This is a genomic window from Paenibacillus ihumii (assembly GCF_001403875.1).
Lineage (GTDB): Bacteria > Bacillota > Bacilli > Paenibacillales > Paenibacillaceae > Fontibacillus > Fontibacillus ihumii.
Genome location: NZ_LN884299.1, coordinates 3,287,432 through 3,402,220 on the forward strand (window position 1 = coordinate 3,287,432; position 114,789 = coordinate 3,402,220).

108 protein-coding genes, 2 tRNA genes and 2 riboswitches are annotated in these 114,789 nt (G+C 50.7%); of the genes, 35 read left to right on the forward strand and 75 right to left on the reverse strand.

Going from position 1 to position 114,789, the window contains the following annotated elements:
- Window positions 1-12 precede the first annotated feature (12 nt).
- The 8 genes from BN2762_RS27385 to metA all read right to left on the reverse strand — a co-directional run bounded on the left by BN2762_RS27385 (window position 13) and on the right by metA (window position 9,074).
- Complete coding sequence (locus BN2762_RS27385; protein WP_187386570.1) at window positions 13-180, reverse strand: hypothetical protein; 168 nt, start codon at window positions 178-180, stop codon at window positions 13-15.
- A gap of 109 nt (window positions 181-289) precedes the next feature.
- Window positions 290-973 (reverse strand): 3D domain-containing protein, encoded by a 684-nt coding sequence (locus BN2762_RS22010; protein ID WP_055109002.1) that lies wholly within the window; start codon window positions 971-973, stop codon window positions 290-292.
- 78 nt (window positions 974-1,051) lie between these two features.
- Window positions 1,052-2,989, reverse strand: coding sequence for a threonine--tRNA ligase (gene thrS, locus BN2762_RS22015; RefSeq protein ID WP_055109003.1), 1,938 nt, complete (start codon window positions 2,987-2,989; stop codon window positions 1,052-1,054).
- 396 nt (window positions 2,990-3,385) lie between these two features.
- A complete protein-coding gene (locus tag BN2762_RS22020; RefSeq protein WP_055109004.1) occupies window positions 3,386-4,294 on the reverse strand; it encodes a putative sporulation protein YtxC in 909 nt (302 codons plus the stop codon).
- Window positions 4,295-4,416: 122 nt separating this feature from the next.
- Window positions 4,417-5,553 carry a cyclic dehypoxanthinyl futalosine synthase gene (mqnC, locus tag BN2762_RS22025; protein ID WP_055109005.1) on the reverse strand — a complete coding sequence of 379 codons (1,137 nt, stop codon included), beginning with the start codon at window positions 5,551-5,553 and terminating at the stop codon, window positions 4,417-4,419.
- A 198-nt stretch (window positions 5,554-5,751) separates the two neighbouring features.
- Window positions 5,752-6,939, reverse strand: coding sequence for a trans-sulfuration enzyme family protein (locus BN2762_RS22030; protein ID WP_055109006.1), 1,188 nt, complete (start codon window positions 6,937-6,939; stop codon window positions 5,752-5,754).
- Window positions 6,932-8,119 carry an aminotransferase class I/II-fold pyridoxal phosphate-dependent enzyme gene (locus BN2762_RS22035; RefSeq protein ID WP_055109007.1) on the reverse strand — a complete coding sequence of 396 codons (1,188 nt, stop codon included), beginning with the start codon at window positions 8,117-8,119 and terminating at the stop codon, window positions 6,932-6,934. The genes BN2762_RS22030 and BN2762_RS22035 overlap by 8 nt, the downstream gene beginning before the upstream one ends.
- Window positions 8,120-8,138: 19 nt before the next feature.
- The gene (gene metA / locus BN2762_RS22040) at window positions 8,139-9,074 is read right to left on the reverse strand and encodes a homoserine O-acetyltransferase MetA (protein ID WP_055109008.1); all 936 of its coding nucleotides are present in this window, start codon (window positions 9,072-9,074) and stop codon (window positions 8,139-8,141) included.
- A 135-nt stretch (window positions 9,075-9,209) separates the two neighbouring features.
- Window positions 9,210-9,336: riboswitch (SAM riboswitch) on the reverse strand.
- A gap of 449 nt (window positions 9,337-9,785) precedes the next feature.
- On the opposite strand from metA, the gene corA reads away from it, so the two are divergent.
- A complete protein-coding gene (corA, locus tag BN2762_RS22045; protein ID WP_055109009.1) occupies window positions 9,786-10,721 on the forward strand; it encodes a magnesium/cobalt transporter CorA in 936 nt (311 codons plus the stop codon).
- 61 nt (window positions 10,722-10,782) lie between these two features.
- Here corA and BN2762_RS22050 read toward each other — a convergent pair whose 3' ends face one another.
- Complete coding sequence (locus tag BN2762_RS22050) at window positions 10,783-11,958, reverse strand: HRDC domain-containing protein (protein ID WP_083485074.1); 1,176 nt, start codon at window positions 11,956-11,958, stop codon at window positions 10,783-10,785.
- 268 nt (window positions 11,959-12,226) lie between these two features.
- Here BN2762_RS22050 and BN2762_RS22055 point away from each other — a divergent pair, with 268 nt between their 5' ends.
- Window positions 12,227-12,529: a DUF3055 domain-containing protein gene (locus BN2762_RS22055; RefSeq protein WP_055109010.1), complete on the forward strand. Its 303-nt coding sequence runs from the start codon at window positions 12,227-12,229 to the stop codon at window positions 12,527-12,529.
- Between the two features lie 126 nt (window positions 12,530-12,655).
- Here BN2762_RS22055 and BN2762_RS22060 read toward each other — a convergent pair whose 3' ends face one another.
- The 10 genes from BN2762_RS22060 to BN2762_RS22105 all read right to left on the reverse strand — a co-directional run bounded on the left by BN2762_RS22060 (window position 12,656) and on the right by BN2762_RS22105 (window position 19,782).
- A complete protein-coding gene (locus BN2762_RS22060) occupies window positions 12,656-13,762 on the reverse strand; it encodes a phosphodiester glycosidase family protein (protein ID WP_055109011.1) in 1,107 nt (368 codons plus the stop codon).
- Window positions 13,755-14,621 carry a 5'-3' exonuclease gene (locus BN2762_RS22065; RefSeq protein ID WP_055109012.1) on the reverse strand — a complete coding sequence of 289 codons (867 nt, stop codon included), beginning with the start codon at window positions 14,619-14,621 and terminating at the stop codon, window positions 13,755-13,757. The genes BN2762_RS22060 and BN2762_RS22065 overlap by 8 nt, the downstream gene beginning before the upstream one ends.
- Window positions 14,622-14,683: 62 nt before the next feature.
- On the reverse strand, window positions 14,684-15,046 hold the full coding sequence (locus tag BN2762_RS22070) for an arsenate reductase family protein (protein ID WP_055109013.1): 363 nt from the start codon (window positions 15,044-15,046) through the stop codon (window positions 14,684-14,686).
- A gap of 81 nt (window positions 15,047-15,127) precedes the next feature.
- Window positions 15,128-16,096 carry an RluA family pseudouridine synthase gene (locus BN2762_RS22075; protein ID WP_083485076.1) on the reverse strand — a complete coding sequence of 323 codons (969 nt, stop codon included), beginning with the start codon at window positions 16,094-16,096 and terminating at the stop codon, window positions 15,128-15,130.
- Window positions 16,093-16,662, reverse strand: a complete 570-nt coding sequence (locus tag BN2762_RS22080) for a cob(I)yrinic acid a,c-diamide adenosyltransferase (RefSeq protein ID WP_055109015.1) — start codon at window positions 16,660-16,662, stop codon at window positions 16,093-16,095. The genes BN2762_RS22075 and BN2762_RS22080 overlap by 4 nt, the downstream gene beginning before the upstream one ends.
- Before the next feature lie 173 nt (window positions 16,663-16,835).
- Window positions 16,836-17,099: an aspartyl-phosphate phosphatase Spo0E family protein gene (locus BN2762_RS22085; protein WP_055109016.1), complete on the reverse strand. Its 264-nt coding sequence runs from the start codon at window positions 17,097-17,099 to the stop codon at window positions 16,836-16,838.
- Window positions 17,100-17,223: 124 nt separating this feature from the next.
- Complete coding sequence (locus BN2762_RS22090) at window positions 17,224-18,426, reverse strand: aminotransferase class I/II-fold pyridoxal phosphate-dependent enzyme (RefSeq protein ID WP_055109017.1); 1,203 nt, start codon at window positions 18,424-18,426, stop codon at window positions 17,224-17,226.
- Window positions 18,427-18,439: 13 nt separating this feature from the next.
- Window positions 18,440-18,940, reverse strand: coding sequence for an Lrp/AsnC family transcriptional regulator (locus tag BN2762_RS22095; RefSeq protein WP_055109018.1), 501 nt, complete (start codon window positions 18,938-18,940; stop codon window positions 18,440-18,442).
- Window positions 18,941-19,129: 189 nt separating this feature from the next.
- Window positions 19,130-19,495 carry a spore coat protein gene (locus tag BN2762_RS22100; protein WP_055110282.1) on the reverse strand — a complete coding sequence of 122 codons (366 nt, stop codon included), beginning with the start codon at window positions 19,493-19,495 and terminating at the stop codon, window positions 19,130-19,132.
- Between the two features lie 53 nt (window positions 19,496-19,548).
- Window positions 19,549-19,782 (reverse strand): hypothetical protein, encoded by a 234-nt coding sequence (locus BN2762_RS22105; protein ID WP_055109019.1) that lies wholly within the window; start codon window positions 19,780-19,782, stop codon window positions 19,549-19,551.
- Between the two features lie 186 nt (window positions 19,783-19,968).
- Between BN2762_RS22105 and BN2762_RS22110 the strand changes: the two genes are divergently transcribed.
- Window positions 19,969-21,207, forward strand: a complete 1,239-nt coding sequence (locus BN2762_RS22110; RefSeq protein WP_316246819.1) for an NAD(P)/FAD-dependent oxidoreductase — start codon at window positions 19,969-19,971, stop codon at window positions 21,205-21,207.
- Window positions 21,208-21,243: 36 nt separating this feature from the next.
- Here the strand turns inward: BN2762_RS22110 and BN2762_RS22115 are convergent, their stop codons facing one another.
- The 4 genes from BN2762_RS22115 to BN2762_RS22130 all read right to left on the reverse strand — a co-directional run bounded on the left by BN2762_RS22115 (window position 21,244) and on the right by BN2762_RS22130 (window position 25,960).
- Window positions 21,244-22,431 (reverse strand): MFS transporter, encoded by a 1,188-nt coding sequence (locus BN2762_RS22115; RefSeq protein WP_055109020.1) that lies wholly within the window; start codon window positions 22,429-22,431, stop codon window positions 21,244-21,246.
- 69 nt (window positions 22,432-22,500) lie between these two features.
- A complete protein-coding gene (locus tag BN2762_RS22120; protein WP_055109021.1) occupies window positions 22,501-23,031 on the reverse strand; it encodes a hypothetical protein in 531 nt (176 codons plus the stop codon).
- 128 nt (window positions 23,032-23,159) lie between these two features.
- Window positions 23,160-23,531, reverse strand: coding sequence for a DUF350 domain-containing protein (locus tag BN2762_RS22125; RefSeq protein WP_055110286.1), 372 nt, complete (start codon window positions 23,529-23,531; stop codon window positions 23,160-23,162).
- A 65-nt stretch (window positions 23,532-23,596) separates the two neighbouring features.
- Window positions 23,597-25,960: an endonuclease MutS2 gene (locus BN2762_RS22130; RefSeq protein WP_055109022.1), complete on the reverse strand. Its 2,364-nt coding sequence runs from the start codon at window positions 25,958-25,960 to the stop codon at window positions 23,597-23,599.
- Window positions 25,961-26,156: 196 nt separating this feature from the next.
- Here BN2762_RS22130 and BN2762_RS22135 point away from each other — a divergent pair, with 196 nt between their 5' ends.
- Together BN2762_RS22135 and BN2762_RS22140 are read left to right on the forward strand one after the other, a co-directional pair.
- Window positions 26,157-26,519: a phage holin family protein gene (locus tag BN2762_RS22135; RefSeq protein ID WP_055109023.1), complete on the forward strand. Its 363-nt coding sequence runs from the start codon at window positions 26,157-26,159 to the stop codon at window positions 26,517-26,519.
- 170 nt (window positions 26,520-26,689) lie between these two features.
- Complete coding sequence (locus BN2762_RS22140) at window positions 26,690-27,064, forward strand: cupredoxin domain-containing protein (RefSeq protein ID WP_055109024.1); 375 nt, start codon at window positions 26,690-26,692, stop codon at window positions 27,062-27,064.
- Window positions 27,065-27,112: 48 nt separating this feature from the next.
- Here the strand turns inward: BN2762_RS22140 and BN2762_RS22145 are convergent, their stop codons facing one another.
- The 3 genes from BN2762_RS22145 to pheS form a co-directional block, all read right to left on the reverse strand.
- On the reverse strand, window positions 27,113-28,663 hold the full coding sequence (locus tag BN2762_RS22145) for a cell division protein ZapA (protein ID WP_055109025.1): 1,551 nt from the start codon (window positions 28,661-28,663) through the stop codon (window positions 27,113-27,115).
- A gap of 111 nt (window positions 28,664-28,774) precedes the next feature.
- Window positions 28,775-31,225 carry a phenylalanine--tRNA ligase subunit beta gene (pheT, locus tag BN2762_RS22150; RefSeq protein ID WP_055109026.1) on the reverse strand — a complete coding sequence of 817 codons (2,451 nt, stop codon included), beginning with the start codon at window positions 31,223-31,225 and terminating at the stop codon, window positions 28,775-28,777.
- Between the two features lie 29 nt (window positions 31,226-31,254).
- Window positions 31,255-32,289 (reverse strand): phenylalanine--tRNA ligase subunit alpha, encoded by a 1,035-nt coding sequence (pheS, locus tag BN2762_RS22155; protein WP_055109027.1) that lies wholly within the window; start codon window positions 32,287-32,289, stop codon window positions 31,255-31,257.
- Between the two features lie 628 nt (window positions 32,290-32,917).
- On the opposite strand from pheS, the gene BN2762_RS22160 reads away from it, so the two are divergent.
- The gene (locus BN2762_RS22160) at window positions 32,918-33,148 is read left to right on the forward strand and encodes a YwbE family protein (protein WP_055109028.1); all 231 of its coding nucleotides are present in this window, start codon (window positions 32,918-32,920) and stop codon (window positions 33,146-33,148) included.
- Between the two features lie 77 nt (window positions 33,149-33,225).
- On the opposite strand, the gene BN2762_RS22165 is transcribed toward BN2762_RS22160, so the two are convergent.
- The 12 genes from BN2762_RS22165 to ilvB all read right to left on the reverse strand — a co-directional run bounded on the left by BN2762_RS22165 (window position 33,226) and on the right by ilvB (window position 46,348).
- Complete coding sequence (locus BN2762_RS22165; RefSeq protein ID WP_083485078.1) at window positions 33,226-33,933, reverse strand: general stress protein; 708 nt, start codon at window positions 33,931-33,933, stop codon at window positions 33,226-33,228.
- 140 nt (window positions 33,934-34,073) lie between these two features.
- Window positions 34,074-34,147, reverse strand: a tRNA-Gly gene (locus tag BN2762_RS22170).
- Window positions 34,148-34,217: 70 nt separating this feature from the next.
- Window positions 34,218-34,294: transfer RNA gene (locus BN2762_RS22175), tRNA-Pro, on the reverse strand.
- 132 nt (window positions 34,295-34,426) lie between these two features.
- The gene (locus BN2762_RS22180; protein ID WP_055109029.1) at window positions 34,427-36,547 is read right to left on the reverse strand and encodes a putative bifunctional diguanylate cyclase/phosphodiesterase; all 2,121 of its coding nucleotides are present in this window, start codon (window positions 36,545-36,547) and stop codon (window positions 34,427-34,429) included.
- Between the two features lie 226 nt (window positions 36,548-36,773).
- Complete coding sequence (locus BN2762_RS22185; protein ID WP_055109030.1) at window positions 36,774-37,736, reverse strand: aldolase catalytic domain-containing protein; 963 nt, start codon at window positions 37,734-37,736, stop codon at window positions 36,774-36,776.
- 271 nt (window positions 37,737-38,007) lie between these two features.
- Window positions 38,008-39,138, reverse strand: coding sequence for an ATP-binding protein (locus BN2762_RS22190; protein WP_055109031.1), 1,131 nt, complete (start codon window positions 39,136-39,138; stop codon window positions 38,008-38,010).
- 290 nt (window positions 39,139-39,428) lie between these two features.
- Window positions 39,429-39,836, reverse strand: a complete 408-nt coding sequence (locus tag BN2762_RS22195) for a hypothetical protein (protein WP_055109032.1) — start codon at window positions 39,834-39,836, stop codon at window positions 39,429-39,431.
- A 392-nt stretch (window positions 39,837-40,228) separates the two neighbouring features.
- Window positions 40,229-41,308 carry a 3-isopropylmalate dehydrogenase gene (gene leuB, locus BN2762_RS22200; RefSeq protein WP_055109033.1) on the reverse strand — a complete coding sequence of 360 codons (1,080 nt, stop codon included), beginning with the start codon at window positions 41,306-41,308 and terminating at the stop codon, window positions 40,229-40,231.
- Between the two features lie 276 nt (window positions 41,309-41,584).
- Complete coding sequence (locus BN2762_RS22205) at window positions 41,585-42,691, reverse strand: glycerol dehydrogenase (protein WP_055109034.1); 1,107 nt, start codon at window positions 42,689-42,691, stop codon at window positions 41,585-41,587.
- A gap of 260 nt (window positions 42,692-42,951) precedes the next feature.
- Window positions 42,952-43,944: a ketol-acid reductoisomerase gene (gene ilvC, locus BN2762_RS22210; protein WP_055109035.1), complete on the reverse strand. Its 993-nt coding sequence runs from the start codon at window positions 43,942-43,944 to the stop codon at window positions 42,952-42,954.
- Between the two features lie 164 nt (window positions 43,945-44,108).
- Window positions 44,109-44,603 (reverse strand): acetolactate synthase small subunit, encoded by a 495-nt coding sequence (ilvN, locus tag BN2762_RS22215; RefSeq protein ID WP_187386571.1) that lies wholly within the window; start codon window positions 44,601-44,603, stop codon window positions 44,109-44,111.
- Window positions 44,603-46,348, reverse strand: coding sequence for a biosynthetic-type acetolactate synthase large subunit (gene ilvB, locus BN2762_RS22220; protein ID WP_055109036.1), 1,746 nt, complete (start codon window positions 46,346-46,348; stop codon window positions 44,603-44,605). Before ilvB ends, ilvN begins: the two co-directional genes overlap by 1 nt.
- A gap of 717 nt (window positions 46,349-47,065) precedes the next feature.
- Here ilvB and BN2762_RS22225 point away from each other — a divergent pair.
- Window positions 47,066-47,521 carry a GNAT family N-acetyltransferase gene (locus BN2762_RS22225; RefSeq protein ID WP_055109037.1) on the forward strand — a complete coding sequence of 152 codons (456 nt, stop codon included), beginning with the start codon at window positions 47,066-47,068 and terminating at the stop codon, window positions 47,519-47,521.
- 17 nt (window positions 47,522-47,538) lie between these two features.
- On the opposite strand, the gene BN2762_RS22230 is transcribed toward BN2762_RS22225, so the two are convergent.
- The 5 genes from BN2762_RS22230 to BN2762_RS22250 form a co-directional block, all read right to left on the reverse strand.
- Window positions 47,539-47,847 carry a hypothetical protein gene (locus BN2762_RS22230; protein WP_055109038.1) on the reverse strand — a complete coding sequence of 103 codons (309 nt, stop codon included), beginning with the start codon at window positions 47,845-47,847 and terminating at the stop codon, window positions 47,539-47,541.
- Between the two features lie 190 nt (window positions 47,848-48,037).
- Window positions 48,038-48,397 carry a 50S ribosomal protein L20 gene (gene rplT, locus BN2762_RS22235; RefSeq protein ID WP_055109039.1) on the reverse strand — a complete coding sequence of 120 codons (360 nt, stop codon included), beginning with the start codon at window positions 48,395-48,397 and terminating at the stop codon, window positions 48,038-48,040.
- A 30-nt stretch (window positions 48,398-48,427) separates the two neighbouring features.
- Window positions 48,428-48,628 (reverse strand): 50S ribosomal protein L35, encoded by a 201-nt coding sequence (gene rpmI, locus BN2762_RS22240; protein ID WP_019639356.1) that lies wholly within the window; start codon window positions 48,626-48,628, stop codon window positions 48,428-48,430.
- Window positions 48,629-48,702: 74 nt separating this feature from the next.
- Window positions 48,703-49,197 carry a translation initiation factor IF-3 gene (infC, locus tag BN2762_RS22245; RefSeq protein WP_055109040.1) on the reverse strand — a complete coding sequence of 165 codons (495 nt, stop codon included), beginning with the start codon at window positions 49,195-49,197 and terminating at the stop codon, window positions 48,703-48,705.
- Between the two features lie 265 nt (window positions 49,198-49,462).
- The gene (locus tag BN2762_RS22250) at window positions 49,463-50,701 is read right to left on the reverse strand and encodes a glycosyltransferase family 2 protein (protein ID WP_055109041.1); all 1,239 of its coding nucleotides are present in this window, start codon (window positions 50,699-50,701) and stop codon (window positions 49,463-49,465) included.
- A gap of 562 nt (window positions 50,702-51,263) precedes the next feature.
- Between BN2762_RS22250 and BN2762_RS22255 the strand changes: the two genes are divergently transcribed.
- Both BN2762_RS22255 and BN2762_RS22260 read left to right on the forward strand, forming a co-directional pair.
- Window positions 51,264-51,791, forward strand: coding sequence for a phosphatase PAP2 family protein (locus tag BN2762_RS22255; RefSeq protein ID WP_055109042.1), 528 nt, complete (start codon window positions 51,264-51,266; stop codon window positions 51,789-51,791).
- A 52-nt stretch (window positions 51,792-51,843) separates the two neighbouring features.
- Complete coding sequence (locus tag BN2762_RS22260) at window positions 51,844-52,977, forward strand: MGDG synthase family glycosyltransferase (RefSeq protein ID WP_055109043.1); 1,134 nt, start codon at window positions 51,844-51,846, stop codon at window positions 52,975-52,977.
- A 235-nt stretch (window positions 52,978-53,212) separates the two neighbouring features.
- Here the strand turns inward: BN2762_RS22260 and trmB are convergent, their stop codons facing one another.
- Entirely contained in the window at window positions 53,213-53,920 is a 708-nt protein-coding gene (trmB, locus tag BN2762_RS22265; protein ID WP_055109044.1) for a tRNA (guanosine(46)-N7)-methyltransferase TrmB, read from the reverse strand.
- A gap of 387 nt (window positions 53,921-54,307) precedes the next feature.
- On the opposite strand from trmB, the gene BN2762_RS22270 reads away from it, so the two are divergent.
- The 4 genes from BN2762_RS22270 (at window position 54,308) to BN2762_RS22285 (ending at window position 57,305) form a co-directional block, all read left to right on the forward strand.
- Window positions 54,308-55,294, forward strand: a complete 987-nt coding sequence (locus tag BN2762_RS22270; protein ID WP_055109045.1) for a tRNA modification radical SAM protein MnmL/YtqA — start codon at window positions 54,308-54,310, stop codon at window positions 55,292-55,294.
- On the forward strand, window positions 55,260-55,841 hold the full coding sequence (locus tag BN2762_RS22275; RefSeq protein ID WP_055110293.1) for a tRNA 5-(aminomethyl)-2-thiouridylate-methyltransferase MnmM: 582 nt from the start codon (window positions 55,260-55,262) through the stop codon (window positions 55,839-55,841). Before BN2762_RS22270 ends, BN2762_RS22275 begins: the two co-directional genes overlap by 35 nt.
- Before the next feature lie 111 nt (window positions 55,842-55,952).
- Window positions 55,953-56,351 (forward strand): VOC family protein, encoded by a 399-nt coding sequence (locus BN2762_RS22280; RefSeq protein WP_055109046.1) that lies wholly within the window; start codon window positions 55,953-55,955, stop codon window positions 56,349-56,351.
- Between the two features lie 27 nt (window positions 56,352-56,378).
- A complete protein-coding gene (locus BN2762_RS22285) occupies window positions 56,379-57,305 on the forward strand; it encodes an alpha/beta fold hydrolase (protein ID WP_055109047.1) in 927 nt (308 codons plus the stop codon).
- A gap of 838 nt (window positions 57,306-58,143) precedes the next feature.
- Here BN2762_RS22285 and BN2762_RS22290 read toward each other — a convergent pair.
- The 4 genes from BN2762_RS22290 to recQ all read right to left on the reverse strand — a co-directional run bounded on the left by BN2762_RS22290 (window position 58,144) and on the right by recQ (window position 63,423).
- Window positions 58,144-59,154: an IS3 family transposase gene (locus tag BN2762_RS22290; protein WP_148499853.1), complete on the reverse strand. Its 1,011-nt coding sequence runs from the start codon at window positions 59,152-59,154 to the stop codon at window positions 58,144-58,146.
- A complete protein-coding gene (locus tag BN2762_RS22295; protein WP_230202464.1) occupies window positions 59,061-59,405 on the reverse strand; it encodes a transposase in 345 nt (114 codons plus the stop codon). Before BN2762_RS22295 ends, BN2762_RS22290 begins: the two co-directional genes overlap by 94 nt.
- Before the next feature lie 145 nt (window positions 59,406-59,550).
- The gene (locus tag BN2762_RS22300; protein ID WP_055109048.1) at window positions 59,551-61,575 is read right to left on the reverse strand and encodes a B12-binding domain-containing radical SAM protein; all 2,025 of its coding nucleotides are present in this window, start codon (window positions 61,573-61,575) and stop codon (window positions 59,551-59,553) included.
- Between the two features lie 12 nt (window positions 61,576-61,587).
- Window positions 61,588-63,423 carry a DNA helicase RecQ gene (recQ, locus tag BN2762_RS22305; RefSeq protein ID WP_055109049.1) on the reverse strand — a complete coding sequence of 612 codons (1,836 nt, stop codon included), beginning with the start codon at window positions 63,421-63,423 and terminating at the stop codon, window positions 61,588-61,590.
- A gap of 779 nt (window positions 63,424-64,202) precedes the next feature.
- Here recQ and rlmD point away from each other — a divergent pair.
- Window positions 64,203-65,588: a 23S rRNA (uracil(1939)-C(5))-methyltransferase RlmD gene (gene rlmD, locus BN2762_RS22310; protein WP_055110295.1), complete on the forward strand. Its 1,386-nt coding sequence runs from the start codon at window positions 64,203-64,205 to the stop codon at window positions 65,586-65,588.
- Between the two features lie 6 nt (window positions 65,589-65,594).
- Here the strand turns inward: rlmD and BN2762_RS22315 are convergent, their stop codons facing one another.
- On the reverse strand, window positions 65,595-67,085 hold the full coding sequence (locus BN2762_RS22315) for a recombinase family protein (protein WP_055109050.1): 1,491 nt from the start codon (window positions 67,083-67,085) through the stop codon (window positions 65,595-65,597).
- Window positions 67,085-67,234 carry a hypothetical protein gene (locus tag BN2762_RS27390; RefSeq protein ID WP_187386572.1) on the reverse strand — a complete coding sequence of 50 codons (150 nt, stop codon included), beginning with the start codon at window positions 67,232-67,234 and terminating at the stop codon, window positions 67,085-67,087. Before BN2762_RS27390 ends, BN2762_RS22315 begins: the two co-directional genes overlap by 1 nt.
- 140 nt (window positions 67,235-67,374) lie before the next feature.
- Here BN2762_RS27390 and BN2762_RS22320 point away from each other — a divergent pair, with 140 nt between their 5' ends.
- On the forward strand, window positions 67,375-67,833 hold the full coding sequence (locus tag BN2762_RS22320; protein WP_055109051.1) for an NUDIX hydrolase: 459 nt from the start codon (window positions 67,375-67,377) through the stop codon (window positions 67,831-67,833).
- Between the two features lie 401 nt (window positions 67,834-68,234).
- Here the strand turns inward: BN2762_RS22320 and BN2762_RS27885 are convergent, their stop codons facing one another.
- Window positions 68,235-68,459 carry a helix-turn-helix domain-containing protein gene (locus tag BN2762_RS27885; RefSeq protein ID WP_230202567.1) on the reverse strand — a complete coding sequence of 75 codons (225 nt, stop codon included), beginning with the start codon at window positions 68,457-68,459 and terminating at the stop codon, window positions 68,235-68,237.
- A gap of 211 nt (window positions 68,460-68,670) precedes the next feature.
- Between BN2762_RS27885 and BN2762_RS22330 the strand changes: the two genes are divergently transcribed.
- Window positions 68,671-68,997, forward strand: a complete 327-nt coding sequence (locus tag BN2762_RS22330) for a transposase (RefSeq protein WP_055109052.1) — start codon at window positions 68,671-68,673, stop codon at window positions 68,995-68,997.
- 20 nt (window positions 68,998-69,017) lie between these two features.
- A complete protein-coding gene (locus tag BN2762_RS22335; protein ID WP_083485080.1) occupies window positions 69,018-69,929 on the forward strand; it encodes an IS3 family transposase in 912 nt (303 codons plus the stop codon).
- A 44-nt stretch (window positions 69,930-69,973) separates the two neighbouring features.
- Here BN2762_RS22335 and BN2762_RS22340 read toward each other — a convergent pair whose 3' ends face one another.
- The 3 genes from BN2762_RS22340 to BN2762_RS22350 form a co-directional block, all read right to left on the reverse strand.
- Entirely contained in the window at window positions 69,974-70,489 is a 516-nt protein-coding gene (locus tag BN2762_RS22340; RefSeq protein ID WP_230202568.1) for a hypothetical protein, read from the reverse strand.
- A gap of 93 nt (window positions 70,490-70,582) precedes the next feature.
- A complete protein-coding gene (locus BN2762_RS22345; protein WP_055109054.1) occupies window positions 70,583-70,849 on the reverse strand; it encodes a hypothetical protein in 267 nt (88 codons plus the stop codon).
- Window positions 70,846-71,013: a helix-turn-helix domain-containing protein gene (locus BN2762_RS22350; protein ID WP_055109055.1), complete on the reverse strand. Its 168-nt coding sequence runs from the start codon at window positions 71,011-71,013 to the stop codon at window positions 70,846-70,848. Before BN2762_RS22350 ends, BN2762_RS22345 begins: the two co-directional genes overlap by 4 nt.
- 996 nt (window positions 71,014-72,009) lie before the next feature.
- On the opposite strand from BN2762_RS22350, the gene BN2762_RS22355 reads away from it, so the two are divergent.
- Window positions 72,010-72,729: a formylglycine-generating enzyme family protein gene (locus BN2762_RS22355; protein WP_055110297.1), complete on the forward strand. Its 720-nt coding sequence runs from the start codon at window positions 72,010-72,012 to the stop codon at window positions 72,727-72,729.
- 186 nt (window positions 72,730-72,915) lie between these two features.
- On the opposite strand, the gene BN2762_RS22360 is transcribed toward BN2762_RS22355, so the two are convergent.
- Both BN2762_RS22360 and BN2762_RS22365 read right to left on the reverse strand, forming a co-directional pair.
- Entirely contained in the window at window positions 72,916-73,317 is a 402-nt protein-coding gene (locus tag BN2762_RS22360; RefSeq protein WP_222861107.1) for a VOC family protein, read from the reverse strand.
- A gap of 143 nt (window positions 73,318-73,460) precedes the next feature.
- Window positions 73,461-74,276, reverse strand: a complete 816-nt coding sequence (locus BN2762_RS22365; protein ID WP_230202569.1) for a helix-turn-helix domain-containing protein — start codon at window positions 74,274-74,276, stop codon at window positions 73,461-73,463.
- Window positions 74,277-74,379: 103 nt separating this feature from the next.
- Here BN2762_RS22365 and BN2762_RS22370 point away from each other — a divergent pair, with 103 nt between their 5' ends.
- Window positions 74,380-76,806, forward strand: a complete 2,427-nt coding sequence (locus tag BN2762_RS22370; protein ID WP_055109057.1) for a transglutaminase domain-containing protein — start codon at window positions 74,380-74,382, stop codon at window positions 76,804-76,806.
- 633 nt (window positions 76,807-77,439) lie between these two features.
- Here the strand turns inward: BN2762_RS22370 and BN2762_RS22375 are convergent.
- Complete coding sequence (locus BN2762_RS22375; RefSeq protein WP_148499985.1) at window positions 77,440-77,985, reverse strand: GrpB family protein; 546 nt, start codon at window positions 77,983-77,985, stop codon at window positions 77,440-77,442.
- Window positions 77,986-78,035: 50 nt separating this feature from the next.
- Window positions 78,036-79,229 carry a hypothetical protein gene (locus tag BN2762_RS22380; protein WP_230202570.1) on the reverse strand — a complete coding sequence of 398 codons (1,194 nt, stop codon included), beginning with the start codon at window positions 79,227-79,229 and terminating at the stop codon, window positions 78,036-78,038.
- Between the two features lie 349 nt (window positions 79,230-79,578).
- On the opposite strand from BN2762_RS22380, the gene BN2762_RS22385 reads away from it, so the two are divergent.
- From BN2762_RS22385 to BN2762_RS22400, 3 genes are all read left to right on the forward strand, one after another.
- On the forward strand, window positions 79,579-80,007 hold the full coding sequence (locus BN2762_RS22385) for a MarR family winged helix-turn-helix transcriptional regulator (RefSeq protein WP_055109058.1): 429 nt from the start codon (window positions 79,579-79,581) through the stop codon (window positions 80,005-80,007).
- A gap of 22 nt (window positions 80,008-80,029) precedes the next feature.
- Window positions 80,030-80,665: a nitroreductase family protein gene (locus tag BN2762_RS22390; RefSeq protein WP_055109059.1), complete on the forward strand. Its 636-nt coding sequence runs from the start codon at window positions 80,030-80,032 to the stop codon at window positions 80,663-80,665.
- A 1,783-nt stretch (window positions 80,666-82,448) separates the two neighbouring features.
- The gene (locus BN2762_RS22400) at window positions 82,449-83,048 is read left to right on the forward strand and encodes a DUF2087 domain-containing protein (RefSeq protein WP_055109061.1); all 600 of its coding nucleotides are present in this window, start codon (window positions 82,449-82,451) and stop codon (window positions 83,046-83,048) included.
- Window positions 83,049-83,155: 107 nt separating this feature from the next.
- Here the strand turns inward: BN2762_RS22400 and ltrA are convergent, their stop codons facing one another.
- Entirely contained in the window at window positions 83,156-84,448 is a 1,293-nt protein-coding gene (gene ltrA, locus BN2762_RS22405; RefSeq protein ID WP_055107312.1) for a group II intron reverse transcriptase/maturase, read from the reverse strand.
- Window positions 84,449-85,091: 643 nt separating this feature from the next.
- Window positions 85,092-86,009 (reverse strand): aldo/keto reductase, encoded by a 918-nt coding sequence (locus tag BN2762_RS22410; protein ID WP_055109062.1) that lies wholly within the window; start codon window positions 86,007-86,009, stop codon window positions 85,092-85,094.
- A gap of 125 nt (window positions 86,010-86,134) precedes the next feature.
- On the opposite strand from BN2762_RS22410, the gene BN2762_RS22415 reads away from it, so the two are divergent.
- On the forward strand, window positions 86,135-86,515 hold the full coding sequence (locus BN2762_RS22415) for a MerR family transcriptional regulator (RefSeq protein ID WP_055109063.1): 381 nt from the start codon (window positions 86,135-86,137) through the stop codon (window positions 86,513-86,515).
- A 308-nt stretch (window positions 86,516-86,823) separates the two neighbouring features.
- On the forward strand, window positions 86,824-88,857 hold the full coding sequence (locus BN2762_RS22420) for a glycosyl hydrolase family 18 protein (RefSeq protein ID WP_230202571.1): 2,034 nt from the start codon (window positions 86,824-86,826) through the stop codon (window positions 88,855-88,857).
- A gap of 84 nt (window positions 88,858-88,941) precedes the next feature.
- On the opposite strand, the gene BN2762_RS22425 is transcribed toward BN2762_RS22420, so the two are convergent.
- The 3 genes from BN2762_RS22425 to BN2762_RS22435 all read right to left on the reverse strand — a co-directional run bounded on the left by BN2762_RS22425 (window position 88,942) and on the right by BN2762_RS22435 (window position 92,625).
- Entirely contained in the window at window positions 88,942-89,934 is a 993-nt protein-coding gene (locus BN2762_RS22425; RefSeq protein WP_055109065.1) for a zinc-dependent alcohol dehydrogenase family protein, read from the reverse strand.
- Between the two features lie 91 nt (window positions 89,935-90,025).
- Window positions 90,026-91,990 carry a serine hydrolase domain-containing protein gene (locus BN2762_RS22430; protein ID WP_055109066.1) on the reverse strand — a complete coding sequence of 655 codons (1,965 nt, stop codon included), beginning with the start codon at window positions 91,988-91,990 and terminating at the stop codon, window positions 90,026-90,028.
- Between the two features lie 56 nt (window positions 91,991-92,046).
- Entirely contained in the window at window positions 92,047-92,625 is a 579-nt protein-coding gene (locus BN2762_RS22435) for a TetR/AcrR family transcriptional regulator (RefSeq protein ID WP_055109067.1), read from the reverse strand.
- A gap of 402 nt (window positions 92,626-93,027) precedes the next feature.
- On the opposite strand from BN2762_RS22435, the gene BN2762_RS22440 reads away from it, so the two are divergent.
- Window positions 93,028-93,624: a 50S ribosomal protein L25 gene (locus BN2762_RS22440; RefSeq protein ID WP_316246820.1), complete on the forward strand. Its 597-nt coding sequence runs from the start codon at window positions 93,028-93,030 to the stop codon at window positions 93,622-93,624.
- Between the two features lie 256 nt (window positions 93,625-93,880).
- A complete protein-coding gene (gene speD, locus BN2762_RS22445; RefSeq protein ID WP_055109069.1) occupies window positions 93,881-94,690 on the forward strand; it encodes an adenosylmethionine decarboxylase in 810 nt (269 codons plus the stop codon).
- 10 nt (window positions 94,691-94,700) lie between these two features.
- On the opposite strand, the gene BN2762_RS22450 is transcribed toward speD, so the two are convergent.
- The 5 genes from BN2762_RS22450 to BN2762_RS22465 form a co-directional block, all read right to left on the reverse strand.
- Entirely contained in the window at window positions 94,701-95,942 is a 1,242-nt protein-coding gene (locus BN2762_RS22450) for a metal ABC transporter substrate-binding protein (RefSeq protein WP_392391585.1), read from the reverse strand.
- A gap of 86 nt (window positions 95,943-96,028) precedes the next feature.
- Window positions 96,029-96,904: a metal ABC transporter permease gene (locus BN2762_RS22455; RefSeq protein WP_055109070.1), complete on the reverse strand. Its 876-nt coding sequence runs from the start codon at window positions 96,902-96,904 to the stop codon at window positions 96,029-96,031.
- Window positions 96,841-97,557 (reverse strand): metal ABC transporter ATP-binding protein, encoded by a 717-nt coding sequence (locus tag BN2762_RS22460; RefSeq protein WP_055109071.1) that lies wholly within the window; start codon window positions 97,555-97,557, stop codon window positions 96,841-96,843. The genes BN2762_RS22455 and BN2762_RS22460 overlap by 64 nt, the downstream gene beginning before the upstream one ends.
- A gap of 103 nt (window positions 97,558-97,660) precedes the next feature.
- The gene (rpmG, locus tag BN2762_RS26290; protein WP_074048671.1) at window positions 97,661-97,810 is read right to left on the reverse strand and encodes a 50S ribosomal protein L33; all 150 of its coding nucleotides are present in this window, start codon (window positions 97,808-97,810) and stop codon (window positions 97,661-97,663) included.
- Window positions 97,811-97,860: 50 nt separating this feature from the next.
- Window positions 97,861-99,078 carry a GTP-binding protein gene (locus tag BN2762_RS22465; protein WP_055109072.1) on the reverse strand — a complete coding sequence of 406 codons (1,218 nt, stop codon included), beginning with the start codon at window positions 99,076-99,078 and terminating at the stop codon, window positions 97,861-97,863.
- 205 nt (window positions 99,079-99,283) lie between these two features.
- Here BN2762_RS22465 and BN2762_RS22470 point away from each other — a divergent pair, with 205 nt between their 5' ends.
- Both BN2762_RS22470 and BN2762_RS22475 read left to right on the forward strand, forming a co-directional pair.
- Window positions 99,284-100,426 (forward strand): permease, encoded by a 1,143-nt coding sequence (locus BN2762_RS22470; protein ID WP_055109073.1) that lies wholly within the window; start codon window positions 99,284-99,286, stop codon window positions 100,424-100,426.
- 37 nt (window positions 100,427-100,463) lie between these two features.
- Window positions 100,464-101,333, forward strand: a complete 870-nt coding sequence (locus BN2762_RS22475; protein WP_055109074.1) for a TIGR03943 family putative permease subunit — start codon at window positions 100,464-100,466, stop codon at window positions 101,331-101,333.
- Between the two features lie 89 nt (window positions 101,334-101,422).
- Here the strand turns inward: BN2762_RS22475 and BN2762_RS22480 are convergent, their stop codons facing one another.
- From BN2762_RS22480 to BN2762_RS22495, 4 genes are all read right to left on the reverse strand, one after another.
- The gene (locus tag BN2762_RS22480; protein WP_055109075.1) at window positions 101,423-102,217 is read right to left on the reverse strand and encodes an ABC transporter ATP-binding protein; all 795 of its coding nucleotides are present in this window, start codon (window positions 102,215-102,217) and stop codon (window positions 101,423-101,425) included.
- Window positions 102,217-103,134, reverse strand: a complete 918-nt coding sequence (locus tag BN2762_RS22485; RefSeq protein WP_055109076.1) for an ABC transporter permease — start codon at window positions 103,132-103,134, stop codon at window positions 102,217-102,219. Before BN2762_RS22485 ends, BN2762_RS22480 begins: the two co-directional genes overlap by 1 nt.
- Window positions 103,135-103,163: 29 nt before the next feature.
- The gene (locus BN2762_RS22490; protein ID WP_055110305.1) at window positions 103,164-104,228 is read right to left on the reverse strand and encodes an ABC transporter substrate-binding protein; all 1,065 of its coding nucleotides are present in this window, start codon (window positions 104,226-104,228) and stop codon (window positions 103,164-103,166) included.
- Between the two features lie 322 nt (window positions 104,229-104,550).
- A complete protein-coding gene (locus BN2762_RS22495) occupies window positions 104,551-106,038 on the reverse strand; it encodes a copper amine oxidase N-terminal domain-containing protein (protein WP_055110307.1) in 1,488 nt (495 codons plus the stop codon).
- 182 nt (window positions 106,039-106,220) lie between these two features.
- Window positions 106,221-106,264, forward strand: a riboswitch (PreQ1 riboswitch).
- A 140-nt stretch (window positions 106,265-106,404) separates the two neighbouring features.
- Between BN2762_RS22495 and queC the strand changes: the two genes are divergently transcribed.
- From queC to BN2762_RS22520, 5 genes are all read left to right on the forward strand, one after another.
- On the forward strand, window positions 106,405-107,073 hold the full coding sequence (queC, locus tag BN2762_RS22500; protein ID WP_055109077.1) for a 7-cyano-7-deazaguanine synthase QueC: 669 nt from the start codon (window positions 106,405-106,407) through the stop codon (window positions 107,071-107,073).
- Window positions 107,070-107,564, forward strand: coding sequence for a 6-carboxytetrahydropterin synthase QueD (queD, locus tag BN2762_RS22505; protein WP_055109078.1), 495 nt, complete (start codon window positions 107,070-107,072; stop codon window positions 107,562-107,564). Before queC ends, queD begins: the two co-directional genes overlap by 4 nt.
- A 55-nt stretch (window positions 107,565-107,619) precedes the next feature.
- The gene (queE, locus tag BN2762_RS22510; RefSeq protein WP_083485216.1) at window positions 107,620-108,294 is read left to right on the forward strand and encodes a 7-carboxy-7-deazaguanine synthase QueE; all 675 of its coding nucleotides are present in this window, start codon (window positions 107,620-107,622) and stop codon (window positions 108,292-108,294) included.
- A gap of 64 nt (window positions 108,295-108,358) precedes the next feature.
- On the forward strand, window positions 108,359-108,856 hold the full coding sequence (gene queF, locus BN2762_RS22515) for a preQ(1) synthase (protein WP_055109080.1): 498 nt from the start codon (window positions 108,359-108,361) through the stop codon (window positions 108,854-108,856).
- 78 nt (window positions 108,857-108,934) lie between these two features.
- Window positions 108,935-109,906 carry a 2-hydroxyacid dehydrogenase gene (locus BN2762_RS22520; protein ID WP_055109081.1) on the forward strand — a complete coding sequence of 324 codons (972 nt, stop codon included), beginning with the start codon at window positions 108,935-108,937 and terminating at the stop codon, window positions 109,904-109,906.
- A 328-nt stretch (window positions 109,907-110,234) separates the two neighbouring features.
- Here the strand turns inward: BN2762_RS22520 and BN2762_RS22525 are convergent, their stop codons facing one another.
- Window positions 110,235-110,471 (reverse strand): hypothetical protein, encoded by a 237-nt coding sequence (locus tag BN2762_RS22525; RefSeq protein WP_055109082.1) that lies wholly within the window; start codon window positions 110,469-110,471, stop codon window positions 110,235-110,237.
- 63 nt (window positions 110,472-110,534) lie between these two features.
- Window positions 110,535-112,064: an MDR family MFS transporter gene (locus BN2762_RS22530; protein ID WP_055110310.1), complete on the reverse strand. Its 1,530-nt coding sequence runs from the start codon at window positions 112,062-112,064 to the stop codon at window positions 110,535-110,537.
- A 421-nt stretch (window positions 112,065-112,485) separates the two neighbouring features.
- Here BN2762_RS22530 and BN2762_RS22535 point away from each other — a divergent pair, with 421 nt between their 5' ends.
- Both BN2762_RS22535 and BN2762_RS27035 read left to right on the forward strand, forming a co-directional pair.
- On the forward strand, window positions 112,486-113,571 hold the full coding sequence (locus BN2762_RS22535; RefSeq protein ID WP_055109083.1) for a M24 family metallopeptidase: 1,086 nt from the start codon (window positions 112,486-112,488) through the stop codon (window positions 113,569-113,571).
- A gap of 48 nt (window positions 113,572-113,619) precedes the next feature.
- Window positions 113,620-113,781, forward strand: coding sequence for a hypothetical protein (locus tag BN2762_RS27035; protein WP_154674781.1), 162 nt, complete (start codon window positions 113,620-113,622; stop codon window positions 113,779-113,781).
- Window positions 113,782-114,046: 265 nt separating this feature from the next.
- Here BN2762_RS27035 and BN2762_RS22540 read toward each other — a convergent pair whose 3' ends face one another.
- Window positions 114,047-114,745, reverse strand: a complete 699-nt coding sequence (locus tag BN2762_RS22540) for a queuosine precursor transporter (RefSeq protein WP_055109084.1) — start codon at window positions 114,743-114,745, stop codon at window positions 114,047-114,049.
- Window positions 114,746-114,789 lie beyond the last annotated feature (44 nt).

Here is a 114,789-nt window from a genome sequence, read left to right on the forward strand (position 1 = left end):
GCTCGCGTTGCCTTATTTTCCACTTTGAGAGCTTGGGTTCGAAACAGCGTTACGGGAAGCCTTCGCTTTTTGTGCAACTGTTGCCATGCTTTCTTCAGCGAATTCTTCATTGAATTTCTCGTTTGGCGTTTTGTAGCCTGGAGAAGCTGCGTTCTTTTGGTTTTGATTTTGGTTTGGCATCTGTGTTCACCTCCCTTAAGCCGTCGCATGCATGCATGCATGACATGCAGCGACTGCATGGATGCATTCGTATTATGCGACCCGGGAAGCTATATTATGCAAATTATGATTAAATGGCCTCATCCCAAATATCGTCAGGTATTTCCTTGTTGACCTCCAACGCCTTGCCAAGCTCGCGAAACATTTCTTCCGTCAGCTTGCCCGTACCCTTGCGGATCACCTGAACCTCTACTTCCTTCTTGCCCCATTCTTTGAACACCTGCTTGGTGGTTGCAAAATACAGGTCGATCTTATTGCCTTTGATGGCCGAGCCTTTGTCGGCTACAACGCCATAGCCATAACCGGGGATATACAGAATCGTCCCCAATGGGAACACCTTTAGATCGGCGGCAATGGTCGAAATGGTATCCTTGTTTCTCTGCACTTTTACACCGGAATAAGTAATGCCGTAGCCCGGATGATTCGGACGTTTTCCGGTAGATTCATAGCCGGCAGTATAACCGGTAGCCACCACTTTCACCTTTGGAAATTGTATTTTGTTTGTTTTCTTGTCGGCATCAGTCGCTTGATCATGCTCCGCAAGTTTGCTTGAAATATATATCGGATGCGGGATAACTCCCTGCCGAGCTAATACTGCGGTCGTCTTGAACGTATTTATCGCCGCGATTTGTTGGAAATTCTGCTGCTGAGCCGGATCAGCATAAATCGTACTATCCTTGGCTATTAACGCTGTAAGCGTAAATACCAGCGTTAAGCACATCCCAAGCCGGTCCCTGAAAATAGTTTGGCGCATGTGACAATCTCCTCCCTTAGTCCAGAGGATGTCCACATGCGCCAAAATTTATACCCTTGCCGGGCTTAATGCCTTTACCTAAATCTTATGGTTCTGGATATCGTGCTGAAGCATGGCAATCACTTCATCCAGCGATTTCGCGCCAAGATCTCCTTCTCCGCGCTTGCGGACGGAGACGGTTCCTTCCCGCTGCTCGTTCTCGCCGACCACGAACATATAAGGAATTTTCTCCAGCTGGGCTTCGCGGATCTTATAGCCGAGCTTCTCGTTGCGAAGATCGCTTTCAGCCCGGATTCTGCCTGCGAGAAGCTTCTCCTCTACCTCACGCGCATAAGCTTCGAAGTTTCCGGAAACCGGAATGACCTTCGCCTGTACCGGTGCGAGCCAGAGGGGCAGGTTGCCCGCAAAATTCTCCAGCAGGAAGGCTGTGAAGCGTTCCATCGTGCCGAGAATGCCGCGGTGCAGAACGACCGGACGGTGCTTGGCGCCGTCTTCCCCGACGTACTCGAGCTCGAAGCGCTCCGGAAGCAGGAAGTCGATTTGCACAGTGGACAAAGTCTCTTCCTTGCCAAGCGCCGTTTTGATTTGGACGTCCAGCTTCGGTCCATAGAACGCCGCTTCGCCTTCGGCCTCGAAGAATGGAAGGCCTTCCTCTTCCACAACCTCACGAAGCATGCGCTGTGCGGTGTTCCACATATTGTCGTCCTTGAAGTATTTATCTGTATCCTCTGGATCGCGATAGGATAGACGGAAGCGGTAATCGTTGATTCCAAAATCCTTGTACACCTGACGGATGAGGGCGAGCACGCGTTTAAACTCATCCTTGATCTGATCCAGACGGCAGAAGATATGAGCATCGTTCAGCGTCATCGCGCGTACCCGATGCAATCCTGTTAGCGCGCCTGACATTTCATAGCGATGCTGCATCCCGAGCTCGGCGATGCGAATCGGCAGGTCGCGGTAGCTGTGCATTTCGCTCTTGTATACCATCATATGGTGCGGACAGTTCATCGGCCGAAGCACAAGCTCCTCGTTGTCCATCACCATTCTAGGAAACATGTCATCCTGATAATGCGCCAAGTGTCCGGAGGTTTTGTATAGCTCCACGTTACCGAGCACCGGAGTATACACATGCTGGTATCCTAGACGCTCCTCGATATCGACAATGTATCTTTCCAGCGTGCGGCGCAGCGTTGCCCCCTTCGGAAGCCAAATCGGCAGGCCTTGTCCCACGAGATTCGAGAATGTAAATATGCTTAGCTCTTTGCCGAGCTTGCGATGATCGCGCTTCTTGGCTTCCTCGAGCATATGCAAATGGTGATCCAGGTCAGCCTTTTTGAAGAAAGCCGTGCCATAAATCCGCTGCAGCATTTTATTGTCGCTGTTTCCGCGCCAATAGGCACCTGCTACGCTCAGCAGCTTGAATACCTTGATTTTGCCTGTGGACGGTACATGCGGTCCGCGGCAGAGGTCGAAAAATTCACCTTGATCATAAATAGACAGCACGCTGTCCTCAGGCAGATCGCGAATCAGCTCTAATTTATACGGATCCCCCAGCTCGGTGAAAATTGCCACCGCTTCCTCGCGGCTTACTTCCCGGCGGGTAATCGGCAGATTCTCGCCGATGATCCGTTCCATTTCCTTCTCGATCTTCTGCAGATCCTCCGGGTTGATTGGATGCTCCAGATCCATGTCATAGTAGAAGCCGTCTTCAATGACCGGACCGATGCCCAGCTTGACTTCCTTGTTGCCAAACAGACGTTTAACCGCTTGCGCCATCAGATGCGCCGTACTGTGCCGCATGATTTCAAGGCCTTCCTTGGAATCCGGCGTAATGATCTCGACCGCTGCGCCGTCCTTTAATTGTGTGTTCAAATCGACGGCTGCCCCGTTGATTTTACCTGCAAGCGCATTTTTGCGCAGGCCGCTGCTGATCGATGCAGCGACATCCGCCAGCGTGCTTCCGTCTGCATACTCCCGGACTGAGCCGTCCGGCAAAGAAATTGATACTGCCACTTTCTGTTCCTCCCTTAATTTTCGTATTTCTTACCGGGAGCGGACAAACAAAAAACGCCCGTCCCGGAAAAGGGACGAGCGTAATATACCCGTGGTTCCACCCTCATTCGACCGTCCAGAGCACCGCAAGCTGCATCTCGAACGAGTCCTTATTAGGCATTATATAACGGTAATGAACCGGCAATCCTTAGTGATCGGACACTCAATGTCCAACGTTCGGGAATGCAGCTACAAAGTGGTAAACCAAAACCGAATCCGAAGGAAATTTCAGCCTAACGTTCCCTCTCTCTGCACTGTTCGAATTTCTGGTCCATGTCTTTGTCGACGCTTTTCGCTTGAATATTTGTTATTATAATGCCATCCACAGGCACCGTCAAGAACCTGCCGGATGAAATACTAAGTAACCTGATCCCGCTGCCTCGTTCCTTGCATAAAATCCTTGCACTTGGGGCAGCGCAAGCATAGCTGAACCCGCTGGCCAAAGATCCGCTGGATCGTTTTGATAGCCAGAGCCTCTGGATCGCGAGTATGCAGCAGAATCCGTTCGGGCGATAAAGAAATAAGCGTGCTGACAATCACGTCCTCCATCTGCATTTCCTGATCAGCCAGGCGCATGATCACATCGCCGGATGAAGCCTCGATTTGTTTCAAGCCTTCATTCATAATAACAAATTCGCTGCCACGCCTGTGCATAAGATGGATGAACGGAGTTAGCGGCTCCTGAAAATACACGAAATACTGCAGCAGCCCGATAAAATCCTCGTATTGCTTATCCAGCAAAAATTCCTCCACCGCATAATCGACCATTTCGCGCAGCTTCATTCCATAATCCTGCAGCCTGAAGGTGACGAAGCCGTCAAGATCAATCGAAGCATGCTCATCAAGCATCTGCCGGAACGCTGCTTCAACGAGCATGATTCGCGCCTTTCTGGCCTCAGCCTGTCCTTCATCCATGCCCAGAAACCTGCTGCAAATGTCTTCAACAGCCTGTTTTTCACTTTCGTCGAGTTCATAATCCTTCGTTAAAATTTTACGGACGATTCCGGGTTCCCTAACATCAACGACGTACTCCGCAACGGCGCGAGCCAGCTCATCCGGAATTTTGCTGCCGGTCTGGACGGGTTTGGCACCCTTCCCGGTCGTGAGGCGAATGCTCCATTCAGCCCTACCGCAACTCGGCAGATATGCAAAATCGGAGGTGACGCTTCCTTTATGTAAACCCTTGGTCAGCCGCCGCATATATCCGGCGAACTGGTTGGCTGACGCTGCGGATTCGACATTCGTGCCAATCGTAAAAAAATCCATGAACTCGCCCCTTTCCGCTTCCTTCTCAAAGTATATGGTGAGGAGGAAGCAGATATACGGGACGGCTTATGGAAACATAAACAGCAATTCCTTTGTTTTACCTTTTAAAAACCAAGTATAGATTAGTTCTGCATGACGAAATCCTTTTCGACCTGGCTGTCTTGATCGAACACGCGGAGAATTTCATATTTTGTGCTCCGCTGTGCCGGAGTTTTGCCTGCCTCGCGAATTATGGACAGGATGGATTCAATATTGACTTTGTAAGTCGCCCCTGCAGAGGAGACGACATTCTCTTCAATCATCGTGCTGCCAAAATCATTGCAGCCGTATTGAAGCGACAGCTTGCCGATTTCAGGACCCATGGTGACCCAGGACGATTGAATGTTCTTGATGTTGTCCAGCACGATCCGGCTGATCGCTACGGTCTTCAGGTATTCCCGCGGAGTCTGCCTCTCCCGCTTCAAATTCGTGTTGTCCGGCTGGAATGTCCATGGAATGAATGCCAGGAAGCCCTCGGAGTCATAGCCGTTCTGCAGGCATTCGTCCTGGGCATCCCGAACCCGCATCAGATGAAGCGCGCGCTCCTCCATCGATTCGCCAAAACCGATCACCATCGTGGCGGTCGTATTCATGCCGATGCGATGGGCCGTCTGCATGACATCCATCCAGTCTCTCCATGAGCCCTTCAAGCGGCTGATTTTACGGCGTGTCCGGTCATCAAGAATTTCCGCTCCCCCGCCAGGCAAGGAGTCGAGGCCGGCTTCATGAATTTGCCGTACGACTTCCTCCAGAGACAAGCCATCCGATACTTCCTTCATCTTCAATATTTCCGCCGGAGAGAAGGAGTGCATCGTGATATCCGGGAATCTTTGCTTAATCGCCTTCAGTAAATCCGTATAGTAGCTGAACGGCAAATTCGGATTCGTGCCGCCCTGCATCAGTATTTCGGTACCGCCTACGTCGATTGTTTCCTGGATCTTCTGGAAAATAACCTCGTCCGGCAGCACATATCCCTCATCCGAGCCCGGTCTGCGATAAAAGGCGCAAAACCGGCAGTATACGTCACATACGTTCGTATAGTTCACATTCCGTCCGATGACGAAGGTCGTGATCGGCTCGGGATGCATCCGTTCCATCAGAATGTTGGCCACATGCCCCATTTTCTCCACTTCATCGGATTCGAATAAAGCGATCGTATCCTCCAGGTTAAGACGCTCTCCCCGAAGCGCTTTGTCTAATATGTCGTCGATTGCCATCATGGGCTGCCTTCCCCTCTTCCTTAAAATGATCTTTGAGCTCTATTTCACTTGCCCAGATATGAATATCAAAAATTTAGAAATTAAATAGTATGGTTTTATCGTAACATAATCTGGACAGAAAAACAGCACCCGATCCAGGATCGGATGCTGTTCACGGCAATCGCCGGATCAATTCTATAATTGCAATACTATCCGAAATTACCGCTCCAATGCCTGCTTCAAATCTGCGATAAGATCGTCGATATCCTCCAAGCCGACAGAGAAGCGAAGCAGACCATCGGTAATGCCTCGCTCATGGCGAACCTCTCTCGGCATCGAGGCATGGGACATCATTGCAGGGTAGGAGAGAATGCTCTCTACCGCTCCCAGACTGACGGCGACTAGCGGCAGCTTCACGCTGCTGAGCACCTGCTTAGCCCTCTCTCCGGATCCGGCGTCAAAGGATACGACAGCCCCATAGCCGGAGGACTGCTTCTCATGAATTTCCCGCCCCGGATGGCTGGCAAGGCCTGGGTAGAATACCGCTTCAATATCGCTGCGGCTGCTCAGCCATTCTGCCAGCTTAGCCGCACTTTTCTCGCTGTGGGCCATCCGCGCGCCAAGCGTCTTCATCCCGCGCATCAGCAGCCAGGATTCCTGTACCCCCAGCACGGTGCCAAGGCCGTTCTGCATATACTTCAGCTTGCGGCCCAGCGCTTCCGTTCTCGTAACGGCAAGGCCTGCCAGAACATCGCTGTGGCCGCCCAAAAATTTAGTCGCACTGTGCAGCACGATATCGACTCCCTGTTCGATGGGCCGCTGATAATAAGGCGTCATGAACGTATTGTCAAGTATGCTGAGCAGGTCATGAGCATGCGCCCATTCCGTCACGGCAGAGATATCGGTAATTTTCAGCGTCGGGTTGGAAGGCGTCTCAAGGTAGACTGCCTTCGTATTTGGCTTAAGCGCAGCCTTCACAGCGTCGATCTGCGTCATGTCCACGAAGGTTGCTTCGATTCCAAGCCGATTCAGAATGCCTGTCAGCAGGCGGTATGTACCGCCGTATACATCCTCCGTAACGATGATATGATCTCCGGCCGAGAACAGCATGAACGTCGTTGAGATCGCTGCCATACCGCTGGAGAATGCGAAGCCGCGATGTCCGCCTTCCAGCACTGTAATATAATCCTCAAGCGCCTGTCTCGTCGGATTTCCCGATCGGCTATAGTCATAGGAGGGCGGATTGTAGATATCATGGTGATGGAACGTCGATGCCTGGTAAATCGGCACGCTTGATGCGCCTGTCACGCTGTCCACCTCGCCGCCAAAGTGGATAAGCTTCGTATCGAATTTCTTATCCTTTTTGTCTGCTCTAGGTAATTCGTTTGAGCTGCTGTGATCAGTCATTCTTGCTGCCTCCTTCAACTTCTGCCCGCGCTGCTGCCAGCGCCTGCTCCAGATCCTGAATCAGGTCATCAACATGTTCAATGCCGACGGAGAAGCGCAGGAGACGATCGTCTACGCCTATGGCGTCCCTGACTTCAGCCGGGATATCGGCGTGTGTCTGCACGGCTGGATAGGTCATTAAAGACTCTACTCCGCCGAGGCTTTCAGCAAAGGCGATTAATTTCAAATGGCGAAGCACCGGATCAACATAACGCGCATCGGCGACTCTAAAGGAGAAGATCCCCGTATTTCCGCTCGATTGGGCATTCTGGATTTCATAGCCTGGATGCTCAGGCAGTCCCGGGTAGAACACTTCCGTTACTTGCGGATGGCTCTGAAGGTATTTGGCGATGGCGAGCGCGTTGCTCTGATGACGTTCCATGCGCAGCGCGAGCGTCTTCATTCCCCGCATGAGCTGGTAAGAATCTGTAGGACCGAGCACCGCTCCGATGGAATTGTGAAGAAAGGCGATTTCTTCGGACAGCTCCTTGCCTTTGGTCACAATGAGGCCCGCCAGCACATCATTATGTCCCCCAAGATACTTCGATGCGCTGTGAACGACAATGTCGGCCCCAAGCTCGATCGGACGCTGGAAAAACGGAGTCAGCAGCGTATTATCGACGATGGTCAGAAGACCGTGATCGCGCGACCATTGGCTGACCGCCCGGAGATCCGTAATCATCATCAATGGATTTGTAGGCGTCTCGATGAACACCGCCTTCGTGTTCGGCCGTCTGGCCTCCTCCAGCGCGCTGATATCGTTCGTGTCCACGTAGGACGCGGTCACTCCGTATTTGGACAATACCCGCTCCAGCAAACGATAGGTTCCTCCGTACAGATCAATCGACACGATCAGATGATCACCGCTGGCGAACAGGGTGAACACCGTCTGAAGCGCCGCCATGCCGGAGCTGCAGGCGAAGCCGGCATCCCCGGACTCCAGCCGGGCAGCAGCCTCCTCCAGCACAGAGCGCGTCGGACTTTTGGTGCGCGAATAATCGAATCCGGTGCTCTGACCCAGTCTAGGATGCCGGAATGCCGTTGCCTGATAGATCGGATAGTTTACTGCTCCGGTCACCGGCTCTTCGACCGAGCCGATCTGCGCGAGCAGACTTTCAATACGGTACCTCTTCTCTGACATTTAACAATCCCTCCACAACCTATATATGATAAATGAGTCCGCCCTGCTGATCGATGTCATAAGGCGTTTCTTGATACACATAGTAGTTCAGCCAATTGGAGAATAATAAGTTAGCATGAGATTTCCAAGTTGATTTCGGCGTACGGGAAGGATCGTCATTCGGGTAATAATTAACAGGCAGATCGATATCGAGTCCCTTCGCAACATCGCGGTCATATTCCCATTTTAGCGAACATGGATCGTACTCGGAATGGCCAGTCACGAAAATTTGCTTGCCGTCCTTCGTTGCGACAAGATAAATGCCCGCTTCTTCGGATTCGGCCAGAATATCGAGCTCGGGCACCTTCTCGATGTCGCGGCGCTCCACATCCGTATGACGGGAATGGGGCACCTGGAATACTTCATCAAAGCCCCGCAGCAGCTTGACGTTAGGAATATTTACGGTGTGCGGGAACACACCGAAGCATTTCTTCGGAAGGTGAATCTTTCTGACCCCATAATGGTAATACAATCCGGCCTGGGATGCCCAACAAATATGCAGGGTTGAAGTGACGTTCGTTTTGCTCCACTCAAAGATCCCCTTCAACTCTTCCCAATAGTTCACTTCCTCGAACTCCAGCTGCTCGACCGGCGCCCCCGTAATAATGAGTCCGTCGAAACGGCGCGACTTGATTTCGTCGAATGTCTTGTAGAACATTTCGAGATGCTCCGCCGACGTGTTCTTGGACTTATGCGAACGAGGATGGAGCAGGACGATTTCTACCTGGAGCGGCGTATTCCCGAGCAGACGCAATATTTGCGTCTCGGTCGTCTCCTTCGTAGGCATCAGATTCAGAATCGCGATCCGCAGCGGACGGATATCCTGGCGGTAAGCCCGCGATTCATCCATCACGAATATATTCTCGTTCTCCAGTACTTCTTTTGCCGGCAAGTGATCAGGAACCTTAATTGGCATACTTTCTTCAACTCCTTCTTAGAAAAAACATTGTTGTGTGTGCAGTCATCCTATAGTAGAAAGCGGACGTATTCATACAAAGAAAAAACCTTTCTCGATTGGAGAAAGGTCTTCATCTGTAACATGAATGCGCCTCTCTCATCTCTCAGATACCGAAGGACGCCTCCGTCCAACGGTTCTGCAAGAATTAGCACCGTACGATTGAAAATCGCCGGTTGCCGGGTATCATCGGGCCAGTCCCTCCACCTGCTCTTGATAAGATTTCGCGATATTTAATTATTCACGGAACACTTCGGTTCCCTGAGTTCACTTTAATGGATAAAGCGGGTTCCGTCAAGAACCGATAACTGAATCTTTCACCTTCCGCCCGCTATTGCCATAAGCTGAAAAATAGCCCCGCATATACGATAATGGCTTGATCATGTCAAATGTGAGGGTTATACTAGACAAGTGTTAATAAGCTTATTCAGGCAAAAAAGAGGTGAAATGATTATGGAAGGCGACCCGAGTCCGCAGAGAACTGCCCCACAACAACAATGGCATAGGAAATCGATCAGCAGAGCGCTCACGGATGATTTGGGGCTCTTTCGTTTTCGTTTCCCGGTGTTTGTATAAACGCCTGTTCCGGCGTTACCGGCTGCTGATCCTTTTTCCTATGCTCAACCTAGAGCATTATATCCGACAGGATTGGGGAAAAGGAGAGTGACACCCTTGAAAATTCGTCATGTTAAAGACGGCGTATTTACAACGGTAGATGACGTGGAAGCAACGACTACAGCACCGGAGGAAGGCTTTTATTGGATCGATGCGGACGGTGAGGATCTCAGAATTCTGCAGCCGCTGTTCTCCCTGCATGATCTGGCCGTGGAGGATTGCTTGACGGAAGAGGAGCAGCGTCCGAAGATCGAAACGTATGACAACCATTATTTCATTGTTGTCAACAGCATCCGCTTCGACGACGAGGAGATTTTTCTGCGGGCCCTGAATATTTTTCTCGGCCGGCATTATATCATCACCGTGACGAAGCAGAAGATCAATGAGCTGCGCGCCGTCAAACCGATATTGTGGGAGCAGGAAGTCAGCGAGCCCGACCGGTTCCTGTACCTGCTTATCGACCTCGTTGTAGACAACTATTTTACAGTCAGCGACCGGATCGAAGTGAAGATCGAGAAGCTGGAAGAGGACATCCTTATGCATACGAAGCGCTCTCACCTGAGCGAAATTATCGGTCTGCGAAGCGAAATATTATGGCTGAAAAAGATGCTTGGTCCGCAAAAGGAAGTTATCAATATTTTAAATAAAAAGGATTTGCGCCTGATCGATGATCAGCTTCAAAAATATTTCAGCGACATTTACGAGAACGCCGTAAAAATCTCCGAGAACTTCGAGACGTTCCGGGAGCTGATGGGCAACTTGCGAGAGGCCTACCAGTCCTCGATCGCCAACAGGGCAAACGAGATTATGCGCGTGTTCACCGCCATCACGACCATCTTCATTCCTCTGACCCTGATAACCGGGATATACGGAATGAACTTCGACAACATGCCCGAGCTGCATTGGAAATATTCTTATTATGTGGTGATCGGGATCATGGTCGTCCTTGGTGCCGGGATGTACTACCTGTTCCGTAAGCGGGACTGGATTTGAAGCTTAAAAAGGACGAAAGCCTCCGCAAGAGCCGGGGAATGCTTTCGTCCTTTTTCTACGATCAGGCTAAAAACTGCCGCTGATTTCGGTTCATCCTCCAAAATGCCAATAGCCACGGCTCCTGCTTCATGAACAGATCAATCCGGCTAACCCGCATCGCGTACCGTGCTTCTGCCCCTGCGGTAACGAATTCGTATAAGGCGCAGGCGCTCATACAGCAATTCCCGATCCTCGGCTTCCGCCGCTTCCAGGCCATACACCCTCTGCGGTAACGAATTCGTATAAGGCGCAGGCGCTCATACAGCAATTCCCGATCCTCGGCTTCCGCCGCTTCCAGGCCATACACCCTCTGCAGCACCGGTTTGAGAAATGCATCCCCAAGCTCCTCATAGGCCTGCATAACGGCAGCCTGCTCTTCCTCCGGCATGGCCTGCAGCTCGTTCTTTACCAGCTGTTCCGTACTGTAACCGTCCTTCTCCAGCTCTTCGAGCATTTCAATCAAATCCCGGCGGCCCACAGCAACACGTTCTCGAATCTGTTCTACATCAAGCCCCTCGGCAATGCCTTCAAGCAGTTTGCGGCGTACGCTGTATCTCTCTGCTTCCACCCGCAGCTTCGCCTCCTTCTGCTTATACAGCCAGCACCGGAGCGTCTCCTGATCCACTGCTGCATCCACCCAATCCAGCGGGAATGAGGTCTTACGGTCGTGCTTCCGGGTGATCGCAAGCAGCTCGTCCCCGTAATCCGCCGCTTTATTCTGCCCTACCCCTGGAAGCAGCAGCAATTCTTCCACCGTATGCGGCAGAAATACGCTGATCAGCCGGAGGAGCCGATTGCTCGCAATGAGATACGCCGCCTTGCGCTCTGCCGCGGCTTTCTTCCTCCGCCAATTGCTCAGCTCGGTGTAGAGCGGCTCATTCTCGTTGCTCTCGCTATAACAGATCAGCTTCTGAGCGGTCATCGATTTGCCGCGGAGCTGCTCCTTATCCTCCCAAATTCCCTCGACCGTAGGCTGGAAGCCTTCCCCCAGCTTAATGACCAGACGATGGCGATAGACATGGAGCATCTCTGACCAGGAAGAGCCTTCATACCATATGTCCTCCTGCTCTCCGTCCGCTGTAGCCTCGTTCCAGCCCATGCGCCACAAGCTTTCTTCCTCTCCCATCCAGACCTGCGCGCTGCCGACAACCGCCCCGCCTTCCCGTTTCTCCAGACTGTTCAAAAATATGATCCTCAAAGGATCCCCCTCCTTCATTATTCTCAGTAAATGAACGGCACTTCTAAGCTCATATTCCCGTGAACGCAAAAAGCACCCCTTCTGCAAAATACAGAAGAGGTGCTTCCTCCATTCATATACTGTTATAACTAATAATACCATTTTATATTTCGCTGTCAATGCCTGTCATATTTTTTTCCATTAACCGCGAATATCCGCTATAATGACTAGGAGCAATAGATTAATTTTAAAGTAACTTCACGCACTAATCGTTCAAGGAGGCATATAAATGACTGACCCGCACAAAGAGCTGGATTTCCTTTCCGACAGTACGGAAAGCACCTCCACTAGGTTCGTAACCTTTATCGGAGCATCCTTGAAGCGTTTCGATCTGGCCATCACTACAACGAACCGCTTCTACGGAAAAAAGCTCGTTACCGATTTGCAAAGCGGCAAGACGGCAATTCTGGGCACGGATGACCTTGAGGAGGAAGGCTATCTGGAGCATGTCTATAAACTGGAGGAGGAGGAAGCCGAGGAGCTTAGAACATTCCTGTACCAGGTTGTAGGCGATGCTTATTTCACAGACTAAGATGAATTATGCCCTGTCAAGGAAGCTCGATCAGGCCTGCCGGCTCCCCGTTGCAGATGGGATCGAGTGCTATATGGCTGGAGGCTTATCGCCAAATCTATTGCGATAAGCCTCCTTTTATTTTGCTTACTTATTCAAATTTGCGCCGAATACAAGGATATTGCTGAGATGCCGCCCGGCAGTGGTCAGCATTTTGCCTCCGCCATAAAGAGCAGAGGAGGCCCCGCCGTCCAAATTCATTGCCTGCTTCGCGCCCAGCGCCTTCATGATCTCCGCCCATTGCTTCATTGTGGCTCCCGGCACGGTGGCCAGCATAATCGAGCCGTCCTGCATAATGGCGATACCGCTGCGGGCTGCCGAGCTCGTCAGGATTTTAGCGTCATGGAAGCCCTCGGCAGCCGCATTCAAAGCGACCTTGCTGTCCTTCACCAGACGAGGACCGGCGCCGACAGCGGCAACGACGTCTTCCCATTCCGGCAGCAGTTCACCTTGAGGATTCTTGTAGCTGAGCTTCAGCTCTACCTCGCTTCCAACGGCAAAACGTTCTGCCGAGCTCTTCTCCGTTCCGGTAAAGACAAGCACATACCCGTTCTTCGGTATGGAAGCATTGGCATTCACTTCATTCCCGACCACCCTGCCGTCCTCTACCGTAACGGCCAATCCTCCAGAGAAGCCGACCTTGCTTCCGCGGGCAGGGGTAAACATAATGCTGGTGCTGCTGCCCGCAAGCGGCACCCGGTTCATAAAGGTCGCATACCAGCCTCTGGACTTGCCTTCCGGAGAAACGACCGTCCCGGTAATGGAAATGCGCAGCTCATCCATGATGGCCGTGCCGTCCTTCTTAAAACCGATCGTCGTGCCGTTTCCGCCTTTATGCATCACTTCTTCTCCCGCGATAAGCGTGCCGTAAGGATCCGGCGGCCCCCCGTAGGCCTCAAAAAAAGCCCCGTTGATCGCAGCCTCGGCCCGGTAGCCCTTCACGATAGAAGCAAAATCCTCCGTGCTGCCGACCTGTCTCTTAGCCAGCCCTACCGTGACTGGAGTCCCTTTCGGGATACGGACGGTTTGCACGGTAAAGCTCTTTTTCCCGACCTTCACTTTCTTCGTCTCCGTCTTGATGCCTGATGTCTGGGCGGCGGCTGCAGCGCTTCCCCCGCTGAACGTCAGCACGCCAGCAAGAACGGAACCCGCAAGAACCATAGACAGCCATTTTCGCCAATGATGCTTACTCATTTGTTGCAGCCACTCCCATCCAGTTGATGATGCTCGCCATTTCCAGCTCTTCAAATTTGGCGGCAACCTGAGCCTGATTCACTTCGAAGCGGCAGGCCTCCTGATCGCATTCGAGCTCTACGTCGCAGCGGATCTCCGCTAGCTGCCTGGACAGATGCAGCATGTCGAGGTCAGCCTCAATCTTGGCCCGAATCGACTTGGACAGTTTGTCCAGGTTGCCCAGAATCCCCTCTACCGATCCATATTCCCATACCAGCTTCAGAGCGGTCTTCTCGCCGATGCCGCGAACCCCTGGATAATTGTCGCTGGCATCTCCCATCAATCCCTTTAAATCCACGATTTGGGCGGGCGTCAGCTGCTTCTCCTCGAATAAGCTTTGCGGGGTATACACGCTATAATTGCCATGGCCTTTTCTCATGATGATTACGCTGGTCGCCTCGTTTACCAATTGGAGCATATCATGATCGCCCGTCAATATATACACGTTCATATGCCCGCCAAAGCGCGCAGCCAAAGTGCCGATACAGTCATCGGCCTCATAGCCTGCAGCGCTGACGTTCGGTATTCCCAGGCTGTCCATCACCTCCTGAATGACCGCAAATTGCGGAATCAGATCGTCTGGAGCCTCCGAGCGGTTGCCTTTGTACGCCGTAAATTGCTCCGTCCGAAACGTCTTGCTGCCGAGATCCCAGCAGCAGGCGATATGGGTGGGTTGGAATTTCTGTACGGCATCCCAGAAATATCTCATGAAGCCGTATACCGCATTCGTCGGCAGTCCGGCTTTCGTTCTGCGAATATAGCCTGTAGCGGCCGAGGCATAATAGGCTCGAAACATCAGGGCCATGCCATCCACCAGCATAATGCTGTCTCTACCATTCGGTGTATCTGTCAATTTACTCTCTCCCTGCCTCTAGATTGGCGCTATTTGCCCCATACCCGTTCAAATTCCTCGGCCTTGAAGCCCACTGTAACCCGCTGTCCATCACTCACGAGGGGCCTCTTAATCAGCATGCCGTTAGAGGACAGCAATGCGATTTGTTCCTCTCGGGACATCCCCGGCAGCTTGTCCTTTAATCCTTCCTGCCGGTATACCTCGCCGGACGTATTAAAAAACTTCTTCAGTTCAAGTCCGCTTCGCTCAATCCAAGCGGACAGCTCCTTAACATCTGGAGGAGAGTCCTTAATATGGCGCAGCTCCAATTCATGCCCTTGTCCTTCCAGCCACTTGACTGCGTTACGGCAGGTGCCGCATTTCGGATATTGATAAACAATCAGCTTGCTCATTTCTATTCATCCTCCTAATCCAATTCAAATCAAAGGTATTGCAAATAGCCGCCGGGGACCGTGACAGCCGCTGGGCAGGCTTCAAATCATAGCGGTCAAAGCCTGCTCCAGACACTGCATATCCGGCGGGAATGGCGCATGGAAGACCATATGCTCCCCGGTTAACGGATGGCGAAAGGCCAGCTCGGAGGCATGCAGAGCCTGGCGCTGAATCAGAGCATCCAGAGTCCTGTCCTGAACAGCTACACGCGCTTCTGTGTCCCCTTCCTCCGGATTGTCCGGAAAGCGATATAGCTTGTCCCCGATAAGCGGGTGTCCGATCGAGGTCATATGCACCCGGATCTGATGCGTCCGGCCCGTTCCAAGCCGCAGCTCAACCTTAGAGGCCGGACCCATCCCCCGGATAGTGGCATAATAGGTGAGGGCCGGGTAACCAGCAGGGGTGACAATCCGGCGATGCGGCTCCTCCGGATCACGATCAATCGGCCCTTCAATCGTTCCTTTCAGCGGCTCAGGAGTTCCATGCACGAACGCCACATATTTCTTATCTACCTGCCCCGCGATCATCTGCTCGGAAATATGCTGATGCACGTAAGCGTTCTTGGCAATGGCCAGCACGCCGCTCGTCTCCTGATCCAGACGATGCACCGGCCTGAAGCGGAACATCTCGCCCTTTTCCCGCCAATAATGGACGACCCCATTCGCCAAGGTATCGGTATAATGCCCGTGCGTCGGATGAACGATGATTCCCGGCGACTTATTAACGATTAGCAGAGCATCATCCTCATAAATACAATCGAAAGGAATCGGCTGCGGCAGGATATCCTCAGACGTCTCCTTCTCCAGAGAAATCGCGGCTATATCCCCGGTCTTCACCGGTACGCTGATGTACACCCTTTCTCCGTTCAGCGTAATTCCCTTCTCCGTAAGCTTCAGTCTCGACATCAGCTTCCTGGATACGCCAAGCCGCCTCTGCAGCACCTTCTTGAGCTGCCAGCCTGCCTCCTCCTCCGTTACTACAAATACAATCGGGTCATAATATTGAGTCATGATTTTCGACCGAACACCTTCGCACTGCGGACATATTCCGTATCCTCGACCTGCAGAAGGGCGTTTGCCGCACGAGCTGCAGCGAAGAAGTAATCGGACAGCCGATTCAAATAAGTAAGCACTTCGGGATTGATCTCATGCTCTCTGCCCAGAGTAACGGTTCTGCGCTCGGCACGGCGGCATATTGTCCGGCACACATGCAGCGCGGCGGCCAAAGGGCTCCCTCCAGGCAAAATGAACTTCTCTAGCGGCGGGTTGCTGCTTTCGTGGCGGTCGATCCATGCTTCCAGCCGTTCAGCCAGCTCCGCCCCGACTTTATACCGATCCTCGCTCAGCCTGGCATAAGCCAAATCAGATCCGCAATCGAACAGCTCATGCTGAATCTGCAGCAGCTCTGCCTTTAGATCAGCGAATGCTTCGGAATCCATCAGGCTGGCAGCTTGCCCGACAAAACTGTTGAGCTCATCGATGGTTCCATAGGCCTCGATCCGCGTATCATCCTTGTCTACTCTGCCCCCGATGATGGAGGTCTGTCCCGTATCGCCGCTTCTTGTATATAAATTCACCTTGCATCCTCCATTCACCAATATTCCTTTTACACATCAAATTGATATATGTCCAATATACCATAAATCGCTCTGACGATCTGGCCCCAGGCTTCCTAATGCAGGAAAGTAAAAGAGGGAATCCGTAAGCGGATCCCCTCTGTGCGCAGGATACTATCGATTAACGAGCCGGATTATTTCGCTTTCTGGCTCTTCATAAATTCATTAATCTTCAAATCAAGCAAACTGCTGATTTCGATGACAATTTCCGAGGTAAAAGACTTCTCCTCTAGAAAAATTTCTTCCATTCTAGCACGGAGCAGTTGGATTTCATCCTCCAATGTCAATGCTTGTGGTGATATCGTCCGGCCTTCTTCGTCCATCCATTGATTCGTCTCACTGCCTTCAGCAATATAACCGCCTGTCTCGTACGGCATGTTGTATTCACCACAAAACAAAAGATATCCCTCCCTGAGAAACTCAACCTCTTCCAAAATCAAATTATAACATGATTATTGGACAACGATCAAATAATAAATGAAAGTTCTGGCAAATACCTCCATTTACATGTTCCTCGGAAGCTTAGCCCTGCTTCAATTTTTGTACGAATTTTCCCATCCGGTCGAGCGCTTCGTTAATGTGATTGACCGAAGTCGCATAGGAGCACCGCAGGTACCCTTCGCCCCCGGCGCCAAAGGCGGTGCCAGGTACGGCTGCCACCTTGGCTTCCAGCAGCAGGCGCTGGGCAAATTCATCCGAGCTAAGTCCAGTAGCTTCTATTCCAGGAAAAGCGTAAAACGCTCCCTGAGGCTCATGGCAGGATAATCCGATGTCGCGAAGCCCTTGAACAATCAGCCTTCTTCGCTGATTATAGGATTCGACCATCTGATCCTTCTCCTCCAATCCATTCTTCAAGGCTTCTAGCGCGGCTACCTGTCCCATGACCGGAGCGCACATCACCGTGTATTGATGGATTTTGAGCATGGCATAAATCAGTTCCGGGTGGCCGCAGGCATATCCCATTCTCCAGCCGGTCATAGCGAAGGCCTTAGAGAAGCCGTTGACAAGAATCGTGCGATCCTTCATCCCCGGGAGGGATGCGAAGCTGACATGCTTCCCGCCGTAGGTAAGCTCGGCATAAATTTCGTCAGAAATAACGATCAGATCATGCTTCTCAACTAGCTTGGCAATGGGAAGCCAATCCTCATAGGTCATGATCCCGCCCGTCGGATTGCTCGGGTAGTTCAGGATGAGCACCTTCGAACGCGGCGTGATCTTCGCTTGCAAATGCTCCGCCTTCAGCTTGAAGTTATCCTTTGCATAAGTCTCGATTTCCACAGGAATTCCGCCGCCGATAAATGATATCGGAGAATAGGAAATATAGCAGGGGGCAGGAACGAGAATTTCATCCCCAGGCTCAATCAGTGCGCGAAGCGCCAAGTCAATCGCTTCACTGCCGCCAACCGTAACCAGAATTTCATCCTTAGGATCATAATTCAGGTCAAATCCGTTGTGCAAATACTCTGCAATGGCTTCCCTCAGCTCTGGGGTGCCTGCATTGGATGTGTAGCTGGTATAGCCCCTCTCCAATGAATAAACGCAGGCTTCCCGGACATGCCAAGGCGTAATGAAGTCGGGCTCGCCCACACCCAGGGTAATGATATCTTTATTGCCGCTGGCCAGATCGAAGAATTTCCGAATACCGGAGGGCTGAATCTCTCTTACCCTTGGAGCCAAATAAGATAGCATTGATCTATCCGATGGTTGTTGCGATTGTATTGTCATAACACTACTTCCTTTACGGAGAAATCATAAGACGGCGATCCTCTTCAGGATCTTCAAAGATAATGCCGTCCTGTTTGTACTTCTTAAGTATGAAATGCGTCTTGGTGGAGAGCACGGACTCCAGTGTCGATAGCTTGTCAGAGACGAAGCTCGCCACCTCTTTCAACGTGCGGCCCTCGACTTCTACCAGCAAGTCGTAAGCTCCAGACATGAGATACACCGATTTGACCTGCGGGAACAAATAGACGCGCTCGGCAATCGCTTCGAATCCGCGTCCTCGCTCGGGAGTAATCTGCACCTCGATCAGGGCGGTTACCTTCTCATCATCCAATTTGCCTGAGTTGATGACCGTCGCATATTTCACAATAACGTTATCTTCCTCAAGCTCCGCGATCGCCTCAGTTACCTCATCCTCGGTAACGCCAAGCAAGGTTGCCAGAAGAGCAGGGCTTCTTCGAGCATCTTCCTTCAATAGGTCCAGCACTTTCAGCTTCAATTCGCTTAGTGGTTTCATGCTTCATCCTCCAGCGCTGTTCCGGTGGGACGGAAGCTTACCCGCTTACTCACCGGAATCTAAATTTAATATTAATATTACATGAATTTAGGAATCCTGCAAAGAAAAACCGTCCGTTTCAGGAGTTATTCCCTCATGCGGACGGTTCCTTCACCCTGCTCTGCTTGAGCCAGGCCTCAAGCGGGTGAATCAACTATATGTGCGGTTCCCTACATTCGGCTGAGCATTAGGCTGCGATGCCTGTACGTTGCCCCCAAACTGCGACGTGCGCTGCTGCGTGAACTGCTGCAGCTTCTGCTGGGTCTGCTGGGCCTCCTGAAGCTTCTTGTCTATCTCCGTGCGGCTGGCCTTTGACGGAGCCGAGTACATGTTCTGACTGCTCATCAGCTGGTATAACTGGCCCTGAAGCTGTAGCGTGCTGTCCGTCAATTGAGTGAACATTTGACGTACGGAAGGGCATGAGGACTCTGTGGTCGCTGTTGTATACTCCCGAACGGTCCGCTTCAGGTCGGCCAGAATGAAGTTCAGCAGATCCTCCTCGGGAAGCAGGTTCATATGCTGAGATTGAGAAGTAGGCGTCAAGAAAAACTCCTCCTGTTCGTTTGATTTTAATGGGCTTGGGCCGGTGCTAGCGGCTGATGCTGCGAAAGCGCCTGAATAAGCTGATTCATATGCTGCTCATGGGCGCTGATTTGGCGTGAGATCACACTCTGGACACTAGGATTCTGAGATACCGCAGAAGCGGCCGCCGTCATTTTCAGCAGCATCTCCTCATTGGAAATCGAATCGGAAATATACTCTAGTTCCTTAGCCGTCAGCGGCTGCATTTGCGATGCGTTCATATACGGTTACCTCCTGTGTGTGGATTCGTTCACATCAGGGATATTATGTCCAGCTGAACCATGGATATGTAGGGCCCCCTAAAAGTTCAAACCTTATACATATGACGATATTTTTTGTGCATTCTTTTAAAGTAATATCTCTGGCATAATCAGCATAATTAAAATATCGCAAAGGAGCAGTAGCCGATGATGAAGCTGCACAGCGGAAATTTTGCCTGGCAAGAAACAAATTTACCTGATACCGCATTATACCCCGCTCTCCAGCAAAGCCTGTCCTGCGACTGCCTGATCATCGGCGGAGGCATCAGCGGTGCATTATGCGCATATCTCCTCGCCGAATCCGGCATAAATGCGGTATTGATCGACAAAAGGACGATAGCGTCCGGAAGTACCCTGGCCAATACGGGATTGCTGCAATTTACGAACGACAAAATGCTGACCGCAATGATCCACACCTTCGGCGAAGAGCCGGCTGTCCGATTTTACGGAATGTGCCGCGAGGCCGTGGACAAGCTGATCAGGCTTAGTCATAGCCTGGGGGAGGAGGCCCGTTTTATTCACAGGAGCAGTCTCTATTATGCAAGCACGGAGGAGGATACAAGGAGCCTTTACGAGGAATATCATACGCTCCGGAAATACCGTTTTCCTGTGGAATGGTGGGACGCCGCGCTTATCGCCGAACGCTTTCCGTTCCATAAGCCTGGTGCCATCTTTCATCATGCGAGTGCGGAAGGAAATCCCTTTGCTTTTGTTCATGGACTGATCGAGGCCGCCATTTCCCGGGGTGTTGCCGTCTTCGAGAATACGGAAGCGACCGGCTTTGATTTTCGGGAGCATAGCGTGCTCTGCCGGGCAGGTAAGCATATGATCCAGGCCAAGCATGTTATCTTTGCGACAGGGTATGAGACGCAGCAATTTCACAAGGCAAAAGGGGCATATCTGACATCGAGCTATGTCATGGTTACCGAGCCCGTCAGGCAGTTTAACGATTGGTTCGAGCGCTGCCTCATCTGGGAGACGGCCCGGCCTTATCTATACCTGAGAACAACCCCGGACAACCGTATCATGATTGGAGGACTTGACGAGCCGCTGAGCGGTGGAAAGCTGGACAAAGCCCGCTACCTGCATCAAGGCGAGCAGCTGCTGAAGAGGCTGCACGGCTTGTTTCCGGATAAGCGAGAGCTGAAGGCGGCCTATGCGTGGGGCGCGGTTTTCGGACAAAGCCGGGACGGACTTCCATTCATCGGCACTCACCCGGAATATCCCCGCTGTTATTTTGTGGAGGGCTATGGAGGAAATGGTACCGTGTACAGCCTGATTGCTGCTGAAATGATAACCGATGTGATTGCCGGGAAAGCACGGCCTGACATGGAATGGTTCTCGCTGCAGCGAAGCTCAAAGCCTGCTTCTGCTGTCAAGCGATAGCGCATCTCCAGCGGCTGGACATAAGACAGCTGGCCCTTAAGCGGTCAGCAGCCTCCGCATCGCAAGCCAGCTGATGAGCGGAGCTGCTCCCAGTCCAGCCATCAGCCACAACACCGTTGTCATTTGCGGGGAACGGGAATAAAACCAGATAAAGATGATGATCCCTGCCAGTCTTCCGAACATCATGCTGATTTCACGCAGGACGGTCAATTCTACACGATAATCAGCATCTCCTGTCTCCCGTCCCATTAAATCGAACACAGATGAAATCATCGGGATAATGTAAAGGGGCATGAACAATGCGGTGCCTACGCCAAAAATAATCAAGGCGGCATAGCTCACCTTCCACAATAAAGGAATGACAGCCAGCGTCATCATAATGGCCCCGATCAGCATCTCTGCCCAGCGGTGCCGGATGGCAATCCATTTGCCCGCAGCCCAGTAGCTGATTAAGGATACCAGAGAGGTGATCAGCATATATTGGCCCACTCTCCATTCCGAGGTTGTATTGATGTAGACGAGTAAATTGATCAGGAACAAGAACACCCCTTCCCTGAGACCGTAAGCGATAGAAGCGGGAACTGCCTCCCTCCAGGGGCTGCCGGGCTTCATTCGCCGTACGGGCTCCAGCCAGCGGTAATCCCTCCCCCTCTTCCGTTTTTTCAATCGAAAGCTGAGCAGAACGCCTCCCGCATACACAATCAGAGATATCGTAAAAATCATCCGGTACCCCCGTTCTCCAGGCATAGCCGAGATGAGCCATCCGGACAGCCAGGGTCCGATAATCCCGATCACCGAGCCCATGATTCCGACCCAGCCGTTGAAGAGATCCCGGTTATTCCTGTCGGTCACTTCGAAGTAAACGACGTTAAACGCCAGCCAGAAGAGGCCTACCCCGATGCCGGACACGATGCCAAGCGGCCAAATATAATAGATCATGCGGGTGCCGCTGGCCAGCACCAGCAAATAGAACAATCCCGAAATGACGATTCCGAGCCGCAGAATGAACATTTTATCCCGTTCCTTCACCCATTTGCCCGCCACCCAGAACGTAAGGCCGATGGCCAGCTGCTGGCTGAAGGCGAACCAGCCGATCATCGCGAAGTCCTGCCTGAACTTCCATAAATATACGTTGAGAAAAGTGCCGGACAACGCTCCGGCGAGCACGAATAAACTATTGACGGCTAACAGCAATTTGCATTGTTGGTTCAACGGGCTCTTCATGCTTGCTCCTCCAGAGGTTCGGTAATTTCCCCTGTAAGGATGCCCAAAAAAGAAAAAAGCATGATCCAATCATGCTTTTTCACTCACTTTACGAATCAATGTATTCCGATCCTCCTCGGCCAAAAACCGGCTTACGCTAAAGCAGGCCGAACATACAAATACGTTAAGCTTCGCCGTACCGGACAGCAGCGGGGCTGTCATGCCTTTAGGAACAATTGGCTCGAACGAGCTATCGCTAATCGTCTGCTGCCCTGCATGGAGCATATATTCCCGGCAGTGCGGACATTCCGGCACCTCATCCTGCCCGTCGAGCACTTTCTCCACGCCGGATTCATAGGCCAGCAGATCGCCGCCTCCGGCCACAAAGCTCTCAACGCGGCGAATCGCGTCAATATGCGCGTTGTCGCTTTCCTCCCAATAATCCGCATCCGGCCCGTCGCCGTCCGCTTCCTCCTCGAACTCCTCCTCATCGCCAAGCTGGATATTCAAGGTGCGGTAGCCCTTCAGCTCATTATGGCAATAAGGGCATTCCTCTTCCGCTCCAAGCTCCTCGTCCCACACTATTTCAGTTTGGCACCAGGGACAAATGGTCGTCTCCATACACAACCCGTCCTTTCTTCCTCCTTATGACTTCCACAGAAATACGATTCCGCCGATCAGGAACAATATGGCGGCCACAAATATCACGCTTGTCAGGTTCTTAATAAAATTTCTCATGACGCACCCCCCTAACCTATGCAGGCCCCGATCAGGAAAGATACCGATACGGACACGGACATCGCTATGAATCCTACAGCGACATTGCCGTTCGCTATCTCCTCATCGATGCGGAACACAGGGGTCAGAAATTCAAACAAAATATAAGCTGCAAAGAGCAGCACGGCCCCGACCAAGGACCAGATCATGAATTCATAGATCGGGGTGTGAACAGCGGCATAACGAATGACGTTGCTGATGCCGAAAATTTTGCCGCCCGTAGCGATCGATGCCGCCAGATTTCCCTGCTTGATTTCCTGCCAGCACCGATACTTGGCCACCAATTCGAAGCAGGACAAGAACACGATCAATTCCAGCACTGCGATGGATAAATAACCGATCATCAGCCCAAACGGCTGCTCCAGCAAAGGTTCAATATTCCCAGCCAATTCGCCTTCGCACCTCCCGCTTATTTCAGCTCGGCTACCGTGACACCCGTGCCGCCTTCTCCATAATTGCCCAGCCGATAGCTCTTAATATGTTTATGCTTGCGGAGATAGTCCGATATGCCGGTCCGCAATATTCCTGTTCCCTTGCCGTGAATGATATAAATCTGACCCAAATTAGCAAGGTAAGCTTCATCAATAAAGCGATCCACCTCGATCAGCGCCTCCTCCAAATTGGCGCCCCTGAGATCCAGTTCGCTGCGCACATTCTCGTCGCGCGTCCGCTTGACGTTCGTTACGATCTTCTGGGCGGCCTTGGCTGCGGATGGAGCAGCGATCAGCTCCAGGTCATCCAGGCTGACCTTCATCTTCATAATTCCCAGCTGAACGAGCGCCTCCTTGCTGCCGGCAAGCTCTACAACATGCCCCTTCTGGTTCAGGCTGTAGACCATAACCTCGTCACCGGGCTCGATTTTGCGCGGGGCCTTACCTGCTTGGCGAGCCGGTCCGCTCTTCTTCCGCTTCGGCTCAGCCTCCTCCAGCTCCTTCCGGGCAGCGATCAGCTTATGCTCCTTCACCGAGGCGCCCTCTTCAAGCGCAAGCTTCCGCAGCTCCTCGATGATCCGCTCGGCTTCGCTGCGCGCTTTGGCCACGATCGCTCTCGCCTCTTCCTCGGCCTTCTCGATCCGTCTATCGCGCTCGCGCGTCAGCTTGTCCAGCTCGGCTTCATGCCGCTTCCGCAGCTCCTCGAGCTCTCTCCGCAGACGCTCCGCCGTCTCCCGTTCCTGCTCGGCTCCAAGGCGGTTCTCTTCGAGGGATGCAATCATGTGCTCGACGCGTAAATCCTCTTCCTTGACCTCGCCGCGCGCGAAATCGAGAATCTGCTCCGACAAGCCCAGCCGCTCGGCGATGGCAAACGCATTGCTTCGGCCAGGAACGCCCACGAGCAGGCGATAGGTCGGACTGAGCGTATTCACGTCGAATTCCATGCTGGCGTTAATAACGCCTTTGCGCTCATATGCATATGCTTTGAGCTCGCTGTAGTGCGTGCTGGCCACCATGCGGCAGCCAAGCGAGTGGATATGCTCCAGGATGGCAATGGCAAGCGCGGAGCCCTCAGCGGGATCCGTGCCTGCGCCGACTTCGTCCAGCAGCACCAGGCTCTTGGCCGTCATGCGGCGCAGGATGGAAATGATGTTCGTCATATGGCTGGAAAACGTACTCAGGCTCTGTTCAATGCTCTGTTCATCGCCGATATCGGCATAGATCGCATCGAATACGCAGAGCTGGCTGCCATCCTCCGCAGGGACGAACAGGCCCGACATCGCCATCAGGCTCAGCAGCCCGATCGTCTTGAGGGTAACCGTCTTCCCTCCCGTGTTCGGTCCCGTTACGATGATGGAGGTATACTGGTTGCCCAGCTCCACATCGATCGGGACGACCTGTTCGGCGGGAATGAGCGGATGACGGCCCTTCTTCAGCTTGAGGAAGCCCCTGTCGTTCATGCGCGGCAGCGAGGCCCGCATCTCCCTTGCCAGGCGGGCCTTGGCAAATATGAAGTCCAGCTGGGCCAGCACGTCGCTATCGTACCCAAGCAGTTCAGCCTGCTCGCCGACCTGTGCGGTCAGCTTCTGCAGAATCACTTCAATTTCCCGCTCTTCCTTCAGCCTCGTCTCACGCAGCTTGTTGTTCATCGCCACGATCGATTCAGGCTCGATAAACAGAGTCGCCCCCGAGCCGGACTGGTCATGGACGATGCCGCCGAAGTGCGCGCGGTATTCCGCCTTCACGGGAATGACGAAGCGGTCGCCCCGGATCGTGATCAACTGATCCTGAAGCATCTTGGCTACGCTGGAGGAGCGGATCATCGCGTCGAGCTTCTCCCGGATCCGCACCTCGCCGCCGCGAAGCTCACGGCGGATTTGCGCCAGCTCCGGGCTGGCTGAATCAAGCACCTCGGCGCTCTCGTCGATGCAGCGCTTGATTTGATCCTCCAGCGTCTTCTGCTCGCTGAGCATATCGCTTAGCGTAAACAGCAGTTCTACCGGTTCATCCTCATGGATGTTCGCGATGTACCGCTTCACCCGGCGCGAGCCCTCAAGCGTCGTTGCAATACCCAGCAGCTCGTGCGGATTCAATGTGCCGCCGATGCGGGCCCGCTTTACCGCAGGCATCATATCGACGATGCCGCCGAAGGACGGCGCCCCTTTCAGGCGATCTACCTTGAAGGCTTCATCCGTTGCCTGCAGCAGCCGCTTGACTTCTTCGAGATCGGACACGGGGCTCAGGCGTTCAGCAGCAGCCTTTCCAAGCGAGGTCTGGGCGTATTTTACAAGCATATCTATGATTTTATGATATTCCATCGTTTTGAAAATTTTCTCATCCAAAAACGATCACAACTCCCCTCGGGACTATGTTCTAATATTGCGGCGTGATCAAAATGGAGCGTTTTGAACAACTCCTATTATAGCGAAATCGCACATTTTACGCCATTTTGCAAAGTAGCACACATAAGAAATGGATTTACGGAACATTATATACACGTATACGAAACGTTAACTTGATTAAAGGAGGCCTCGTGCCATGAATTTCTTGGGACACGTCGTTCGTTTCATCGTATCTGCTCTGGTACTGCTCGTCGTAGGCTGGCTCGTCCCGCAATTCAGCGTAGGCGGATTTGGCAGCGCCCTTCTGCTTGCTCTGGTTATTGCGCTGCTCGGATGGGCCATTGAGGGGATCTTCGGAAAAAGAGTCACTCCTTTCGGCCGCGGTATCGTCGGCTTCCTTGCCAGCGCTCTGGTGATCTGGCTGGCCCAGTTCATCATCGCAGGCGTATCCGTATCGATCCTCGGAGCGCTGCTGGCTGCCCTCGTCATCGGGATCATCGACTTGTTCATCCCGGTCGGCTCGCCGTTTAATGCGGCAAAGGATAGATCAGGCCGCTAGCCTCCGCGCAGCATGGCCTGCAGACAGCTCCCTGCTTTTAAGCAGGGGGCTGTCTGCGTTGCTGGAAAGAGTTCATGAATATTTCAAAACCTTGGCATTCGTGCCGAGTTTTTTTGCGCTATGATATAAATAAATTTGTCACAAAATACTTCGTATTAAGGGGGATATTCATGAAAAAGGCTATTGCTTTAATGCTTAGTTCTGTGTTATTGGTTATCCTGGCTGCTTGCGGCAGCGGCGGCTCCAGCAGCGGTGCCGAGGAGAGCAATCTGAAGCCTGAATCGGAAATTGTCATTGAGGCGACAAACTTCAAATTCGATCAAGAAGAGTATCGTGTGAAGAAGGATACACCGGTCAAAATTACGTTCAAGAATGTAGAGGGAAATCACGGCATCATCATTCCTGGACTGAAGGTTGAGCTGAAGGGCAAGAGCCAATCCAAGGTCGTCGTTCCTAAAGAAGCGGGAGAGTTCGAAATCGCCTGCTCGATTATGTGCGGTGCAGGCCACTCCACCATGGTCTCCAAGCTGATCGTCGAAGAATAAGCCATAACGAAGAGCCTTCGGTCAATCCGAGGGCTCTTTCGTTTGCCATTATTCATTTCCTGACTGCTCGATCAGCTCGATCCACTCATTGAACTCGGTCTGGAGCTTCGTATAGTCTTCCTTCAGACGATCATACTCCTCCTTCGTCTTCTCCATTCCCTCGCGCTCCATCTCCCGGGCCGTCTGCAGCAGTCTGTATTCATGGGATACGATCTCATAGCTGCCCGATATTTCCTTCAGCTGCTCCTCCAGCCTCTGCTTCTCTTCTTCAAGCTCGCGGTATTGCGAGGACAAATCCATAACCTGCTCCCCGCCTGCCGCACACTGCTGCTGCCATTCCTGCAGCTGTCGCTGGAGATCGGCTTCCGTCTCGCGCCAGGAGGCGAGCTCTTGTTCGGCGGCAGCAAGCTGCTTCCTCCACTCCTGCTCTCTCTGTTCCGCAGCCAGACGGGAGCTCTCCTGCTCCTCGGCCAGATTGACGTAGCCCTGCAATTCCCGCTCCAGGTCGGTCAGCTTATCGCCAAGCTCCTTCACTTCCTCCCGTAGGCGGGAATTCTCTTGTGCGGTCGTCCCTGCTGATTGCAGAGTGCTCTCATGCTCCCGCTTGATCCGGTCCAATTCGGATTTCAGGAACTCCGCTTCCTTCTTCAGCTTGGCGGAATGAGCCTGCTCGCCTTCTAGGCTCTCCTGTGCAGCCGCCGCTTCCTTCTTCGCCGAGCCCAGCTCGGCCTGCAGCTGCTCTACAAGTCCGTTGGACTCCAGCAGGCTAATCTCAAGGCGGCTAATCTCCTCATTGCGCTTCTCCGCCAGCCTCTGCCAAGATTTCTCGTTCTGAACCGCTTCGGCAGCCTCCGCGCGCAGCTTCTCCTCGCGTGACTTAGCTTCATCCAGCAGCCCCTGCTGCCGCTTCCTCTCGGCTTCAGCCGCTTGCAGCGACTGCTGGAGGCTCTTCGTCTGCTGCTCAAGCTTCGCCAAATTCTCCTTCAAACGCTGCTCGGAAGATCTGGCGCTCTGCTCGCGCTGCACAGCTCCCTTCAGCTGCTCGGCAAGCTTCGCTCGCTCCTCCTTCTCCCGCTTCGCTTCCTGCTCCGTCCCGCGCAGCTTCGCCTGAAGCTGGGACGAGCTTGCCCTCTGCTCCTTCAGCTCGCGCTCCAGATCGCTAATTCTCGCGTTAAGCTTGCGAGCATCCGCCTCCTGCTCCTTAAGCGCCGTCTCCGCCTTGGCGAGCTGCTCTGAGGCCGCCTTCTTGTCGCTCTTCAGCTGATGATGCTCCTCCTGCAGCTGCTGGTGGGCTTTCTCCTGCTTGGATTGCAGCGCCTGCATAACGGAGATTTCCTGGGCAAGGTCCGCTTTCTCCTGTTCCATCTTCCGAAGCTCCTCCTTGAGCTGCTCCGCCTTCATGGCCTCTTCGGCCATACGAACGGCAGCCAGCACTGCAAGGCGCGGCGTATCTAAATGGGAGTACACTTTAGCTATGGATTGCATGTGATGATCGACGCGGCGAGCAACCTCTTTCATATAGTCGGCGCTGCTCCCCACGATTTTATAAGATGTACCGTAAATTTCAACATTTACACTAATACGGTCAGGGGTAGTCAAAATGTTGTGCCTCCTTCGGTCCTTACGTTTCATCTAAGCTGTCTGTCCTTGCACGAAAGTCACATCGAATCGATACTTAACTTGATTCGATGTGACTTTGTTCAATTCCTGCTATTTTCTTAATTCAGCCGCAAAAGTTTGCTCTAGCACCGACACAACCTGGCCATGTACAGCAGCGATCTCCTCGTCGGTCAGCGTGCGCTCCTTATGGCGGTATACCAAAGACAAAGCTACGCTTTTCTTGTTTTCACCCAGCTTGCTGCCCGTATACACGTCAAATACGTTCAGCTCTTCGAGCAGGTCGCCCGCCGTATTCCGAATGGCAGCCAGGAGCGAGCCCGCTTCCACATCCGTGTCAACGACGACGGCAATGTCCCGCTGCATGGAAGGGAAGCGAGGCAGATCGCGGTATACAGCAGTATCCCCCGCATACTGGTATACCGGCTCCAGAAGCAGCTCCGCAACATAGGTATCCTCAAGGTCATGCTCACGCTGCAGCTCGGGATGAAGCTGACCGAGCGAGCCGAGCCGCTGCCTGCCTGTCGGCGCATTTAAATATACGGAAGCCGAACGCCCCGGATGGAAGCCTTCCGGCGCATCCGCTTCATAGCTGACAAGCTCTCCGATGCCGAGATATCCGAAAATGCTCTCAAGCACACCCTTCAGATCGAAGAAATCGACCTTCTCCGGACTTGCATTCCAGCGCTTCTCTTCACGATCACCGGCAAGCAGCAAGCCCAGCACCGGGATTTCCCGCGGCTGCTTCGTCAATTTCTCTTCGTTCGTCAGAAAGACGCTGCCCATCTCGAACAGGGCAAGATTATCCAGCTTCCTGTTGCGGTTATAGGCGGCAATTTGAATCAAGCCGGGAATAAGGCTTATGCGGAGCACGCTGCGATCCTCGCTCATCGGCATCGCCAGCTTCACTTCGCGTCCTCCTTCATCCAGCTTGGGAAACAATGGACCGAATCCTTCATGGATGAAGGAGTATCCCATCACTTCCTGCAGGCCCCCATGGACCAGCAATCCCCGCAAAGCACGGCGCAGCGCCTGCGGCCTCGTGTATCCCCCGGCCGTTGTCGGCCCTTCGATCGCCGTCGTCGGAATGTTGTCATATCCGTACAGCCGGGCTACCTCTTCGATCAAATCCACATCCCGCGTAATGTCGCCGCGGCGGGTAGGCACGCGAACCTCCAGCATACCGCCTGCCGCCTCCCCGCACTCGAAATGCAAGCGGGCGAAAATCGCCTTCGTCTCCAAGGAGGAAATATCCGTACCTAAGTATGCGTTTAATTTCGCCAAAGAGAGCTGGATGATCTTGTCCTCCGCCTCTGAAACGACACTCTCAACGATTCCTTGATGCACCTTGCCTCCGGCGTAGAGCGCCATCAGTTCAGCCGCCCGGTTCAAAGCTGGAATCACCGCCTTAGGATCAACCTCTTTCTCAAAACGCAGGGATGCTTCGGAACGCAGCCCCAGATTGCGCGAGGTTCTGCGAACAGAGCCGCCGTCAAATTTGGCGGATTCCAGCACGATGTTCACCGTACTTGCAGTCACCTCGGTATCGAGTCCGCCCATCACGCCGGCGAGACCGACCGGCCGATCCTCGCCGTCGACGATCAGAAGGGCACCCGCCTCCAGTTCTCTTTCCTGGCCGTCCAGTGTGACCAGCTTCTCGCCCGCTCTGGCTTTACGGACTCCAATGACACCGCCTTGTATAGTATCCGCGTCGAACGCATGTAGCGGCTGGCCGTATTCCAGCATGACATAGTTGGTAATGTCCACGATGTTATTGATCGGGCGGATTCCCGCCGCTATCAAGCGATTCTGCATCCACTGCGGGGACGAACCGATCGTTACGCCGGAAATGTATCTAACCGCATAACGGCTGCACAGCTCGTCCGCTTCAATTTTGACCGAGACCCGTTCCTTGGCCGGCTCCCCTGCCTCTACAAGCTTCTTCTCCGGCTCCGGCAGCTTGACCTCCCTGCCCAAAATAGCCGCAACCTCATAGGCAGCCCCAAGCATGCTCAGACAGTCGGATCTGTTCGGTGTAAGATCGAAATCAAGCACCTTATCATCCAACCCCAGCAGCTGTGCGATCGGCGCGCCTATTTCGGTGCCTTCAGGCAGCACCAGAATTCCTTCCTGCTGCTCCTTCGGAAGCAGCTTGTCATTCAGGCCGAGCTCCTTGGCAGAGCAGATCATCCCTTGGGAGAGCATGCCGCGCAGCTTGGCCTTCTTGATGTCCAGCCCGCCGGGAAGCTTGGCGCCAACGAGCGCGACAGGCACCATCTGGCCCGCGTCAACGTTCTTAGCGCCGCAGACGATTTGCAAATCCTCTTCCTGGCCCGCATCGACGATGCATACATTCAGCTTATCCGCGTCAGGATGCTTCTCCTTGCTTTTTACATAACCGGCAACGACTTTCGTAACTCCCTTGTTCCGGTCCTCGACCGCATCGATCTCGATGCCCGAGCGGGTAATTTGCTCGGCCAATTCCTCAATGTTGATTTGATCCAATGACACATATTCCGACAACCATTCGGTTGATACTTTCATGCTCAAATTCCCTTCCTTCTTATAGAGGTTTAAATTCGGGCGAACTGCCCCAAGAAGCGCAGATCATTATTAAAGAAATGGCGAATATCATCCACGCCGTATTTCAGCATTGCAATTCGCTCTACGCCCATCCCGAAAGCAAAACCGCTGTATTGCTCCGGATCGTAGCCGCTCATTTCCAGAACGCGAGGGTGAACCATGCCGCTGCCCAAAATCTCAAGCCAGCCGGTGTTTTTGCATACCCGGCAGCCGTCTCCGCCGCATTTCACACAGGTGACATCCACTTCGACGCTAGGCTCAGTGAACGGGAAAAAGCTTGGACGCAGCCGGATTTGCGTGTTCGGCCCGAACATCTCGCGCGTGAATTGCAGCAGGGTCCCCTTCAGGTCGCTCATGCGAATGTTCTTGCCAATCACCAGGCCTTCGATCTGATGGAACTGGAAGGAGTGGGTAGCATCGTCATCATCGCGCCGATATACGCGTCCGGGGCAAATGACCTTCACAGGCACCTCGCCCTTCATCGCTTCCATCGTCCGAACCTGTACCGGGGAGGTTTGCGTGCGCATCAGCAGCTCCTCGGTCAGATAGAAGGAATCCTGCATATCGCGGGCAGGGTGGTTCTTCGGCAAATTAAGCGCTTCGAAGTTATAGTAGTCGGTCTCGACCTCAGGCCCCTCCGCGATCCGGTAGCCCATCCCGATGAAAATGTCTTCGATGTCCTGGATGACCTGATTCAGCGGATGAATGCCTCCCTGCTTCAACGGACGGCCAGGCAGGGTGACGTCTACCTTCTCTGCGGCAAGCCGCTCTTCCGTCTCCCGTCTTTGGAAATACTGCTGCTTCTCTTCCACCAGCGCTTCAATCGCCGAGCGAACCTCATTGGCTACCTGGCCAATCACCGGGCGTTCCTCTGCGCTTAATGCGCCCATGCCTCGCAAAATTTCCGTCAGCGCGCCCTTCTTGCCCAAATATTTGACCCTAAGGTCGTTCAATTGAGCTGCATCGGCCACCGAATTCAACTGGGCTACAGCTTCGTGTTTGAGTGCTTCCAAACGTTCTTTCATCGATAATCCTCCTTAGGTTGAATAAGAAAAACGTTTACCGGCTGGTCTCCCGGCAAGGAACCGCGATTAACGGCTGTTTGCCTGGAATGAACAGAATAGTTCAGGTCCGCCGAAAACTTGTGGATTCCATTAGCTGAAACAAAAAAAGGCCTTTCTCCCTGAAAGGGACGAAAAGACCGTGGTACCACCCTTGTTAGAGCATAAGCAGGAAATGCAAATGCACTTGCTGTACAATTGGCGGGTTAGGGACAACCCTTCGCCTACTAATTTGGCTCTCACTCGAGCGACATAACGGATCGCGGCCGGTATACCCCTACAGCCACGCTTATGGCGGGTTCAGGGAACTGCTCAGGAGCGAACTTCGGCAGTCTGTTTCCCTAGAGTCGCTCTCAGTCTGCGGCGGCTCTTCCCTGGAAGGAGGCTTCTGCTTACTCTTCTCCATCATCGCATTTGCATATAGCATCGAATCACTCCACAGCCCGAGGGCAGCGGCTTATTTGTTATTATATGCAAAGTTGGCTGCAATGGCAAGGTTATCGCTGTCAGGCAAGCCTACTTTCATGAAGTACAGGAAATATGCTAAATTATATTCACTGAATATACTGAGCATAAGCAAGGAGCTGACATCATGAACGGTAGACTGCGCAGCAGCGTTAAGCAAGGCCTGACCGTCGATATTGTCCTTAAAAAGGATCAGGCCACCGGCCGGCTGACCCGCGGCATCGTCAAGGATATTCTGACCCATTCAGCCAACCACCCGCACGGCATCAAAGTCCGTCTTCAGGACGGCCAGATCGGCCGCGTCAAAGCGATTATTACTAACTCCCCGAGCGAAGCAGAGAAGAAGGAAGAAAATTAATGGTTCAAGCACAAAAAGAACGGGCAGCGCCGGCTGCCCGTCTTCTTTACTTTCTAAAATAGCTAGAAGAATATGATTTACCAGGATCTCCGATGCTGTCCTGCATCCCTTGATCCAAGGTCATTTGCCCGTTCCCCGTTCTCATTCCGTTCATTCATGGCTCGCTCTCCATCCTGCGGCGGAATTTCCTGATAGAATGTTCCCGCCGTCTCTCTAGTTTCCATCCCTGTGCTTGGCGCTCCGGCTTCCCTATGCAGCGCCGTATTGGTACGATCGGCGTCGGTCAAGCCGAAATTTTGGGAATTCAAGGCGCGGTTGTCGCGGAAAATCCGATAAATGAGGCTGCTTTGCTCTTCTTCGGCATCAACGAGCACAAGAATCCGGCCATGCTCTACATAGCTGCCATATTCCTTCGCTTCATCCTCGGGAATGCCCAGGCCGATTAGTCCGCCCACCAGTCCGCCCGCTCCGGCCCCTACGGCAGCCCCCGTAAGCGCAGCAGCAATAGGACCTGCAGCGATGATCGGACCGATCCCGGGTATTGCAAGCGCGCCAAGGCCTGCCAGCAGCCCTGTAAGCCCGCCTAATATGCCTCCCGTGGCCGCTCCGGACGCTGCGCCCTCCGGCGCTTTCGTCCCGGTATTTTCCCGTACAGAATCACTGTGGTCTCTATTCCTGCCAACGACCGAAATGTCATCGACCGGATAGCCGTGCCGTTTTAAATCCTCTATTGCCTTTGTTGCATCCTGTTCCGAAGCAAAGACGCCAACGATTTTCTTCATCATGTCCAGTACCTCCTCAGGAATGTCGGGTTGATAACGCTACACTGGATAATTAACCACTGCGGCAGCATTTAAACGCTGATTGGGAAGTACTGCTGAAAATAAAAAAACTGCCCGTTGGCAGTTTGTCGTTTACTTAATAATGGAGCGGGTGATGGGAATCGAACCCACGCTACCAGCTTGGAAGGCTGGAGTTCTACCATTGAACTACACCCGCATATATACCCACAAAAGTGACGATATGCTCTACAGCGAATTCCGATGACTTCTGAGGGCCTATTGTATAGTGGTCGGGACGACACGATTTGAACATGCGACCCCCTGGTCCCAAACCAGGTGCTCTACCAAGCTGAGCTACGTCCCGAAGCTTCAATCGAGTCAATTGCTCGTGAAGACAAAAATAAATATACCACTTCTACCGCCGCTTTGCAACAGCTAATTTATGGCATTTTTATTCCGTTAGCAGTTAGCGAGGAGAGGGAAGGCGCCCCCTGCGTTACCCGGCAATGTGGGTAAGGAAGCGCCGCTCGAATAGGCCGGCAGGCAGCGGCTTGCTGAACAAATACCCCTGCCCTTCATGACAATTCTGGAGCCTGAGGAACTCCAGCTGCTCAGTGTTTTCTACTCCTTCCGCCGTTACCTTCAGCTTCAAATGATGGGCCATCATGGCGATCGTAGAGACGATAGCTGCGCCGTTCCCGTCAAGCAGAACCTCTTGGACGAAGGAACGGTCAATTTTGAGGCGGTCGATCGGCAGCGTCTTCAAATAATATAGCGAGCTGTAGCCTGTACCGAAATCGTCGATACTGATATGAACCCCCAGCCGCTTCAGTCTCTGCAGCTGATCAAATGCCGTATCGATGTCAAATGTCATGCTTTCGGTAACCTCCAGCTCCAAATATTTCGCTTCCAGCCCTACCTCTCGCAGGATGCTGTCGACTTTATCGACCAGATTGCATTGGCGAAATTGCCGCATGGACAGGTTGACAGACACGCATAAGGGAGCATAGCCTTCATCCTGCCACTTCTTGTTATAGCGGCATGCCGTCCGGAGCACCCATTCCCCCAGCGGAACGATCAGTCCGCTATCCTCGGCGATCGGGATGAACTCCCCTGGCGACAGCAATCCCCTGCGCGGGTGATTCCAGCGAACCAGCGCTTCCATGCCGACTACGCAGCCGGAGTCCAGGCTGACCTGAGGCTGAAACTCAAGAAAAAATTCGTCCCGCTCCAGCCCTTTTCTCATATCGTTCTCAAGCTCTACCCTAGAGTGGGTTTGATTCTTTATAGCGGCCGTATAGCGCATGAATTCCAGCCCCTGCTCCTTGCCGTTATGAACCGCCATATCCGCGTGCTGAATGATTTGGTCTACACTTTGGCCATCCAACGGATAAATGGACAGCCCCATGCTCAGGGAAATATGGTATTCCGTCCCCTCTATCGTGACCGCGGGATGAATGGATTTAAGCAGCTGCTGGGCCCGAATCTCAATCGCGCGGGGATCGGAGTACTCCGGTATCGTAATTGCAAATTCGTCCTCGCCCAAGCGGTAGACGCCTTCCTCCGGCAAGCAGCGCCGGCTTAAACGGGCTCCTACATCGGTTAGCAGCTGATCGCCGGCCCGGTATCCGAACGAATCATTGATCGCCTTGAAGCGGTTGATGTTGATCACGGCTACCCCCGTATAAAGCCCCGACCGGCCTTCAGGTGCCAAGTGAAAGGCCAGCTGCTCCTTCAATCGGCGGATATTAGGCAGACTCGTTAAATCATCATGGTAGGCCATATGCATCATTTGTGCCTCCGCAAGCTGCTGCCCGCGGAACGGTTCTTCAATCGTCAGGCGATAGACGCCCTTCAACACATAATAATAGGAGAGGCCCATAAAGCATTCGCCAGCGATATGAGCAATCCCCTTCCCGAACGGATCGGCAGCGGTCAATAAAATATGTCCGATCATCATAAACAAAAGCGCACAGACGACCGTTAGCGCCGCAGGCGGACGCTCCTGGCGATGCCTGTACAGAATTGCGAAAATGCCGAGGGCATACAGAAACGGAACCCCGATCCATACAGCCTGCTTAGTCGTTCCGAGCGCCTGCCCGCCCAGCAAGTCGGCGAGCTGGAACTGATATTTGTACAACAGCAGGATCACGGCCACGAGCAGCACCGCTGCTCCAGTGAATGCCGCTGCTTTATGGCGTACGGTCACCTGCTTGTCCGGCAAGCTGAAAATGAACAGCATCCCCGCAGCTCCAGCCATATGGGACAGCAGCAGAAACCATACGGAAAGCGTATGACCCGGCATGAAGCCAAACAAGGGTACACCGCTAAAGGCGGCGATATGCAGCACATCCAGGGTGCCTACGATAACAAATAGCACGGCAGAGTAGAGACGCTGCCTGGACAGCTTGTCCTTGAACAGCATCCAGCCCTGGGCAAACACCGCAAAGGCAACCGCTCCATACATCAGCGCTGCCAGCAGGTACATCGCCTCGCGTACAGGATTGGAAAATACAGGAAAATCGATACTTGAAGAAAAATAGATGATGCCCAGCATAGCAAGCAGGCCAAGCGTCCCCATGACGATTGTTGCTTTCTCTTCTTTCCTGATTCGCATAATGTTCAACCCCCGGAAATGGTAAAATGCGGCGCCCAGTCATGGTGCGTATAACAATACTAGGTATATCCCGATGGTTATTTAAATAAAGGGTGAGTAACGGAACCCTGGATTAAAACAAAAAATCGTTTTGAATTAAAATTATTCAACATTTTTTGTCGATTTTCCTGCTTCTCTCCAAAAAAAGCACCACGGCCGTTTGACCATGGCGCTCATTGCGCTGACCTTATTGTTTTTTCTCGAAGCTCACTTCAGGCGTTGTAAGCTTATCATAGAACTCTACTGCTTTATCCTTATCCGCCGATGCGCGCAAAGCCATCGCGGAACGCGGATGCTCATCCAGAGTCCCGGTTATCATGTAAGGGATCAGGTAGCCCCACTCTTCCTTCTCGCGAAGCGGGATCATCAGCTCCTCCAGCACCTCGAGCACAGGACGAAGATTGTATTTCGTATTCTTCAGGTGGGTGACCAGCAGCTCCGTAGGACAGTTCCCCGCCGCGCGGCCCATGCCGTATACAGAGGCATCTAGCAGTTCAACGCCAAGATCGGCCGCTACCAGCGTATTGGAAAATGCAAGCTGCATATTGTTATGCGTGTGCACGCCCAAGCGCTTATTCGGCAGATGCGTCTTGAATTTGTTTACCAGATGCTCCATGTCCTTGTAATCCAGGCTTCCGTAGGAATCTACAATGTAAACTACGTCCACAACACTTTCTTTGATCATTTCGAACGCCTCAAGCAGCTCGTGCTCCATTACGTTGGATAATGCCATAATATTGATCGTCGTCTCGTAGCCGCGGTCATGAAATGTCTGCACCAACTGCAGCGCCTTGTCCACATCCTTTACGTAGCAGGCTACCCGAATCAGGTCGAGCAGGCTCTCGCTGCGCGGCAGAATATCATTCTCGTCCACGCGTCCGATATCCACGAGAGCGGAAAGCTTAGTTTGGCCCTTCTGCGGAATGACCTTGCGGAGGAATTCATCATCGAGAAAACGCCAAGGTCCGGCCTCGTCTGCCCCCTTAAGCAGCTTTGGAGAGTTCTTATATCCGATTTCCATATAATCAACACCAGCTTCGTTAAGCCCGGCATAGAGCTTCTGCACAAATTCTACGCTGAAATCCCAATTGTTGACTAAGCCGCCGTCACGAATGGTGCAATCTACGATCTTGCTCTGATTCACTTTCATCTTACCGATTCCCTTCGTCTTATGTTTTACTATCCATCTTACTTTAATGGGATTAAAAATGTAAAGTAATTATTATGATGAACTTAGTCACGGGGATAGAAAATACCGGACACAGACGATTGAGCACATATTGAAACAGGCAAAAAAGGCGCCTTGCGCCTCCTGCCTTCAATACATTTCTCTCAGCAGGCTGCAATCCTTCACAGCACCTTCCTTGAGCGAATTCTGATATTCAATTCCTCCTCCGGAGATCTGCATCTTAAAGCGGGTCTCACGAAGATTTCATCATGTTAAGCGATACTATTGGAAGCGCTATTACAAAAACTGTCCCGATCCCTTTCATACTATCGACAGAAATATTTCCTTTGTGATTTCTGATGATCCGATAGCTTACGGACAGGCCAAGTCCGGTTCCCTTCTCTTTGGTCGTAAAAAAAGGATCGAACAAACGGCTTAGCAAGCCTTTATCCATGCCATTCCCGTTATCCTGTATTGAAATATGGACGTAATTATCTACAAGCTTCGCACCTAGATGTATGGTTCCATTATGAACTGAATTGCTGACCTCCTCAATGGCGTCCATCGCATTCTTGATGATGTTGAGCAGAACCTGCTTGATCTGCTTCACGTCAATGGATACGTACATTTCTATATCCGCAACCTCCAAATGGATTTCGCAGCCCTTCATCAATGCCTCGCTCTCGGTTAGCAGCACTACCTCCTTTAATAAGGAAGACACGCTGATCACGCTCTTCTGGGGAGCCGACGGCTTAGAGGAATTCAGAAATTCATGAATAATATCATTAGCCCGGTCGATTTCGGTTAGGATGATTCGGGCATATTCATCGCGGCCAAGCTGAATGAGATGCGGACGCAGGAGCTGAATGAATCCTCGGATCGCCGTTAAGGGATTGCGGATTTCATGGGCGATCGCCGCGGATATTTTGCCGAGCATGGCAAGCTTGTCGTTCTGATAAGCCGTCTGCTCGATTTGCTTGTAATCTGATACATCCTTTACGCTAAGCAAATAGTCTCCATCCATCTGATCTCCATAAGTAATGGTAATCAGCCAATGGCGACCGTACTCGTCAATGAGCTCGTGATATTTTTTGCGGTGAAAAATAGCCTCCCTGTATATTCGTAAAATCCTCCGCTTCTTGAAACGGCTAAGGTGAGGATGCCGCAGCATTTGCAGCAAGTTGCAGCCGATCAGTGACTGGCGCGGCATCTCCATAAGCTTGGCCATCTGCACATTAATAAAAGTTAGCACGCCTTCACTATCAAACAGTATAATTCCGCTATCGAGATTTTCTAGAACATTCTCATACTTGTTCTTGACCAGCTGCGTCGATTGAAATGCCTTGACAGACTGCAGCAAAGTTTCCTGGAACTCACTTAACAAGTTGATTCCCCCTTTTCCCACAATGGTATCCCTGCCAATCCGACAACATTCAACCCAATTCAAGACTTAAACCTTGCCATTTCAAACCTCGGGCTTACCCTGAGACCAGGGATGGATAAGATTCTCATATTTGTAATCGGACATATCCAAATGTAATTACCACTAATTAGAGAATTTTAATCACTCTTATCATAGTAAACATTTTTATTTAACGTCAATCAGAGATACTGTCGAAAAAAGAGGATACAAAAAGAAGCAGCCTCGCTAGGAGGCTACTTCGTTCTTACGGCCTATTTATTATAATGCAGCCTTGCTTTACGGCGGCTCATGACGGCCAGCCGCTTCTTCAGCTCGCTTTCCCATTTCTTATCCTGAATCCCTTTGGCTACCGCCAGAAGATCCAGGGCCATGTCGATTTGGCTCTGAACGATGTGGAGCGGATCCTCGTCCTCAACATTGACACAGTTGCCAAATATCGTCTCTTCGTCCTCCATAATGAAGTCGCCAAAATCGATTTCGGATACACCGTCCCCATGCGCGTATTCCGCCAGTATTTCATACTCATGCTCCACTTTATAATGAACCTCGACCCGATGGCATACCGGGCAAAGCAGCAGGGGAACATTATGAACCTGCGTACGATAATGCTTCAGCGTCCCCTTAGTCCCAACCATGCTGGCTCCACAGCAAAAACTCATTCCCCATCACCCTTTCCCGAGTTAGACGTCGGTGTATATTTGAAGGTATCCTTATGTTGCATTAGGCTTCCTTTAATTTATTCGTGATTGTTACTTTAGATTCCTTCGAATACTTGTAATTATAAACCCTTTTTATAAATATTGAGCTGGAAGAACTAATTTTCTTACATAATTAAAACGGGAGAAAAAACCCCCTGCATCTGGATAAGCTCCAGTCAGGGGGCATCGTTAAGATGCAGATATATGCTTCTATAGCTCTATAAGCTCAGATTACTTGCTCAGGTTATCGTCTTGTCCGGCCCAGCCCATCAGGAAGACACCGCCGGATTGCCGCGCTTGAAGAGCATGAAACGTCTCTTCTACGCTGCAGACCGCTGCATGATCCTTTAAGCTTATTTGCGGATAGCCGCTACAATGAGGTCGCCCATCTCTTTGGTGCCGATCGCCTTACTCTTGTCAACCGCGATATCGCCCGTGCGGTGGCCAGCATCCAGCACCTCGGCTACCGCTGCCTCGATGGCGTCCGCAGCATCGGCATAGCCGAAGGTCAGGCGGAACATCAGGGCAAGGGATAGAATCGTAGCGATCGGGTTCGCCAGGTTCTGACCGGCGATGTCTGGCGCAGATCCGTGTACGGGCTCGTACAGGCCGAAGCTGCCTTCCCCAAGGGATGCGGAGGAGAGCATGCCGATCGATCCGGTCAGCATAGCCGCTTCATCGCTAAGAATGTCGCCGAACATATTCTCCGTAACGATTACGTCGAAGCTTGAAGGACGGCGCAGCAGCTGCATCGCGCAGTTGTCCACGAGCACATGCTCCAGCTCGACATCCGGATATTCGGGAGCGATACGGTTCACGACTTCGCGCCATAAGCGGGAAGTTTCCAGAACGTTAGCCTTATCGACGGAAGCTAATTTCTTGCGGCGTTTCTGGGCAATTTCGAAGGCTTGGCGGACGATGCGCTCAACCTCGTTCACATTATAAGCGCAGGTGTCCACGGCTTCTTGTCCGTTCTCGGTCTCGCGGCGGAACTTCTCACCGAAATAAATACCGCCCGTCAGCTCGCGAACAACCATCAGATCGGTCCCTTCAAGCACTTCCGGCTTCAGCGTAGAAGCATCCTTCAAGCAATCGAAAACAACTGCCGGACGAAGATTGGAGAACAGCCCCAGCGCTTTGCGGATTCCGAGCAGTCCCGTTTCTGGACGCAGCTCCTTCGGGTTGTTGTCCCATTTCGGACCGCCTACCGCTCCAAGCAGCACCGCATCGGCGCGCTGGCAGACTTCCAGCGTCTCCTGCGGCAGCGGGGTGCCTTTCTCATCGATAGCGATGCCCCCGAACAAGGCATGCTCGGTTTCAAAGCGGTAGCCGAATACTTCTTCCGTGCGCTTCAATACCTTCTCTGCTTCAGCTACGACCTCGGGGCCGATGCCATCGCCTGCAATTACCGCAATTTTCTTCACTTCTGTCATGACTTACAACTCCCTCTCATTCACTATACTCTTCGAACAATGCTCTTCTTCTGTTGTAACATAACAGGTAGGGATAAACAAAGATATAGAATCTATTAATGCAATAGGTTTTAACTATAAGATATGAAAAAACATCTGTCTGCTTGCATTTTAGGAAACTGGGCGCTTTTAAACGCATTTTGCACGAGCTTAGAATAAAACAGGGATTAACCCGGTCTATACCGGTTAATCCCTGCATGGGCTTAATTTTGCCCGGAAATCAGGCACCACAAAGAATCAGCCTTCGCGGTACGACTCCGCGATGGCATTGGCCGCCACAATCGCATTGTATACATCATCCGGTGTCACCGGGAAAGGCATATTGCCCATGGTATCCCCTTCGGCACAGGCCGTTTCGGCTACTTGGCGCCACTCTGACTCGATGAATTTCGTAACCCCGAGATCCTTTAAGGTCAACGGAAGCCCTACCCCTTTTACAATGCCGATCACGGTCTCCAGCTCCTCCTTCGGAGCGTTCTCCAGCACCAGCTGGGCGAGCAGCCCAAAGGTAACCTTCTCTCCATGCTGCGCTTTATGGAGCGCCGGCACGGCAGTCATTCCGTTATGAATGGCATGGGCCGCTGCCAGGCCGCCAGATTCGGCTCCGACGCCGCTCAGATAGATCGTTGCTTCGATCGTATCCTCCACAGCTCTGGTCGCCACCCCCTTCTCTACGGCGCGCTGGGCTTTGACGGCATTCTCAATCAGAGTCTCGTAGCATAAGCGCGCCAAGCCGAGACCGGTCGTCGATGGCTTCATCAATGCCAGATTATCGCCAAATGACCGGTAGCAGGCCCGGGCTTCGAAATAAGTCGCCAAAGCATCGCCAATACCGGCCGCAAAAAAGCGCGGAGGAGCGGCTGCCAATATGCCGGTATCCGCCAAGACGACATCCGGATTGCTTGGCAGAAATAAATACTCGTCGAAGGAGCCGTCCTTTTTATAAATGACTGCAAGTGCGGTACATGGCGCATCCGTTGAAGCGATCGTCGGAAAGATGACGACCGGCAGCTTCTCATAATAAGCCGTAGCCTTGGCAGTATCTAGGGTCTTGCCGCCGCCGATGCCGACGATTATATTAGCTCCCGCTCCCCGGGCCAGCTCGCGGTGGCGGTTGATTTCCTCCTTCGTGCATTCATAGTTGAATTTCTCGAACACGGCTTTATTGCCGCCCTCCTCGATCGATTTTCCTGCCTCCCGCTGGGCACGCTCCAGAATAAACTCGTCGCAGATAATATAGGCGCTGTCACCGAAGAACTGCATGTACTCGTTAAAGCTGGACAGAAGCTCTCTGCCGGTGATGTATTTTTTGGGGGAGGTCACCGATTTAACCGTATTTTTCATGTTTGCCTTTTCTCCTTTGGCTAAAATTGCTGTAGATCCCTCCTTAAGATAAACTAATTCGCCTGGATTTAAACACTAGCTTGACTCGCCTCAAGGCTGTTTATTTGCGGGTGTCTAACAGACGCCTGCCTTGCCCGGCCAAAAGACTCTGTAACGGTGACAGCATGGGCTCTGCTTCCGGTGATGGGTAATGATTTGCAAATGTAAAAAAAGCCGCGGAGCAATCTCCACGGCTTGATTCGATACATATCATTAAATAATTACTTCTTGATCCAGTGCATCAGACCGCGAAGCTCTTCACCAACAACCTCAATCGGATGGTTAGCTTCGTTGCGGCGGGTAGCCGTCAGGAATGCACGGTTGGATTGGTTCTCCAGGATGAAATCGCGTGCGAATTTACCTTGTTGGATATCAGCCAGCACTTCTTTCATCGCTTTCTTCGTTTCCTCGGTTACGATGCGAGGTCCTGTTACATAGTCGCCGTACTCCGCAGTGTTGGAGATGGAGTCACGCATTGTAGCAAGTCCGCCTTCATAGATCAGGTCAACGATCAGTTTCAATTCGTGCAAGCACTCGAAGTAGGCCATTTCCGGAGCATAGCCAGCTTCCGTCAATGTTTCAAATCCAGCTTTGATCAGGGCGCTTACGCCGCCGCACAGAACAGCTTGTTCACCGAACAGATCCGTTTCTGTCTCTTCGCGGAAGGAAGTCTCAATGACCCCTGCACGAGTACAGCCGATGCCTTTAGCATAAGCAAGACCGATTTCTTTCGCTTTGCCAGTCGCATCTTGATGGATAGCGATCAAGCCTGGAACGCCGAAGCCTTCAACATACGTACGGCGAACCATGTGGCCTGGCGACTTAGGAGCAACCAGAAGCACGTCGTTGTCTTTGGAAGGCACGATTTGTCCGAAATGAACGTTAAAGCCGTGCGCGAACAGAAGTGCAGCACCTTTCTTCAGGTTAGGAGCGATTTCATTATGGTATACCGCAGCTTGAGTCTCATCCGGCATCAGGATTTGAACAACGTCTGCACGGCTTGTTGCTTCAGCAACAGACAATACTTCGAAGCCGTCCTCTTTGGCTTTATCGAAGGATTTCCCTTCGCGAAGACCGATCACTACGTTCAGTCCGCTGTCACGCAGGTTTTGAGCGTGAGCATGGCCTTGGCTGCCGTAGCCGATGATCGCGATCGTTTTTCCTTTCAATACGCTAAGCTCTGCATCTTTTTCATAGTACAAAGTAACTGCCATTTGTATAGCCCTCCTAAAATTTTACGGGGCCGCCTTTAGCGGACTCCCTTGTATTAGTTCTATCCCCATGGTGAGCGGGTGCTTCAAAGGACCGTTCCTCTAACTCCCTGGTGATCCTCTCAAACCCCCGCTCACCAAATGTGGAAATGTTAATGAAGCTTGCCCTATGCGTTGCCGCGAATCATCGCGGTCACCCCTGTACGAGACAGCTCGCGAATGCCGTAGGGATGGAGCAGCTCGATCATGGCGTCAATTTTCTCCGTGTCGCCAACGACCTGTACAATCATACTGTTCGTCCCGATATCAACGACAGCAGCGCGGAAGGTCTCGACGACGCCCATGATTTCCGGGCGCTCCGACGGCTCCGATTTTACTTTGATCAGCGCCAATTCGCGGCCGACCATCGGTTTGGAGCTAAGATTAACTACTTTAATAACATCGATGAGTTTATACAATTGTTTCTCGATTTGTTCCAGCGTCTTGTCGTCGCCTTGGGTTACGATGACCATCCGGGACAACCCTTCTTCTTCCGATTGCCCTACAGTGATGCTCTCGATATTGAAGCCGCGCCGGCCGAACAGGCCGGAAACGCGCTGCAGAACTCCTGGCTGATCATTCACTAATACTGCTATTGTATGGCTTGTCATTGTCGTCGTCATTATTCACAGTCCCCCATCAGCATTTGATCAATGGTGGAACCCTGGGTAACCATCGGATACACATTTTCCTCTTTGCTGACCACGAATTCCACCAGCACAGGACCCGGCGTGTCCATGGCTTCCTTCCAGACCTGCTTGGCTTCTTCCTTGTTCGTAGCCCGCAGTCCCTTCACGCCGTACGCCTCCGCCAATTTTACAAAGTCCGGGCTGCCGGCCAGGTCGATATGGCTGTAACGGTTCTCGTAAATGAGCTCCTGCCATTGGCGCACCATGCCGAGCACCTGGTTGTTGATTACGACGACCTTGACCGGAATGTTATTGATGGCGCAAATCGCAAGCTCCTGCGCGCACATCTGCATGCCGCCGTCACCGTTGATCGAAATAACGAGCCGGTCTGGATGAGCCATCTGCGCCCCGATCGCTGACGGGAACCCGAAGCCCATCGTGCCTAGTCCGCCGGAGGTGATCCAGGAGCGGGGCTGATTGAACTTGTAATACTGGGCCGCCCACATTTGATGCTGGCCTACGTCCGTCGTCACGATCGCTTCGCCCTTGGTCGTATCGTTAAGCAGCTCGATGACCCATTGCGGCTTAAGCTCCGTATCAGAATCCTTGTACTTGTAAGGCTTGTCAGCCATCCACTGGCTGATCTGACTTCTCCAGGCATCCGCTTTGTCGCTGCGACCCACTAACGGATTAAGGAGCTCAAGCACCGTTTTCACATCGCCGACTACCGGGATTGCCGTTTGTACGTTCTTGCCGATTTCCGCAGGATCGATATCGATGTGTACTACTTTAGCATGAGGAGCGAATCCGTCAAGCCGTCCCGTAACGCGGTCATCGAACCGGGCCCCGATATTGATCAGCAAATCGGAATTCTGAATGGCCTGGTTAGCCGTATACGTACCGTGCATTCCCGGCATGCCCATCCACAGCGGATTGCCGCTAGGGAACGCACCCAGGCCCAGAAGCGTCGTCGTGATCGGAATTTCCGTCCGGGTCACGAATTCGAGCAGCTCTTCATGGCCTCCGGAGTATACGACCCCGCCGCCGGCAAGAATAACCGGACGTTCCGCTTCCTTGATTGCCGCCGCTACCTTTTCCAGCTGAAGATGGTTCGGAACGACCTTAGGATTGTATCCCCGGAGGTTAACGCTCTGTACCGGCTTGAACAGGGTCTTGTTCGCGGATACGTCCTTCGGAATGTCGATCAGTACCGGCCCTTTGCGGCCCGTATTGGCGATGTGGAACGCTTCGTGAATCACGCGGGGCAATTCTTCTACGCTGCGTACCAAGTAGCTATGCTTCGTGATCGGCATTGTGATGCCGGTAATATCCGCTTCCTGGAAGGCATCCGTTCCGATCAGGCTGGATACGACGTTTCCGGTAATCACCACGAGGGGAACCGAATCCATGAACGCCGTCGCGATCCCGGTGACTGTGTTCGTCGCCCCCGGTCCCGAAGTTGCGATACATACCCCTACCTTGCCGCTTGCCCGTGCGTAGCCGTCGGCTGCATGAATCGCTCCCTGCTCATGTCTTGTCAGCAAGTGATTGAAATCCTTGAAGCCGTACAACGCATCGTAGATGTACAATACGGCTCCGCCCGGGTAACCGAAGACGCAATCGACACCTTCCAACACCAGGCTCCGTAGCAATATTTCCGAACCCGTAATGACTTCAGGTTTCATCCATTTCTCACGTAATTGTTCTGTAGACCGCACTGCTGGTATTTGCGCGCTCATCAGTCATCCTCCTTCCAAAATTTAAGTATTTCTAGAGAAATACAACAAAAAACCTTCCGCCCGCCAGAACAGTCTCCTGTTCCGAGGGACGAAAGGTTATCGCTTCCGTGGTACCACCCATTTTTACCCAGCACCTCACAGTGCCAAGCCTTGACGAGTAGGGATTGCTAGCTCTCTCCTTACTCGTGGCCTTTAACGCAGGCCTGACGATTCTCCCTAATAGGCTTGAAGCGGAAATACACAGAGTGATGTCCCGCGTGTTCGCTTTTCAGGAAAACAGCTCCGAGGTGAGCTCGCATTTAAGGGATTAATGGTGGGTGGTCTCAGCAAATCCATCCACTCTCTGAGCAAAGAGCCCTTAAACCTTCGTCCTCTTCATCGCCGATTCGCTATGAACGTTAAAAATGTTTAGACACATTATATGATTAGTTCGCGCATAGAGTCAATACCCTTTTGCCATATGATTTGGCGCTATTCTCCAAAACACCTCACCACACTGCTGAATTGCAGGGTTAAAAACCTTGGTGGAGCAATGATCTTCCGCACGCTTCCTTGCGATGAAACTCCGTGCAGACGTTATATTCCCCTGGCCGGCAATGCGCCTTCAAAAACCGTGCCACCGATTGATCCATGGAAATGCGGAACCCATTCGCCCTGCTACTTCATATGATGTATTAAAGTGCCCAAAATACGCAGCGCAAGGAGGAGTACGAGCGTATGATCCGATACAGACGACCCAAGCAGGATGATCCCGTGATTATTGAGCTGATCCACAAGGAGCTTGTCCCTCATTCGAGCATGTCCCCGCCGGAGCTGAAAAAGGTGATCCGGGATATTCCCAAGCGGCTTGCGCAGGGGATTACGCTTGTCGCCTCGCCTTATTATGAGGCCGATCCCGTAGCTTTTATCCATTTCATGATCCATGGGGAGCTCCTGTATATCGATATGATGGCCGTTGCATCGCAGCAGCAGCGGAAGCGCCATGGCAAAACCTTGATCGCCCATGCCGAAAATTTAGCGGGCTCCAGGGGCTGCACCCGGGCAAAAGTCTTGGTGGACCAGGAAAATGCCCGGGCCCACCTGTTTTACCAAAATTCCGGATATGAAGTCGTCCGGTATATTCCCTTTTCCCGGTGCTATGAGCTGGAAAAGAGGCTGCTGGTCCGGATGTAGGCCCTCCGTTTTAATTTCTAGCGGTAATAGCCATACGGGTAGCCGTAGCCGTAACCGCCGTAATTGTAGCCATAGCCGTAGCCGTAAGGATATCCGCCATAGCCATATCCATAGCCGTAAGGGCCGGTCCCAATGGCTAACAGATCAAATAAAACGAGCGGAATGAGCGCCTTCGTTTTCACTTTTTTGCCCGGCTGGCGAACGATCAAGCGATTGCCGCTGATTTTAACCAGCTTCCCCGTAACGATGCTGCCATCCTTCTTTACAGCGGTAATGGATTTGCCAAGCCATTTCTCGGCTTCTTTTCTCGTAACCGGTTTACTCACTTCGATCTTCCTCCTCGATTAGAGTTAGCTTGCTTCATGCCAGTGTATTCACCAGCCGCCGCATTCGCTTCCACCATCGCCTTGCCCTAGCAAAAAACCGTCGCCTGCGCTTGCCACGAGAGGCTCAGCCGCTTGCAATGTAAAAAAACAGGCACCCCAAAAGGGGCGCCTGTTATGCGCGCACGCAGTATTAAGCGTTGATTTTCTCTTTAGCTACTGCCGCCAAAGAGTTGAATGCATTCAGATCGTTAACAGCGAGATCAGCCAGCATTTTACGGTTGATGTTCACCTCAGCCAGCTTCAAGCCGTGCATCAATTTGCTGTAAGTCAACCCGTTCAGGCGAGCTGCAGCATTGATACGAACGATCCACAATCTGCGGAAATCGCGTTTTTTCGTGCGACGGTCGCGGTAAGCATACAGCAGGGATTTCATAACCTGCTCGTTAGCTGTTTTGAAAATACGGTGTTTCGAGCCAAAGTAACCTTTAGCAAGCTTCAATACTTTTTTATGACGACGACGAACAACGAATCCGCCTTTTACTCTTGCCATATCAATAAACCTCCCAGAAATTTAAGTGAATTACTTCAGATTTGCAAGTTGCTGTTTCAAACGTCTAACATCCCCAGCATAAGCAACAGGGCTGTTCGCCAGGACGCGCTTGCGACGGTTGGACTTATGAGACAGCAGGTGGTTGCGGTTCGCTTTGTAACGTCTAACTTTACCCGATCCTGTAATTTTGAAGCGGCCTTTCAGGCTGCTGTGAGTTTTCATTTTAGGCATTGTACTTCCCCCTCAAAGTTTGTGGGCACGGCTTCACGGAAGCTCCTTAAGCGGAGCCCCTCGCTAAGCGGCGCTTAGTTTTTCGGTGCCAAAATCATAATCATGCTCCGGCCTTCCAGCTTAGGAATCCGCTCGATTGAGGAGATGTCCGCAACCTCGTCTTTCACGCGGTCCAGAATCTTCTTCCCGATGTCAGCATGAGTAATTTCACGGCCACGGAAACGCACCGAGCATTTCACTTTGTCGCCATCCTTCAAAAATTTGATCACATTGCGGAGTTTGGTCTGGAAATCATGTTCCTCGATATTCGCGCGGAACCATACTTCCTTGATATCCACTGTCTTTTGATTCTTACGGGCTTCCTTCTCTTTCTTCTGCTGCTCGTAACGGAACTTGCCGTAATCCATAATCCGGCATACCGGCGGCTTGGCCGTCGGCGCCACGTTCACCAAATCCAGATTAAGATCGATCGCCATTTGCAGCGCCTCGCGGAGCGGCTTAATGCCGATTTGTTCGCCTTCAGCGCCTACCAAACGGACTTCCTTCGCCCGTATCTCATCATTGATCAAATGTTCTTTACTGATAATTCTACACCTCCACTTAAAATTTTCGGTCAGCTGCAACCTCATTTTAGAAAATTAAAAAGGGATGCAGGCGTACACCCGCATCCCAAATTGATCATCAATTCATCATGAACATAAGACATTCATAAATCATCGGATCAAAACCAGCCGACATCATCGGACAGGTGAGAAGACAGCGCCTCTGCTTACAATCCACTTTATTTGTTCCATGCTTAAATAATTTACCATACCGCGAAGCCATAGTCAAGCACTAACCTTGCTTGCTTTGAACTTCCTCCAAGCGAACGACGCGCGTATGCTCGGTATGGCTCCACTGCTTGTTGTTCTGCGTGAAGAACGCGTAGAAAGTAATCGGCCACCACGAGATCAGATACAGCGGGAACAAGACGAGATAAGCATATACCTTCTTCGACTTAACCTTCTCAAGCACCATCGCCGCAAGGAAGATAAATACGTTGGCCGCGATCGCGATGAACGACACCCACAGCGGCAAATATCCATACAGCGTAGCGATGTTCGGCCCGTTAAAGAAGGACTGGTCGATCCAGATCAAGGCCGTGAGCAGGAAGGTGAGCAGCACGATGTATACGTTAGCTCCATACAAGGCCATGTCCAGTTTGACCATGCTCCGCTCCTTGATGCTCTGCCACAGAAGCGGGAAGAAATAACGGCGCGCTACCGTAAAGTGCCCCTGCATCCAGCGCAGGCGCTGGCGTGCCGATGCTTTGAAGGTCAGCGGCTTCTCATCGAACAGCTTGGCATCGTAATTGAACACGGGGTGAATCCCCTTCTCGACACAGCGCATCGTGAACTCCAGGTCCTCCACCAGGCTAGTTGCCCCCCAACCGATCTCCTTCAGAAGCTCGGTCTCGAAGCACATGCCTGTTCCGCCCAGGAAGTTCGCGAGGCGCAGGTTGTGCCGGGACAGCTGCCACAGGCGGTTGCAGTACCAGTATGAAATACCGTAAGCGGCAGTAATCCAGGAATCCTCCGGATTCTTCGTATCGATATACCCTTGGATAACGCGGGCGCCGGAGCAAAGATCGTTGTTCATTTCGCTGAGGAAATCTGGATGAGCCAGGTTATCGGCGTCGAACATGACGACCGCGTCATACTGGCGCGGCATTTTCCACAGCTGCTTCAGCATCCATTCGATCGCATAGCCCTTCCCCCGCAGGTTCTCGTTTGTGCGAATGCAAGCGTTCATGCCATGGCTGCGTACGATGTCTACGGTTCTGTCGGTACAGTTGTCGCAGATGACAAATACGTCATAAAGCTCTTTCGGATAGTTAAGCTGCTTCAAATTCTCCATCAAGGCTCCGACTACAGTCTCCTCGTTATGCGCTGCTACGAGTACCGCAAAAGACTTCGTCGGCGGGAAGTGAACTTTTTTCTTTTTCTTGTACATCCCGAACAATGCCAGACCAAATTGGTACACTCCAACTATGGCCAGTACGATTTGCAACGATATCAAAATGGTGTCCATCATGATTTCGTATACCCCCTTTAACCCCTTTTAAATTTACAATTCTTTTTTCTCTAAGCGGGCTTTTCTTGTTTCTCTGAATCATGACCCTGTGTACTCGTCGTTCCTGGTAAAAATATTTCTTTCTGGAGTGCATTAAGATTTTCCATGACTTTGACTCATTTGTCAAAGCCCATCTTGCGCCGTCCTTCACCAAATACAAGCGAAGTCGCTCTGTAGCTGCATACGGCGCCACCGCTGCCTGCACAGAGTGCGGTTATTTCTTATTTTCATCAATTTTGGCGTTTTTTATTTCATCTGCACCTCATGAAAATGAGCGTAAGCAGCCTTAATACTTCGCCTTTGTAACATAAACGAAAAATAAATCATAAAAGTTTACTAAATTGCTCATTTTACTTTAAACTTTTTTGCTATGATTTGAATCATTGTATAGGGTGGATAGGCGCAAAGTCAAAATTCGGGTAATAACTTCAAGCAAAAAAAAGAGCCTCTGTCCTTGAAATGATCACGGAATAAAAATATGATTAGTCTAACCTGAAAATGCCTTGCTGTGCGGAGGGATGAAATGACTCGATTTTTACAAATGTTAAAACAGTTCGACCAGAAGCTCTTTATGGGGATCAACGGCCGCCTGCACGGCAGCTTTCTGAATTTCTGGCTCTATTACCTGACCCATCTGGGGGGAGCGACCTTCACGATCAGTTCCTCGCTGCTCGTCTGGTTCTTCGCGCCGAAGCCCTGGAGCACCGTAGGCCTTCAGTCCTGTGTGGCGCTCGCTGCAAGCCATATTCCCGTAGCGGTCGTCAAGAAGACCTACCCGCGGGTTCGTCCTTATCTGACCCTGCCGGGCACGAAGACGTTCCGCAATCCGCTGACGGATCATTCTTTTCCGTCAGGCCATACTACAGCCATCTTCTCTGTGACGATGCCGTTCATGCTCATCGAGCCGCGCCTCGCGCTAATTTTGGGACCGATCGCGCTGTTAGTCGGCATATCCCGAATCTATCTCGGCTTGCATTATCCTTCGGACGTCCTGGCCGGCGCCGCAGTCGGCACGCTTACGGTCTTTGGCACGGTTGCATTATGGCCGTAAAGGGGATATTGTTAAATCGAGGGAAAACCTTCCGAGAAAAGGTGAAACTAAAGTGTCTAAACAAAGAGTCTTGCTTTTATCTGAGGGATTCGGAGCCGGTCATACCCAGGCAGCCTACGCGCTTTCCAGCAGTCTACGCAAGCTGGCACCTCACATTCAGACGAAGGTACTGGAGCTTGGCAGCTTTTTGAATCCTAGAATGGCTCCACTGATCATCACAGCTTACAAGAAAACGGTATCATCTCAGCCACGGCTCATACGTATGATGTACCGGAGCAATTATAAGAGATCCTTGAACCGATTGACGACGGCGGCGCTTCATCGGATATTCTATACGCGAACAACCCAGATTATCCGCCAGCTTCACCCCGATGTTATCGTATGTACGCATCCGATTCCGAGCGCGGTCATTTCACGCATGAAGAGGCTGGGACTGAACGTCCCTCTATGCACCGTCATTACCGATTATGACGCGCACGGGACCTGGGTCAGCCGGGAAGTAAACTGTTACCTGGTCTCTACCGAGCAGGTCAAAGAGAAGCTGCTGGAGCGGGATGTCGAGGAGGGCAAGATCCGAATCACCGGCATTCCCGTTCATCCGAATTTCTGGGAGAGGCACAGCAAAGAGGAAATCCGCCAGCAGTTCGCTCTCAAAAATATGCCTACAGTCCTAGTGATGGGCGGCGGCTGGGGATTTATGAAGGATGAAGCAGTCAATTCATTGCTTGCCGCGCACCGCGACAAAATTCAGATCATCTTCTGCTTTGGCAGCAACCTGAAGTCGCTAGAGAAGATGAAGAAGGACCCGCGCTTCCTTCACCCGAACATCAGGCTGCTCGGATTCACCCGGGAAATCGACAAGCTGATGGAAGTCTCAGATCTGCTTATTACGAAGCCCGGGGGCATGACGTGCACCGAGGGGCTCGCCAAAGGGATACCGATGCTGTTCCACAAGCCTCTCCCAGGTCAGGAAGAGGAGAATTCGCAGTATTTCGAATCGCAAGGTTGGGGCACCTCCATCAATTCGCTTGACGATATTACGAAATGGATCTACCGCCTGACGGATCGTTATGACGAGGTTGCGCTAGCCAGGGAGAGGGTGCTCAAACAGATCGCCAAATACCATCCGATGCAAAGCGCCCAGGTCATTCTGGACCTGCTGGAGGAGAACAAAGTACCTTCTTAGAGTATAAGAGAAGAACAAATTCATAGGATCGATGAGGATGCGGATCCGTAGCGTGCGGGGACAACTTCTCTCAAGCAAACAGGCCACCGATGGATCGGTGGCCTGTTACATTTCGTCCTGCTTGTGGATGGGCATTATGCGTCTTGCTCCTATATATGCGCCTGAGCCCATTGTGAGCTAGCTGTTATGAGCTTGGCGTCTCATGAGAGCTTGGCACAAGTATGAGACTGGCGCATTAGAACTGCTCCATTTTGTGCTCGTGGTAGCGCGCCAGGGCAGCTTCGCCGACGATAACTTCGCAGCGGTGAATGTTCACGCCCTGATTGACGAATTTGGTCTCGTATTCGGTCATCACATGCTCCTCATTGATGCCGCCGCGGTGCAAATCCAGCGAAACGTCATTCAACTGGAGTCCGCAAGCTGCAAAGGCGTTCAAGGAAAACTGGAACAACTCCCGCGAATCCGTCTTGAAATGAATCTCTCCATTCTCGTTAAGCAAAGAGCGGTATTTCTCCAAAAACCTCGGATGGGTCAACCTGCGGCGGCCATGCTTCTTCTTAGGCCACGGGTCGCTAAAATTCAAATAAATCCGCTCGATTTCCCCCGGCGCGAAGAACTCCTCGATCGACTCGATGTTCCCCAGCGCCAGCTTAACGCTAGGCGGCTCCTCCTGTCCCCGCTCCTGCCAGACCGCTCGCACCTTCTCGCTCGCCCGGCGAATCAATTCATCGTACATATCCATGCCTATAAAATTAACATCCGGGTGCTTCACGCTCATCCCGCTGATGAACTGTCCTTTCCCCATCCCAAGCTCAATATGGATCGGGCGGTCATTGCCGAAAAGCTCGGACCAGCGCCCCTTATATTCCCTTGGATCCAAGATAACGAGATGCTTCTGCTGTTCCAGGTTTTCCCGGATTCCTTTTCTGCCGCGTAAACGCATGTCATTCCTCCGCTTTCTATGCATACCTGTGGCGTTTAGGCCACAATAGTTTTCTGATACTGCAATTATTGTGCCGAAGATCGTCCCTCTTGTAAAGGGGAGAACAGTGAAAAAGGAATCTTGCGGCCGCCGGGGAGACGGTTTGCGCAGATTCCTTTTTCGATATATTTGGAATTGGGGTCCAAACCTTAATTTGTGTTACATTCAAAATAACATAATCTGTAATCCATCGCAAGAAAGCAGCGAGGGCAAGTTCCCATTTTTCCTCATATTTTGATACAATAAAACAGTGACAATCCCACTATTAATGCGGCTTTACAGGAATTGTCCAATTTCGTAAAAATTATGACAATATAAAAAAAGTTGTGACAATATAAAGGAGATATGATGAATATAGAACTGAGTCCCGCCCCTAAGCTATGGGCGGATAAACGTTTTCACACCTGGAATTACGAGATGCGGGAGCAGTTTGGCGAGAAAGTATTCAAGGTTATGCTCGATGCCGGCTTCACCTGCCCCAACCGGGACGGCTCGATCGCCAAAGGCGGATGCACGTTCTGCAGCGCCCGCGGCTCCGGTGATTTTGCGGGCAGCAGACGCGATGATCTAGTGACACAATTCAACAAAATTCGCGACAGACAGCATTTAAAGTGGCCTCAGGCCAAATACATCGGATATTTCCAGGCCTACACGAATACCTACGCTCCAGTCGCGGTGCTGAGGGAGTACTACGAGGCCATTCTGGAGCAGCCCGGCGTCGTCGGCCTGTCGATCGCAACCCGTCCAGACTGCCTGCCTGACGATGTGCTCGATTATTTGAGCGAGCTGAACGAACGAACCTATCTATGGGTTGAAATGGGCCTGCAGACCGTCCATGAATCCACCTCGCAGCTCATTAACCGGGCCCATGACACCCAGTGTTATCTCGATACAGTAGAAAAGCTGCGGAGGCGCGGCATCCGCGTCTGCGCTCACATCATTTACGGGCTGCCGCAGGAAACCCATGAAATGATGCTGGACACCGGGCGAGCCGTGGCCGAAATGGATGTGCAGGGCATCAAAATCCATCTGCTGCATTTGATGCGCAAAACGCCGATGGTCAAGCAGTATGAAGCTGGCCTCCTCCGCTTCCTGGAGAAGGACGAGTATGTGAAGCTCATCGTCGATACGCTAGAATTCCTGCCGCCGGAAATGATCGTGCACCGCCTTACCGGCGATGCTCCGAGAGAGCTTCTCATCGGCCCGCTGTGGAGCCTGAGAAAGTGGGAGGTACTGAACGCGATCGACGGCGAGCTGAGACAAAGAGATACCTGGCAGGGGAAATATTGGAGGGGATCGCATGGGCTTCATGTCCGTACTGAGCTTCGCCCATAAGCTGATCGGCGAGCGGCTCCAGCCTGGAGAACGGGCAATCGACGCTACGGCGGGCACCGGCCAGGACACACTCTTCCTCGCCCGTGCCTGCGGCCGCCGGGGAAGAGTCTATGCCTTCGATATTCAAGCCAAGGCGCTGAGCCTTGCGCGCCGCCGGCTAGAGAAGGAGCAGGATTCCCGTCTGGCCGAGGTGACACTGCTGGAGCGGAGCCATGCGGAAATGGAAGAAGTTCTGCCGGCAGACCTTCACGGCAGGGTCGGAGCGGTCATGTTCAACCTCGGCTATCTGCCGGCGGAGGGTGCCGATGCCAGCGTCATCACGCTGACCCAGACGACACTGACGGCGCTGGAGGCGAGTCTCAGGCTGCTGCGCCCCAAAGGGATTGTCACTATCGTTCTTTACCCGGGCCATCAAGGAGGGGACGAGGAAGCGGACGCTGTAGAGAAATGGGCTTCAACCCTTCCCCCCTCTGCCGGACAAGCAATCGTATACCGGCAAATCCAGAGGCCAGGCGCTCCCTATTTGATTGCTGTCGAGAAAAAGTAATTTGAAATGGTAATCTTAGAAAAGGTAATCTAAAAAAGATAATCTTAGAAAAAATAATTTAACGTTTGAACCCGTATTTTGCCAAAATAATTAGGATAAGAGGGATTTACTATGACGATTCGGAAAATTGAGCATGTCGGGATCCGCGTCTCTGCGCTGGAGGATTCCATTGAATTCTATGAGCGGGTAATCGGACTGAAGCTGCTGCACATCATCGGCGAGGTGGAGGACAAGCTGCGCCTGGCCTTTCTCGCCTTCCCTGGCCAGGATAACGTCGAAATCGAATTGATATACGTCCGGGATGGCGAAAACCTGCCAAGCGAAGGGCGCGTGCATCATATCGCCTTCACCGTCAGCCATATCGAGGAGGAATACAAACGGATTTCCAGCCTCGGACTATCAGGCCTGGATCCCGAAATCCGTTCGATTCCAGGCGGGAGCCGCCTTTTCTTCTTCAATGGGCCGGACGGGGAGCGGATCGAATTCTTTGAACCCGTCCATTTGGCTTAAGGAACGTCTCGAAAAGGGGTGAAGCGGTTGCTGGAGCAAACATTTACTTTTACCAATGATGCGCAGAATGAAGTGTTCGTCTACGAGTGGAAGTCAGAGGATCCGTCCGTTCAGCCGCGCGGCGTGCTGCAGATCGCCCACGGTATGGCCGAAACGGCGAAGCGCTACGAGCGCCTGGCTGACATACTTACCACTCGCGGCTGGATCGTCCTCGGAGGCGATCATAGAGGGCATGGCAGAACGGCAAAATCTGACACTGAGCTGGGCTGCATCGGCAAGGGAGGTTTCGGCGGGATGGTTCGGGACATGAGCGAGCTCAGTCGGATCATTAGAGGGCGTTACCCCGATTTGCCCTTATTCCTGCTCGGTCACAGCATGGGATCTTTTCTGACGCAAAAAATGATGTATACGGCGCCGGAGCCCTACTCCGGCTTCATCCTGTCCGGAACCAACGGACCACGCAGCATGCTGGCATTTGGTGAGAGGCTCGCCCGGCTGCAATGCCTGATGCAGGGCGAACGCCATCCCAGCCTAATGCTGAATGCCCTCGTCTTCGGGTCCTACAACAAGCGGTTCCTTCCGCCCCGCACGCCGTTCGATTGGCTTTCACGGGACGAAGCTGAAGTGGATAAGTACGTAAACGATCCGCATTGCGGATTTCTGTGCAGCGCCGGTTTCTTCCAGGGGTTCTTCTCCTTACTGCAGGAGATCCACCAGCCGAAACGGATGAGAGAAATTCCGAAGAATAAGCCGATCTACATCTTCGGAGGAGACGAGGACCCGGTCGGCTTGCGGGGCGACGGCGTAAAAAAGCTGGCCGCGCTGTACAACCTGCTGCTGATCCGGGATGTGGAGGTCAAGCTCTATCCGGGAGGCCGGCACGAAATGCTGAACGAGACGAACCGGGACGAGGTTATGCGCGACCTCGCCGATTGGCTGGAGCGGCACGTCTAAAAACACAAGAACCGTCCGGATAACCGCCGGACGGTTCTTGTGCGCTTGTTAGGCACGCTGATGGATTTAATTTAGCTAGCCTAAGTGTCCTGACACTGATGGAGCGACTTCGACGCTCAAATGGTGGTACGCTGGTAGAGTGACTTCGATCGCTCAAATGGCGGTACGCTGGTAGAGTGACTTCGACGCTCAAATGGTGGTACGCTGGTAGAGTGACTTCGATCGCTCAAATGGCGGTACGCTGGTAGAGTGACTTCGATCGCTCAAATGGCGGTACGCTGATAGAGTGACTTCGATCGCTCAAATGGCGGTACGCTGGTAGAGTGACTTCGATCGCTCAAATGGCGGTACGCTGGTAGAGTGACTTCGATCGCTCAAATGGCGGTACGCTGGTAGAGTGACTTCGATCGCTCAAATGGTGGTACGCTGGTAGAGTGACTTCGATCGCTCAATTGTTGGTACGTTGATAGAGTGACTTCGATCGCTCAAATGGCGGTACGCTGGTAGAGTGACTTCGATCGCTCAATTGTTGGTACGTTGGTTGAGTAACTTCGATCGCTCAGATGTTGGTACGTTGGTTGAGTAACTTGGATGGATCTAGATGCATTTCTTACATTTGTTTTAGCTCTTAATGGCAGTTATCTGAAGGTAGCTGTATTTCATGCATCTAAAACATTACTTTTAGCCCTTACCCACCTTTATACTGCAATCTAATTGCAAGAAATGCATTTAGTTGGATGGTTCAACGATCAGATGCAGCTTTTAATTGCATTAAATGCATGTAGCGGTTCAACCCCCTAAGTTTGGACACTTTCCACATCATACTTAGGAAATCACATTATAGCGCAATTTTCTTTGGGTTAATCAAGCCCGCGGTGACTAAACGCAAGTATTCCTTGGGCGGCCAATCGTAGAGACTGCCGTGGATGCGTTCTGTGTTGTAGTATCGAATAAATCGGTCGACCACTGCAAAAGCCTCTTCGTAGGTTTCAAAACAATTCCGCTGGTAGCATTCTTGCTCTACAATGCTGTGGTACGACTCAATAAAAGCATTCTTGTTTGGCGTTTGGTTGGGGATCCTTTCATGCTCTAACCCCGCTTGCTCGCAAAAGGCATGGAACGCTTTGCTAATGAACTGCGGCCCATTATCCGTCCGGATCACCAACTTGTGTTCTTGTTCGTGGATTCTACGTTTAAAAAGCGCCTTCTGGATCGTACGCAAAATGTCTTCTGTGCTGCAGACCTTTCCACGGTAATGGGCGACAATGCTCCGGTCAAACACGTCAATGATGCTGGCCAGGTAGAAATGTCGGCGTTTGCCGGCTACGTAACCATACTTAATATCCATTTGCCATAGCTGGTTTGGTCCGCTCACAATACGGTTATTGGCGAGCTTTTTAGGTACGGGGTTTTTCAACTCTCGCTGTGGATGGAGAATCCCCATTTCTTTGCAGAGACGGTAGGTCTTCTTTTTGTTAATAATTAGCCGGTATTTTCGCCGCAACAACGTCGTCAGCTTCCGATAGCCGAAGGCAGCGTTAAGGCCTTGAATCAAGCGTCTGAGGTATCCTTTAATGCGAGCATCTCCTACCTTTTTTCCATCCTTGTCATAGGAGAAGCCTGGAACAGGCCGACCGCTGCTGACTGGCTGCTGGCGTTCAGGATGCTTTAGGCGATAGTAGTAACTTGAACGTGGGACTCCACATAGAAGGAGCACCTTTTGAACGGGATACCCTTGCTGAATCCAATAGATAGCTACTTCCAATCGGGATACTTTTTTTTTACCAGGTCTCGTAGAATGCTGTTCTCGAGCTCTTTTTCGCCTAGTAGCTTCATGGCATCGTTGTATTTCTTCTCTAGTTCCTTGAAATTGGCTGCATCCTGCTTCATTTTTTCTGCATCGTTTTGCTTCTTTTTCATAAGGTCACCCACCTCATCTTGATACTGGCGAACCCACTGGCTTAACGTTCTAGGAGACATTCCATGCTTCCGGGCTACTATCTCCGTCCGATAACCCGAGAGCACCTCTACCACAAGCTCCTTCTTCGTTTCATTGGGGCACCTAAATCGTCTTTTCATGGATTCTAACTCCTCACTCATTTTAGTGTATCTGAGGTGGATTAGAGTGTCCAATTGGATTAGGGGGCTAAATAGGTAGTAACATTTGATGTTATCACATATTTTAAATCGATCTTTTAACGGATAAATGCCTTAATGCCGTATACCGTTTAATGTTATTTCCAGTTTATATCCTCGCTAACGGCATCGAAAAATACAACGGTTTCTCGTCCTCGGTCTGCTGGTAGAGCACAACGAGCAGGCTTGGCTCCATGTTATCCGCAGAGAGTTCCTTGCCCTGGAGTACATCCTCGAGCCGGAAAGGCAGCTCCTCCAGAACGGCAAACTTCTGCAGCTCACGCTCGCTCAAATTCCGCACGTCGAGATAGGATAGAAGACTCTCCCGCTGTGCAACAAGCTGCCTAGACTGACCCTCCGGCCGCTCGGCAAGATGTTCAGATAGACCCTTCGACTGCCCTGCTAACTGCCCAGACTGACCCTTGGACCGTCCTACAAGCTGTTCAGACAAAACCTCCGCATGACCTGCTAACTGCCCAGACTGATTCTCCGACCGCCCAGCAAGCTGCCCAGACAAAACCTTCGACTGCTCTGCTAACTGCTCAGGCTGGCCCCCCTGCCGCTCAGCAAGCTGCTCCGACAGGTCCCCCCACTGCTCAGCCAATATACTCAGATACCTTCCGCGGGCATCCTTGCCGATGCGGTCTTCCCACCAGATTTTGCGCGGCTTGTACTTGTGCCCGAGGAAGTAGTCAAGCTTCATGAGACCCAGTACCACCTCCGGCGTCTTCAGCTTGCGCTGGCCAAGGAATTCGTGCAGGCGGAGGAACAAATCCTCCAGCTGGTGGCCGATGCGCTGCCAGCCCTGCTCTTCCCAATAATCGCCGAATTCCTGAAAGAAATCGAACGGGGAATCGAATTCGACCCTCATCAAATAATTCAGCGTATGATCCATCCGGTGAGCATTCCAGTATTTCTCCAGCACATCCTCCAGCCGCTTCAGGCGGACGACGTCAGCAAAAGACAGCACGTCATTGCTAAGCATTTCGTAAGGCGCATGCTCCATGTAAACGTAATTGTATTTCGCCGCGTCGTTCCGCAGGCCGGTGCCGCGGAGCATTTTCAAGAACCCAAGCTGCAGCTCCTCAGGCCCCAGCGCAAACACGTCGTTAAATGTCTTGCGGAAGGTCGCATAATCCTCCTGCGGCAGGCCGGCGATCAGATCGAGATGCTGCGCGATTTTGCCGCTCTCCTTGACCTTGGTCACGGTACGGGTTAGCTTCGTGAAGTTCTGCCGCCGTTTCACCAGCTCATTCGTCGGATCGTTCGTTGACTGCACCCCGATTTCAAAGCGGAATATGCCGGGAGGCGCGTTCTCAGCGAGGTAATCCAGCACCTCCGGCCGCATGATGTCCGCAGTAATCTCAAACTGAAACACGCAGCCGCGATGGTTCCCGATCAGGAATTCGAACATTTCCATGGCATAGCTGCGGTTGATGTTGAACGTCCGGTCGAGGAACTTGATGATTTTGGCGCCGTTGTCGATCAGGTACAGGATATCCGACTTCACACGCTCAATGTCATAGTAGCGTACACCGACCTCGATGCTGGAAAGGCAGAACTGGCAGCTGAACGGACAGCCCCGGCTCGTCTCGAAATAGACGATGCGTTTGCTGAGATTCGGGATATCCTCGGGAAAACGGTGCGGCGAAGGCAGCGAGTTCAGATCCGATTTTGGCCGTCCCGGATTGATGATCACCTCGTCTCCTTTGCGGTATGCAGTCCCAAATACATAGTGGAACTTCCGGTCCCCGGACAGCTCCTGCAGCAGATGGTGGAACGTCTCCTCCCCATCCCCCATCACGATAAAATCTACGCTCTTGACGCGCTCCATCCAGTACTGCGTATCGTAAGACACTTCAGGCCCGCCAAGGACGATGGTCGTCTCGGGGAGCACTTTTTTGAGCACGTCAATAACACGAATCGTCTCTTCAATGTTCCAGATGTAGCAAGAGAATCCGATTACATCGGGCCTGCGCTGGAATAAATCAGACACGATGTTCATCGTCGGGTCCTTGATCGTATATTCGGCAAGCTCGATGTCGAACTCGTTCCCGCTATAAGCTTTCAGCAGGCGGATCGCCAGGGAGGTATGGATAAATTTCGCATTCAGCGTCGATAGTATAACCTTCATGATTTCACAGCCCTATTCCATATTTTGAAAAAATTCAAGAAATGCCCGTCCGTATTTACGGTACTTGACTTCCCCGACCCCTTTTATGTTCAGCATTTCCGCTTCGCTCGCCGGGCAAACAACGCTCATCTCGCGAAGGGTCGCATCGTTGAAAATAATGTACGACGGCACGCGCTCCTTCTCCGCCAAATCCCGGCGGATCAGGCGTAGCTGCTCGAATACCGTCTCATTCACAGCAGACGGACCGTCGTCGTAAGCTCCTCTGCGGCGCCTGCTTCCGCCTGCGGCCTGGGATGCTGCCGGCTCCGGCGCACGCATCATCACCTGATGCTGCCCCTTCAGAACGTCGACCGCCAAGGGCTGAAGCCGGACGACGGGGTACTGCCCCTCGGACAAGGCCAAATAGCCCTCGGCAATAAACACATTGATCAGCTCCGAGATCTCCTTCTCGGTTCGCCTCGGCATCATGGCGTACGTAGGCAGGCTGTCGAAGCCGTATTGCAGCACCTTTTTGCTGCGGGAGCCTTTGAGCACAGAAGCGACCAGCGAGACGCCGAAGCGCTCCCTCATCCGGTGGATGCAGGAGAAGACGATTTGCGCGTCGCGTGTCATGTCTACCAGCTCGCGCTCATCCGTGCAGGAGCTGCAGATGCCACAGGGCTTGCGGTCGTGCTGCTCTCCGAAGTAGTCAAGCATCCCCCAGCGCAAGCAGCTGGTCGAGTAGCAGTATTCGATCATCTGCTGCAGCTTGCGGTATTCGTTGCGCTTGCGCACCTCGTCCTGCGGATTCTGCTCGATGAGGAATTTCTGCGTCATGATGTCCTGCGGACTGAACAGCAGGATGCATTCGCTAGGCTCCCCATCCCGCCCGGCACGGCCGGCCTCCTGCACATAAGCCTCCATATTCTTCGGCATATTATAGTGAATCACATAACGGACGTTAGACTTGTCGATCCCCATGCCAAAAGCATTCGTCGCCACCATAACGCGGATATCGTCATAGAGGAACGCCTCCTGGCTCTCCTCCCGCTCCTTGTCCGGCAGCCCGGCGTGATATCTTCCCGCAGGAATGCCGCTCTGGCGCAGCCGCTCGTACAGGTCGTCGACCTCCTTGCGGGTAGCCGCATAGACGATGCCCGGCTGGTGGCCATGCGACCTCGCATAGTTCAGCACGAATTCACGCTTATTCTCGCCGCGCAGCACGGACATGGCCAAATTGTCGCGGCCAAGTCCCGTGACGAACACGGCGGGATCGCGCAGCTGCAGCAGCCGGGTCATATCGTCCATGACCTCCGGCGTCGCCGTCGCGGTAAAGGCCGCCACGATCGGGCGCTCCGGTAGCCCGTTCACGAACGGGGCTACCGCGAGATAGCTCGTGCGGAAATCATGGCCCCACTGCGATACGCAGTGGGCTTCGTCGACCGCGACACAGGAAATCGTCAAGCTGCCCATTTCCTCGCGGAACCAGTCGAGCTCCAGCCGCTCCGGCGCGACATACAGCAGCTTCAGCTCGCCCCTTCTCGCCGCGCGGATGCGCTCATTCACTTCCTTGCCGGACAGCGTGCTGTTAATGTAGGCCGCGGATACCCCGGCGGTCGTAAGCGCGTCCACCTGGTCCTTCATAAGCGAGATGAGCGGCGAGACGACGAGCGTAAGACCGGGCAGCATGAGGGCGGGAATCTGGTAGCAGATGGACTTCCCGCCGCCCGTCGGCATAATGCCGAGCGTGTCTGCGCCCGACAGGACGCTCTCGACGATTTTGCGCTGGCCTTCCCGGAAATCCGGGTAGCCGTAATATTTTTGCAAATAAGACTTGGCTTCTTCCATTAAAGTGGATTGCATATTCATTCAAATAAGCTCCTTACTTCTTACCATCATTTGTTGCATGTGTTCCTTATCCAGTTTACCGGGAGTGGGCGCGTTGGGCAAACGATTTTGAATATTTGTAGAATGGGTTTGGCCAAGCTGACACTATAAAATCTTCGAGGAATTACGAACCGTAGAGGTTCGTTATAAGGCGAAGAAGCATTTTCAAGACGTTAAGTAATATATTTTCTCCTCTTGCCTCTGCATGGTGGTTGTCCGTTCAGCATGGTATATTGGATTTGAACATTTTATAGAAGGATGGAGCTAATTTGATCATGAAGGAATCGCCAGGATCCCATACACATAACAGCAGCTACAGCGCTGCAAAAGGCAAGCCTGTCGCAAGCGGGGGCAAACCTGCCACCAGCGGGTATGCAAAAACCGGTACTTCCCGGGACGCACAACAGCAAGCACCGCGCGACAGGGGGAAACACGAAGCACGTACTGGGCAGAAGACATCGCATGGAGAACAGCAGGCACTGCATGGCAAGCAACAAGAGGCCCGCAATGCCCGTCCGCATAAATCGCACCAAACCAAGCCTAATGCATCGGTTGATGCCAAACAGCACGGATCCGGCAAGGCAAAGCCATACCCATCCCGCAAGGCAAAGCCTAATCGCGATACAAGGCCGAAAGATTCTGGGGATGCCAAGCCGTATGCACCGCGAGATGATAAGACATATACCTCGCGAGATGCCAAACGGCAGCATCGATATACAAAGCCTTATGCGCCACGCGATGCCAGGCAGCAGGCGCCTCGAATTTCTGGACGCGAGCATGCCGAGGAGCTGCGCACTGGCGATCAGATCGTCGTCACGATCAAGCGGCTAGGCATCAACGGCGAGGGCGTCGGATACTACCGGCGCAAGGCGGCTTTTATCACGGGAGCTCTGCCAGATGAGGTCGTTCACGCCAAGGTGACCCGGGTAGAGGATAAGTTCATCAACGCGGAATTGGTGAGGATCGAAAAGCGTTCACCCCAGCGAGTGGATGCGCCATGCCCGGTATTCGGCATTTGCGGCGGCTGCCAAATTCAGCATATCTCTTATCCGGGCCAACTGAAGGGCAAGGAAGATATCGTTCGAGAAGCGTTCTCTCGCTATGCCGGCTTGCAGGAATTCCCCATGAAACCGATTCTGGGCATGGAGCACCCTTGGGGCTACCGCAATAAGGCTCAGCTTCAGCTGGGGATGCAAGAGGAAGGCATGATCGCCGGACTATATGCCGCAGATTCGCACAAGCTGATCGACATTACGGGCTGTCCAATCCAGCATCCGAAGGTGAACGAGGCGGTCGACAAGACGCGCAATGTTCTGCAGCGGCTGAATACCCCCGTCTATCAGGAGAAAAGCAATCAGGGCATCGTGCGCACAATCGTCGTGCGGTGGGGCTTCCAATCGGGGCAGCTGCAGGTTACGCTGGTGGCAGCAAACGACCGCATTCCGCGGCTGGATCAGCTCGTGAAGGAGCTGCGGCTCGCCATGCCGGAGCTGACCAGCATCGCGCTGAACGTCAATCCGAAGAACACCTCGCTCGTGTTCGGCAGCAAGACGACGATTCTCTGGGGCGCGGACAGCATCGAGGAAGCTCTGGGCGATCTGGAATTCACCCTCTCCCCTCGCGCCTTCTTCCAGCTCAACCCGCTGCAGACGGTCAAGCTGTATGAATCGGTACGCACGGCAGCCGCGCTCACGGGTAAGGAAGTTGTCGTGGACGCCTACTGCGGCACGGGTACAATCGGGCTGTGGCTCGCCCCTTATGCCAGGGAGGTTCGCGGCATCGAGTCGATTCCCGAGGCGGTGGAGGATGCCAGGGCAAACGCATCCCGCAACGGGCGCGATAATGCCTCCTTCTACGAGGGGCATGCGGAGGAGCTGCTTCCCCGCTGGGTGAAATCCGGCTTCAAGCCCGACGTCATCATCGCCGACCCGCCGCGCATCGGGCTTGACCCGCGCTTCATCGAAGCGGTGCTGCGCACGAAGCCGAAGCGCTTCGTGTACGTGTCCTGCAATCCTTCAACCTTGGCGAAGGACTGCAAGGAGCTGCTCGACGGCGGCTACTCGCTGGAGTGGGTGCAGCCGGTCGATATGTTCCCGCAGACGAGCCATGTGGAGTGCATTTCACAGTTAGTTTTAAAAAATGATTGAGGGGGATTATAACCCCTCAACCTGTGCAAACTTGTAGTAAATCTTAACATCTTTGTTTTCGGTTACTTCGATTTTATCTACAAAACGTAGTAACATCTCGGATGTTAACTTATTGAACTGTAAGAAACCTCTAAGTTGTTCAATGATGGCAGAGATTTTACTTTTATCGTGACTTTCTGCCATATCCTTTTTTATCTCTACTTTTTCTAATTCTAGTTGTTGCAGCTTTTCTTGTACCATACTTACAAAGTCATCATAATCCTGTTTAGATATATCCTCGTTAATGAACTTTTGTAAAGCGTTCCGCTTTAGTTCCATTTGTTTCTGAACCTGCTTTTTAATGGACTCTAGTCTAGACTCGTTCTTTTTTGCGGTAGTCTTGACCTTTTTTTCAATCTTACTTTCTAGGTTTGGATGGTCTAAACTACTAGACATGTTTTTGAGGTCATCAAGGATTATTTCAGTTAGTTCTAGTTCCTTAACTGCATGATTAGAACAGGCTTTATTCCCATGTTTAGCATAAGTTCCACAAATGTATCCTTTGCGGTTAGCACGATACCACATGCCATTCCCACATTCAGAACAGTAAGCGATATTTGTAAAAAGGTGTTTCTTCTTTCTAGTACCACCCCTACCTCTTCTAGCTTTTTGTTTAAGTAACTTTTGAACTTGTTCAAAAATATCTCTTAAAATGATAGGCTCATGAGCGTCAGAAATGATAATCCAATCGTTTTGGTCATTTACTTTACGTGTCTTATTTGTCACGTTCATAGTGGTTTCTCTGCCCTGTACAAGGTCTCCTACATAGTGAGGGTTCTTTAATATCTTCTTAATAGTAGACCCTTGCCAATACAAACCCGCATTAGCTTTCCCTACAACCTGTGAAGGTGTTGGAATATCTCTATTAGTAAGATACCTTGCTATTTTGTCATGCCCCCAACCTTCTAGATACTTGTCAAAGATTTCACGTACAATATCTACGGTGTAATCATTTCTAGGTAGTAGCTTTTGTTTGTGAAGTATATAGCCATAAGGGGGAATACTCCCCATGAATTTTCCGCTTTTGTACTTCATTTGATAAACTGACTTGATACGGTCACTAATTCGTTGACTTTCACTTTCATAAATCCAAGCATAAAGACCGAACATAGCTTGTTTAGAAAAGTCTTGGGTATCAACTTTTCCATCTAGAGTAATTAAGCGGACACCTTTTGTTTCTGCAACTCGCCTTAGTTGATAAAGTAATTCAACATTACGCCCTAATCTACTTAATTCCTTAGCTACAATGACATCAAATTCCCTGTTTTCAGCGTCTTGTATGAGTCTTTTTAACCCCTCACGATTGTCAGTAGTTCCTGTTTGAATATCTGTGTAGAAGTCATAAAGGTCATATTGATTTTCAGTAATATAGTCTAAAATCATATGCCTTTGGTTTTCAGGTGACTCTTTTTGACCCTCATTGTTAGTCGAAACACGAATGTATCCCGCTATTTTCATTATTGTCGCCCTCCGTTATTGATGGCGACTATATCTACTTGTCTATCATTGTAAGCGGCAGATACAATCTTTTCAATTTCTTTCTCTAATTGGTGTAAGATTATCGACCTAAAATCCTGTGTTCCTGTAAAAACTCGTTGAATGTTCATTTATATCTCCCCTTTCGTGATAGCAATCGTTCTATGGGGGGAATTAGTTGCGATGATATTCACAATAGGGCAGTATTAAAAGCAGGATTTCTATTCTTAAATAAAGAAATATTAATAAAAGTTATTTTTGGGGGCTTTTTATGGGATATATAATGGAGTTAAGGAAGTTAGTTGGAAGTCGTCCACTTATTATGGCAGGGGCAAGTGTTATTCTAATAGATAAAAGTGATAGGATATTACTGCAATTACGAAAAGATAATAACTGTTGGGGATTAGCGGGTGGTTCTTTAGAGATGGGTGAGACTTTAGAGGAAGTAGCAAAAAGGGAGTTACAAGAGGAAACGGGATTAATAGCAAACAATCTAAAGTTATTTAATATTTTCTCAGGAAAAGAGTTCTATTATAAATATCCACATGGTGATGAAGTGTACAATGTGATTACTACATATATTTGCACTGATTATCTTGGAGAATTAAAGATTGATAATAATGAAGTTAAAGATTTACGTTTCTTTTCTGTAGATGAAATTCCTACAAATATAAGTCCTCCTGACTTACCTATCATAAAGGAATTTTTAAGGTTATCAAAAATAATATAATGATAATTATTTAATGTATCAAGTGGGGGAAAGTCGTTTACATTTGGTGCACTTGCCTTCCGCTCCGCTACAGTCAAGGTGCACAGGTCACTCACTACGTTCGTGCCCTTGTTTTCTTTATAAGAGCGTGAAATTTCTTTATCATTAGGGGAGCGTAGCGACCCTGTTAATAATTATAGGTGTGTATCCACGTAGCAAAGCGGAGGGGATACATACAAATTTTAACCTATTAGCTTTATGCTTCTAAGAATAAAGAGTCAATGAAAAACAGAAAAACCTAGAACACTATGTGGTTCTAGGTCTAACAGGTGTTTTTGTTTAGCTTAATAGAGTCGGTTTTTCCTGTACAGAATACCTAAAACAGTCGGTTTTTCTCGTACGTACAAAACACTATTTTAGGGTTATTTATCTTTCAAATGTTCCTCAAATATTGCCCTTAAACCGTTTGTATAGTCGTCCTGCCCATCACTGTCTTTTCTATACATTAGGTCAGGGTGTACATAATACATTAAACTACCGCAACTTTCAGTAGTCATAATCAGTCCTTTCTTTCTTAAACATTTTACAATCTTAGTAAGTTCATCAGGGTCATGATTAATAGCTTTGGCTAAATCACTTCTATTCATTTTCCTGATGAAACTACAATCTTTTTCGTCAGGGTTGTGACAAAGAAAGCACTTTTCGAAATGGAAGTAGGGCAAAATCTTATAAAGAAAACCTAACTGATTAAGTGGCAGCTCATCTACAATTGTACTTAACCGCCTATTTAGCCCCCAAATGAACTTGGACAGTCCACCCCTTATTCCGATAGAATGAAATCAATCGGAGGGGAACGCAATGGAAAGAAAACGGTATGATCTGGACTTCAAGAAAATGGTTGTAGCCAAGGGACAGGAGATCGGCAATATGACGGCCGTAGCTAGGCAGCATGATCTTGATCCAAAGATGGTGTTGCGCTGGGCGAGAGAATTGAAGCGCAAGGATCTTGAGGAATTGGATGGCGCTGCTTTGAAACATGCTGCATTCGTTCCTACAGCCGCGGATTATGCGGCCTTGGAGAAAGAGCATGAGAAGCTCAAGAAGCTTTATGCAGAGCAGGCGCTGGAAAGAGAAATCCTCCGTGACCTGTTAAAAAAAACGAACCCACACTTGCGGATAAAATAGAGATTTCGCAGAAATACATCATGCAAGGCCATTTAATCAGTCTTGTGCTACGCATCCTGGAAGTGGAGCGTTCCACATACTATGCTCATGTGAATCGCCCGAATCAGCAACCTGAACAAATCTTCAGGAGCGGTCGCTCCGCGCCTGGTTACTCATATACGCAAGACAACAAGCGCATTAGCGATGAGCAAATCTGTGAGTGGATCATGGAACTGTTAGCCGACGAGTACACGTCCGTCTACGGATACCGCAAGCTGACAAAGATGCTGAGGCGCCAGCACCGCCTTGTGATTAACAAGAAGAAAGTCTATCGGTTGTGCAAGGAGATGAATGTGCTTCGCCCTCAGCGGAAGCTCAAAAATAAGCATCCTAAAAGGCTCGCAAATAACAAAGTCATTACCGGTTCCAATCAACTGTGGGAGACGGATATTAAGTATGGTTGGATCGAAGGCGAACAGCGTTTCTTCTTCCTGATGAGCATCATCGACGTGTTCGACCGAGCCATTGTTGCCTATCACCATGGCTTGCGCTGTGAAGCTAAGGATCTGGTTCAAATCACACAGGAGGCACTGATGAAGCGCCAGCTCTTTGACAAGGCGAATCGGCCAATTATTCGATCGGACAACGGTCCACAGTTCATTAGCCATCGGTTTGCGGAGGCTTGTGAACAGTTTGGAATTGTCCACGAGCGGATACCGCCTAAGACGCCGAATAAGAACGCCCACATCGAGTCTTTTCACTCCATCCTTGAATCGGAGTGTTACCAGCGCCACGATTTTGAGAGCTACCAACAGGCGTACGAGATCGTTAGCGGTTTTATCCACAACTACAATCGCAATCGCATCCATGGAAGCATCTATGATATGTCGCCGTACGAATACATGGAAGCAATCCGGCATGGCAACGTAATACCCAAGGAAATCAAGGTATGAAGCATGATCATCATAAGATGAAAACGAAGAGAAATCGAGCAATTCTATGCGATCAATCGAATAAGAGGTGCAGTGTCCAATATTAGGGGGTTAACCCGCCGCCCCTTTAGTAGTTTTGTAAAAGGTTTCTTTAATAACTTCCCCATACAATGGAAGTTTTCATTAATGTAAAAGACTTTAGAGCGTCCTTCTTTTATTGAAATTAGTATAGAAAGGTATTCAAGCCTTTTTACTATTTGTTTTGTCTGCGTTGCTCCCCTACCTAGTATTGTTTGTAGGTCTTTTTGATTTAAGGGTTTACCTTCTGTAGATAGCTTACCTTTCCCATTTTGCTTTAGATAGTGAAGTAGTTTCATAACCGCTCCACCTTCGATTAATGTTAGATGTTGCGTAACCTCTTTGATAGGGTCAAGATAACATGCAACAAAAGGAATGATTTTCTTATTCCTATAAGCGGTTTTTCTTTGTCTTTCCTCCCTTGCCCTTTTTCCTTCTTCTGTCAAATAAGTAGCTACGTTAACCGTCTCACCTGTAAGTGTGTTTATCATTGGAATACTCATCTCAAAAACCTCCTGTTATTGTCATAGTCCTTTTAGTAATCGTTTCAAGTGTCCTAGTTGTTGCAGAAAAAAGCCCACCGTAAGGGTGGGGGATTAGATTTCTATACCATCAGGTAAGGCGTCCTTTATATCATCATCTGTAAAACCTTTATCTCTCAGGTAATCAACTAAAGAACTGATTAGAACTAAGTAGGGATAACCTGAATATCTCCTATCCTCATAAGGCTTGGAAATGGCGGTTAGTTGGTGTAGTTGTATCTTTGTCTTAACCCCTTCAACCGTAAAGACAATGTTAAACTTTTCAAGAACTCTAGCAGTTTGTTCAAGGGTGAGAGTATGAGATGAATTTTTTATAATCATTTAACCACACCACCTTTTAAAAAGTTCTCTAGTTCTTCCTGAATAACCCTTATTGACCCTCCGATTTTCACTGTTGGAATTTCTCCGCTCTTAGCAAGTGCATAGACTTTACATTTTGATAATTTGAGTAGTTCAGCTACTTCGATAACAGTAAGTATTTTCATTTAATCTATCCTTTCTAGTTTTTGCTCATTAACAATATAAGAAAGGGATACAAAAAATTAACAAAGAACGTAAAACAGAATATATCTTAATAATCTGATAAAGATTAGGCTAATAAGGAGCGGTTGTACGTCATTAAAAAATATATTTTAGGTGTTGGGGGAGGGCGAACGTAGGTGTTTTATAAAGAAAAATGAAGGTATCTAGGAATAAATGTACACAGATACTAACGGAGCTATTAAAGGTATTAGTAAAAAATAATAAAGGAGAAAAGGGACACCCATTTTAAAGGTTATATTTGCGATAGGTAAGGGATGACGTACAGGATTAATTTATAAAAATATGGTACGGAGGGAACAAGGGTTACGGTTCTTGATTAGAACCTAAACAATTCATTCGGTAGTGGGTAGGGTTATAAAGGTATTAGTGGTATGATGTCTTTTAGTGAAAAAATTAAAAAGGAGCGGTTCAATATTTACCGCCCCAAAGATTAAGTAGTATAGTCACCATTATTATTAGTTTGTCTGTGAAAAGTACACAACACATGTGGAGGCGGTAGTGAGACTTGAAAGAAATGATACAATCAAATAAACTGTGCCTTAATTTGAGGGAAGGATTGGAAAGGGGTTTATCTTAATCTTTTCAACCTCCTTACTAAAGGCCTCTTTGCGTTCTGCGAGGCCTTTCCTTTTTCCAGTGCTATAATAAATTCAGCATTCTTGTTATGCAGTTCTTGCTGTTGATGGAAATCCCCGCTCATTCTGATGCTTTAATTGGTATGTTGTGATAGCCCCTCTATTATGTAAGGATGAAAATTTATCGAAGCGATTATCAAGTTCTGCTAATTTCTCCTCTACACGTTTCAGTTCCCTTTAAATGTGAAATTGATGCAGAGTGGTGAATCTATGAAAAAGGAAGTTTAAATATTAAAATAGACAGGAGGTCAATTGACAATCGGAAAATATGGAAATGACAGAGAGCGTTTTTTAAAAGATTTAATGAAGTTAATGGTACCCATAGAAGGTGGAATCGTTGAATTACGCGATTATATTAATATGAATAAATGGCTTAGCTCTGACTACACTTTATCAGACCCTGGAAGAGGAAGTGATAAAAAAGTTATTACATGGACTGAAACGATCGAACCACTCTATGTAATGAAGTATCCGGTAACACAGCAATTGTATCATTTTGTCATGCATGGAGAAGAAGTTGAACTTAATGTGAATAACCTGCCAATTACGAATGTTTCGTGGTTAGATGCTCTTGTCTTTTGTAACACATTGTCCAGAATACTTGGCAGGACTGAATGCTACACAATCACAAGTGAAAGTGAGAACACTATATATAACAAAAAAGCGAATGGGTTTCGATTACTATCAGACGCTGAATGGCAGTATGCGTGCAAAGCGGGAACCAGGGGATATCGGTATGAAAGAATTGATAAGATTGCATGGTATCAAGAAAACTCCAATGGTTCAGCTCAACAAGTCGGAAAACTGCTTCCTAATCCATGGGGGCTTTACGATATGATCGGCAATGTTTGGGAATGGTGCTGGGATCTGTATGATACTGATCGATATGGGAACTACAGAGTTTTTCGGGGAGGCAGTTGGGCTGAAGTTGAAAACAATTGTGGTTCTACGATTAGAAGAAAAAGCATGCCTGATTTCAAGATAGATGATCTTGGCTTTAGAATAGCACTTACAAAGCTCTGAGAACACATCGAGCATGCGGTGAGCCCGAGGAATCAGTCGATCTCTCGAAATTCATCCCGTAGCCATAGCCATACCAAGTACCGACGTTTTTCATGAAGCGATCGGCGCGTTTGGCCGACCCGGGTCTAAAAGGCGTTTTGTATGAGAGTTCATACAAAACGCCAAGTTTGCAATTCAATACGTTGGTCAGCTTTCCGTATCGGGTTGATCGGTTACAATTTGCCATTCGATCCCGAATTTATCGATGACTTGACCGGTGGCCGGGCTGAATCCCGTTTCCTGGAGCGGCATGATTGCCTTTCCACCGTTTTGTAAAAGGGAAAAGAGTTTTTTCGCGGTTTCTGCTTCTTTGACAACGATCATCAAGTTGATGGATGAACCGGATTGGGGAGTTTGGCCGGGAAGGTAATCGGCCAGCATGATTTCGGAATTTCTGATTTTTAAATGAGCGTGCATCACGCGCCCTTCATTTTCCGGTGTGACCTCAACCCCCATTTCCCCGGGCCAATCCTTTAAATATTCTTGTCCAATGATATCCGCATCAAAGAGCTCCTGGTAAAAATGAATGGCTTTCTTGCGCCCTCCCATCCAGCATGAGGTAAGGCGTGATTGTCATTTCCATGGATCCCAGTCCTTTCTGTTAAAAATAGGGGTACAAGCTCATTTTGACAGAAAAATGAACAACAAACTTCTCATTTATTGCGGGAATTGTCTGATGGTCGACGGCAGGTCTAAGTTTTTAAAGAATCCGCGAGCAGCTTTAGTACATTGACCACGATCGGCGGATCTTCCGGTAGGGCTACACGCAGCGGGATATAAAAGGTTTGGTCATGATCTTGGGGGAAATGTATCCGACGCTGAACACGTCCGCGCAAGCAGTCATCCAGCACGAAATAACGCAGCGGATTGAACGTTCTCTCAATGAAACAAGCCAGGAGATAGAAGGTACCGTTCGGAATATGCTCAAAGAGATGCGTGTTCTTTTTGGTGAGGGCGACTCCGGCCACCGGCCGGTGATTGGGGATCGGGCTCTTGAATAATCCTACAAACGTGATCCCGGCTTGATAACCTTCGGGATAATGGACGGAAATAAAACAGCGGCTTGTTTCCGATGCAAGAGGGTGTTTGTGACCGACAACCGTTGTGGGGGTTTCTTCACATTTCTTCGCCACACTGTATAGCGCTTCTACTTGCTGCTTATATTCGCGTGGAGAGAGCCCGGTTTTCTTTGTGAATGTGGTAGAGAAAGTGCCGACACTGGAATAACCCGCATCAAATCCAGAATTTGTAACAGATTGTTCATTACGAAGCAGGGCTTGTTTGGCAAGCTCGACTTTTAAAGAGGACATATAATCCGCTGCTGAAAATCCTGTCAACCGTTTGAATTCCCGGCTGAAATGATATTTGCTGTAACCAAAGCGATTTGCAGTTTCTTCCACGGTTATATCTTGAGTCACAGATTCTTGCATATAAACAAGAATCTCAGGAATCCGATCCTTCACAACCCCTCTCCTTTCGCTTAAATCAGGTGGTTTTTGATTAAACATGAATCCAAGTTGATCATGGAGATGCTTGCATTTACCTCACATATTTCCATTTAACCAGTATCTGCTATAATATTTAATTATTGCTCAAGGGAGTGTTAAAAATTTGAAAAGGATATTCACCCTAATCTTATTTATTGCTTTTATATTATCAGGTTGCGAAGGAGGTAATATAGCTAATCCAGAAAAAAATCAAAAACAATCAGAATCACAGGAAACATCACCAGCACATTCATCGCTAACAACGGTGTCAGATTTAAAAATGAAGTATAAGAAAAAAGAGGAAAAACAATACTTAACACCAATATATAATGTGAATTACAATCAAGTATTTACATTTAAATTCAACTCGAATATCTATTCTACCGATGCTTTCCCTCATAGTGAGCAGGATCTTGCTGAACTGTTTAAAGAGGATGCTGAAGATAGATTTAAGAGGCGTATCGTAACTGTACATACAGATGCAAGGTGTTTATATGAAAGTGAAGTATCTACTTACGAAAAAGTTAAGGACCCTGACGCTAGTCAAAGTGTGTTAACTGTAAGTTCATTCGATCCTGTACTAACCACTTTTGATTCTTCTAGGGACAAAGAAAACTCATGGGGAAATGCCCCCATCTATTATATTTGTATCCGTTATGATTTAGATGCAGAGACGCCGACAAAATTGGATAATCCTATAGTTGTCCCTTTTACCATCAAGTCTCCATTGCAATCACCGAATGCTAACTATCAAATTGATGCTGAAGGAAGATTTAAATTAGTATGGAACAAAGTAAAAGGTGCTAAAAAATATAATGTTTATAATGTAATGTCTATGAATAATGCCGAAAAAAACAATGGGGCGGAGCAAGGGTATAAACATACTTATCCGTATTTGATTGGAACGGTTACAGATACAGAATTTCAAGATTTTGCATCAGATGGAGATCAAGGGTTGTTATTCGTCGGGGATGAACCGGATGATTATAGAAGAAAAGCAACGATCGCACAAAACATGATGGTTCAAGGAGAATATTATGTAACGGCTGTTGATCAACATGGAAATGAATCAAATTTCAGCCCTGCAGTCAGCACATTTAATTTATCAAAAACCCTTGTAACGGGTATGAAAGAATTGCATGAATTATATTACTCGAGTTTTCAAACGATAGATGATTTACCTAAAAAAATCAAGTTAACTGCAATAGATAATGCAACTACTTTGGAGCGAGATCTTATTTATGAAAAGGATATTCAGTACGACAAAGATGGTTTTGCTCTAATCCCTTATAAAGTAAAAGGAACAGCAATTAGCGGTACAACCTTAGTATTATCATTTGATGAACAAAAATGGAGTAATTATATACATAATCAAGATGCCAGGGATCACAGCAATGGAGGTCTAGTTGAGCCGGAAAACGCGATGGAATACGCTCCCGATTTCTCTGTTGTCGATAATTCAAAAAATAACAGTGATGATTTGATTAAACGGCAAAAAGAAAATACACAAAAACAATTGGATGAAGGCAATAAAGAATATGTTCCTCTAACAGACACAGGAAATGATTACAAAATTAACGCTGATTCTGCATTAGAAGAATACTTGGCATTAAATTTAATTGCCGCTAATAAAGAAGTTTCATTAAAAGCATTCCCAGAGGCGCTTGTTATTGATTTTTTAGCGGATACCTTACAAAAAGTACAATATCAAAATCCACTAATATTAGATATTGAGAGCTATGGATTCGATTATAAAACCTCAACTCTTTATATTGACTATAGTGACAGTAAAAATAATATTGCCAAAAAACAAAAAGAAATCATGAAAGAAGCGCACCATATTATCTCGCAAATGATTACAGATGATATGAGTGATGACCAAAAGCGTCAAGCTATTTATGATTATTTAAATGATCATGCAAAGTATGATGACGCAGCCTTGAATGATGCTAAGAAAAATGATTATAAGAATGTTGATAAAAAATTTAATGATTCTTTTACGGCCTACGGCATAATGGTGAAAAAAGTCGGGGTATGTGCTAGTTACGCGGCAGCCTACAAGCTGCTTAGTGATTTGTCAGGCTTAAATAGCATTGTTGTAACAGGCTATCTTGGAGGTGTGCCTCACGCGTGGAATAAAGTGGAAATCAATGGGGAATGGTACAATGTTGATCCTACAAATAATGGAACAAATTCTGGTGTCCTCTACTTATTATATAATTCAGACGATGAAACAGCAGAGGATCTAGAATTTACCTTTGATAAAGCTTATTGGACAGATGAAGGATTAAAGCAATTTACAAGTAGTGACAGCTCATTGGATTACTATAGAAGAAACGGATTAGAAGTGAGTTCCCCAACAGAATATAAAAATTTACTTTTAAACTTCTTAAAAGACAACGACCAGACCTTCATTGTTCGCTTAAGCAATGATGTAAGTGAAGATGATGTTATTCAAGTAATACAAGACGTTTACAATGAATCTTCTAATATTAAATTAGAGAATACCACAATACGCGGATTGCTACGTTATTTGATTATGGAAGAATAATTAATGTGGACATATTATTATAAGCCGTACGCCTGGCAAAGGGGGCCCTCTGTCATCCTGGATGACAGAGGCCCCCCTTTCTTTGAGAAAGCTATCCGTTTCTGCAAAATTAATTTTGAAGAAGGCTTTTTGGAGGAATCAATTTCTCCTTCCCTGCATCCTGTTCTCTAGCTCATCTTATGCAAGTTATCGGACTCGAACACTAAAGTCTCATTCTTTGGCTTATTTTATATAATTAAGGCTATAGGACTCAAAAACACTAAAATTCCATTTGTTAGCCTATATGTGTATAAGCTATCGGACTCGAACGCGAAATGGATTCCATGTATCTAATTATGCTCCAAAACGAATGTTTTAGGGGAGTAGATGGATTTCATGTACCTAAAATCAAGAATCCCGCCCAGAATGGACAATTCCCTTCTTCTAACCACATCAAATCCATTTAAATTTGCTTTCCTTACTTTGCCGCAGAAACTAACTACTATAAATCCATTTAGACAGAGAGATCCGCGGGTCATGCTCACTAGAATGAGATGATGGATTACCTGTACTATCAATCAGGTAAATTAAATTCAGACTACAGTACTTAAAACAATTCGATCTACAGTTTCCTGGGTTCATAGGCACGGGTAATTAAAATCGGAGATATAATTCAGCTCCCTTTCTTTCAGACGCCCATCTTATAGCCTTTTTTATAATTTCGGTACAAAAGGCTCCTTTTCTATCTTGATATACATGAACATTATTTTGGAATTGTTTGGCTAGTTGCAATTTCAATTCTCCGTATGCCTTAGCTTCATCAGGATGATTCATTAGGTATTCTTTAAAGTTCAAATGACGCTCGATATTGATATCTCCGGCCTCGTAAATATGTACGTGATGCGTTCTATGGTCTCCACCTTTTGGGAAATATCGACGGCCAGCAATTCCTTGCTCCCCTCGTGGTTCATAGCCTATAAGAATCATTTGCTCATTATAATCGTCTACCTTGTTAATATCCTTAACGACAATTAGAATATCAATAATTGGCTTTGCAAACCCAATCTGAGGGACGGAAGTGCTTCCGATATGATGAATTTCAAGTAATTCATTCGGAAATATGGACTGTAATAAACCTTCTTCTTTGCGGTATAATTCAGTCCAGCCTTCCGTCCAGGGAGCCATTTCGACTCTTCTCAAATAACCCCTCCTCTTGATGGCAGCTGCTCCGGCCGGTTTAAATCGAGCTCCTACTTGCTGTTGATTACAAGCGTCTCTTTTTCCTTGTCCATATAAACGGTGGTTTGACTAACCATTTCAAAGTCGGATTGCGAGATTCCTCCGCACTCATGGCCATTGTAGCTCAGCAAGTTGCTTCCTCCGTTCTTTTGGAGGGACCAGCCTTTCAATTTCCTGACCGTGTACTTGTCTTCGCCTGCTTGCCAATTTATTGGTGCAGAGTTATTTTGGCTTTTCGATACCTGGTATCCCAGCAGGGTGAGGATATCCTCAAAGTCTTTAATATGATACTGCTCTGTAGCTTCACAATAATTTACGCTATCTGCAAAAAAGTAGATTCCTTGCTCCTCGTAGTTCTCTCCAACGATATACTCTTGACCGTTAATAAGCACCTTTGGAACTTTTTTTAAGTTTCCGTCAATGTACTTTAGCGATTCCAGATAATCCTTCATGCTGATCCAAGTAAATGTGTCCGTCTCCTTGTCATATGTCCCATAGTATCCGTCATCATAGTTCTCCCCCTGCACTTCAACGGGAAGAAGATCATAATCATCTACATACTTTGCATAATCTCTTAATGCCTGTTCTATTTTTGCAATCAGCTCTTTCATCTGGTCATCGTCATCATCAATTATAGTATTGAACTTAAAGCCATAGGAAGCCCCCCATTCCTGAACAAGCTGCTTCGGATGAATCGATTTCAGCTGAAGCCCTTTTTTGGGGTGAACAAAATTTGCATAGTAGTCATCGCCTTTAAGCGGGTACTCATTCATGACTAGAACAGAGGTTTTCGTTTCATTCGTTCTGTCTTCTTGTAATCCGATTTCTTCGGGATGGAAGTATTTAAGCAGCACATCTGTAATCACTTGCTCTTTGCCTAAGCTCACGGCATATTCCATTACTGCATACCCGAAATTGGATGGATCCCCGCCCTGCGTATAGCCGTAATTGCGAAATTTAAACTCCCTTTCGATACCGCGGTCGTCCGTAAAGTTTACAACCCACTGTATCCCCGTTCCGCTCACAGGCAGAGGATCTGCTCTCCACTTGATTTCCTGCTTGTCGATCACTTCAAATTCCCCTAAAGAATATTGGAGATAGGAATCGAATTTCTTAAGAAAATCCGTTTTGTAATGTTCCGAACAGCCGATCGTGACTAAAGCCAGCAGGATAATTAATAACAAAAGGCATATGTATCGTCTCATGAAGCACCTCTCGCATCCGGTTTAAGTTATGGCCACCATTTCAATAGTTGGTATTTCTTGACTTAATACTAACCGATGAGTAGTTTTTTTAAAAGGGCTATCTGTGTTGCAGGAGTTTGGTTTTACTACGAAACAACCCGTACTCCCAAGATTGCTAGGATGGAATGCAATCCTTATAACGAACATCTTGATCATGGAAGAAAATTGGGCATAATAAGCTGAGCCGCTCCCTTGCATTTTTTATTGTTATGTATTAAATTAATTGATGGATCAAATATTGACCCATCAATTAATTGGCTGTTTCACATCAAAGCAGGTTCGTTTGCTGCCGCATCTAGGAGGTCATTACATGAATTGCTCCGTTTCAGATCAAGAACGTATTTTGTTCCTGCTTAGAGAGCTTTGCAATCAGTTCGGCCCAAAGTTTGAGCGCAATACCAATATGAGCTTGTCCCGTTTCGAGCTGCTGCATCAATTGTATCAGACGGATGAAATGACTCAATCCACGCTGCAGAAATCGGTCAATATCGACAATGCAGCCATCACCCGGCATTTAAAGCAGCTTGAAGCCCAGGGGATGGTAGTCCGGCGGAGGAATCCGTCCGACCACCGGGAGACCTTTGTCAGCCTGACCACGGAAGGACGGGAGCAGATCATAGCCTGCAGTACGGAAAAGCGCTGCTTTGTTAACCAGATGCTGCAGGACTTTAGCCCGGAAGAGCTGCACATATTAACTGACATGTTAGTGAGGATTCAAAGCAACATCAGCAAATACTAATAGAGATAGGAGAGGAACACGTATGAATACAAGCATTATTAATGATTTCAAGGACATCGTCCTTGGACGCCGTTCTGTGAAAAATTATGATCCCCATGTAAAAATCAGCCGCGAGGAAATGACGGAGATTCTAGCGGAAGCAACTACCGCCCCTTCCTCAGTAAATATGCAGCCATGGCGGTTCGTAGTCATCGATACGCCGGAGGGCAAAGCCAAAATGGCCGAGCTCGCTTCGTTCAATACGAATCAGGTCAACACTTCAGCGGCTGTAATCGCCGTTTTCGCTGATATGAAGTGCTTTGAGAAGGCTGACGAAATCTATGGGAAATCGGTTGAACTCGGCTATATGCCCGAAGATGTCAAAGAGAAGCTAATCTCCGCTTACAAGCCGATATATGAAAATCTGCCCGAACGGGATATGCGGGATATCGTGCTCATTGATGCCGGTCTCGTATCGATGCAGATCATGCTTGTTGCCCGCGCCCATGGCTACGACACGAATCCAATCGGCGGCTATGACAAGCAGCAAATTGCCGAAGCCTTCGGCCTGGAGAAAGAGCGTCATGTTCCTGTCATGATCATTTCTATCGGCAAGGCGGCCACCGAAGGCCGGCCATCCTATCGTTTGCCTGTCGATGCCGTGACCACCTGGAAGTAATATTCAGCGTATGAAGGGGCTGTCCTCAAAGTAGTTGAAAAACTACTTTGAGGGGTAGCTTCCTGTTTGAAAAACGGAGTTCTTCAAAAATAGTCCAACTTCTCAACAGATTTATGGGATAAAGCCACCCGACTTCAAGGGTGGTCAAGCCCCAATTTTGTGGGCATTGAAAAAAACACCTAGGCTGTATACTGGCGTTTCCACCGAATGCTGGCTTGAAGACCAGGCTCTTTGCGTAAGGCGCAATACCTTCTTGCAGTTCATCCATACGCCGTTATCTTGTCATAAAATAGTGGGAGCTGCCGATAACCGTATTTCCCTTCATAGCGTTTATACATTGTGCTAACTCGCTGTCTCCCCGTCCCAATGTCGTAAATTCTTGACGCTTGGCCTCGGCATTCCGGTCATAATTTTTCCGCTTCAATAGGCATAGTAAACACTTCTGGAAGCACCGAATAGCTTGCACAGTTCAGCTACCTGTCCTCGCCGGGCTGCTATTTAACGAGCTTGAACCGTTCTTTCTTCCCTCCCTCATCCAAATTTCCAAACACTTTTTAGCATCTCATTCTCCCGCTTTAGCCGCTGCACATAACGTTCCTAATCCAATTACTCCTTTCGTCATCCTCGCTGATCCAGTAATCCAACTTACCTTGCTCTCGATATTTCCGCATTCACCGTTTCATTCGGTTTTTGTCTTAAATGCCTATATGTTCGTTGATCTGTTGATCTGTTGATCTGTCCATTTTTCCTCTACGTTGCAGGCGAATAGCCCCATCTTTAGTTCCTCTGAGTAAGTTTTAAACTTTTGACCTTAAATCGCCATCAAAAATGTACCCCTAAAATTTATTGGTTAAACCAGGTTTTTTTCCAACATCCGTTCTAAGGGGTGAATTTCGTATATAGTGGTTGGTGGTAAAACGTACATTCGTCTTTAACAGATTGATGGTGACCAACTCTCCACCTCCCTTTACGCGCAGCATGAATCGAGGTTTTCTCGTTCTGGCCGAGCATGAATCTCGGAGACTTGTTCTGAACGAGCATGAATCGTGGAGACTTCGTTCTGGCCGATCATGAATCTCGGACTTCTCGTTCTAAATGGATTTTTAGTAGTTAATTTGTGCGGCAAAGAAAGGAACGTAAATTAAAATGGATTTCATGTCGTTAAAAAAAGGAAGCAGTCCATCTAGCGCGGGATTCTTGATTTTAGGTGCATGAAATTCATCTAATCCATAGAATTATTCGTTCAGAGCATAATTAGATACATGAATTCCATTTCGTAGTATGAGTTCGATAGGAAACCTAAGCCTATGGTGGTCGGTAAAGATTATATAAATCCATTTAGTGTATGAGTTCGATAACTTATGTTCGAGCTCGACAGCGTATGTTCCTGTTCGATAGCTGATATAAGATGAGCCAAAGAATGGGATGCAGGCAAAGGAGAAATGGATTTCACAAAAATGGATTCCGCAAAAATGGATTCTGCAGAAACGGATAGCTTAGCTTTTTATATGAAGGCCCCCCCAGCCATCGATGATGACTTCTGGGATAACCCCTTTCATAATCGAGCCAGAGCATCTTGCAGGCCATGAGGAGGAGTCATCGCATGCTTGTGAGGACTGCAGGACGAATTGCAGTCTAGGTAATGCAGGACACCACTCCCTTAGCGTTTCTCATTTTATTCATTGACACTGCTCCAGACTTCCATTAGAATCTAATTTAACATCTATCTAATTAGATAATCATTTAATTAATTTAAATGCCAGGCAGTGGAGGTGTTTTGCTTTTGCAATTAGACAAGGTCGTAACCTATCATAAGGCGCTTGCCGATCCTACAAGAATTCGCATGCTAATTTTACTTGCGGACGGTGAGCGGAATGGGCAGGAGCTGGCTAAGAAGCTTGGTGTTACCCCGGCTACCATTACCCACCACGCTGCAAAGCTGCGAGAAGCGAGTCTGATTAACGAACGCAGAGATAAGAATACGATCTTTTTTTCACTGAACCACTATTTTCTGAAAAACAGCGCCGAGGCCACGGTCCGCTTGATTCACCGGGCATCCGAAGGAGGAATAATTATGCTGGATGAACAGCAGCAGCGCACCAAGGAATCCGTCATTAAGAACTTTTTTACCGCCGAGGGCAAATTAAAGAGCATTCCTGCCCAGTTGAAGAAGAAGCTGATCGTACTTGAGCATCTTGTATCCCAGCTTGAGCTCGGACGTAAATACAATGAGCCGGAAATCAATGCGTTCATCAAGAATTACCATGAGGATTTTGCCACGATTCGCCGGGAATTCATCATGCACCAGTTTATGTTCAGGGAGAACGGAATCTATGAGCTGAATCCGCAGGAAATGTGGGCAAAGTGGGAGAAGCTTTCATGAATATGCTAGAGTGAAAGGCTGGGCGGGGCCCAGCCCCTCCTCATCAAACCGTACGTGAGGTTTTCCCTCATACGGCTTTCCGATGTTCGTCATCATGAGCATGCAGATTACAAGAGCGTTTTAAGTCCATATTGAATAGACAAAGACTTCACTTCGCGCAGCGAACTCAACCATCGTCTGCGTTTGTGTTTCTTAGCATACCACTTCGCAAACCGCTGCCGGATATACCAATCCAACTTCGCCATCTTCCTCTGGCTGTAAGCTGTGTAGTAGTAATTGCGCCAGCCTTGAATCTTTGGATTCAGGTACTCCACGTGCTCTTCGAAACTCAGGCGTCGCATACCTGGCGGAGCTAATCGCTCTTTTACCCCTTCCCGTATTCGCTCTTCCGCCTTCCGGCACAACCACTGCTGGGTTGTGTAGTACACTTGGCCTTTGGATGTTTCGGCCTTCGTCTTTCGATGATGCATGCCCAGAAAATCGAAGCCTTCTTCCCCAGTCCAAAGTCCAACGATGCGCGTTTTCGTGGGGTGCAGGGTTAATTCCAGGCGTTCCATAATCGCTCGTATGAGTTCATAGGCCCGCTGTGCGTCCTTCTTCGTCTTGCAGATGATCACCAGATCATCTGCATAACGCGTCAGTTCCCCAAGCTTACCGCCATGTCGTTCCCACAGAAGATCAAAGTAATTCAGGTAGATGTTCGCCAGCAGTGGTGAGATCACTCCCCCTTGCGGTGTACCCAAGTCTGAGCGTCGGATGTTTCCTTCTTCCATCACTCCCGCACCTAACCACTTCCTCACCAACTTCAAGATTCGCCTGTCACTGATCCGCATTTCGATCAGCTTCATCAGTTTCTCCTGATTGATGTTGTCGAAGTAGCCTTGGATGTCGACGTCGACCACCCAATTTCCTTTGCGGTTGCATGCTTTCCGGATTCGCTCCAACGCCTGTTTCGCGCTCCGCTTAGGCCGAAAACCGAAAGACGTGTCCTGAAAATCCGCCTCGAAAATGGGTTCCATGACGAGTTTGGTCGCCATCTGGATGACGCGGTCTCTCACCGTCGGGATCCCCAGCGGTCGCAGTTTGCCATCTTTCTTCGGGATGTAGTGGCGTCTAACGGGTTGTGGATGGTACTTCCCTTCTTTCAGTAGCCGTTGACATTCAAGCACAAAACGCATTTCTCCCTGTTTCTCGATGTCTGCCAACGTCTCTCCATCCACTCCTGCCGAGCCCTCGTTGGCTCGTACCCTTCGCCACGCTTCCCATAAGATGTCTACCCGATAGACCTTGTCGTACAGCGCGTGAAATCTTCGCTTCTTGTTCTCCTTGGCCGCATGACCGAGTTTCCCTTGGAGTTGTTGAACGTTTTCCTCTGGTGTTGTTAGCCGTTTGGCATTCACTGACTCGTACCTCCTCAAGAAACTTGAACAAAGCAGGGCTCCTTCCCTCCCGCAGGTTGTGTTGTCCTGCGTTCCACGGTACTATGAGCCCCTCGGACTCCCTTCCTGCAGACCGTTCACTTCACCTCTGGGGCTTATAGAAGGCCTCTTTACGGTTTCTGCAACCGTGCAGGGGAGGGCCTCCCCAGTTCACTGCATCCTCTTTCATACCATGCCGTTCCCTCTACGCCGTAGGATTCTTCACTGCCGCTCCAAGTTCTAGGCAGCTTCCATGGCCTTCGTCCATGTACGCGGGACTCGGCTTCCTCTTTTCCCTCTTGCGAGGCCTTTTTGACGACGCGGCAGGATTCACTTTCATGTTACGGCCTGGTATGTTGCTCGCCCTGCCTCTGACAGGTACTTTCGTCGATACGCTTCTACGTACAGATTTCGCCATACGTAGGTATCCTAGCTACGCGGGGGCTTGGCCCTTCCCGCGACCGGACTTTCACCGGCTAGAAGATGCGTGCTTAGCTGGGCACGCCATACATTAAAAAGCGGGAGCACACTGAACATGCTCCCGCTCTACTCTTGCTTCTCAAGCCGTGCACCGGATCGCTTGGCTTAAGCCGTCAGGCTATAGCAGCAGACCCTCCCCATCCCCTTAAGGAAGCACATTTCCCGCAGCGCGGTAGATGTCGTACCATTCCTCACGGGTCAGCATGATATCGGCGGCTCTGCAGCAGTCCTGAATTCTCTCCAGATTCATCGTACCGGTGACCGGCTGCAGCTTGGCCGGATGGCGAAGAAGCCACGCTATCGCGATCGTCGTGTTGGAGACCCCGTATTTTGCGGCGATTTCATCGATTTTGCGGTTCAGCTCCGGGAATTTCTCGCTGCCGAGGAATACGCCTTCAAAGAAGCCGTATTGGAACGGTGACCAAGGCTGAATCGTGATGTCATGCAGCCGGCAGTAATCCAGGATGCTTCCGTCGCGGTTAACCGCAGCGGCGTTCTCCATGTTCACATTGATGCCGCTGGAAATCATCGTGGCATTCGTAATGCTCAGCTGCAGCTGATTCGCCACTAACGGCTGCTTCACATACTTCTTCAACAGCTCGATCTGCATCGGATTTTGGTTGGAGACCCCGAAATGGCGGACCTTGCCCGAGCTCTCCAGCTGATCGAACGCCTCAGCCACCTCTTCCGGCTCAACCAAAGCATCAGGGCGATGCAGCAGCAGCACGTCGAGATAGTCCGTTCTCAATCTTCTCAAGATGCCATCGACCGAATTTAATATATGCTCTTTGGAGAAATCGAACATGCCCTGGCGAATTCCACATTTCGACTGCAGGATCATGCTCTCCCGCACATCATCATTCATATGGACCGCATCCGCAAAAACTTCCTCACATCGGCCGCCGCCGTAAATATCCGCATGGTCAAAGAAATTTGCTCCGGCGTCGAGCGCTGTCCGCACAAATTTCTCCGCCTCGGCTTGTTCCAGCGATTGAATGCGCATACAGCCCACAGCAATTACCGGCACCTCCAGGCTGCTGGTTCCAAGTTGCATCGTTCTCATGATTCATATCCTCCTCATCTAGACCTTTTGAATCAGCGATTAGTATTGTACAATAGAATCTTAAAACTTAAAGTTAACTTGAAGTCAAGAGCTGCACATCAAATTGGATTCAGGAGGGAATATAGTTGACGACAAGCTACTCTATTAAACAAGTATCGGAAAAAACCAAACTGCCCAGTCATACGCTACGTTATTATGAGAAAGAAGGGCTGCTGCCGTTCGTGAAGCGAAGTGAAGGCGGGATACGCCGCTTTACCGACGACGATCTGGACTGGCTCGGACTAATCTGCTGCCTGAAGGAAACAGGCATGTCCATTAAGCAGATTAAGGAATTCGTCGATTTAAGCGTACAAGGCAAAGGCACGCTCAAGCAGCGCTGCGATATACTGATCGAGCACAAGAAGAACGTCGAGAATGAAATCCAAGCCATGCAGAAGCATCTGCAAAAAGTAACGACGAAAATCAGCCATTTCACCGCACAGTACGAGAAGCAAGCCGGCCGATGATTTATGGCGACCAAGCATATTTTTCTCCCCTGATCACACAAACCTCTCCCTTCATACAATTCTGTCAATCAATTACAATAGTAGGTAACTCCTGAGATAGATTCGCTTGCCAATCGGATAATTGAAAACGCTTAATCACTGTCGTCCGACTCTCTCTCTCCTGCTTTTTCACGGATTATTTCAAGAAGGAGGTGGTAGATTCTTAGATTTGTCTGACATGCTTGAAGCATTCTACAAAACTATGGAAGATGAGGTGATTTGAAGTAATGGCACTGCGTAAACGAGCATTTTCTAGGAGCAGCATCGTTATGCTGGCTGTCGCTCTCACTCTGTCCGTGTTCTCCTCCCTAGCTTACGGGGGGCAGAAAGCGGAGGCCGCCTCCGATTACAAAATTATCGGCTATTATCCATCCTGGGGGGCGTATGGAAGGAACTACAACGTCACGGATATCGACGCCAGCAAAGTGACGCATATCAACTATGCGTTCGCGGATATTTGCTGGAACGGCATTCACGGGAATCCGGACCCGACCGGACCTAACCCGGTCACCTGGTCCTGCCAGGATGAGGCAGGCACGATCAACGTACCGAACGGCACCATTGTGCTCGGCGATCCCTGGATCGATGTCCAGAAATCCTTCCCTGGCGATACGTGGGATAAGCCGATTAAAGGAAACATCGGCCAGTTGATCAAGCTGAAGCAGCAGAACCCCGGGCTGAAGACGATTATTTCCGTCGGCGGCTGGAGCTGGTCGAACCGCTTCTCCGATGTGGCAGCAAGCGCGCAAACTCGCGAGAACTTCGCCAACTCGGCGGTTGATTTCCTGCGCAAATATCAATTTGACGGCGTGGATCTGGACTGGGAATACCCGGTCGGGGGCGGACTGGCCGGCAATAGCGTCAGACCCGCGGACAAGCAGAATTATACGCTGCTGCTGCAGAAAATCCGCGAGAAGCTCGACGCGGCCGGCGCGCAGGACGGCAAAACCTACCTGCTGACGATCGCCTCGGGAGCGGGACCATCATTTGCGCAAAACACCGAACTCGCTAACATCGCATCCATTGTCGACTGGATCAACATTATGACTTATGATTTCAATGGCGGCTGGCAGACTGTGAGCGCCCATAACGCTCCTCTCTACTACGATCCTGCCGCAGCTGCTGCAGGAGTACCTAATGCAGCGACATTTAACGTAGCTGCCGGCGTCCAAGGACATTTGGATGCAGGCGTTCCGGCGAGCAAAATCGTGCTGGGCGTGCCGTTCTATGGCCGCGGCTGGGCAAATTGCGGCAACGGCGGCAACGGACAATACCAGAACTGCTCCGGAGTTTCGAACGGAACCTGGGAATCCGGCCTGTTCGATTTCAGCGACCTGGAAGCGAAATATATCAACAAGAACGGTTACACACGCTATTGGAACGACAACGCCAAGGTACCATACCTGTATAACGCCTCAAGCCGCACTTATATTTCCTATGACGACGCCGAATCCCTAGGCCACAAAACCGCCTTCCTTAAGAGTAAGGGATTAGGCGGAGCCATGTTCTGGGAGTTCAGCGGCGACCGGAACAAGACGCTCTTGAACAAGCTTGCGAGCGACTTGTCCACCGGCACGGGAGGCCCCGGCAACGGCTCGGATACAACCCCGCCAACGGCCCCAGCGAATCTCCAGGCCACTGGAAAGTCATCGACCAGTGTATCCCTCTCCTGGAGCCCATCCACCGATAACGTCGGCGTCACGGACTATACGGTCAGCTACGGTGCGAACGAGCTGAACGTCTCCGGCACGAGCGCCACGATCACCGGGCTTACACCGAACACGACGTACACGTTCACGGTGAAGGCCCGGGATGCCGCGGGCAATATATCTCCTCCAAGCAGTCCCCTTTCCGTTACGACCGATCCGGCTGCCGGCGACACGACACCGCCAACGGCGCCAACAAACCTCCAGGTCACCGGAAAGACCTCGTCCAGCATCTCCCTCTCCTGGACCCCCTCCACCGATAACGTCGGCGTCACGGGCTACACGATCAGCTACGGTACGAACGAGCTGAACACCTCCAGCACGAGCGCCACGATCACCGGACTTTCACCGAACACCACGTATACGTTCACGGTGAAAGCCCGGGATGCCGCAGGCAATGTGTCGGCCGCGGCTACGGTAACGGCCACCACGGATGCAGATAACGGGAATACTATTGCTCCGTGGGCACCGAACGTTAGCTACCAGATCAACGATCAGGTGACGTACGGAGGCAAAACATACAAATGTCTCCAAGCCCACACCTCCTTGCCGGGCTGGGAGCCTGCGAACGTGCCTGCATTATGGTCCCTGCTGTAGAATGAAGCTAGAAGCAGCAGTCCAAGAGTCAATCTCTTGGGCTGCTGTTTTTTCGCCTCTTGGTTCCAGAGCATACAGTACGGGCTACATCAGGAAGCATTTCCCCGGGGCTCCCCTAGAGACTTTGGCGGCGCGGGCCGCTTCGGCGGCACGCTGCAGCTCAAAACGCGCACGCGGCGGCTGCAGCTCCAGCTCCTTCATCAGAATCAAGGAGATCAGCTCCCGAAAGGTATCCTGCCACACCTGAATGCCGGCTGCCTGGTTCCAATGCCGCAGGTGAAACATTGTCGCCCGGGCGGCCGTTCCCCGCCTGATTTCAGCCCAATCCAACGGCACCCCTGACAGCAGCCCGAGCGTGACGTAATTGCCATCCCCGCGAACACAGCGGGCCAGCTCCGTTCCGGGCCTGCCCCCGATCATGTCGACCGCGGCATCCGCCCCCCATCCGCCAGTAAGCTCCAGGATGGCCGGCCTCAGCGAAATTTCCTCCGTGTTGATGACGGAGGCCGCCCCAAGCCCAAGCAGCTCCTGCGTATGGCGATCATTTCTCGTCACCGCGATGAGGCGCACGCCGAGAATTCTGCACAGCTGGGCTATAATCCGCCCGAGTGCAGATCCGCAGGCGTTGACCGCCAGAACAGCTCCCGGCTTCAAGCCCAGGATTTCACGGCAAATCAGCCAGGCGGTCATCGGGTTGATATACAGCTGTGCCGCCTCATCATCCGTTACGCCATCCGGAATCACCACGGCCCATTGCGCCGGCGCCCTTACGAATTGCTGCCAGGTGCCTTCGCCCCGCAGCGGCAGCACCCGCCTGCCAAGCAGCTCCCGGGAGACTCCCTGCCCCGCATCCTCAACGATGCCGACGCCTTCGTAACCGGGAATGCAGGGAAGCGTTATCCGGTGCGAATACGCCCCGCCTACCGGAATCAAGTCGGACGGATTGATCGGCCGGGCGATCATTCGTACGAGCACCTCGCCCGGCCCGGGGGCTGCAATGGGCTTTCGTCCGGCCTTTAGGACGTCCTCAGGCCTTCCGAATTCATGAAAAGCAATATATTCGTTATCCACGCACATGGCTTAGCCCCTCTTGCCGAAGCAGTATTTATGTTCCAATCCGTTATTTTTTCCAGTATCCCTAGATCAAACTGCTTATCCTTGTCAGCCGCTAAATGAGCTGCCAATATATGAACAGCGATAACAGCATCCAGGCCACAGCGGTAAACAGGACGTAATGGATACGCCCGGATCTTCTCCAATACTTTCTCCATACTGCAATAATCGCAAAAATCACCATCGATATTCCAAGGATCCACAGCAACCACAGAAGCATATCCAGCAGAGAATTCCATGAAGGCATAATGCCAAAGGCCACCTTCGGCAAGCCGTACACAGGATCGATCTGGCCGTTCATAGCCACTCCGATCAGGCAGGACAGGGTCAATACGCCGAAGGCAACGGCAGCTCCTGCTGCGGCACGGGCCAGTTTAGGAGACGTTTGGAGTTTAGGCCGTCTAATGAGCCGAAGTAATGCCCGGATGCCCCAGAAGACGAGAGAGATTAGGATAAACAGCAATATGGCGATTATCATCAGGAACGTAAATGAACTGGAAGCATACCAGGGAGCCTTCGAATACGTCATCGGGCCGTCGGGCATAAGCATCGTATTGCCATAAGGGTCAACCCCGAACACGATCGTGCGAAAGGCGCCGTAATAATCCTGTATCCGCTGCTCTAAATTACGGTAAATACCTGGTTCTATTTCCACAAAACGGTCCGTTTCTCCTGCATGGCTGACGAGCAAATAACCTTCTTTATCCAGCTGCACTTGAATCAGGCCCATCGTTAGGCTTAGAAACCGCTCGGAGGTCGTGAAGCTGCGCCTGTTCTGCTGGTATTCTCCGACATATTGGCGGGAGCGCTCGATCGTCCCTTCAGGCGGCTGCGGGTGATCTTCAGGAGGAGCAGGATAGTAATGGTCCATAAATGCTTGAAACAGCCCGGTATGGGTCAAATAACTGCCCCCGCTGTAGGAAACGAACAAGCCGAAATTCCGCTCGGGAACTAGATACAGTCCCGTATCGAACAGCATCGTGCTCCCGCCATGAAAAAGCGTCCGCTCTCCATTAAAGACGCCTTCCATAAATCCAAACGCTGTGCCGGACAGAAAAGGATGCTGCGTAAACTGCTGATTCCGCATGGAACGAATCGTTTCTTCACGAAGTATGCGCCCACCTTGCTCATTCTCGCTTGGAAGATAAGCCACCATAAATTTGGACATATCGGCAGCCGAACTGCTCATGCCGCCGGCCGGGCCGGGAACGAATTCAAATTGGCCTTCTTCGTATTCCCCCTGCACAAGCCGATATGCTCGTGCCATATGCGGCTGCAATCGTTCCGGCAGCGGCTGCCGGAAGCTGCTGTATTCCATCCCAAGCGGCGTAAAAATATGCTGCTCTACATAATCTGCGAACGATTGGCCCGCTACCCTCTCGACAATATAGCCGGCCAAAGCCGTGCCATAATTGGAATACGCGACTACCTCGCCGGGAGGAAATGCCCGTTGTGGCATGAAAGTGCGCACATAATCTTCAAGCGGGAGCATTTGCTGCTCCTCCAGCCTGAAAATCATGTCCGGATAATCCTCGAACCCGGCGGTGTGAGTCATGAGATGGGTCAAGGTAACCGGCGCAGCGGCAGGCTCCTGTGCTGATTGTGTATAGAGCCGGTCCGGTATTTCAAAATCCAAGTATGTATGGATATCGGCTTCAAGATCCAGTTTCCCCTGTTCAACTAGCTGCATGACGGCGGTCCAAGTCAACAGCTTGGAAGTCGATCCTATCCGAAACAGCGTTCGCTCCGGATTTACGGGGATCTCCCTCTCCAGATCGGCATAGCCATATCCCTGGCTGAAGATAACCTCTCCATTGGCAACGACGGCTACGGCAGCATTCGGGATGTTGAACTTTTCCATCTGTGTTTTCATTTCTTGATCCATGAATGCTTCTATGTCTGTATAATTCGCTATGGCGGCCTGATTCGCAGGTTGATTTCCAGCCTGAACAACTGTGCCGGAAAATAGATTGCCGAACAATACAACAAATAACATTAAATAAATCCGTATTTCTCTCATACTAACCTCCTCTTATTCAAAGTGCCTTTTACATAGTGACAGGACAGCGCGCTTGGCTACAGTGAGCCTTGCTGCCGCAGCCGGGCGCCCGCGATTACATCTTCGGCAGCATGATCCAACAGCGCAATGGCCTCCTTCTCGCCGAAGGAATCGGGAAGCAATCCGTTTGCGATCATGACCGAGAGACCGAGCTGGAATATTCTCATCTTCAATAAAACAAGCCGCAGCTCCTCATCCTTGAAGCCTGCCAAATCAGCATCTTCCTTCATCTGCTCGATCAGAAACGGAGCCATATCTTGATCATGATCCTTCATGTAATCGTTTTGCTTCATGACGAGATCCCTGAACAGCACGCTGTATTCCTTGGCAAACCGCAGGCTGGCCACGCCGATATCATGGAACGGATTTCCCGAATTCTGCTCTATCAATATTTCCCGGCTAAGGTCAGAAATTTTTCCTATAACGGCCTGGACAAGCTCCTCCACGCTGGCAAAATTAACGTAAATCGGAGCGATAGAGCTCCCCAGCCGGTTAGCTACTTTTCTAATCGTAATGTGATCCAGCCCATCAGCCCGAGCAATCTCAAAGGCAGCCTGGATAATTTCCTCTCGGGAGAATTTTTTTTGCGGCGGCATTTCCGTATCACTCCTTTTGATATTATAGAACACTTGATACATAACACTTGATATACATTAAACATGAAAAAGCCATTACCGTCAAGATGTGCTTTATCAAAAGAATGGCGGCGTGTATAAACTGAGCATAATTATGTCAATTCAGTCAAAACGATGAATAACAGCTGTCAGTTGTCGACAGACTACAAGGTTTATGCTATCGTAATTTTATAAGGCATTTCGCTTCCTGCTTGAAGCGAGATGCCTTCATGTATATATGCATGGCTAACATTTAATGTAACCAAGGCGGTGATGTCATGGTGCTCTTTATATCCCCCGGCCAGGGGGCGAAATCAATGTTCACTGTTGGATAGAGATTTTGGGAGCACAAAATATTATAATTGCATGATAAGGAGTGTTGTAATGATGAGAGCATGTTTTGCAGCGGAACAACGATCACCCCTGAATAGGTCGGGCTTGAAGCGCCTGCGCCGCAGCGGCCGTCTTCCTGGCGTAGTTATGGGGTTGAACAAAGAAAGCGACATGATTCATATTTCATCGCAGGAATTTCAACGTTGGGTCAGAGGCGGAGGTTCAGGGCTGTTGGAGGTTCAATTGAATGGCTCTGATAAAATCCCTGTACTGCTCGAGGGATTGCAGCGGGATGCTGTGACACGGGAATATATTCATGTAGACTTCCTCCGCGTAAGGACGGATGAACTCGTTCGTACGAAGGTAACGCTTGATTACGTCGGTACTCCAAAAGGAACCAAAGTAGGCGGCATCGTACAGACGCAAAGTACGTTCATCGAAATCGAAGCACTGCCTCACCAGCTGCCGTCATCCATCAGCGTCGATATTAGCGGGCTGAATGTTGGCGACTCACTTCTAGTCGGAGATGTAAAGCTTCCGCCTGAAGTTGCTCTGCTGTCTTCGGAGAACGAGCTTCTCGTTTCTGTTGTTACTCCGAGAGTCCAGGCTGGGGATCTCGAGTCCCAGGACGAGTCGGCGGAAGATTAACCATAGATGCGCAAGGCCAAAAAGACAGGTCGGCATGAAGCTGGCCTGCCTTTTTTATATAGATGAAAGCATAAACATAGTCCTTCCGTAGAATATAATGTCCAGATCAATCCCGCTCTTGCCGGACATAAGGCGCCTGCCGTAATAATGATGCACGACCCTTCTCCCAGTTCAGCAAATATTTCCATGCCGTTAGGTTCGAGACAGAATGGGTATAAAGATAATTAAGGCTTATCATTTTCAAACGGAGGCTGCCATGACACTGACACCGCAGCAGCGGATTGAGCTGCATGAGTTCAATAACCTGACCAAATCGCTGAGCTTCAATATGTATGACATCTGCTACACGAAAACAAAGGAAGAGCGCCAAGCCTATATTGAATATATCGACGAGCAGTACAATTCCGACCGGCTGACCCAAATCCTATTGGCCGTGTCCGACATCATCGGGGCCCATGTGCTCAATGTGTCTAAGCAGGATTACGTGCCGCAGGGAGCAAGCGTAACGATGCTCGTCTCCGAGGGTCCAGTCGTGGAGGTGCCTACGGAATCTTTTGAAGAATCGCCGGGACCGCTGCCGGACAACGTAGTATTGCAGCTTGATAAGAGCCATATTACCGTCCATACGTATCCCGAATATCACCCTAAGGAAGGGATCAGCACGTTCCGGGCCGATATCGACGTGTCCACCTGCGGCGAAATTTCCCCGCTCAAAGCGCTTAATTATTTGATCCATTCGTTTGATACGGACATTATGACGATCGATTACCGGGTTCGCGGATTCACGCGGGACATTAACGGGCAGAAGCTATTCATCGACCACGAAATCAGCTCGATTCAAAATTATATCCCGGATGAAGTTATCGACGCGTACCATATGATTGACGTGAACGTGTATCAGGAGCATATTTTCCATACCAAATGCAAGCTCAAAGAGTTTGATCTGAACAACTACCTGTTCGGGTATACGAAGGACAAGCTTAGCCTGCAGGAGCAGGCCGAAATTACCGACCGGCTCAAATTGGAAATGGATGAGATTTTCTATGGCAGAAATATCTCATCCTAAGGAGGTAAAGCTATTCGTTGAGCGCTAGTTTCAGCGCCTCTAAATTTTGCCGCATCAGTGCGATGTAATCCCGGCTATCGTTCATATCTTCTTCGGTCAAGCCTTCGATCGGGTTAAGGACGGCTGTCTTGGCGCCGATTTCTTTGGAGATGACCTCCGCTACTTTGGAGGATACCAGAGTTTCGAAGAAAATCGTCTTCACCTCGTGCTCCTTGGCGAATTTGACGATTTCCGCCATTTGAGCAGCCGACGGCTCAAGCTCCGGCGACAGCCCGGCGATCGGCACCTGCCGGAGTCCGTATTCTCTTGCCAGGTAGCCGAATGCCGCGTGCTGCGTGATGAAATCCTTGCGCTTCACGCTAGCGAGCGTCTCCTTGAATTCCTGATCAAGCGCCTCCAGCTTCGCCACGTAGGCATCCGCATTTTGCTTAAACAGCTCCTTCAGCTCCGGCGCCGCCTGGGAAAGCCCCGCTTCAATATTGCGAACCTCCTTCACTGCAAGAGCCGGAGAGAGCCAGACATGCGGGTCCAGCCCGCCATGATCGTGATCATGGCCATGGTGGCCGTTAGCCTCATGCTGGTGATCGTTGACGTGGGCTTCTTCATCGGCGTGATCATGCTCATGAGGGTGCCCGGCTTCTGCCGACTCATCCGCGTGATCATGACTATGATCATGCTCGTGATCATGACTGTGCTCATGATCATGCCCATGGTGATGCCCGGCTTCTGCCGACTCGTCCGCGTGATCATGACTATGACCATGCTCGTGATCGTGCCCATGCTCGTGATCATGAGCCTCTCCCCCAGAGTGCGCGTGCCCCCCGCCACCATGATGCTCCAGCCCTTCAGCCTCTTCCATGATGTCGAGGCCCCGGCTGGCCTCAATAGCCACGAGCCGGTCGCTGCTGACGGCAGATAGAACCTGATCCACCCAGCCCTCCATCCCGGCACCGTTATAGACGAACACGTCGGCTTTCTCCAGCTTGGCGATATCTCCCGGCGTCGGCTCCCAGTCATGCGGCTCAACGCCGCTCGGGACAAGCAGCTGCACGTCCGCAGCATCTCCTGCTACCTGCCTGGTGAACTCATACACCGGATAAATGCTCGCCTGGATATTCAGCTTGGCGTTGCCTGAGCTGGACGAGACCGCCGCAGCGGAAGAGCCCTCTTCCGTTCCGCCGGAGCCGGCACCCTTAGCGCCGCAAGCCGAAATGACCATCATCCCCGCGAGCAGCAAGGCGATAGCAGCCAACCCCCTAATCCGCAATTTAGTCCGTGCATGGTTTCCCGCCCGATTTTTCACATTACTTCCTGTTTGAATACTGTATTTATTCACCTTTACACTCCCTCTCTAAAATCTGGGGTTCGGCTTCCTTGCCCCATTAGCAGAATTTGCCGTCTGGACCTGCTCCGTCTCCGCCGCAGCTTCTGTACGAGCATCGCGGACAACAACAACGCCAGCAGCATGAGCGAAATCGTGCCTCCCGGCGGTACGTTGACGTAATAAGATATAGTCAATCCGCTGAAAATCCCCAGCCATCCGGCTATAACCGCAATCAGCAGCGCCATCGCGAATCCCCTGGCAACGCGCAGGGCAAGTGAGGCCGGCAGAACCATAAGCGAAGACACCAGCAGCACGCCGACGATCGGCATCGCCGCAGCTACCGTCATGCCCGTCAATACCGCAAACGAGAACGACAGCCCCTTCACCTTCAAGCCGCTGATCTGCGCCGTCTCTTCGTCAAAGGTCATATTATAAAGAGGTCTGCGCAGCACGAATAAATAAATCAGGCCCGCCGCCGTCACGCCTCCGATCAACCACAGCCCCGCATCATTCACCGCGACGATGGAGCCGAATAGATAAGAGCTGAAGCTCTTGCTTAAATGGGGACGCAGGCTCATTAATACGATAGCCAAGGCCAGGCCGGATGTCATGATGATCGCTACGGACATTTCGCTGTAGCTGCGATAGGCCCGCCTCAGCCCATCCACAAGAATTCCGCCAAGCACGGCGGCTGCAATCCCGGTAATAACGGGATTCATTCCAAGCAGGGAGCCAAGCGCCACGCCGGCCAAAGAGACATGGGACAGCGTGTCCGCCATCAGCGCCTGCCGTCTGAGCATCAAATAGACGCCCAGGATAGGAGCGATTATTCCAAGCAAGGCTCCGGCCCAAAACGCACGCTGCATGAACTCGTACTCAAACATTGCCATCCCTCGCTCTCCCGCTGTTCTAGTGAAATGATGCGATCCAAGTACTGTCCCGACTCATGGAGCTCATGCGTCACCATGATCACGGTCATGCCGTGTGAAGCAGCATAATGGCGCATAAGCTGATAGAAGCCCATTCTTCCTTGCTGGTCCATTCCTGCCGTGGGCTCATCCAGCACAAGCACGTTCGGCTGTCCCGCCAAAGCCCGGGCAATGCAAATCCGCTGCTTCTGCCCCCCGGATAGCTCCCCGACTTTGCGATGCCGGTACTCCCACATGCCAACCTGCTTCAAGCTCTGTTCGACAATCCTGTGCTGCTCGGCCGTAAACCGCTTGAACAAGCCTAGCCGGGAATAGCAGCCGGATCTGACCAATTCCAATACCCGGCTTGGGAAGCCGCTATTGAAGGCCGCCACGTTTTGCGGCACGTATCCGATGCTCAGACGCTCCCCTTTCAGCGTCTCGGTATGGATATGTACCGAACCGCTCCACGGCTTCAGCAAGCCGAGCAGCAGCTTCAGCAGCGTTGTTTTGGCAGCGCCATTGGGCCCGGTAATTCCGACAAATTCTCCTTGATGAATATCTACGGAAATGCCGCTTAATACGGGCGTCTCCCCGTATCCAAATACGACATTCCGCATGGAAGATAAAATCATGCAACCCCCTCATTTATACGTAATTATTACGATTAACAAAGACGACACTTCACCCTTTAATCCTGGAATGCAAGACGCTGCTCCGCTGCTAATTTTCCTTCTATTATCTAGTTTCGCGATGAAGCGTATATTTCTTTAGACGCGGTGAGTACTTTCTTAATTCCAGTCGTTCAGGATGCGTTTTTTTGTTTTTGGTTGTTGTGTAGTTGCGATCCCCGCATTCTGTACATGCCAGCGTTACGATTACTCTCATTCGATATCCTCCTTATTTGCTAGCTTAAATATGTCTCCCTCTTTCTGCTCCTAGCCAAGGCCTGATGCCCATGCCTCCTCATCGCTGATCCACGGAAGCGGATTGTGGAAGCTGGACCAATCCAGCCTCATCTCTTCCTCAGTCAACAGGCATTGATCCAATGATGCCTCAACCTCGGCACGGTTCATATGAATACCGATAAAGACGATTTCATTAAGGCGGTCTCCCCATACCTCATCCCATCTCCGGCGCATCTCCGGCTCTCTGCGCAAGACCTCCTCCTGCTGTTCTGTAGAAAAGGACGCCAGCCACTGCCCTGCCGGACCGAATTGAATCGACGGCCCGGCCTGGCTCAAGCTTGCCGCCAAATCCGCCTTGGCCGCAATCCAGGCCAAGCCTTTCGCCCGGACAACCTCTTCAGGCCAATCCGCCATAAATTCTGCCAATCTCTCCGGATGGAACGGCCTCACTCTGCGGTACACGAAGGAGCTGATGCCATATTCCTCCGTTTCGGGGGTATGGCTCTCTTGCTTGAGCTCCCTGATCCAGCCGGCGGACGTACTGACCTGCTCGAAATCGAACAAGCCCGTATTCAATATTTCCGCAGGCTCAACCCTGCCGTGCTGCGTTCGAATGAATTTGGCGCTGGGCTGCAGCTTCCTGAGCACTCCCTCCAGCTCATCCAGCTCTTCGTCTCCGACCAAGTCACATTTATTCAAGACCAGCACATTGCAGGTCTCGATTTGATCGATCAGCAGATCCACCACATCCCGTGCATCTCCTTCGCCGCTGGCCTCCCCCCTTTCCAGCAGCGTCTCGCCGGAGGAGAAATCATGCCAGAAACGATAGGCGTCTACAACGGTAACCATGCAGTCCAGCCTAGCCAAACCGCGTAAATCGATCCCCGTCTCAACATCCGCATAAGTAAATGTCTGGGCGACCGGAATAGGTTCGCTAATGCCTGTCGATTCGATCAGGATATAATCAAATCTTCCTTCCTCCGCGAGCCTTTGCACTTCCTTCAGCAGGTCATCCCGCAGAGTGCAGCAAATGCAGCCATTAGACATCTCTACCAGCTTCTCTTCCGTCCGCGACAAATTGCTCCCCGAGCTCACCAGCTCTGCATCGATGTTGATTTCGCTCATATCGTTGACGATGACGGCAACCTTGAGCCCCTGACGGTTATTCAGCACATGGTTCAGTACTGTGGTTTTTCCCGAACCCAAGTACCCGCTAAGTACGGTAACCGGTAATTGTTTATCGGCCATTCGTCCGACTCCCTTCATATGACAGTTTTGATCCCGCTTCATTAATCGTAATAATTACGATTAACAAAACCTAATATAATGCCTGCATCCGGGTTTGTCAATGTTGGCTGAACGTTAAAGCTCATTTTTTTGTTCTTAACCTCGTCCGGCGTTAATAGTAATTATTATGATTAAGATAAACCTATGAAAAATAGAGGAGTTTGCTATGAACCAACTGCCCCTGTCCCGATGGCTTCCTTTTTTGCTTCCCGCAGCCTTTGTACTAGCCTGCTTGATCGTTATCGCTCCCGCTTTGCTGCCTTTATTTGCGGTTGACCTTAATTATGTCCACCTCTTCAAGACAAGCTTTATCGGCATATTGCTGGAGGCGCTCCCTTTCGTGCTGATCGGGGCCTTGCTCTCCTCGCTTGCTCATTTGTATCTTTCCGAGGATACGCTAAGCCGGTGGATTCCCAAGCATCCCGCGGCAGGCATTCTGTTCGCCTGTACGCTGGGCTTCATCTTCCCCGTATGCGAATGCGGAATGATTCCTCTGATCCGCAAGCTCATACAAAAGGGGATGCCCGTATATATCGCTGCCGTCTTTATCCTGGCCGGACCCATCGTGAATCCGGTCGTATACGGCGCGACCTATATGGCCTTCCGGCTGCATCCGGAAATGGTCTATGCCCGAATGGGGCTGGCCTTCCTTGTCGCTGCAGCGATCGGCTGGATGATTTACGCCACCTGGAAAAGCGATCCGCTAAGAACCAAGCCCATTCCCGGGGCTTCAAGCGGCCATTACCGCGAGCATGCACAGCGCAACCAGCTTCAGCAGCATTTTCACAAGCAGCACAAGCCGCAGCAGACTGGGCAGAAGCATCCGAACCAGGATGAACTGAATCATGGACATTATCATAAGCCCGGGCATACGCATCATCATCAGCATTCCAGGCAAGGCGGGAAGATAACAGCTGTATTCGTTCACGCGGCCGACGAGGTATTCGATATGGGAAAATACTTGATCATGGGCTGCCTCATAACAGCCGCCATTCAATCCTTCATTCCCAGGGAGAGCCTTCTCGCCATCGGCGGCGGTCCCGTCGGCTCCTATGCCTTTATGATGGGCTTCGCGTTCTTATTATCGCTCTGTTCAACCTCTGACGCTTTTGTAGCCGCTACATTTACCCATACGTTCTCCGCCGGCTCCCTGCTGGCCTTTCTCGTATTCGGCCCGATGCTGGATCTCAAGAACGTCCTGATGCTGCTGTCCGTCTTCAAGGCCAGATTCGTCATCTATTTCGCCTTTCTCATCTGTTCCGTCGTATTTATCGGCTCCGTCCTTGTAGGCCAGTTCTATTTAAGCTAATGTCCGCTTCCCAAGCGATGGAAGGAGGTTTACCTTGATGAAAAATTCCCGCACTACGCTGCAGCGGCAGCAGCTTGCACGAAGCTTTATTTTGCTGGCCTTCGCCTTATTTATCGCTCATTTGTCCAAAAGCGGAACGCTGCATTACTACATCGCCCCGAAAATGGAGCCCTGGCTCCGCTACTGCGCAATTCCGCTGGCAGCCATGTCCCTGTGCCTTGCCCGCGAAGCCTTGTTCCACAGCCATCCCTCAGCCTGCGGCTGTGAGCACCATGCAGCTGCATCCAGATTCAAAAGCGCGGCGACCTACGCACTCTTTCTCTTGCCGCTGCTGCTCGGCGTGCTGCTGCCGGACCAGGCGCTGGGAAGCATGGCAGCCAACAAAAAGGGCATGCAGCTCAGCTCTCCTGCTCTGAGCTCGGAGCATCTTAACGACATCTTTGTTTCGCCTGACAAATATAATGCAGAATTCGCCGAGCTGGCCAAAAAATTATATCCTCAGGACATCATAGAGGTTAAGCCGGAAATCTACTCTGAGACCATCGGCGCCATCGAGCTGTTCAAGGAACAATTTCGCGGCAAAACCGTAATGCTGAGCGGCTTCGTCTATGAAGATCCCAGCTTAGACGGCGCGCGGGAATTCATTATTGGCCGATTTCTGGTCCAATGCTGTACTGCGGATGCCTATCCGTTCGGCGTACTCGTCGCCTCCGCGCAGCCTCTGCCCCTGTTCGAGCCGGATGCCTGGATCGAGGTACAGGGAACGGTGCAGACGAGGCTCCGCGATGGCCGTGAAATTATTGCCATCTCGGCGGAGGAAGTCCGCAAAATCCCCCGGCCCACAACGCCCTATGTCTATCCGAATGACCGTCCCCTCGAGGCGTTCGATGAATTGACGCGGCACTAAAAAGCTGCCATATCCCGCGCATTGTAATGCGTTAGGGATATGGCAGCTTTTGTTGTGCCCGATGCCTGACATGCGAGCGTTATAAATTCCTACCCGAGCACGACGCGGTCGTCCGACAGCTTGTGCCCGCTGATTCTCTCGAATTCGCCAAGCAGTTCCTCGATCGTCAGCGTCTTCTTCTTCGCCTCATTCACGTCGAGGATGATGCGGCCCTTATCCATCATAATTAGGCGGTTGCCTAGACGAATGGCCTGCTCCATATTATGCGTTACCATCAGCGTCGTCAGATTCATCTCGCTCACGATGCTCTGCGTAAGCTTCGTCACCAGCTCAGCCCGAGCCGGGTCAAGCGCGGCGGTATGTTCGTCCAGCAGCAAAATTTGCGGCCGGGTGAAGGTCGCCATCAGCAGGCTGAGCGCCTGGCGCTCCCCGCCGGACAACGTGCCGACCTTGGCCCGCAGCCTGTTCTCCAGCCCGATGCCGAGCCTGCTGAGCTGATTGCGGAACAGAGTGCGTCGCGAGGCGGTAATGCCCAGCCCGAGCCCCCTCCTCTTGCCCCTCGAGTAGGCCATCGCCAAATTCTCTTCAATCGTCATATTCGGCGCGGTACCGGCCATCGGATCCTGGAAGACCCGGCCGATCCAGCGGCTTCTCTGGTGCTCGATCAAGTGGCTGACTTCATTCCCGTCTATGCGAACCTCACCAACGTCAGGCTTGAGCACGCCGGAAATCATATTCATCAAGGTGGACTTCCCGGCGCCATTACTGCCGACCACGGTAACGAAATCGCCAGGCTTTAGGTGCAGGTTCACGTTAACGAGCGCAATCTTCTCATCCGGCGAACCAGGGTGGAACAGCTTGGATACGTTCGTCAGCTGCAGCATTAACGCCCACCCCCAATCCCTGTATTTTTCCCATACGTCCCGGCGATTTCGCTTGAGCGCTTTCGGCCGAGCGCCCGCTGCTTCGAGGAGCGCTGTATGGAAGGGAGTACGAGAGCGATAATGACAATAACTGCAGTGATCAGCTTCAAATCCGTTTGCTCAAACCATTCGATTCGCAAGGCCAGAGCTACGACCATACGGTAAACGATCGAGCCGACCACTGCGGCCAGCGTGGCGAAGAAAACGGTTCTCGCGCCGAGAATCGCTTCCCCGATAATCACGGAGGCGAGCCCGATGACGATCATGCCAATTCCCGAGGATATGTCCGCAAATTGCGACTGCTGGGCAATTAACGCTCCTGACAATGCGACAAGGCCATTGGACAAACTCAGACCTAAAATAATCGTAGTATCCGTATGAGCGCCAAAGCTGCGGATCATTCGTTTGTTATCGCCGGTGGCGCGCAGTGCCAGACCAAGATTCGTCTTAAAGAACAGATCCAGCAGCAGCTTGATCGCAAGGACGACAAACGGCATTAGCCACAGCGGGGAAATGGAGCTAAAGATCGTTTTTTCGCCAAGCAAAGCTATGTTCGGCTTTCCCAGTATCCGCATATTTATCGAGTGCAGTGCAATCATCATCAATATCCCTGACAATAATCCGTTAATGCGGCCTTTCGTATGGAGCAGCCCGGTCACTGTGCCGGCTAATACGCCGCCGCAGCAGGCTAATAAAGTAGCCGTTAACGGATCGGCACCTTTCGTAATCATAACCGCAGCGATCGCGCCGCCTGTCGTAAAGCTTCCATCGACCGTTAGATCCGGAAAATCCAAAATCCGAAAGGTAATATATACTCCAAGTGCCATCAGCGCATAGAGCAGGCCGGATTCAATGGCTCCGATTAACGAGTTCACCATGATGAGTACCTCCTAAAATTGAAACCAGCCTATTCAAGCAAGTTGTTCTCCTTGTCTTTCACCATATCCTTCATGGCATCGGTAACCTCGATTCCTTGCTCCGCAGCAGCTTTGAGATTCAGGATCAGGTCGAGCTTGTCAGGAACGGTTACCGGCATGTCGCCGACCTGCTTGCCTTCCTTCAACACGGCCACAGCCATTTCCCCAACCTGGTACCCATGATCATAATATTTAAAGCCTACTGTAGCGAAAGCACCCTTCTCCACGGTATCGCGGTCACTTGAGAAGAACGGAATATCATTCTCATTCGCAACCTGAATAACTGTGCTGACTGCCTCGACAACCGTATTGTCAAGCGTAGTATACAGAGCGTCAGCACGGCCAACCAGCGACTCTGCCGCCTGCTTCACTTCAGACGTGTTCGTTGCCGTTGCCCGGATCAGCTTGATGCCATGCTTCTCCAGCGCTTTCTCGGCGTGTCCGGCCATAATTACAGCATTCGGTTCGCCTTGGTTCATGACGACACCAACCGTCTTTACATCCTTGAAATGCTCGGCAATGAAATCCATCAGCTGGACAATAGCCTCCGGATTCGTATCGGATGCCCCGGACACGTTGCCGCCCGGCTTCTCCAAATTATCAACCAGCTTAGCATCAATCGGATCCGTAACTCCGCCGAACAGGATCGGGGAATTCTTCACCTGGCTCACGAGAGCCTGCGTAGTAGGTGTGGCGATCCCCAGAACGAGATCGTACTTGTCTCCGGCAATTTTTTGCGCGATCGTCATGTAATTTGTCGGATCTCCCTGCGCGTTGTTATAGTCAAGCTTCAGGTTCTCCCCTTCTACGATGCCTGCATCCTTAAGCGCTGCCAGAAATCCTTCGCGAATCGCATCCAAAGACGGATGCTCGACAACTTGCGAGATCGCAACCTTATAGCTCTCTTTGCTCGAATCTGCCGGCCCCTCTGCTCCCGGAGCACCGTTGTTTGCCGGAGCGCTTGAGTTATTGCCTCCAGCATTATTGCTGCCGCAACCGATCACCGTAATCAGCATAGCGGCAATGACCATCATAACCCCAAACTTCTTCTTCATTCCGATAACCCCTCTCTCCATAAATAATAGATAACCCCCATAAAGATTTAGGCCACGAAAGCATGATCCTGCTAACGCTTTCCTATGTGAAAGTGCTAAAGCAGCAAATCATGACCGACCGGCTCCTCTTTTTGAAGTATGTATTATTCCTATATTAAATGGAGGTTTATTTTACGTCAATTATTAAATAGCGGTCAATTTGCTGTATACCGGGATTGATTTCTTATGAAAAAAAGGACTGCGCGCTCATCCGGTTCCCGAACAGGCCGCAGTCCTTCATAACATCTCTTTGTTGATGCGCTTTATGTTTGCAGCTTGGCAATCAATCGCGCGTTATGGTAATCCAGCCATCGCCGTCGACCTGCACCTTGGCTCCCAGAGCTTCAGCGATAAAACGAAGCGGAACATAGGTCTTGCCGTCCGTATGAATGAACGCCGGCTCGGACAAAGCCGCCGCCTCTCCGGCTACCTTGGCTTGCTTGGAGTCTACGGTTAATACAATCTCCGCTTGCGTGATATCATCGATTATCGTAATGCTCTTCGTGGCCTTATTCCACTTGATCTCCGCATCGAGCTCAGCGGTCAGATAACGCAGCGGCACAAAGCTGGTGCCGTTCTTCTGGATCACTTCATAATAATCGCCTGGATATCCGATCAGGATGTATTTGGAAGTGATCTGCATCTCATCCTTAAGCAGCTTGTAAATGATCGAGCCTGGCTCGAAGTTGCGCAGCAGCTGGCCCGGGGTGATCTCTTCGTCGGCCACTGACAGCTTGCCCGCGCTCACGTCGACGTGATCCAGTGCTATGTTTCCGCCAACATTCCACATTTCGGATTCGCTGCGCACCTTAAAGGCTTTGACCGGCACGCCCTCCCCTTGAGGAATCGCCACGGCAAGCTCCACATTTTGCTTGACCATGTTCAGGTCGCTGTCGAAATACAGATCCGCTTTCAGGACGGTGTCCTTGCCCAGCAGAGTGTTCAGCTCCGGCATTTCCTCGAACAGAGCGGCAGCCTGCTGATCATATTCCTTCAGCAGCTCATTCAATGTCTCTTGAACTATGCCGTACATGGCGGAAACAGCCAATTCCTTGGAAGGCGCCGATTCATCTTCGAATGCATCCGTTCCGAATTGAGCGTTAAGGATCGGATAGATCGCGTCATAGTAACCGCCGATAAGCTCCTTCAAGCCTGCCTCGTCCTTCGAGACATTCGTTAAGAACGGCTTGATCATCTTCACCAGCTCATCGCCGCGAATTTCGGCATGCAACTGGGTCAGGCTGAGCGACTCCTCGTTGATTTTCTCCTGAACCTTTTTTACAGAAATCGAAGATGGGTTCGGCATATGCTTGAGCAGGAAGCCCGTTGCCTGAAGCCCTAGCTCCTGAGCCTGCTTATTATACGACTCGAGATCAAGATATTCTGAGGATGCATCCTCCAGGGATATGTACACCGGCTGTTTGGCGCCTTCAACCTGAATCGTTATCCCTTTAGCATCTATGGAAAGATGGTAAGGCAGCTTCTCGCCGGAGAAGCCGACAGAACCCTTGAGCGACATCGTTGAAGCATCCTTGACTTTGGCATGATCAACGGTAACTGAAATTGAATTGATCAGATCTATAATTTTCTTGTCCTCCGCAGACACATTATCCGCAGGAATAGCCTCAATGGTTACCTTCTGTCTGGATTCGCTGGACTTAACAGCCAAATTCTTCTGCAATGCCTTGTTCACATCTAGCCCGCCAACGGCTTGGCAGCCAGAAAGAATAACCAGCAGCAATACTAGCGGAAGCGCCAGCCATTTGCTCATTCTCTTCAAAATATTACCTCCTCGGAATTAATATACTCTATTATCCTGTATCCCTTGTGCCTTGTAAATAAGAGAATACAACTAGTTGACAGGTCTTGGAGCAGCAGTCTCCGTTTCATTTATGATATAATGGCAACGGAACATCCAGCATAATTGAAGAAGAATCCATGCTATTTCCTTGCATGGGAGAGGTTCGCGAACTCCCTCTATAAAAAACTAAACGGCGCCTGGCGCCTTTTTGCCGTGCCCTTCGCGGGCGACCGGCATGTTTTTTCATAGTGTTCCAGTTCAAGAACTCTCTTTCTTCTTTGTAAATGGTGCCCCCTTGCACCCTTTCACAAAATTCAGAAGAAGAGAGGTTTTTTTATGCTTCAGCAAGAGAAGGCCGTTGTCGTATTCAGCGGCGGCCAAGACAGTACCACCTGCCTATTCTGGGCCTTGAAGCAATTCCGCGAGGTCGAGGTCGTAACCTTTGATTACGGACAGCGCCACAAGCAGGAGATCGAATGTGCCCGCGGCATAGCCGCTGAGCTTGGAGTTCGATTCCACCTTCTTGATATGGGCCTATTGTCTCAATTAAGCCCCAATGCGCTGACCCGCCACGACATGGACATCGTCCATGAGGACGGCGAGCTACCCAACACCTTCGTGGAAGGGCGCAACCATCTGTTTCTCAGCTTTGCAGCAGTTCTCGCCAAAGGAGTCGGGGCAAGGCATCTCGTTACCGGCGTATGCGAGACGGATTTCAGCGGTTATCCCGATTGCCGGGACGCCTTCGTCAAATCGCTGAACGTAACGCTAAATCTGGCCATGGATCACAGCTTCGTCATCCATACCCCGCTCATGTGGCTAGATAAAGCTGCTACCTGGCAGCTTGCGGACGAGCTTGGCGCCTTCGGCTATATCCGGGAGCGCACGCTCACCTGCTATAACGGCGTCATCGGCGACGGCTGCGGGGAATGCCCCGCCTGCAAGCTGCGGCTTGCCGGAATGGAAGCCTATCTAAAGATAAGAGCAAAGGGGGCGACGTCATGACCTTTGTGCCGGGCGAATTTCGCATCGTCGACAAACTGCAGAAGCTTGGCGAGGATATCCCGCGCTCCAAGTTAAGATATCATCAGCGGCGCGTACTGGTGAGCAAAGAGTTCACGTTTGACGCCGCACACCATTTACATGCTTATGATGGCAAATGCAAAAACTTGCACGGCCATACCTATAAAGTAGTTTTCGGAATAAGCGGTATTCCAGACGAGCTCGGCATTACGCTGGATTTTGGTACGATCAAGGAGATCTGGAAGCAGGAGATCGAGGGCTACCTCGATCATCAATACCTCAATGAATCGCTGCCGCTCATGAATACAACGGCGGAGAACATGGTCGTGTGGCTGTACGAGCAAATGGAGCAGGCGCTGCAAAAAGACGCCTACCGCTCCCCGGAGCTGCAGGCCCGTACGGAGTTCGTCCGCCTGTATGAGACGCCGACCAGCTATGCCGAAGCCAGACGGGAGTGGATGAACGGTGAATAACCATCAGCCGATTCCCGTGCTGGAAATATTCGGGCCGACGATCCAGGGAGAAGGGATGGTTATCGGCCAGAAGACGATGTTCGTTCGGACGGCTGGCTGCGACTATCGCTGCTCCTGGTGCGATTCCGCTTTTACATGGGATGGCAGCGCCAAGGCTGACATTCGCCTAAGGTCAGCCGAAGACATTGTTGCCGAACTGAATGCGCTGGGCGGCAGCAATTTCTCCCATGTCACGCTATCCGGCGGTAATCCGGCTCTCCTCAGCGGATTAGGTGCATTGGTTGCATTGCTCCATGAGAAGGGGATTGCCGTAGCGGTGGAGACCCAGGGCTCCCGCTGGCAGGATTGGCTCGCCGAGATTGACCAGGTGACCCTGTCACCGAAGCCGCCCAGCTCAGGCATGACGACCGACTGGGACACGCTCGACCACATCGTGGCGAAGCTGTCTGCCCGAGCTAATCCTTACAGCCAAAGCTTAAAGGTCGTCGTCTTTGATGAGGCGGATCTCGCATATGCCAAGCAGGTGCATGCCCGGTATCCGGGTATCCCTTTCTTCCTGCAGGTCGGCAATCCGGATGTAAGAAGGATGGATATCCGGCAGCATACCGCCGACCTCCTGGACAGATACGAGCAATTGATCGAGCAGGTCGTCTCCGACCCGGAGCTGAACGATGTACGCGTGCTGCCCCAGCTTCATGCCCTCGTATGGGGCAATAAACGCGGCGTATAGCGAATAGCTTGGTCTAATTTAATGGGAACAAAGAACAAGAACAACCCTTGAGGAGGATATGAATATGACTGGAAGACAAAACGAAGAGCTGCAGGACTTAACGCTGCTTGGCAATCAAAAAGTTCAGTATTCCTTTGCCTATGATCCGGGGATTCTGGAAAGCTTCGACAATAAGCATCCCTATCGCGATTATTTCGTGAAATTCAACTGCCCGGAATTTACGAGCCTGTGCCCGATTACGGGGCAGCCTGATTTCGCTACTATTTATATCAGCTACATTCCCGACATCAAAATGGTCGAGAGCAAATCGCTCAAGCTGTACCTGTTCAGCTTCCGCAACCACGGCGACTTCCATGAGGACTGCGTGAACATCATCATGAATGATCTCATCAAGCTCATGGACCCGAGATACATCGAGGTCTGGGGCAAGTTTACGCCGCGCGGCGGCATCTCGATCGATCCTTATTGCAATTATGGGCGCCCTGGCACGAAATACGAGGCTATGGCCGAGCAGCGCCTGATGCAGCACGACTTGTACCCGGAGAAGATCGATAACCGATAATCGAGATTCCTGCGGCTGCAATCTGTTACAATAAGAAAATAATAGATTGCAACCTATTCCGGAGGGAGAGATCTGCATTTGAAGCCTAAAGTATTCATTGCCCGTAATATTCCTAAAGAAGTCGAAGACTATATCGCCGAACACTGCACCTATGACAAATGGGACCGTCCCGAGCTGATCCCGAGAGACGCCCTGCTGGCCAGCCTCTCCGACGCAGAGGGCCTGCTCACCTTCGGCGGGAAGATCGATGCGGAGCTGCTGGACCATGCGCCAAAGCTGAAGGTGGTCAGTACGATGAGCGTCGGATACAACCACTTCGATCTTGAAGCGATGAAAGCCCGCGGAGTCATGGGAACGAATACGCCGGATGTGCTCAACGAGACCGTTGCGGATTTGATCTTCGCGCTGATGCTGGCCGCTGCCCGCAGACTCGCAGAGCTCGACCGCTACGTGAAGGAGGGCCGATGGAAGCGCGGCAACAACCAGGATTTGTTTGGCCTGGATGTCCATCATAAGAAGTTGGGAATCATCGGCATGGGCGGCATCGGGGAAGCCGTTGCCCGCAGGGCCAAGTGGGGCTTCCAGATGGATATCCTGTATCATAACCGCAGCCGGAAGCCCGCGGCCGAGTCTGAGCTGGGAGCGGTGTATTGCTCGATGGACGAGCTGCTTCAGGAGGCTGACTTCATCGTCCTGATGACCCCGCTGACCCCGGAGACGCAGCGCCTGATCGGCGAGCGGGAATTCGGGCTCATGAAGCCGACCGCGGTCTTTATCAATGCGTCCCGGGGACAGACAGTGGATGAACAGGCGCTGATCACCGCTTTGGAGCAAAAAAAGATATTCGGCGCCGGGTTGGACGTCTTCGAGCGGGAGCCCGTATCTCCGGACAACCCTCTGTTGAAGCTGCCGAATGTCGTTACCCTGCCCCACATCGGCTCGGCAACGAGCAAGACGCGCTTCGATATGGCGATGCTGGCTGCCGAGAACCTGGTCGCTGCCCTCAGCGGCAAAATTCCGCCGCAGCTCGTGAAGGAACTGCGTCCTTGAGAACGATCTTTGATCAGTCCTTGAGCACGTAGTTGAGCACATCCTTGAACAGTACTTCAGCACGCAGTTGAGCACATAGTCGAGCACGTCCTTGTGCAGTCCTTGAGGCGTAGTTGAGCAGCCCCTGAGCGCGTAGTTAAGCACGTACTTGCTTCGTCCTTGGGCTGGTTCTTAAACAATGGGAAACGTCGGTACGTTAGCAGAGACTTTCATTTTGCCGTGCAATAGCGGTAGCCCATAGACAAGGCGTGTTTTACGAAAGAAATCAAAAAGGGATGGATCGGGGCAGCCCCCTGATCCATCCCTTCTTTTTTTGCCCGTTACCTGCCTATTCATCATCCTCAAAGCCCGTATGATATTTGCCTTCGCTGGAGGAGCGATGCTTGGTTGCTTCCTTATTCCTTTCCTCCTGCACCTCCAGTTTGAGATCTTCGACGGGGATAGGATCGACGTGCATTTCGCTCTCGTGCATGTCGAATAAGCTTGAATGACTCGTTGGATACTGCTCAGGATGATCCCTACCTGACGGATCGCCGGGCTTGGCATCACGTTTGGACTTGTCCATCTCATCATCACCTCGCGCATGTTGTAATCTCTTTATACCTCAAAAGAGTACAAAATAAACGGGCTAAGAGGAATGCTGCGCCTCCCTCTTCTGCTTGCCCTGCGGCGAAATGCGGTCATTCGGCATGAACAGCACAACCAGGACGGCCAGTCCTGCGGGAATAAGCGCCCACAGGAACGTATGGGCAATGGAGGCCGACAGGGCTCCTGTGATCTTCTCCAGAACCGGGGGCGGAATTTGCATCCTTGTCTCGGGGGACAGCACTTCCCTCATATCGCCAAACGCTTGAGCGGATTCGCCTGCTCCCATTCCGCCAAAGGCACGCTTCATTTCATCCGCAACCAGGTTCCTCTGCACGATTCCAAAAATCGTGATTCCCAAAGTCATCCCAAGCGACCGCAGGAACGAGTTGGTAGAGGTCGCCGCTCCGCGCTGCCGCATATCAAAATGGTGTACGGCTGCCATGCTCAGTACCGAGAAGGAGTAGCCGACCCCGAATCCGGTCAGAATGCTGTATATCGTAAGCAGGATACGGGTCGTATCGTTCGTCACCGTGCTTAAGGCAAAGATTCCGCTCACAAAGCAGATGACGGAAATGATCATGATCGTCCGATATGGCAATCGCGTTGCTAAGAACCCGCCCAGCATGCTGCCAACAACTGAGCCGATCATCATCGGCATAAGAATCAGCCCGGAATTCGTGGCCGAGCCGCCGAACACACCCTGAACATAAATGGGGATGAACACGGTGGCCACAATGAACACGCTGCCGTAGAGCAAGGCCAGGGCGCAGCTTGTTGCATAGAGCCTGTTCTTAAACATGCTGAAGGAAATAATCGGCTCCTCCGCGCGCAACTCCATGAACAAGAAGACTACGAATAATACGGCAAACCCTATAAATAAGCCCAAGATCACCGTTGAATCCCAGCGGTAGGTTTCCCCGCCCAGTTCCAGCGCGAACATGAGACACACTACCGAGCCGACAAGCGTAAAGGCCCCGCCCCAATCGATGGGCAGTTTGGAACGGGATAGCGACTCGCGATAGAAGCCGATAATCAGCGCCAGGCAAATCAAGCCGATCGGCACGTTAATGAAGAAAACCCAATGCCAGCCCAGCTTGTCCGTAATAAATGCCCCCAGCAAAGGACCGAAAATGCTGGAGGTTCCGAACACAGCACCCAGCAGCCCTGTCATTTTGCCCCGCTTCTCCAAGGGAAAAATGTCGTAAATAATTGTGAAGGCAATCGGCATCAGCGCTCCCCCGCCGATTCCCTGGATTGCCCGGTAAATGCTCAGCTGCATAATGCTCTCAGCAATCCCGCACAGCACAGACCCGGCCAAAAAGGTGATGATTCCGAAGATAAAAAAGCGCTTGCGCCCGTACATATCCGACAGCTTCCCGAAAATCGGAGTGCCGGCCATTACGGCGACCATATACGCCGAGGTGACCCAGACGAACTGCTCCATGTCGCCAAGCTGCGACACAATGGTTCCCATGGCTGTTGTTACGATCGTGTTATCCATGGCCGACATCAGGATTGCCAGCATCAGACCAATCAAAATGAGCGAAGTGTTGTCCTTCTGTTTCGTAATCAAATAGGTATGCTCCTTTTAATTTTTAAAATTAGAAATACTTACTTCTGTTGTTTATTTTATTAGAAACAGGCGGAAAGTAAAGCAGGGATTCCCAACCCGTGACCGACTGCCGTCATGCAGCAGCCCCTCCCGCGTTGGAGCTGCGCCTGCCCATAACTCGGCCTTCCTCCGACAAAAATTTGTAATACGACAAAGTACGAGCGCACTTACAAATTTTGTAATAATATGATACAATTAATTTTGTGATCACGCCTCATCCATTTCAAGCTTGAATAGGTTGACCATACATGTGGATGTCCTGGAAGGGGACGTCTTTTTTCTTGAAAATACTTACCTCAGGATAATACTATCAAACGATCTTAATCGTTTTTTGCCTTATAATAAATAAATATGTTTCAAAGAGAGGGAGGCTCACCATATGAACTCCAAATGGACCATACTGGAGCAAAAAATGCGGGAGGTCGGCATACAAACACTCATTATCACCGATCCCAAGCACGTCTATTATTTGACAGGATTCCTTAGCAATCCCCATGAACGCTTTCTCTGCGCTGTGTTCTCCATGGGCAAACAGCCCTTTCTCCTGGTTCCCGAACTGGATGAAGAGAATGCCCGTGCCGCTGCCGGCATGATCGAAATCGTCACACATAAAGACACCGATAATCCTTACGAAGTATTAAGAAGCAATCTGAAATCCTCGGTCGGTACTATCGGTTTTGAAAAGGATCATATGTCCGTTGCCCGCTTTGAGCAGCTCCAGGAATCCCTGTCCTTTGCCAGATACCTGGATGTCGGGCCGTGGCTTCGCCAGCTTCGCAATCGTAAATCCGCAAATGAAATCGAAAAAATTCGCCATGCGGTCACCCTGATCGAGCAAGTATTAGAGGACACTCTGCCCTATGTCAAAGAAGGCGTCACCGAAAATGAGCTCGTCGCCGAGATCGATTATCGCATCCGCAAGGTAGGCGCCGAAGGCCCGGCCTTCGATTCGATGGTGCTGTCGGGCAAGAAAACCGCGCTCCCCCACGGAGTACCGGGCAGCCAGGCGATAGCCAGCGGCGACCTGCTGATGTTCGATATCGGCCTATATGCTGGCGGATATGCTTCAGACATTACACGTACCTATGCCGTCGGCCATTTGGACGAATCGCTGCAGCGCATCTACAACACCGTACTCGCCGCCAATGAAGCCGCAATCCAGGCCATCAGGCCCGGTATCTCTTACGCCTCGATCGATAAGGCGGCCCGCGACGTTATTGCAGATGCCGGGTACGGCGCTTACTTCATTCATCGGCTCGGGCATGGTCTTGGCATCGACGTTCACGAATTCCCCTCCGTACATGGCGAGAACGAGTTGCTGATCGATGAGGGCAACGTATTTACAGTCGAGCCGGGAATTTACATCCCTGGACTTGGCGGTGTCCGCATTGAAGACGATGTTGCCGTAACCGCCTCAGGAGTAGACGTATTAACGACGCTCCCCAAGGAGCTTACTTATCTATAACAGCCGCCTAACTCGAGCAACCTCCGGCCAGAAGGACGGAGGTTATTTATGCTGTATTTGAATTGGAAGAGCCCTATAGGCAATCACGAGCGTTGTTTGGCCGCAATCATGCGGCATAACACCGTGGTCTGCGAGCATGGCATCGCCCGCTGGGACTACAGCACCGCGACGGGAGTACAGCAACTGTGCACGAGGAGTACAGCTCCGTGAACGGAGCACAGTGCCGCGAACGGCGAGCATTGCTCCGCGTACAGTGAGCATAGATCCACGTACTGGGTGCACGGCATCGCGCGATGGAGTACAGCACTGCGACGGGAGTACAGCTCCGTAAACGGAGCACAGTGTCGCGAACGGCGAGCATGACATCGTGCGCTGGAAGTACAGCATCCACAGTGCACGTACAGGGAGCTTGCGTGCGATTATATCCAGCGCCTGACCGGGCGGTGAAAGAGCCGCATAAGATTCCATTATCCCATTATCTGGCTTTCGCCGCCTCCTCCTCATCCGAATGATAGTTGCGAGCAATATATAGGACAGGAGTACCCGCAGCCGTCAAAATAAATTTGATAATATAGGTCGTCAGCAAAATTTCCGTCCAAATCCGCAGGCTGTATTGGCCCGCAAAAGCAATTGTACAGAAGATCAGCGTATCTACGAATGAACTGATCATGGTACTGAAATTGTTGCGGATCCACAGCTGCCCACGGCCTGGATAATGCTTCCTGATCCAGGAAAACAGCCGGACATCCAAGAACTGGCTGACGAAGTATGCGGTCAGGCTTCCCAAGGCCAGCCGCGGCATCCAGCCAAATATGCTCTCTAACGACCCTTGTGCCAAATCCTCGGGCTGCGGAGTAAAAACCAGCGCCATCTGCATCAGGACGGTCGTCATGATCAAAGTAAAGAATCCGAACCACACCGCTTTTTTCGCTTCGCCGCGGCCGTATTTTTCGTTGAGCAAATCACTGGTCAGATATAAGCTGACATACATCGTATTGCCAAGGGTCATGACGATCCCGAACATTTCAATCGTCTTCACCACTTGGATGTTCGCAATAACCGTAGCAACGCCAATCCAAGCATACAGTCCCTTTTTCCCGAACCAGCGATAGCATATCAAGAAGAACGTAAAGTTCACCAGCACGAACAGAACGCCCCATCCGAAATTGAACACATGACTTCCTCCCTTTGTTTATCTCTCCTGGTGAAAAAACCGTG

What these genes read in the sequence shown, in the direction of transcription:
- BN2762_RS27385 (WP_187386570.1), bottom strand. Translation starts at nt 180, where the DNA reads ATGCCAAACCAAAATCAAAACCAAAAGAACGCAGCTTCTCCAGGCTAC.
- BN2762_RS22010 (WP_055109002.1), bottom strand. Translation starts at nt 973, where the DNA reads ATGCGCCAAACTATTTTCAGGGACCGGCTTGGGATGTGCTTAACGCTG.
- BN2762_RS22020 (WP_055109004.1), bottom strand. Translation starts at nt 4,294, where the DNA reads ATGGATTTTTTTACGATTGGCACGAATGTCGAATCCGCAGCGTCAGCC.
- mqnC (WP_055109005.1), bottom strand. Translation starts at nt 5,553, where the DNA reads ATGATGGCAATCGACGACATATTAGACAAAGCGCTTCGGGGAGAGCGT.
- BN2762_RS22030 (WP_055109006.1), bottom strand. Translation starts at nt 6,939, where the DNA reads ATGACTGATCACAGCAGCTCAAACGAATTACCTAGAGCAGACAAAAAG.
- BN2762_RS22035 (WP_055109007.1), bottom strand. Translation starts at nt 8,119, where the DNA reads ATGTCAGAGAAGAGGTACCGTATTGAAAGTCTGCTCGCGCAGATCGGC.
- metA (WP_055109008.1), bottom strand. Translation starts at nt 9,074, where the DNA reads ATGCCAATTAAGGTTCCTGATCACTTGCCGGCAAAAGAAGTACTGGAG.
- BN2762_RS22055 (WP_055109010.1), top strand. Translation starts at nt 12,227, where the DNA reads ATGACTGACCCGCACAAAGAGCTGGATTTCCTTTCCGACAGTACGGAA.
- BN2762_RS22060 (WP_055109011.1), bottom strand. Translation starts at nt 13,762, where the DNA reads ATGAGTAAGCATCATTGGCGAAAATGGCTGTCTATGGTTCTTGCGGGT.
- BN2762_RS22065 (WP_055109012.1), bottom strand. Translation starts at nt 14,621, where the DNA reads ATGCTGGTGGATGGCATGGCCCTGATGTTTCGAGCCTATTATGCCTCG.
- BN2762_RS22070 (WP_055109013.1), bottom strand. Translation starts at nt 15,046, where the DNA reads ATGAGCAAGCTGATTGTTTATCAATATCCGAAATGCGGCACCTGCCGT.
- BN2762_RS22075 (WP_083485076.1), bottom strand. Translation starts at nt 16,096, where the DNA reads ATGACTCAATATTATGACCCGATTGTATTTGTAGTAACGGAGGAGGAG.
- BN2762_RS22090 (WP_055109017.1), bottom strand. Translation starts at nt 18,426, where the DNA reads ATGACAATACAATCGCAACAACCATCGGATAGATCAATGCTATCTTAT.
- BN2762_RS22095 (WP_055109018.1), bottom strand. Translation starts at nt 18,940, where the DNA reads ATGAAACCACTAAGCGAATTGAAGCTGAAAGTGCTGGACCTATTGAAG.
- BN2762_RS22100 (WP_055110282.1), bottom strand. Translation starts at nt 19,495, where the DNA reads ATGAACCTGCTTCCCGAGGAGGATCTGCTGAACTTCATTCTGGCCGAC.
- BN2762_RS22105 (WP_055109019.1), bottom strand. Translation starts at nt 19,782, where the DNA reads ATGAACGCATCGCAAATGCAGCCGCTGACGGCTAAGGAACTAGAGTAT.
- BN2762_RS22110 (WP_316246819.1), top strand. Translation starts at nt 19,969, where the DNA reads ATGATGAAGCTGCACAGCGGAAATTTTGCCTGGCAAGAAACAAATTTA.
- BN2762_RS22115 (WP_055109020.1), bottom strand. Translation starts at nt 22,431, where the DNA reads ATGAAGAGCCCGTTGAACCAACAATGCAAATTGCTGTTAGCCGTCAAT.
- BN2762_RS22120 (WP_055109021.1), bottom strand. Translation starts at nt 23,031, where the DNA reads ATGGAGACGACCATTTGTCCCTGGTGCCAAACTGAAATAGTGTGGGAC.
- BN2762_RS22125 (WP_055110286.1), bottom strand. Translation starts at nt 23,531, where the DNA reads ATGATCGGTTATTTATCCATCGCAGTGCTGGAATTGATCGTGTTCTTG.
- BN2762_RS22135 (WP_055109023.1), top strand. Translation starts at nt 26,157, where the DNA reads ATGAATTTCTTGGGACACGTCGTTCGTTTCATCGTATCTGCTCTGGTA.
- BN2762_RS22140 (WP_055109024.1), top strand. Translation starts at nt 26,690, where the DNA reads ATGAAAAAGGCTATTGCTTTAATGCTTAGTTCTGTGTTATTGGTTATC.
- pheT (WP_055109026.1), bottom strand. Translation starts at nt 31,225, where the DNA reads ATGAAAGTATCAACCGAATGGTTGTCGGAATATGTGTCATTGGATCAA.
- pheS (WP_055109027.1), bottom strand. Translation starts at nt 32,289, where the DNA reads ATGAAAGAACGTTTGGAAGCACTCAAACACGAAGCTGTAGCCCAGTTG.
- BN2762_RS22160 (WP_055109028.1), top strand. Translation starts at nt 32,918, where the DNA reads ATGAACGGTAGACTGCGCAGCAGCGTTAAGCAAGGCCTGACCGTCGAT.
- BN2762_RS22165 (WP_083485078.1), bottom strand. Translation starts at nt 33,933, where the DNA reads ATGATGAAGAAAATCGTTGGCGTCTTTGCTTCGGAACAGGATGCAACA.
- BN2762_RS22180 (WP_055109029.1), bottom strand. Translation starts at nt 36,547, where the DNA reads ATGCGAATCAGGAAAGAAGAGAAAGCAACAATCGTCATGGGGACGCTT.
- BN2762_RS22185 (WP_055109030.1), bottom strand. Translation starts at nt 37,736, where the DNA reads ATGAAAGTGAATCAGAGCAAGATCGTAGATTGCACCATTCGTGACGGC.
- BN2762_RS22195 (WP_055109032.1), bottom strand. Translation starts at nt 39,836, where the DNA reads ATGAGTTTTTGCTGTGGAGCCAGCATGGTTGGGACTAAGGGGACGCTG.
- leuB (WP_055109033.1), bottom strand. Translation starts at nt 41,308, where the DNA reads ATGACAGAAGTGAAGAAAATTGCGGTAATTGCAGGCGATGGCATCGGC.
- BN2762_RS22205 (WP_055109034.1), bottom strand. Translation starts at nt 42,691, where the DNA reads ATGAAAAATACGGTTAAATCGGTGACCTCCCCCAAAAAATACATCACC.
- ilvC (WP_055109035.1), bottom strand. Translation starts at nt 43,944, where the DNA reads ATGGCAGTTACTTTGTACTATGAAAAAGATGCAGAGCTTAGCGTATTG.
- ilvN (WP_187386571.1), bottom strand. Translation starts at nt 44,603, where the DNA reads ATGACGACGACAATGACAAGCCATACAATAGCAGTATTAGTGAATGAT.
- ilvB (WP_055109036.1), bottom strand. Translation starts at nt 46,348, where the DNA reads ATGAGCGCGCAAATACCAGCAGTGCGGTCTACAGAACAATTACGTGAG.
- BN2762_RS22225 (WP_055109037.1), top strand. Translation starts at nt 47,066, where the DNA reads ATGATCCGATACAGACGACCCAAGCAGGATGATCCCGTGATTATTGAG.
- rplT (WP_055109039.1), bottom strand. Translation starts at nt 48,397, where the DNA reads ATGGCAAGAGTAAAAGGCGGATTCGTTGTTCGTCGTCGTCATAAAAAA.
- rpmI (WP_019639356.1), bottom strand. Translation starts at nt 48,628, where the DNA reads ATGCCTAAAATGAAAACTCACAGCAGCCTGAAAGGCCGCTTCAAAATT.
- BN2762_RS22250 (WP_055109041.1), bottom strand. Translation starts at nt 50,701, where the DNA reads ATGATGGACACCATTTTGATATCGTTGCAAATCGTACTGGCCATAGTT.
- BN2762_RS22255 (WP_055109042.1), top strand. Translation starts at nt 51,264, where the DNA reads ATGACTCGATTTTTACAAATGTTAAAACAGTTCGACCAGAAGCTCTTT.
- trmB (WP_055109044.1), bottom strand. Translation starts at nt 53,920, where the DNA reads ATGCGTTTACGCGGCAGAAAAGGAATCCGGGAAAACCTGGAACAGCAG.
- BN2762_RS22270 (WP_055109045.1), top strand. Translation starts at nt 54,308, where the DNA reads ATGAATATAGAACTGAGTCCCGCCCCTAAGCTATGGGCGGATAAACGT.
- BN2762_RS22275 (WP_055110293.1), top strand. Translation starts at nt 55,260, where the DNA reads ATGGGCTTCATGTCCGTACTGAGCTTCGCCCATAAGCTGATCGGCGAG.
- BN2762_RS22280 (WP_055109046.1), top strand. Translation starts at nt 55,953, where the DNA reads ATGACGATTCGGAAAATTGAGCATGTCGGGATCCGCGTCTCTGCGCTG.
- BN2762_RS22295 (WP_230202464.1), bottom strand. Translation starts at nt 59,405, where the DNA reads ATGAGTGAGGAGTTAGAATCCATGAAAAGACGATTTAGGTGCCCCAAT.
- BN2762_RS22300 (WP_055109048.1), bottom strand. Translation starts at nt 61,575, where the DNA reads ATGAAGGTTATACTATCGACGCTGAATGCGAAATTTATCCATACCTCC.
- recQ (WP_055109049.1), bottom strand. Translation starts at nt 63,423, where the DNA reads ATGAATATGCAATCCACTTTAATGGAAGAAGCCAAGTCTTATTTGCAA.
- BN2762_RS22315 (WP_055109050.1), bottom strand. Translation starts at nt 67,085, where the DNA reads ATGAAAATAGCGGGATACATTCGTGTTTCGACTAACAATGAGGGTCAA.
- BN2762_RS27390 (WP_187386572.1), bottom strand. Translation starts at nt 67,234, where the DNA reads ATGAACATTCAACGAGTTTTTACAGGAACACAGGATTTTAGGTCGATA.
- BN2762_RS22320 (WP_055109051.1), top strand. Translation starts at nt 67,375, where the DNA reads ATGGGATATATAATGGAGTTAAGGAAGTTAGTTGGAAGTCGTCCACTT.
- BN2762_RS27885 (WP_230202567.1), bottom strand. Translation starts at nt 68,459, where the DNA reads ATGAATAGAAGTGATTTAGCCAAAGCTATTAATCATGACCCTGATGAA.
- BN2762_RS22330 (WP_055109052.1), top strand. Translation starts at nt 68,671, where the DNA reads ATGGAAAGAAAACGGTATGATCTGGACTTCAAGAAAATGGTTGTAGCC.
- BN2762_RS22335 (WP_083485080.1), top strand. Translation starts at nt 69,018, where the DNA reads ATGCAAGGCCATTTAATCAGTCTTGTGCTACGCATCCTGGAAGTGGAG.
- BN2762_RS22340 (WP_230202568.1), bottom strand. Translation starts at nt 70,489, where the DNA reads ATGAGTATTCCAATGATAAACACACTTACAGGTGAGACGGTTAACGTA.
- BN2762_RS22345 (WP_055109054.1), bottom strand. Translation starts at nt 70,849, where the DNA reads ATGATTATAAAAAATTCATCTCATACTCTCACCCTTGAACAAACTGCT.
- BN2762_RS22350 (WP_055109055.1), bottom strand. Translation starts at nt 71,013, where the DNA reads ATGAAAATACTTACTGTTATCGAAGTAGCTGAACTACTCAAATTATCA.
- BN2762_RS22355 (WP_055110297.1), top strand. Translation starts at nt 72,010, where the DNA reads ATGAAGTTAATGGTACCCATAGAAGGTGGAATCGTTGAATTACGCGAT.
- BN2762_RS22360 (WP_222861107.1), bottom strand. Translation starts at nt 73,317, where the DNA reads ATGGGAGGGCGCAAGAAAGCCATTCATTTTTACCAGGAGCTCTTTGAT.
- BN2762_RS22365 (WP_230202569.1), bottom strand. Translation starts at nt 74,276, where the DNA reads ATGTTTAATCAAAAACCACCTGATTTAAGCGAAAGGAGAGGGGTTGTG.
- BN2762_RS22380 (WP_230202570.1), bottom strand. Translation starts at nt 79,229, where the DNA reads ATGAGACGATACATATGCCTTTTGTTATTAATTATCCTGCTGGCTTTA.
- BN2762_RS22385 (WP_055109058.1), top strand. Translation starts at nt 79,579, where the DNA reads ATGAATTGCTCCGTTTCAGATCAAGAACGTATTTTGTTCCTGCTTAGA.
- BN2762_RS22390 (WP_055109059.1), top strand. Translation starts at nt 80,030, where the DNA reads ATGAATACAAGCATTATTAATGATTTCAAGGACATCGTCCTTGGACGC.
- BN2762_RS22410 (WP_055109062.1), bottom strand. Translation starts at nt 86,009, where the DNA reads ATGAGAACGATGCAACTTGGAACCAGCAGCCTGGAGGTGCCGGTAATT.
- BN2762_RS22420 (WP_230202571.1), top strand. Translation starts at nt 86,824, where the DNA reads ATGCTGGCTGTCGCTCTCACTCTGTCCGTGTTCTCCTCCCTAGCTTAC.
- BN2762_RS22425 (WP_055109065.1), bottom strand. Translation starts at nt 89,934, where the DNA reads ATGTGCGTGGATAACGAATATATTGCTTTTCATGAATTCGGAAGGCCT.
- BN2762_RS22430 (WP_055109066.1), bottom strand. Translation starts at nt 91,990, where the DNA reads ATGAGAGAAATACGGATTTATTTAATGTTATTTGTTGTATTGTTCGGC.
- BN2762_RS22435 (WP_055109067.1), bottom strand. Translation starts at nt 92,625, where the DNA reads ATGCCGCCGCAAAAAAAATTCTCCCGAGAGGAAATTATCCAGGCTGCC.
- BN2762_RS22440 (WP_316246820.1), top strand. Translation starts at nt 93,028, where the DNA reads ATGATGAGAGCATGTTTTGCAGCGGAACAACGATCACCCCTGAATAGG.
- speD (WP_055109069.1), top strand. Translation starts at nt 93,881, where the DNA reads ATGACACTGACACCGCAGCAGCGGATTGAGCTGCATGAGTTCAATAAC.
- BN2762_RS22455 (WP_055109070.1), bottom strand. Translation starts at nt 96,904, where the DNA reads ATGGCAATGTTTGAGTACGAGTTCATGCAGCGTGCGTTTTGGGCCGGA.
- BN2762_RS22460 (WP_055109071.1), bottom strand. Translation starts at nt 97,557, where the DNA reads ATGATTTTATCTTCCATGCGGAATGTCGTATTTGGATACGGGGAGACG.
- rpmG (WP_074048671.1), bottom strand. Translation starts at nt 97,810, where the DNA reads ATGAGAGTAATCGTAACGCTGGCATGTACAGAATGCGGGGATCGCAAC.
- BN2762_RS22465 (WP_055109072.1), bottom strand. Translation starts at nt 99,078, where the DNA reads ATGGCCGATAAACAATTACCGGTTACCGTACTTAGCGGGTACTTGGGT.
- BN2762_RS22470 (WP_055109073.1), top strand. Translation starts at nt 99,284, where the DNA reads ATGAACCAACTGCCCCTGTCCCGATGGCTTCCTTTTTTGCTTCCCGCA.
- BN2762_RS22475 (WP_055109074.1), top strand. Translation starts at nt 100,464, where the DNA reads ATGAAAAATTCCCGCACTACGCTGCAGCGGCAGCAGCTTGCACGAAGC.
- BN2762_RS22480 (WP_055109075.1), bottom strand. Translation starts at nt 102,217, where the DNA reads ATGCTGCAGCTGACGAACGTATCCAAGCTGTTCCACCCTGGTTCGCCG.
- BN2762_RS22485 (WP_055109076.1), bottom strand. Translation starts at nt 103,134, where the DNA reads ATGGTGAACTCGTTAATCGGAGCCATTGAATCCGGCCTGCTCTATGCG.
- BN2762_RS22490 (WP_055110305.1), bottom strand. Translation starts at nt 104,228, where the DNA reads ATGAAGAAGAAGTTTGGGGTTATGATGGTCATTGCCGCTATGCTGATT.
- BN2762_RS22495 (WP_055110307.1), bottom strand. Translation starts at nt 106,038, where the DNA reads ATGAGCAAATGGCTGGCGCTTCCGCTAGTATTGCTGCTGGTTATTCTT.
- queC (WP_055109077.1), top strand. Translation starts at nt 106,405, where the DNA reads ATGCTTCAGCAAGAGAAGGCCGTTGTCGTATTCAGCGGCGGCCAAGAC.
- queD (WP_055109078.1), top strand. Translation starts at nt 107,070, where the DNA reads ATGACCTTTGTGCCGGGCGAATTTCGCATCGTCGACAAACTGCAGAAG.
- queE (WP_083485216.1), top strand. Translation starts at nt 107,620, where the DNA reads ATGGTTATCGGCCAGAAGACGATGTTCGTTCGGACGGCTGGCTGCGAC.
- queF (WP_055109080.1), top strand. Translation starts at nt 108,359, where the DNA reads ATGACTGGAAGACAAAACGAAGAGCTGCAGGACTTAACGCTGCTTGGC.
- BN2762_RS22525 (WP_055109082.1), bottom strand. Translation starts at nt 110,471, where the DNA reads ATGGACAAGTCCAAACGTGATGCCAAGCCCGGCGATCCGTCAGGTAGG.
- BN2762_RS22535 (WP_055109083.1), top strand. Translation starts at nt 112,486, where the DNA reads ATGAACTCCAAATGGACCATACTGGAGCAAAAAATGCGGGAGGTCGGC.
- BN2762_RS27035 (WP_154674781.1), top strand. Translation starts at nt 113,620, where the DNA reads ATGCTGTATTTGAATTGGAAGAGCCCTATAGGCAATCACGAGCGTTGT.